This is a genomic window from Actinacidiphila polyblastidii, assembly GCF_036353415.1.
GTDB lineage: Bacteria > Actinomycetota > Actinomycetes > Streptomycetales > Streptomycetaceae > Actinacidiphila > Actinacidiphila polyblastidii.
The window spans coordinates 1-115,107 of the sequence record NZ_JAZEWV010000018.1 but is presented as its reverse complement, the minus strand read 5'-3'; the positions used below and the strand labels follow the sequence as shown (position 1 = coordinate 115,107).

Here is a 115,107-nt window from a genome sequence, read left to right as displayed (position 1 = left end):
GACTCCGCCCGCTGCGAGGACTGCCAGTACGCGTAGCCCACGCCGCAGCTGAGGGCGAGGACGATCAGCAGGACCATCGGTCCCACGGCTGCGGCGCGGCGTTTGGTCCGGCGGCGGTTGTGCGTGCGTCGACGGCTTCGTGCTGCCAAGGCTCCCCCTGGTGCGGCGCGGCAGAAACCGCCGCCCAGCCCCCTGGCGCTGCTCTGCCGCAACAAGTGTGCGTACACCCGTACGATGGCATACCGAGTATGCACGGCACTCGGCGGCCCGGTCCTCTGTGGCAAGACTGCGACATTCGTCCGGGCGGCAGGCCGATCCCCGCTGGTCCGCGGTGGATCACGCGCGGACCAGCGGGGATCACCGCGCGTGACGGCGCGGCCGGGGCGGCGCCGCGGTCAGCGCGGCGCGGAAGCAGTGGCCGGCGGTCAGCCCAGGATGTCGGCGGCGGTCGGCGAGCTGTCCCGCAGGAAGGTGGAGCAGCGCTCGTACTCGTCGTCCTCGCCGATCGCCTGCGCCGCGCGGCCCAGCGCGTGCAGGGCGCGCAGGAAGCCGCGGTTGGGCTCGTGCTCGAAGGGCACCGGCCCGTGCCCGCGCCATCCGGCGCGGCGCAGCGCGTCCAGGCCGCGGTGGTAGCCGGTGCGGGCGTATGCGTAGGACTCCACGACGCGCCCCGCCTCGAAGGCGTCGTCGGACAGCTGCGCCCAGACCAGGGAGGAGGCCGGGTACTTCGCCGCGACCTCCGCGGGAGCCGTGCCGGAGGCCAGCAGCTCGCGCGGCTCGGGGTCGTCGGGCAGATGGGTCGGGGCGGGTCCCCCGAGCAGGTTTTCGTGAGTGGACATGGGTTCCAGTCTGCCCGAGCGCCCACCCGAAAACAGCCCGCTCCCCGGCCCGCGGGAACCCGGGTCCGGAGGGCGGCCGCGAGGAGGGGCCCGGGGGCAGGCGCGGCCGGCCCCCGGACCCGTCGGGACCTACTTGCGCTTGTTGCCCGCGGAGCGCAGGTTCTCCGCGGCGACCACGACGCGCGCGGCCATGCCGGCCTCGGCCGCCTTGCCCCACACGCGCGGGTCGTACGCCTTCTTGTTGCCGACCTCGCCGTCGACCTTCAGGACGCCGTCGTAGTTGGCGAACATGTGGCCGGCGACCGGCCGGGTGAACGCGTACTGCAGGTCGGTGTCGATGTTCATCTTGACGACGCCGTTCTCCAGCGCCTCGTTGATCTCCGCCTCGGTGGAGCCGGAGCCGCCGTGGAAGACGAAGTCGAAGGCGTTGCCCTTGCCGTACTTCTGCGCGACCGCGTCCTGCAGCTCCTTGAGGATGCTCGGACGCAGCACGACGTTGCCCGGCTTGTAGACACCGTGCACGTTGCCGAAGGAGGCGGCCAGCAGGTAGCGGCCGTGCTCGCCGAGGCCGACCGCCTCGACGGTGCGGTAGGCGTCGTCGACCGTGGTGTAGAGGGAGTCGTTGATCTCGTGCGAGACGCCGTCCTCCTCGCCGCCGGTCGGGGTGATCTCCATCTCCAGGATGATCTTGGCCTTGACGGCCTCGGCCAGCAGCTCCTTGGCGATGGCGAGGTTGTCGTCGAGGTTCTCGGCCGAGCCGTCCCACATGTGGGACTGGAAGAGCGGGTCGCGCCCGGCGCTCACGCGCTCCTGGGAGATCTTCAGCAGCGGCCGCACGTACGCGTCCAGCTTGTCCTTCGGGCAGTGGTCGGTGTGCAGCGCGACGGTGACCGGGTACTTCTCGGCCACGATGTGCGCGAACTCGGCGAGCGCGACCGCGCCGGTCAACATGTCCTTGCTGTACTGGCCGCCGAGGAACTCCGCGCCGCCCGTGGAGATCTGGATGATGCCGTCGCTCTCCGCCTCGGCGAGACCGCGCAGCGCGGCGTGCAGCGTCTGCGACGAGGTGACGTTGATCGCCGGGTAGGCGAACTTGCCCGCCTTCGCGCGGTCGAGCATCTCGTTGTAGACGTCGGGGGTTGCGATGGGCATCGTGTCCGCTCCTCATGACTGTGCGGGTGGTACTGCCGGGGTGGCGACGTCATCGTCGCGCTCATCTTCCCAGACTCGAACGAGTACACCACCTCGGTACCGGTCCGCGGACGGCCGGTACCGGGGCGGCGGCTCAGCCCGGTGCGGGGCTCAGCCGAGGCCGAGGTCGGCCAGCGAGTAGGCGGCCAGGTACGGCAGTCCGGCCTCGGCGATCTTGGGGGCGGCGCCGCGGTCGACGATCACCGCGACCGCCACCACCTCACCGCCCGCCTCGCGGACCGCCTCGACCGCGGTCAGCGGGGAGCCGCCGGTGGTGGAGGTGTCCTCCACGACCAGCACCCGCCGGCCCTTCACCTCGGTGCCCTCGATACGGCGCTGCAGCCCGTGCGCCTTGTTGGCCTTGCGGACCACGAAGGCGTCCAGCCGCTGCCCGCGCGCGGCGGCCGCGTGCAGCATCGAGGTCGCGACGGGGTCGGCGCCGAGCGTCAGCCCGCCGACCGCGTCGAAGTCCAGGTCGGCGGTGAGGTCGAGCATGACCTGCCCGGCCAGCGGCGCGGCCGCGCCGTCCAGGGTGATCCGGCGCAGGTCGATGTAGAAGTCGGCCTCCAGCCCGGACGAGAGGGTCACCTTGCCGTGCACGACGGCCTTGTCCTGGATGTGCCCGAGCAGGGCGGTGCGTACGTCGTCGGTCATGCCGCCGAGCCTAGCCGAGGTCCCGGCACCCGCCCCTGACCTGGGCCGATACCGCCCGGCGGCCCCTGCGTCCCCTCCGCGTCAGCCGATCGTCTGCCAGCTCCAGGTGGTGGAGATCTCCAGCGGGTCGATCGGCGTGACCAGGCGCGGCAGCGTGTTGAGGCCGTTCGGGGGGCCGGACTGCGGCTCGACGCAGACCGCCTCCGGCTGCTCGGTGTAGATCACCGCCCACTCGCTGGCGCTGGTCACCCGCACCCGCATCTCACCGGGCCAGGTCAGCGCGACGTCCACGCCCTCGGGCATGCCGAAGCAGTCGTCCCAGGGGCCGGGCCGGGGGTCGATGCGGTTGCCGTTGGGCAGGTGGTTGTCGCCGCGCTCCTCCTGCCACGCGGCGCTGAAGGTCAGTTCGACGTCCTGGCCGCCGCGCCCGAGGTTGCGCAGCCACCACGGGTGCCAGCCGGCCTGCGCGGGGAAGGAGTCGCCCGCGGTCTCCACACCGAGCGTCAGCTTCACCGAGTGCGGGGCGAGTTCGACGCGCTGCGTGACCAGGCCGGGGTACGGCCACGGGTCCTTCAGCTCGTACTGGAAGGCGGCCGTGGTCGCGGTGGCCGGCTCGGCCTCGCGCCAGGCGGTGTGCCGTCCGGTGCCGTGGATGGCGTGCGGGGGCGCGTCGACCGGCAGCTGGTGGGTGACGCCGCCGTTGCGGAACACGCCGTTCTCGGTGCGGCCGCACCACGGCACCATGATGAAGGCGCCGAACTTGTCGCCCTGGCGCAGGAGTTCGGTCCCGCCGACCTTCAGCGAGGCGATCCGGCAGCCGTTCTCGGGCTGCAAGGTCAGTTCGGCGTCGCCCGCCGTCAGCTTCGTTTCATTCTCCACGGAACCGAGCGTAGCGGGCGGGGCCCGCGCGGCTCACGCGCCTCACGCACGCCGCCCGTTCGGCCCCCCGCGGGGACCGGCCTCCGCGCACCGGCGTCGGCCCACCGGCGTCGGCCCACCGGCGTCGGCTCACCGCCGGCGGCGCAGGACGCGGCCGACGACGACCGCGGAGGCGAGCAGCGCGGCGGCCGCGGGGGCCGCCCAGCGCAGCGTGGCCGCGGCGGAGGAGGCGTCCGGTGCGGGCACCGGCGCGTACCGGCCGCGCGGCGGCGCGTGGTCGACCTCCTCGGCGCTGCGGCCGATCATCGTACGCCGGGCGTGTGCGGCTTCGGCCGGCGTCACCAGGTCGTCCAGCGCGGCGGCGCTCTCCGGTACCTCCACCTCGACCTCGACCAGTTCGAAGTCGTCCACGCCCGCGGGCGGCGCGGGCTCGCCGAGGTCGTCGACGACGTCGGGCTCCTGCGGCGCGCGCTCGGCCAGACCCGCGGAGAAACGGTCCAGCAGGCGGCGCAGCGCGGCCTCCACGACCGCGTCGTCGTAGCCCGTGACGCGTCCGGTGGCGGTGCCGCTGCCGCGGAAGACCAGGTTCGTGCCGGGCTCCGGCGTCGCGGCCGCTTCCACCCGCACCTCGAGCGCGACGGTGGCCGTGCCGGTGCCGCGGACCTCCTCGCCGTGTGCCTCCAGCGTGAAGGGCGAGGCGTCACCGCTCACCTTCAGCGTGGCCCGGTAGGTGATGGTGGACCCGCCGACGCGCAGCCGCAGACGGCCCTGCGGACTGCTGCCGGGGGCGCTGCCGCTCGCGTGATCGGAACCGGAGTCGGGCCCGGCGTCTCCCGCGGCGGCCGCGCCCACGTCGTCCGCCGGGGTCTCGGTCCCGGTGCCCGCCGGGTCGTCGGGCTGCCAGCCCGGCAGGCTCGCGGTGACCGTGGCCGCCGAGCGCAGCGCGTGCGTCAGGCGGGCGGGCGGGATCGGGACGAAGGACTCGTGCTCCATGCGGCGGAGCCTACCCAGGAGGACGCCGCCATGGCGGCTGGGCGTTGCCCGTTTTTCCGGTCCGGCGCTCCTGGGCGGCCCTAAGGGCGCGGGTGGAGGAGTGTCGAGGGGGGCGGGAGGTGCGGCGGCGGGCGCAGCCGGGAGCCGGCCGGGACGCGTGGCGCGAGACCGCCGCCCGAGCCGCCGCGCGGCCCGCCGGCGAGGAGGAAGGTCCAGGTGGCGGGCGGGGTGCAGGTGCGGCCGGGCGGCCGGTACGCGACGGCCGGCAGGCCGGCCGCGCCCAGGGTGGCGGCCGCCGTCCACACCGCTGCGGCGCCGGTGTGGACGGCGATCCGCCCGCCGGGCGCGAGGGCGCGTGCGGCCAGCCCGTAGAACTCCTCGGAGGAGAACTTCGCCGAGTTCGCGCCTCCCTGCTCCGGCAGGTCGGCGAGGATCACGTCGTACGCGCGGTGACCCGCCTGCGTGCGCAGCCAGTCGAAGGGGTCGGCGGTGACGGTGCGCACCCGCGGGTCGGCGAAGGCGGCGCCGTTCAGCCGTACCAGCCCCGGATCGCGGCGCCCGAGCCGGAGCATCGCGGCGTCCGCGTCCACCACGGTGACCGCGCGGACTCCGGGCCGCCGCAGCGCCTCGCGCAGGGCGACGCCGTCGCCACCGCCGAGGAGCAGCACGCGAGCCGCCGTGCCGCCGGCGGGCGCGGTCAGCGCGGAGCCGGCCGGCGCCGGAGCGGCCGGCGGGGGACCGCTCAGCGCGGGGTCCGCCAGCGCCCGCCCGTACGCCGCCGCGTCCGCCCCGCACAGGCGCAGCCGCCGGTCGGCGTAGAGCCGTAACGACGACAGCGCGGAAGCCGGGGCGGCCTCGCCGGTCAGCACGAGTTCCTGCTCGGCGTCCTGCTGGGCGACGCGCACCTGGCCGCCGTAGACCGCACGGCGGGCGGCCTGCTCGTAGGGCCCCGCGGCAGCGGCCGCGCAGCCGAGGACGGCGAGCACCGCGACGTTGGCGAGCAGCAGCTGGCCGCGCACCCGCCGGGGCACGTCCGCGCGGAACAGCCAGAGCACCACCGCTCCGCCGGCCACCGCGTTGACGACGCCGGTGGCCAGTGCGCCGGACAACTGGCCGAAGCGCGGCAGCAGCAGGAAGGGGAAGGCGAGCCCGCCGACGAGGCCGCCCACGTAGTCGGCGGCGAAGAGGTCGGCGACGGCGCCGCCCGCGTCCTGCCGTCTGATCCGCTGCACGAGCGTCATCAGCAGCGGCACCTCCGCGCCGATGAGCACGCCGATCGCGAAGGTGCAGCCGACCAGCGCGAGCCTGGCCTGCCCGTACCAGGCGAAGAAGCCGTACAGCGTCATCACCGACAGCCCGCCGACCAGGGCGAGCACCGACTCGACGGCGGCGAAGGCGGCCGCCGCGCGCAGCCGCAGCCGTTTGGCCAGCAGCGAGCCGCAGCCCATCGCGAAGACCATCACCGACAGCACGACGGACGCCTGCGTGACGGGATCGCCGACCAGGTAGGAGGCGAGGGCGACGAGTTCCAGCTCGTAGACGAGACCGCAGGCCGCGCAGACGAACACCGCGGCGAGCACCAGCGCGCGGGCCGCCCCCGCGGGCACGGGCAGGCGTGCGCCGAGCGGCGGAGGGGCCTGGGTGCGGCCGCGCTGATCGATCATGATGTGCACGCTATGTCAGGGCTGCGTCGCGGCATGTCACTCACAAGAGTGGGATCGGCGGACTCCGACGCACGGCCGTACCGCGGTGCGGACGCGTACGCGCCCCCGCTCCCGGCCGCGCGCCCCCGCGTGCCGTACGCCCGTACACCGCCTGTCGCACACCGCGTGCCGTACGCCCGTACACCGCGTGCCGTACGCCCGTCGGCTCGCCGGACGCGCTCACGTCAGCGCGCGGATCTGCGTCCTGGTGGCCACCAGCCGGCCCTCCTGCGGGTACGCGTGCCAGGTGCGCCAGCGCACGCCCCCGGTCGTGCACTGCACCAGCAGGGCGGTGAACGCGTTCTCGTCGCCGGGGAAGGTACCGGCGAGGCCGTGCGGATGGTCGGCGACCAGCGCGAGCAACTCCTGCGCCCGGCCCTCGAAGGAGCCCCTCGACAGCGTCTCGATGCGCGCCGCGAACTCGTAGTCCCACGGCCCCACCCGGCGGGCCACGCCGAAGGGCAGCGGCGCCTGGCTGCCCGGCAGGCACGCCACGGTCTCCGAGCAGCCGCCGCGCCCGGCGTCGACCAGCACCTGGTGGGACGCGCCGAGCAGCCGTAACTCGACCTGGGCGCGCAGGCCGCGCTCGTCGCCGACCTCGACGTCGAGCACGGCGAGCGCGGGCAGTGGTTCCTTTCCGAGGCACCAGGCGAGGTCGCCCGCGCGGGTGTCGGTGTAAGCGGTCTGAAGGGTGGTGAGCATGGGGTCGGCTCCGCAGGCACGCAGTGGAACAGGCACGCAGGCACGCAGTGGATCACGCACGGCGATGGAACAGGCACGGTGGACGAGAGGGGCCGACCCGCGCCCGCCGGAGAACCCGGCCCGAGGGAGTTCGGTCCGGGTCCGGTCAGGCCGAGGAGGTGCGCCGGCTCGCACCCACGTGAAGTCCGCGGACCCCGGGGATGTTGGGGAGTCCAAGGGTGTCCAATGGCTACGGAATCACGAAACGAGGGGTTCCCTCAGCGTTTTTACCCATCTGTGCGTACTTTCCATCCCTTGGAGCGCTTGTGGGTTCAGGTGTTCACGTGGTCTCGTACCCTTCGCGGGTCGCAGTCGGCTCGACGTCGGCGCGGCGCGGGCTCGCGGTCGGAGCCCGCGGTCGTCGTCGGATTCGGTGCGCCGTGGGGCGCGGGTGACGGAAGCGGGTGGGGTCGGATGCGGGCCACGGGCGAAGCCGGACGCAGGCCGGTGCTGAACCGGCGGCTGGAGGGCCTCGGCACGACGATCTTCGCCGAGATGTCCGCGCTGGCCCTCGCCACCGGGGCGATCAACCTCGGCCAGGGCTTCCCCGACACCGACGGCCCCGAGGCGGTGCGCGAGGCCGCGGTGCGCGCGCTGCGCGACGGCCGCGGCAACCAGTACCCGCCGGGGCCCGGCGTCCCGGAGCTGCGCCACGCGATCACGGCGCACCAACAGCGCTTCTACGGGCTCGACTTCGACCCCGACACCGAGGTCCTGGTCACCGCGGGCGCCACCGAGGCGATCGCGGCCGCGATGCTGGCGCTGCTCGAACCGGGCGACGAGGTCATCGCGTTCGAGCCGTTCTACGACTCCTACGCCGCCTGCGTCGCGATGGCCGGCGGAGTCCGCGTCCCGCTCACCCTGCACGCCCCGGACTTCCGCCCCGACCTCGACGCACTGCGCGCCGCGGTCACCCCGCGCACCCGGCTGCTCCTGCTCAACTCCCCCCACAACCCGACCGGCATGGTGCTCACCGCCGCCGAACTCGCCGCCATCGCCGAACTCGCCGTCGAACGCGACCTGCTCGTCGTCACCGACGAGGTCTACGAGCACCTGGTCTTCGACGGCGCCGCGCACACCCCCCTCATCTCACTGCCCGGCATGCGCGACCGCACGGTCAGCATCTCCTCGGCGGGCAAGACCTTCTCCTTCACCGGCTGGAAGGTCGGCTGGGTCACCGGCTCCCCCGAACTGGTCGCCGCCGTCCGCACCACCAAGCAGTTCCTCACCTACGTCGCCTCGGGCCCGTTCCAGTACGCGGTCGCCGAGGCGCTGGCCCTCCCCGACAGCTACTACGCCCACTTCGCCACCGACCTCCGCGAGAAGCGCGATCTGCTGGCCGCGGGCCTGCGAGCCGCGGGCTTCCAGGTCTACGAGCCGCAGGGCACGTACTTCATCACCACCGACATCGCCGCACTCGCCCCCGGCAAGGACGCGTTGACCTTCTGCCGCACCCTCCCCGAACGCGCCGGCGTCGTCGCCGTCCCCAACTCCGTCTTCTACGACCACCCCACCGCCGGCCGCACCCAGGTCCGCTTCGCCTTCTGCAAGAAGCCCGACGTCCTCCAGGAAGCCGCCAACCGCTTGCGGCGCTCGACCAAATGAGTTCAGGACCTTTCGCCCCACAGAACGTGAACCAGCCTTGAGAGCGGCTATGAGTCGTGGTCAATCCTCTGCGGCGTGGCCCGTCTGGGCCTCCCGCTCCGCGAGGCGGGAGAAAACCGATTCGGCCAGCGCCCGAAACTCCCGGAAGCAGGTTTGAACGTATTTCTGTGTGCTGCCGAGCGCTCCATCGGCTGGCTTGAGGTCGAACATCGGTTTCCGGGCGTCGTGAGCCAGCGGCATGAGGCTTCGGTAATTTCTCAGCGTCGCGATCTCGTAAGAACGATCAGTGGAAGATGCCGTCTCCTGACCCAATACAGCCGTGCCGAAGACCCACGGGATACGCTCCAACCACCGGGCGTACGCCTTGACCGGGCGGTCAAGGCGCATCTCGGGTTGCATGATCACATACCCGAGAGGTTGCATCAGCGCCCTGGGTGCTGAGATATTGGTGGGCACACGGGGCAGAATAGACTGTTGCCAGTCCTGCCGCCAATTCCGCAACGTCGGGCCGAGATTGCGCAAACCCTTGAGAGAGAAGAGGTCCGCTGCGAGTGGCATGAGCACTGCATCTGCGGCCAGCAGTGAAGCTCTATTGATCGCACCCAGATTGGGGCCAATGTCGATGAGGACGATATCTGCTTCCACCGCTTCGGCAGCCTCCTGGACGATACGATGGAAGGCCGTTGTCGTCCTGATCGCCGCGATATCCCCTGCGTAGGTTTTAAACCATTCATTGGAAAGCTTGTCCTCGAATCGGCTCAGTTCAAGACTTCCCGGCAGTAGCCAGAGACCTGGCGCCAGAGCAGCAGGGCGGACTGTCTTGATATCGCCCGTGCCTTCAAGGATAGGGCGGACGGCGTCAGCAATCGTCTGACCCGGACCGACTCGTCCGGTGGCGGGGAAGGCGGGGTTTTTCACACCCTGCTCGATGAGCTCGGAAGAGTCCTCCCACAGTTCCTCCAGTTCCGTCTCATCCAGACACATGGCCGTGAGGTTCGACTGCGGATCGAGATCCACCGCGAGAACGCGAAATCCGATGCGCTGGAACATGTGCGCCAGATGATAAGCCAGAGTGGTCTTTCCGACACCACCCTTGTTGTTGAAGAGCGCGATAGACGTCATGAAGCCCTCCTCAGAGTCACCGACCACGATGAATCATCGACCTGGAACTCAGGTGGAGGATTGCCGTTGCGCTCCAGGGCAGCCCGGATCCGCCCGATACCTCGGCCGAACCTGTTGACATAGCCGAGTGACTTCATTGCAGCGGCCAGCGAAGGGTTGCGATAGTCATTTACGCGGTCGAAGTTGTCGCTTCGGACCTGCCCGTACGGGCCGCCTGGATTGGTGACCTCAATCCTGTCATCGAACCAGGCGATGCGAGTCGCAGCGTAGGAGGTCTCGTAGTTTCGGTGCATGAGTGCGTTCATGCAGACCTCTCGTAGGGCCTCGAATGGATATTCGGGCCGTTGTTCCTCGCGGAAGCCGTCCTCCACGAGTCGGGTCCGTAGGTGTCCGCGGAGGACGGGCTCCAAGCGTGCGGCAGTGTCAACGATGTTCTGCCGCAACTCCTGGTCGTCGGCGATCGGAGCATCGAAGTCGACGCCTTGGTAACGGACAAACTGCACGTAGGCACCCGGAATGAAGCTGCTCGGGTCGAATCCCACGACCAGCAGACCCAGCACAGTCGGAACTGGGTCGTCCACCGAGCGACTCAGATGCAGCGAAGCCAGTTGCTGAGGCAATGGCCGCCCGTTCTCCTCGATCACGTCCGGGTCGACCACCGCCGGCAGGTATGTACTGCGGAAAAGCTCGAGGTCAAGGTCGTGCAGCGTGCTCGACGGCAACAGGCGAGTGTCGTAGGGGCCATCGGCGGCCCGTCGGCGCTCAGTAAGTACCCGTTCGTCGTCGCGCGTCGCCCGTCGCGTCGTTGGGCCAGGCCGGACCCAGACGACGCCCTCGAAGCGCACAGGCGGCGTTGCCGATGCCTCCACGCGGATACGGATTACCGGCTTGCCCCGATAGACGACCGCCTCAACGGTGAACGAAGGACGGTCAAGGATCCGGCCGTCGTCCCGGAGATCTGTCAGCGCGAGCAGTGCCCGGTCGCTGATGTCGATGCCGTCAACCGGTTCACCCTTGTCGTCCACTCCGATGAGGATGTCTCCTCCTCCTTGTCCGGCGAGGTCATTGGCCATCGCGCACACGGCGTTGCCGATCGCGTCGCCGCGCCTGCCCTCGCGCTTCGCTGCGCTCTTGAACTCAAGCCACGGCGTCTCTCGGGTACCCAGGGCATCGGCAATGTCTGAAGTGCTCACGGTCGCCATTCTTCATCATGGCTGCTCATCGGCGCGGGATCCTAGGTCGAAGGGATCAGCGGATGCGGCCTGGGCACCTCCTGGAGAATCGCATCGCTGCCGCTCGTCCAGGCGGTATGAGTATCGTGGGCGAATAGGTGTAGAAAACGGAGTGGCCTGGGTCACCGGCTCCCCCGAACTGGTCGCCGCCGTCCGCACCACCAAGCAGTTCCTGACGTACGTGGCCTCCGGGCCCTTCCAGTACGCCGTCGCCGAGGCCCTCGCCCTCCCCGACGCCTTCTACGCGGACTTCCGCGACGACCTCCAGGCCAAACGCGACCTGCTCGCCGCCGGCCTCACCGACGCCGGCTTCCAGGTCCACGCCCCCCAGGGCACCTACTTCATCACCACCGACATCGCCCACCTCGCCCCCGGCACCGATGCCTTGACCTTCTGCCGCGAACTACCGGGGAAATGCGGCGTCGTCGCCGTCCCCAACTCCGTCTTCTACGACCACCCCACCGCCGGCCGCACCCAGGTCCGCTTCGCCTTCTGCAAACGCGAAGACGTCCTCCGCGAAGCCGCCGAACGCCTCCGCAAAGCCTTCAGCGGCTGAGCGCCGCCTTACAAGGCGCCGGGCGGCCTTCGTCACGACGACTGTGTATATGTCCTCACGTGATCGGGCTGCGCTGCCGGGCTGCGTTCCGTGAACCGGTCCTGTGGCGGGTACCGCCGTCAGCGGGCGTCCGCCTCGGGGCGCGGAAGTTCGTCGAGGTCCAGGGTGAAGGTGCGACCGTCCGCGAGGGGGATGGCGAGCTCACCGGTGCCGTACTTGTGGGTGTGCGCAGCGATGTGACCGGTGCCGGTCGGCTGAGTGTGGAGGTCGACTTCCTGGGCGTACGGGTCGACCACCAGGTAGACCGGAATCCCGTAGCGGCCGTACTCGGCCGTGCAGTCGTCGTAGTCCTTGCGGGCCGAGGAGGTCGAGACCGCTTCCGAGATCAGCAGGACGTCTTCGAAGCTGTAGCGCTTGCCGTCCCGCCGGGCGTCCTCACGAAGGATCGCCAGGTCGGGAGCCGAGTTCTCGTCGGCGGGAAAGTCGATGCAGACGTCCGAGGAGGCATCTCCCGGCCGTGCAACCCCCGCGGCGACGGCGGCGTATGTATGGGCGACGGGTGCCCCTGTGACGCGTCGTCAGATCGCTCCGGACCGGCCCACCCGCACCCGCCCCGGCGCTCCCCGGGGCCCACCTCCCGAACGAGAGAAGAGAGATGTCCATGACGACGACGAAGCGATTCCTGCGCCGGACGGCCTGCGCCGTGGCGGTCGCAGGCCTGATCGGAGTGGTCCCGGCCGGCGCGGCTGTCGCGGCCACCGGCAGCGACGCCCCTCGCGCCGCCTCCGGTGTCGCAAAGCCCCTCGGGAACCCGTGGATCTACATCGGCGAGTACCAGTACAAGTCCACCTGCGACAGCGTCGGTGCGAGCTACCACCGGCAGGCCTGGCGCTGTGACTGGGACGCGCCCGTCTACGCGCTCTACGTCTACTACGTGTAGAGCCTGACTGCCGCAGCACTCCCAGCAAGGGTGCCGGCGGCTCTCAGACGCTCGGGCAGCAGCGCGCAGCGGACCGTTGAGGAGGCCCGGGTCGGCGCAGCCGGTACGACCGGCTGCGCCACGCGATCCCGCGTGGGCCCCACCCGCTCACCGAACGGCACAGCGAGCATTCACCCGGATGAGTGTGTGACAACGGGGGCCCGGGTCACCGGCGGGGTCAGCTTCGGCGCCAGTCGCTGAGGGCAGCCGAGATGTCCGGGTCGTCGGGGGCGAGGAGTGCGGCCACGTCGAGCTCGGCGAGCGCCTCGTCCCGGAGCCCTGCCTCGCGCAGCACGAAGGCATGGTTGTAGCGCACCGCCGGGTCGTCAGGCGCCAGCGCAGCGGCCCGGGCAAGATCGACCAGCGCCGCGGCCGTCCCGCCGATCGACATGGCGACCGCGGCGCGGCCGCTCCACGCGGCCACCAGGTCCGGGTCGCTGCGCAGAGCCCGGTCGAAGCAGTCACGGGCCTGCACGTGCTGTCCCAGTTCGGCGTGCACTTCTCCCAGCACGGTCAGGAGGTGCGCGTGGTCGGGCGCTGTGGCGAGCCCGTCGCGGGCGTCCGTCTCGGCGAGCGCGGTCTCCCCCCGCTCAAGCCGTATCCCCGCCCGGTTCACGTACGCGTCGACGTTGTCGGGTTCGAGGACGAGAACCCGGCTGAAGTCGTCCAGGGCCCCCTCCTGGTCCCCCACGTCGGTCCGGGCGTTGCCGCGGTTGTAGAACAGTTCGGGAAAGGGCGGCCCGAGCCGTACGGCCTGGTCGTACGCCGCCAGGGCCTCCTGCGGACGTCCCATCCTCCGCAGCAGGTTGCCCCGGTCGAAGTGGTACTCCGGATAGCCCGGGTCGACGCGGAGTACGGCGTCCAGGTCCGCCAGCGCCTCGTCCAGACGGCCCAGCGCGCCCAGCACCTGCGCCCGGTTGTGCCGCAGCACCGAGCGGTGCAACTGGTGCTCTTCGGCGCCCAGTTCGCGGTCCAGGGTCTCGATGCCCGACGTCACCAGGCGCAGCGCCGCCTGCGGATTGCCCCGGTGCGCCTCGATCAGCGCCAGCCCGTTGCGGTGGAAGACGCTGTGGAACGCACGCTCGCTCGCGTCCGGCAGCAGCGACGCCAGGGCGATCGCCTCGTTGATCCACCCCATCGCCCGGTTGTGGTCCCGCCGCTCCGGTGCGAGGTGGCGGGTGTAGAGCATCGCCGTGGCGTAGGCACACTCGATGTGGACGAGCGGGTCGACGCTGTTGGAGCGAGCCTCGTCGCAGGTCGCCTCGGCTTCCTCCACCCGGCCGAGCGCCGACAGGCACGTCGGCAGCTTCCGGGTGAACTTCCAGCGCATGCGTTCGTCCTGCTCCCAGTCGGCCAGCGCCTGTCCCCTTCGGCAGAAGTCGGCCGCCGCGTCGTAGAACCCGAAGCGCATGCAGTCGTTGACCGCCTTCAGCAGGCTCGCAGCGCCGCTGCCCAGCCGGTCGCTCCCGTGCTCCCTGTGGTGGGGCAGCGCGCCCCACGCGGACGACGCCTCGCCGGCGGCCTCCAGTTCGGCTGCCCGCCGATCGTGCATCCGCTGCCGCAGTTCCGTCGGGACCAGCAAGTACGCCGTGCGCAGCTCGTCGTCGACGCAGTCGCCGTTCACGTACTGTTCGGCCAGCGCCGCGGGATCGGCTCCGGACGCCGCGGCCGGCACGGCGGGGGCCCGCACCAGGCGCAGGCCGTCCAGCAGGTCCGGCGTCAGCAGTTCCGGGCTCTCCAGCCCAGGCTCCGCGTGGTCGTCCGCGGCCGGCGAATCGAGCAGGTGCCCGGTGCCGCTGACCACCAACGTCAGCCGGCGCGACGGCATCCGCCGCAGAAGTACCGCCAAGAACTCGCGATCCGTGGGGTCCGCCTCGTCCACCGCGTCCACCAGCACCGACCCCGGTGGCAGCACTCCCGCCGCGAAGGCATCCGACAGGAAGTCGGTCAGGCCGTGGGCGATGCGCCGGGTCCGCAGCCTCGAGTAATAGCGGGTCCGCTCCTCCGGCGCCGCGAGCGAGGTGAGCGTCTCGGGTGCGGCGGGCACGAGCGACCGCAGCTCGGGGGCGGCCGTGAGGATCTCCACCACGTACGGCTCCAGCAGGTCCGCACGGGCCGCGAGCACCCGGGGGACGATCGCGCGCAGCAGCGTGCCCGCTGCCGTGTACGGACCACGCAACCGCCGGTGGGCGTGGATGGGCGGAACGAGGGCGGCCGGCAGGTCAAGCCCGGAGTGGCACGCCAGACGGTCACGCCGGTGCGCTCCGATCACCAGGACGTGGGCCGCCGGCGCGCCGGACGCGTCGGTGCGCGTGGCGGAGGCCACGGCGGTGGCGGGGGCCACGGCGGTGACACCGCCGGTGGCTCCGTCCGTCCCGGCGGGAACCGTGCGGGCTGTGGGCATGACGACCTCCGAGGTCACGAGGCGGAGACGGGGGCGGCGGACGGACGGGCCCTGCGCTGCCGCACCGACAGCCACACGGCGAACGCCACCTGGCCCACGATCAGGAGCAGGAAGACGCAACTGTCGGCGATCTGCGGCGCGTCGGCGGAACCGGCGGTGAAGCGGGAGAAGACCATGCGCAGCAGGTGGACCGTGCCCGGCAGGATGGCGAACGCGAAGGTCGTCAACGACACGCCGTAGCCGACGATCATGAGGACCGCGTACCAGCGGGCGACGGCACGGTCACGCGGATGCCACCGGTCCGGGTCGTGGGCCGGTGCACGTCCGGTCCAGGCCCGCCACCTGTTGGCGTTGAGCTGCCGGGCGGTGGTGTGGAGGTCGACACAGCCCAACACCGTGGTGACCAGGTAGTAGACGTCCGTCTGGAGGAAGAACCAGCCCTGCCACAGCAGGCGCAGCCCGGTCAGGTAGGCGAGGGCCAACGCCGCCGACGCCACGGCGGACCCCGTCCCGCCGGCACCGCGCAGCGCGGCGGCGCACAGCGTCAGCGCGGCCAGCACCGCGACGTCGGTGAGCATGCCGGCCAGGATGGGGAGGTAGCGCTTGCGGCGGGGCACCGCGACCAGGCCGTCCATCGTGGTGAGGAACACCAGGTAGTGGAAGCGCCGCCCCACCGACAACCGTGAGGGCAACCCCAACCGGCGTCCGGCCAGCGCGTGCGCGGCCTCGTGGAGCAGGACGAGCGGCGTCTGCGCGGCCAGCAGGACCACGGTGATCACCGACACGTACTGCGTGAAGAACAGCCGGTGGTACGTGGGCGCCAGCGAGTGGTCGAACGCCACGACGGCCGCCCAGGCGGCGATCAGGCATCCGAACAGCACAGCGGTGGCCCGCGAGAACAGCGCGCGTCCCAGGCGCTGCCACCGCACTGGCACGTCCTCCTGCGCGGAGGGCGCAGGCTGCTCGCCGTCCATGACGAATCCGAGTTCCGCCAGGTCGGTGAGGAAGTCGTGGACGTCCACGGTCTCGCCGTACTGGTCCTGGTACCAGTCGGCGGCGGCGTCGGCATCGGCGCCGTCGACCATGCGGCGCAACAGGGCGGCTCCGTCGTCCGGCAGCACGACGAAGACACCGGTGTCCATGCGTCCCACGGTCGTCTCGTCCCCGTCAGGCTGGAATACCAGCGGATGGAAGGCGATGCGCGACGGGCGGCCGTCATACCGTGCGTCCGGCGGGGAAGGCTGCGCCAAGGGGTCCTCCGCCCTGGGACAGGCGTTGTCGGTGGGAGACGTGGGAAGCCGCGCACGTGTCCACGACACACCGCGGACACGTGCGCGGCGAAAGCGTCAGGCCGCGTCGCAGCCGCACCCGTAGAGCGAGGCGCCCACGCTGGTGAGCTTGACCGAGCCGGCCTTGCGAATCGCGATCTTCTTCATGTCAGTGCCTTCCTGAAACGGAGGGAGGTGCTGCGAGGTGAGGACACCCTGCGCCACAGATGTACCAACCGGACCGGGGGCGACCAACGGCAAAGAACGTTCACAGAACAACCACAGAACAACCGCCGACCGATTGCAGACCGATTGCAGACCGCTCGCGGAATATCTCCCGTCCGACGCGGCATCGGACGAAGGAAGTAACCACAAAGGCGTAGATCGGCTCACATCGCGTCCAGCCGATGGTCATGCAGGCACCGGAACCTCCGCACCGCCGATGCGCCGTTGACACGCCAAGGTCAACACCTACACAATAAATTCGGTCGCTGACAGAAAGGAATTTGCTTCCGAAGCGATACGCCAGACCTCCATACGTGGTATGGGAATGGCCACTTGTACGGTCACCGGACGACGGCGTCGGTCGTAGATGGCCACGACGCACAGGAATCTGCCGTGCACTGAGAAAGGCCATGTCATCGGGGTTTCTCACGCGGCCCCGTACGGCCGCGCCATGAGCCGTCCGGCGAGGCCGGTCCGCCAGGTCCGGCCGACGCCCTGCCGACGGGTGCCGACCCAATAGCAGGAGGTGCTCCGCTTGGGACAACAGGACACAGCCGCAGGCGACAGACCGGATGAGGTGGACGGCGTCAATGGCGTCGGAGCTCAGCGCGGAAGTCGATCATCCGCACAGACGTCATTCGCCGTCACCCTGCGCCGACTCCGATTAGAGGAGGGAATGTCGCTGCGGGAACTGGCCCGCCGGCTCGGCTACAGCGCCCACAGCACCATCGCGGATTTCGAGAGCGGGCGCAGGCTCCCGTCCGAGACGCTGGTCCGCGAATGCGAGGCACTCTTCGCGGTCACCGCGGGCTCTCTGGTCGCGCAACGCCGTCAAGTCCTGGCCGAGAAAGCTGCTTCCGATCCCGCATTCGGCCGCCACGGCGAGTCGCGTCTTCCGCCCGCGGCGACGCCCGATTCCCCTCCCCCGGCCGACCCGGTCGGCCTGCGGTCCGCCGCGCTGGCGCTGATCGAGGCTCTCGACGGCCGACCGAGTGCCCCGACCCCGGAGAGCCGGGGCCCCGGCGGCGTTCCCGACGGGAACGCCGCACGCGACCACGCCGCCGACCAGCGGCCGGGCGACGCGTCCGGCCTGAACACCGCCCTCCTGCTCCTCCTGCGCGCAGCCATGCTCCACCTGGCTCCTCCGACCGAGGCCCGGGGTACGGGCCATGCCGAGCGGATGCGAGGGACGGCAGCCGGCACCTCCCTGCGACACGGGGGCGACATGCCCGGCGAACGCCTCGGCGAACGGCACCCGGTCAGCGACGCCGGCAACCCGGTGCAGGCGGCCGACCGCCGGTCCGCCGCGTTGACGCGGCGCCGGCCGGAGCTGTCCGCCCGGACGGACGCGAACCGTCGGGCCGCGAACGCGTGAATGCGTGCCCGAGGTGTGGCCTGGGCCACCGGCTCCCCCGAACTGGTCGCCGCGGTCCGCAACTCCGCCTTCTCCGTGCGCCATAGCTGGTACCTGTCCGCGAAGCCCGCCCGGCCGCGGCCCCCGGCCCCGGGCTCCGCCCCAGAACTCCGGGCCGCGCCCCCGCCCCCGGCCGGAGGCCCGCCCCCGGCCTCAGTCCGTGCCGAACTCCATCGCCGCGCTGTCCAGCAGCTCCTCCTCCTCGGAGACCTCGCCCCGCGAGGCGATCGCCTCGGCGCCGCCCTCCGGCATCTGCGGCATGCTGCCGATCAGCCCGGTCGCGGCCGCCTGGGCGGCGCCGACCGCCGGGCCCGCCGCGCCGATCAGCCCGAGCTGCACGTACTGCTCCAGCTTCGCGCGGGAGTCGGCGATGTCGAGGTTGCGCATGGTGAGCTGGCCGATCCGGTCCACCGGGCCGAACGCCGAGTCCTCGGTGCGCTCCATGGACAGCTTGTCCGGGTGGTAGCTGAACGCCGGGCCCGAGGTGTCGAGGACCGAGTAGTCCTCGCCGCGCCGCAGCCGCAGCGTCACCTCGCCGGTGACGGCGGCGCCGACCCAGCGCTGGAGCGACTCGCGGATCATCAGCGCCTGCGGGTCGAGCCAGCGGCCCTCGTACATCAGCCGGCCGAGCCGCCGCCCCTCGTTGTGGTACTGGGCGAGGGTGTCCTCGTTGTGGATGGCGTTGACCAGGCGCTCGTACGCGGCGTGCAGCAGCGCCATGCCGGGGGCCTCGTAGATGCCGCGGCTCTTGGCCTCGATGATCCGGTTCTCGATCTGGTCGGACATGCCCAGGCCGTGGCGGCCGCCGATGGCGTTCGCCGCCGACACCAGGTCGACGGCGGAGGCGAACTCCTGGCCGTCGATGGTGACCGGGCGGCCCTGGTCGAAGCCGATCGTCACGTCCTCGGCGGCGATCTCGACCGACGGGTCCCAGAACCGCACGCCCATGATCGGGTCGACGGTCTCGATGCCGGTGTCCAGGTGCTCCAGGGTCTTCGCCTCGTGGGTGGCGCCCCAGATGTTGGCGTCGGTGGAGTACGCCTTCTCGGTGCTGTCGCGGTACGGCAGGCCGTGCGCGAGGAGCCACTCCGACATCTCCTTGCGGCCGCCGAGTTCCAGCACGAAGTCGGCGTCGAGCCAGGGCTTGTAGATCCGCAGGTGCGGGTTGGCGAGCAGGCCGTAGCGGTAGAACCGCTCGATGTCGTTGCCCTTGAAGGTCGAGCCGTCGCCCCAGATCTGCACGTCGTCCTCGAGCATCGCGCGGACCAGGAGCGTGCCGGTGACGGCGCGGCCGAGCGGGGTGGTGTTGAAGTAGGCGCGGCCGCCCGAGCGGATGTGGAACGCCCCGCAGGTGAGCGCCGCCAGGCCCTCCTCGACCAGCGCGGCGCGGCAGTCGACCAGGCGCGCGATCTCGGCGCCGTAGGTCTTCGCGCGGCCGGGCACCGAGCCGATGTCGGGTTCGTCGTACTGGCCGATGTCGGCGGTGTAGGTGCACGGGACGGCGCCCTTGTCGCGCATCCACGCGACCGCGACGGACGTGTCGAGGCCGCCCGAGAAGGCGATGCCGACGCGCTCGCCGGCGGGAAGGGAGGTGAGGACCTTGGACATGGGAAGAGTATGCATTGGATCGCATGATCATGCAAAGCCCTTGGCCGGAGGCCCCCCGCCCCCTTCCCTCGCGCCTCCTCGCGCCTCCTCGCGCGTCCGCTCCGGCGCCCGCTCGCGCGTCGCTCCGCGCGCTACCCCCGCCGCGGCCGCCCGCCCGGGTCGGTGGCGAGGCGGGCGTGCAGGTGGGAGTCGTGGCGCAGGCCGGCCGGGTCGACGAAGGACTCGCGGAGCGTGCCCTCGACGCGGAAGCCGGCGCGGGTGGCGACCCGGCAGGAGCCCTCGTTGGACAGGGCGTGGTCCAGGCCGATCCGGTGCAGCGCCAGCCCGCCCTCGGCGGCCGGGCGGAACGCCCACGACGCCGCGGCGTCCAGCGCGCGGGCGGCCACCGCCCGGCCCCGGGCGGCCGGCGCCACCCAGTAGGCCGCGACGGCCTGGTCGGGCACGCGCTGGATGTCGCGCAGGCCCAGGTACCCGAGGAAGCCGCCGCCGTCCGCGTCCGTGATCGCGAAGGCCGCGGTCCCCGACGACCAGGCGGTCAGCCGGGCCGTCAGCCACACCCGGCCGCGGTCGGCCGGTGCCGCGTCCGCCACCACGCGGCCGGCGGCCCAGCGCAGGATGCCGGCGTCCGCCATCGCCTCGGTCACGGCGGCCTCGTCGGCCTCGACGAGCGGCCGCAGCAGGAGGTCACCGGCGGTGAGCGTGCACGGGGTCAGCGTGGGCGAGGTCATGGCCAAAGCTTAGGACGGCCCGGACCGCACCCGGCCGAGCCCCCGACGACGGCGGGCCCGGCGTCCGGACGGGGGGTGGTGGGCGTGTCCCGGGGCTGGGCGGCGGCGGGGGCGCGGATAGTCGAGATGTCCGTGTCGTACATGTTCGGGGTGGGGAGGGAGCCGCCGCGTGAGCAGGACCGCACCCGCGCCGACGCCGTCGGGCACGCCGGAGGCACCGCACGCCGCGCAGGCGGCCGGCGCGGCCGGCACTCCGGGCGGCGCGCGGGCCCACGTACGGGCGGTGGGCGCGGGCTGGCGGCGCGCGCGGGCCGCGGTGACGGTGTTCGTGGTGGCGCGGCTGGCCGGGATCGCGGCGGTCGCGCTGGTGGCGCACCACCGCGGCAAGCACCCGCGCGACGTGCTCGGCCTGGCGTGGGACGGCCTGTGGTACCACCGGATCGCCGACTGGGGATACGGCACCTTCATCCCCAGCTGGAAGAGTCCGGACCTGCGCTACAGCGACCTGGCGTTCTTCCCGCTGTACCCGACGACCGTGCACGCCGTGGACGCCGTGCTGCCGGCCGGCTCGGTGGTGTGCGCGCTGCTGGTCGCGTGGCTGAGCGCCGTGCTCGCCGCGTGGGGCGTGTTCGCGGTCGCCGACCTCTGCTACGGCCGCCGCACCGCGACGGCGCTGGTGCTGCTGTGGGCGCTGCTGCCGTACTCGGTGGTGCTGACCATGGCGTACACCGAGCCGATGATGTGCGCGCTGGCCGCCTGGGCGCTGTACGCGACGCTGACCCGCCGGTGGGCGGCCGCCGCGGCGCTGAGCGTGCTGGCCGGCCTGGCCCGGCCGAACGCGGTGGCGGTCGCGGCCGCCGTGTGCGCCGCGGTGCTCGCCGACGGGTGGCAGCGCAGGCGGCAGGGCCGGCCGCAGGACCGGCGCGCCTGGCTGGCGGCGGCGGCCTCCCCGCTGGGCTGGTGCGCCTACGTGGTCTGGGCCGGCCTGCACAGCGCCGCGCCCGGCTCCGGCGAACCCGCCGGCGGACCGCTCGGCTACTTCCGGGTGCAGCACCGCTGGGGCTCGGACTTCGACTTCGGCCACTGGGCGCTCGGCTACGTCAGGCACATGGCGCTGACCACCGACTCGCTCACCGCGTACCTGACGGCCGCGCTGTGCTGCGGCGCGGTGCTGCTGCTGGTGCTGGCGGCGCTGGACCGGATGCCGCTGCCGCTGCTGGCGTACTCCGCGGTGCTCGTGGTGATCGCGCTGGGCGGCACGGACTTCTTCTCGTCCAAGCCGCGCTTCCTGCTGCCCGCCTTCCCGCTGCTGGCCCCGTGCGCGGTGACGCTGAGCAGGGCCCGGCCGCGCGCCGCCGCCGTGGCGGTGGTCGCGCTGGCCGGGATCTCCCTGGGCTACGGGGCGTACGTGCTGACCGCGGTCAGCATGCCGGTCTGAACGCCGGCCCGAACGCCGGGCCGAGCGCCGGCGGCACGGCCGCCCGCCGCCCCGGGGTCACTCCTCGTCGGAGCCGGGATCGGCGTCGGAGTCGCCCTCCGCGTCCTTCTCCAGGCCCAGGGTCTCGCCCACCCACTTGTCGAACTCGATCGACGCCCGCACCCAGCTCACCGTGCTGGACACGAAGTGCTCCAGGCTGACGCCCAGGCCGATCAGCGTCTGCGCCTCGCCGATCAGGCGGACCGAGCCGTCGTCGTGGGTGTGCGTGTAGACCTTGGGCCACAGGGTGCGGCGGTTCCAGTCGTCGATGACCTCGTGCAGCTGCGGCTTCTCGTCGACGCTGTACGCACGCTCGTAGAAGGTGCGCACGGCGAAGACCGCCTGGTCACCCTCCCCGCGGAACATGAAGTAGGTGCGGAACTCCTCCCAGGGGGCCGCCAGGTCGCCCTCCTCGTCGACGAGGTACTTCAGCTCCATCTGGTCCAGCAGCTGCTTCACCAGCTCCTGGTCGGGGATGACGACCTGGCCGGGGCCGGTCGGCTCGGGGTCCGGCTGGCCCCCGAAACTAGGAATCGAGGACGGGTCGATGCTCACCGTGAAGTCCCTTCGTGACGTCTCCCAGCCATCCTCCCCCATCTCGGGGCGCAAGTGGCAACCGCGCGGTCACTTGCTGAGATCCGGCCCGGTCACCGGGCCGACGATCAGTCCGCCGGCCGCCCGGTCGGCCCGTACGGTCTGGCCGTCGAGCACCTCGCCGGACAGGATCGCGCGGGCCAGCGGGTCGCCGATGGCGGTCTGCACCAGGCGGCGCAGCGGCCTCGCACCGTAGGCCGGGTCGTTGCCCTCCTCGGCCAGCCAGTCCAGCGCCTCGTCGGTGACCTCCAGGGTCAGCCGGCGCTCGCGGAGCCGGTCGCCGAGCCGGTCGGTCTGCAGCCGGGCGATCCTGCGCAGCTCGGCCTTGCTCAGCGCGGAGAAGACCACGATGTCGTCCAGCCGGTTCAGGAACTCCGGCTTGAAGGACGCCCGGACCGTGCTCAGCACGTTCTCCCGCTTCTGGTCGGCGCCCAGCGACGGGTCGACCAGGTACTGGCTGCCCAGGTTGGAGGTGAGGATCAGGATGACGTTGCGGAAGTCGACGGTGCGGCCCTGGCCGTCGGTGAGCCGGCCGTCGTCGAGCACCTGCAGCAGCACGTCGAAGACCTCGGGGTGCGCCTTCTCCACCTCGTCGAGCAGCACCACGCTGTACGGGCGGCGGCGCACCGCCTCGGTGAGCTGGCCGCCCTCCTCGTAGCCGACGTAGCCGGGGGGCGCCCCGACCAGGCGGGCGACGGAGTGCTTCTCGCCGTACTCGCTCATGTCGATGCGGACCATCGCCCGCTCGTCGTCGAAGAGGAAGTCGGCCAGCGCCTTGGCCAGCTCGGTCTTGCCGACGCCGGTCGGGCCGAGGAAGAGGAAGGAGCCGGTGGGGCGGTCCGGGTCGGCGATGCCGGAGCGGGAGCGGCGTACCGCGTCGGACACCGCGCGCACGGCCTCGCTCTGGCCGATCAGCCGCCGGCCCAGCTCGTCCTCCATGCGCAGCAGCTTCTGCGTCTCGCCCTCCAGCAGCCGGCCGGCCGGGATGCCGGTCCAGGCGGCGACCACGTCGGCGATGTCGTCGGGTCCGACCTCCTCCTTGACCATGTTGGTCGAGGGGCCCTGGGCCGCCGCCTCCTGCTCCTCGCGGGTGGCCTCCTCCAGCTCGGCCTCCAGCTTCGGCTTCTCGGCGTAGAGCAGCTTGGAGGCGGTCTCGAAGTCGCCGTCGCGCTGGGCGCGGTCGATCCGGGTGTCGATGTCGTCGAGGCGCTCCTTCAGCTCGCCGACCCGGTTCAGGCCCTGCTTCTCCTTCTCCCAGCGGGCGGTCAGGCCGCGCAGCTCCTCCTCGCGGTCGGCGAGGTCCTTGCGCAGCTTGTCCAGCCGCTGGACCGACCCGGGGTCGGTCTCGTTCTTCAGCGCCATCTCCTCCATCCGCAGCCGGTCGACGGAGCGCTGCAGCTCGTCGATCTCGACCGGGGAGGAGTCGATCTCCATGCGCAGCCGCGACGCGGACTCGTCGACCAGGTCGATGGCCTTGTCGGGCAGGAAGCGGGAGGTGATGTAGCGGTCGGACATGGTGGCCGCGGCGACCAGCGCGGAGTCCGCGATCTGCACCTTGTGGTGCGCCTCGTAGCGTCCCTTGAGGCCGCGCAGGATCGCCACGGTGTCCTCGACGGTCGGCTCGGCGACCAGCACCTGCTGGAAGCGGCGCTCCAGGGCCGGGTCCTTCTCGATCCGCTCGCGGTACTCGTCCAGCGTGGTGGCGCCGACCATGCGCAGCTCGCCGCGGGCCAGCATGGGCTTGAGCATGTTGCCCGCGTCCATCGCGGAGTCGCCGCCGGCGCCCGCGCCGACGACGGTGTGGAGCTCGTCGATGAAGGTGACGATCCGGCCGTCGCTGTCCTTGATCTCGGCGAGCACGGCCTTCAGCCGCTCCTCGAACTCGCCGCGGAACTTCGCCCCCGCCACCATCGCGCCGAGGTCGAGCGAGACCAGCCGCTTGTTGCGCAGCGACTCGGGCACGTCGCCCTTGACGATGCGCTGGGCCAGGCCCTCGACCACCGCGGTCTTGCCGACGCCGGGCTCGCCGATCAGCACCGGGTTGTTCTTGGTGCGCCGGGAGAGCACCTGGACGACGCGGCGGATCTCCTGGTCGCGCCCGATCACCGGGTCGAGCCTGCCCTCGCGGGCCGCCGCGGTGAAGTCCGTCCCGTACTTCTCCAGCGCCTTGTACGTGCCCTCCGGGTCCTGGCTGGTCACGCGCTGCCCTCCCCGCGAGGTCTCGAAGGCGTCGAGCAGCTTGCGGCCGCTCGCGCCCTCCCTGGTCAGCGCCTCACCGGCCGGGCCGCCCTTGACGGCGATCCCGATCAGCAGGTGCTCGGTCGACAGATACGCGTCGCCGAGGTCCTTGGCCCGCTCCGAGGCGTCGGCGATCACCGCGAGCATGTCACGGTTGGCCTGCGGCGGCGCCACCGTGGAGCCCTGCACCTTGGGCAGCGCCGCGACGAGCCGCTCGGCGTCCGCGCGGACCGCGGCCGGGTCGGCGCCGGCGGCGGTCAGCAGGTCGAGGACGTTCTCGTTCTCCGCGCCGCCCATCAGGGCGAGCAGCAGGTGGGCGGGCGTCAGGTCCGGGTTGCCCTCCGACACGGCCCGCGTGTTGGCGGCGTTGATCGCCTCCCGGCTCTTGTTGGTCAGCTCGGCGTCCACGAGGGCGGGTTCCTTTCGGTCGTGACGGATGTGACGGCCGTCGACGTCGTGACGGTCGGTGGCCACCACGACTTGCCTTCGGCACCATGAAGCAAGTTGAGTCTATCCCACTCAAGGCGGTTTTCGGGCGCCCCACCGAGCAGACCCGAGGCGGACCCGGAGCGGACGCGAGGCCGACCCGTGGCGGGCAACCCCTTTTGTGCCGGGGACCGGCTGATTCCGGGCGATCGAACGGCCGAATACCGGGTGAACGTTGAGGAAGCGCGCGCAGCAGTGCGAGAATCGGGCGCAACTCCACCGGGAATGACCGGAGTTGACCCTTTCTCCTGCGCGTGTGAGGACTCCTATGAGCACTGCGCACTCCCTGGACCCGTCCGGCGCCGGCGTGCACACGCAGGCCGCGGCGCTGCGCGAGAGCGCCGCCGCGTGCCCGGTGGCACTGCCCGGCGGCGTCGACGGGATGATCGTCTCCCGGCACAAGGAACTGCGCGACTTCCTCGCCGACCCGAAGGTCGCCAAGAACGCCCGCCACTTCGCCGCGTACCAGGAGGGCCGGGTCCCCGAGCAGTGGCAGCTGAACGCCTTCGCGCTGGTCAGCGGGATGATCACGGCGGACGGCGACGACCACAGGCGGCTGCGCGGGCTGGCCGGCAAGGCGTTCACGCCGCGCCGGGTGGCCTCGCTGCGGCCGTGGATCGAGAAGCTCACCGGCGACCTGCTGGCGGCGCTGCCCGGACACGCGGACGCCGACGGCGTGGTGGACCTGCGCCGGCACTTCGCGTACCCGCTGCCGATGGGCGTGATCTGCGAGCTGCTAGGGGTCGGCAGCGGCTACCGCGACCGGCTGCACACCCTCACCCACCGCATGGTCAGCACGTCGAGCGGCGGCGGCGACGCGATGGCCGCGCAGCGCGAGATCCACGCGATCCTCGGCCGCGTGGTGCAGGAGCGCAGGGCCGATCCCGGCGACGACCTGACCAGCGCGCTGATCGCGGCCCGCGACGACGCCCTGCACGACGGCGCCGAGCGGCTCAGCGACGAGGAGCTGACCGGCACTCTGCTGCTGATGATCGTCGCCGGCCACGAGACCACCCTGAACCTGATCACCAACGCGGTCCGCGCGCTGTGCCGCCACCCCGAGCAGCGGGAGCTGGCGCTGTCCGGCGAGGTGTCCTGGGACGCGGTGGTCGAGGAGACCCTGCGCTGGGACAGCCCGGTCGCCAACTTCCCCTTCCGCTACCCCACCACCGACCTCGTGGTGGACGGCGTCACCGTGCCGCGCGGCATCCCGGTGCTCGCCGGGTACGCCGCGGCCGGCCGCGACCCGCGCGAGTACGGGCCCGACGCCGACCGGTTCGACATCACCCGGCCGCCCAGCCGGCACCTGGCCTTCGGGCACGGCGCCCACTACTGCCTCGGGGCGCCGCTGGCCCGCCTCGAAGCGGTGACCGCGCTGCGGGACCTCTACGCCGCCTACCCCGGGCTGCGGCTGGCGGCGCCGGACGAGGAGCTGCCGCCGCTGCCCGGCTTCATCGGCGCGAGCGTCGCCGCGCTGCCGGTACGGCTGGCGCCGCCGACCGCCTAGTGGGCCGACGGCCCCGTGTGCCGACCGCTAGCGTCCCGATGTCCCAGTGCCGCGATGTCCTAGGGTCCTGGTCATGGAACGCCGCGATCCCCGCGCCCCCGACGCCGGCTACCTCGCCTTCTGGCGCGAGTACCACCTGTGCACGCTGACCACCCACCGCGCCGACGGCTCCCCGCACGTCGTCCCGGTCGGCGTCACCTACGACCCCGAGGCGGGCCTCGCCCGGATCACCACGAACACCGCGAGCGCCAAGGCCGGGCACATCCGCGCCGCGGGCCCCGGCGGCGCGCGCGTCGCCGTCTGCCAGGTGGAGCGCGGCCGCTGGGCCACGCTGGAGGGCGTCGCGACCGTCAGCGAGGACCCGGAGCGGATCGCCGAGGCGGTACGCCGCTACGGCGAGCGCTACGGTCGCGCGCTCGCGTACAAGCCGGACCGGGTGGTCATCGAGATCGCCCTGACCCGGGCGATGGGCAGCGCGTGAGCGTGCGGGTCAGGAGGACGCGCCGGACCGGTGGGTCGCGGCGGCCGGCCGGCCGCCCTGGGTGACCTTGTCCACGAAGGCCGCCAGGTTGCGGCGGGTGCGCGCGATCTGCTCGTCCAGGGTCAGCGTCTCCTCCAGGCGCTTGGCGAGCGCCGAGGACTTCTTGCCGCGGATGTAGAGCGAGCAGGCCAGGTCCGCGCACATGTAGAGGCCGACGGTGTTGCCCTGCCGGCCGGCCGGGCCGGCCAGCGGCGCCACCAGCAGGTCCACGCCGCCGCCGGAGTGCCCGGTCAGGCAGAGCCCGCACAGGCTGCTGCGCAGCAGATTGCGCCGCGCCCCCGGCGCGACCCGCAGCGTCAGCCCGACCGGGCCGCCCTCGGCCGGCGCGACCAGATACGCCCGGTCCGGCGCGCCCGGATCGCGCCAGCCCAGGAAGTCCAGGTGCCCCCAGGGCCGCTCCGCCAGGTCGCGCGGCAAGCTCAGCCGCTTCGCCTCACCCTTCGAACAGTTGACGAAGCAGGCGCGGATCTCGGCTTCCGTGAGGGCGTCCATGTCCGCGACGCTACGCGGCCCGTCCGCACGCTGTCGCCGCAATTTCGCCCGCCGCCACCCCCGGGGGGGACCAGGACCGCGGACACGACCAGGCCCGCCGCCCCGGGGCGGGGCGGCGGGCCTGGTCATGCGGAAAGCGCGGCAGCGCGCGGGGGCGGCCGCTCAGCCGTCCCGCTTCGGGCGCCACACCACCAGAGCGCTGGTGTGCTGGACGTCCTGGTACGGGACGAGGTCGCGGCGGTAGGAGGCGTGCACCGCCGCCTCCCGCTGCTGGATGACGGCGGCCGCCCCCTCGACGGCGGCGGACAGCTCGGCGACGCGGGCCTGGAGCGCGGCGACCTGGTTCTCCAGCTCGATGATCCGCTTGATGCCCGCCAGGTTGATGCCCTGGTCCTGCGACAGCCGCTGCACCTCGCGCAGCTGCTCGATGTCCCGCGCCGAGTAGCGGCGGCCGCGGCCGGCCGTGCGGTCCGGGGACACCAGCCCGAGGCGGTCGTACTGCCGCAGGGTCTGCGGGTGCAGCCCGGACAGCTCGGCCGCCACCGAGATGACGTAGACCGGGGACTCCTCGGTCAGCTGGTAGGGGTTGCGGGACACCCGCGGACCGCGCGGCCCGCCTCCCATCCCGCCGTCGATGCTCATCTGCTCACGCTCCCTTTGCGGCCTTGAACAGCTCCGCCCGCGGGTCGGTGTCCGCGGTGGCCTCGCGATACGCCTCAAGGGCGTCCAGCGCCTCGCCCTCGGTCCTGTCCGGCACCGCGACCTCTATGGTGACCAGCAGGTCGCCGCGCGAACCGTCCTTGCGCAGCGCGCCCTTGCCGCGGGCGCGCAGGGTACGGCCGTTGGGCGTGCCGGCCGGCAGCTTCAGCGTGACCGGGGGCCCGCCGAGGGTGGGCACCTTGATCTCGCCGCCGAGCGCCGCCTCGGTGAAGCTCACCGGGACGGTCACCGTCAGGTTCGCGTCCTTGCGGCCGAACACCGAGTGGCGTCCGACGTGCACGACGACGTACAGGTCGCCCGCCGGACCGCCGCGCTCACCGGGAGCGCCCTTGCCGCGCAGCCGGATCCGCTGCCCGTCGGTGACCCCGGCGGGAATGCGGACCTGCATGGTGCGCGAGCTCTTGGCCCGGCCGCTGCCGTGGCAGACCTCGCAGGGGCTCTCCGCGATCAGGCCGCGGCCCTTGCAGTCCACGCACGGGTCGGTGAGCGAGAAGCCGCCACCGCCGCCGCGCGAGACCTGCCCGGTGCCGACGCAGGTCGGGCACACCCGGGGGGTGCCGTTCTTGTCGCCGGTGCCGGAGCACGCCTTGCACGGCGCCTGCGAGGACATCCGCAGCGGGACCGTGGCCCCGTCCACCGCCTCAGTGAAGCTGAGCGTCACCTCGGACTCGATGTCCTGGCCGCGGCGCGGCTGCACGCGAGTGCCGCCGCCCCGGTTGAACAGCCCGCCGAAGACGTCGCCCAGGCCGCCGCCGAAGCCGCCGCCCTGCCCGCTCGTGGTGGGCCCGCCGGGGCCGCCGGGTCCGCCCGCGCCGCCGAAGAGGTCGCCGAGGTCGAAGTTGAAGCCGCCCGTGCCGCCCGCGCCCGGACCCGGCCGGAAGCCGCCGTTGCCGAACAGCGCGCGGCCCTCGTCGTACTCCTTGCGCCGCTTGGCGTCGGAGAGCACGTCGTTGGCCTCGGAGATCTCCTTGAAGCGCTCCTCGGCCTTGGCGTCGCCCTTGTTGGCGTCCGGGTGGAACTCGCGCGCCAGCTTGCGGTACGCCTTCTTGATCTCGGCGTCGGTCGCGTCCTTGGGGACGCCGAGGACCTTGTACAGGTCCTTCTCCAACAGGTCCCTGCTGATGCTCATCCCCGACGTCCCTCCTCTCCGGCCTGCGCTCTCCTGTGTCCGTCAGCCCTCGTCCGGGCCACCGGTCTCCTCGTCGTCCGCCTTCTTGTCCTGCTCCGCCTCGTCCTTGGCGGGGCTGCCGGGCTGCGGCTCGGCGACCGCGACCCGCGCGGGGCGCAGGTTGCGCTCCCCGATGCGGTACCCGGGCTGGAGGATCTGCACGCATGTCGTCTGTGTGACATCCGGCGAGTAACTGTGCATCAGCGCCTCGTGCACCAGCGGGTCGAAGGCCTCGCCCTCCTTGCCGAACTGCTGCAGCCCCAGCTTCGCCGCGACCGTCTCCAGCGACTCGGCGACCGACTTGAAGCCGCCGACCAGCTCTCCGTGCTCCCGCGCCCGGCCGATGTCGTCCAGCACCGGGAGCAGTTCGGTGAGCAGGTTGGCGATCGCGATCTCCTTGACGGCGACCCGGTCCCGCTCCACCCGCCTGCGGTAGTTCTGGTACTCGGCCTGGAGCCGCTGGAGGTCGGCGGTGCGCTCGTTGAGCGCGGTCCGCACCTGGTCCAGCTGCGCCCGCGCGGCGGTCAGCTGCTGCGCGACGGCGTCCCCGCCCGGGGCCGCCGGGCCCGCCTCGTCGGCGGAACCGGCAGACCCCGCGGGCCCTGCCTCAGCGGCCTTGTCCGGCGTGCCGGACTCCGGCGCCTCGGCGGCCTCGGAAGGGACGTCGGGCTCCTCGAAGCCCTTCGACTCCTCCGTCACGCGGCACCGTCCCTCTTCTGGCCGTTCTCGTCGTCGACGATCTCGGCGTCCACCACGTCGTCGTCAGCGGCGGCCTGCTCGGCGCCCGGGGCGTCCGCGCCGGGACCCGCCGCGCCGCCCTCGGCCTGCGCGTTGGCGTACAGCGCCTGGCCGAGCTTCTGGCTGGTGGCGGCGACCTTCTCGGTGGCCTCGCGGATCGCCGCGGTGTTGCCGTCGTCGGTCGACTCGTTCTTCAGCTTCTCCTTGAGGTCCGCGAGCGCGTCCTCGACCTCGGACTTCACGTCCTCGGGGAGCTTGTCCTTGTTGTCCGCGATGAACTTCTCGGTCTGGTAGACGAGCTGCTCACCCTGGTTGCGGGTCTCGGCGGCCTCGCGGCGGCGGTGGTCCTCGTCCGCGTACTGCTCGGCCTCCTGGCGCATCCGGTCGACCTCGTCCTTGGGCAGCGAGGAGCCGCCGGTGACGGTCATCCGCTGCTCCTTGCCGGTGCCCAGGTCCTTCGCGCCGACGTGCATGATGCCGTTGGCGTCGATGTCGAAGGTGACCTCGATCTGGGGCATCCCGCGCGGCGCCGGCGGCAGGCCGGTCAGCTCGAACATCCCGAGCTTCTTGTTGTACGCGGCGATCTCGCGCTCGCCCTGGTAGACCTGGATCTGCACCGACGGCTGGTTGTCCTCCGCGGTGGTGAAGATCTCCGAGCGCTTGGTCGGGATCGTGGTGTTGCGCTCGATCAGCTTGGTCATGATGCCGCCCTTGGTCTCGATGCCCAGGGACAGCGGGGTGACGTCGAGCAGCAGGACGTCCTTGACCTCGCCCTTGAGGACGCCGGCCTGCAGGGACGCGCCGATCGCGACGACCTCGTCGGGGTTGACGCCCTTGTTGGCGTCCTTGCCGCCGGTCAGCTCGCGTACCAGCTCGGCGACGGCCGGCATCCGGGTCGAGCCGCCGACCAGGACCACGTGGTCGATCTCGGACAGCTGGATGCCGGCGTCCTTGATGACGTTGTGGAACGGGGTCTTGCAGCGCTCCAGCAGGTCGCTGGTCAGCTGCTGGAACTGCGCCCGGGTGAGCTTCTCGTCCAGGTGCAGCGGGCCCTCGGCCGAGGCGGTGATGTACGGCAGGTTGATCGAGGTCTCGGTGGAGCTGGACAGCTCGATCTTCGCCTTCTCCGCGGCCTCGCGCAGGCGCTGGAGGGCCATCTTGTCCCTGCCCAGGTCCACGCCGTGGCCGGACTGGAACTGCTTGACCAGGTAGTCGACGACGCGCTGGTCCCAGTCGTCGCCGCCGAGGTGGTTGTCGCCGTTGGTGGCCTTGACCTCCACCACGCCGTCGCCGATCTCCAGCAGGGACACGTCGAAGGTGCCGCCGCCGAGGTCGAAGACGAGGATGGTCTGGTCGTCCTTGTCCAGGCCGTAGGCGAGGGCCGCCGCGGTCGGCTCGTTGACGATCCGCAGCACGTTCAGGCCGGCGATCTCGCCGGCCTCCTTGGTGGCCTGGCGCTCGGAGTCGTTGAAGTACGCGGGGACGGTGATCACCGCGTCGGTGACCTTCTCGCCCAGGTACGACTCCGCGTCCCGCTTGAGCTTCTGCAGGATGAAGGCGCTCATCTGCTGCGGGTTGAAGTCCTTGCCGTCCAGGTTGATCTTCCAGTCGGTGCCCATGTGGCGCTTGACCGACCGGACGGTCCTGTCGACGTTGGTGACCGCCTGGCGCTTCGCGACCTCGCCGACGAGCACCTCGCCGTTCTTGGCGAAGGCGACGACGGACGGCGTGGTCCTGGCGCCCTCTGCGTTGGTGATGACGGTGGGCTCGCCGCCTTCGAGAACGCTGACGACGGAATTAGTCGTGCCCAGGTCGATGCCGACCGCACGTGCCATGGTGAATCCTCCAGCTGACCGACTTGAGTGAATCTCGCTCAAGAGTGCCTGAGCGCGTCAGGAGAGTCAAATGACATGAGCGCGGTCGGCTCAACTTAGCGGCGCGAGCCTTGCGCAGGCGGCCGATCCGCCCGTACCGCCGCGAACAGCCGGGCGGCGTCCGCACGGCCCGTACCCGCCGTCGCGCCGCCCACACCGGCCGCGCCGGCCGTCTCCCATGAGCCCCCTGCATCCCCTGCATCCCCTGCATCCCCTGAGCTTCCCGGGCCCCCCGGGACGGTGAGGAAGACCAGGCCGTCCGGCGGCAGCGCGCGCAGGCTGCCGGCCAGTTCGTACAGCGCGGGCAGCGAGCTGAGGCCCGGGTCCGCGGTGATCGCGGAGGTCGCGGTGTCGAGGAAGCCGTAGAGCCTGGCCGGGTGGGCGAGGCCGCCGTCGCCGCCGCGGGCCTCGCGGGCCAGCGCGCGCAGCAGGTCGCCGCGCCGGTCGCTGGTGCGGCGGCCTGCCGCGGACACCGGCGCCGCGATCCGCTGGTAGCCGCGCGCGTCCACCACCAGGTGGTGGTCGACCCGGATGCCGCTCAGCTCCTCGAAGGCCCGGATGGAACAGGCCGCGCCGCCCTCGCGGAAGGCGTCGGCGAAGGGCCCGTAGCGGGCCGGGGACTCGCCGGGAGCGCCCCCCGACCCCGTCCCCCGCCCCGCGCCGCCGCCCGGGGCCGCGCCGGGGGCGGCCGCCGCGCGCAGGCCGGCGTCCGCCCCGCAGGCCGCCGGAATCCTGACCCGCAGCGTCGGCGGGACGCCGACCACCGCGGCGCGCCGCCGGTCGGCGGACAGGTGCAGAAGTACGGCCGCCTCGGCCTCGCCGCGCCCCGGGCGGCCGCCGCGGCGGGCGGGCCCGCCGGTCGGCCGCGCGCTCATCACGAGGATGTTCCGCGCGCCCGGGACCAGCGCGGGCGGGCGCTGCGCCGCGTCCTGGGCGAGCACCCGTTCGGCGGTGGTGTCCGTACGGATGTTGCCGCTGAACTTGCGGTAGGCGGCCAGGCCGAGACCGCACGCCACCACCAGGACGAGGCCGGCGCCGATCGCCGCCCAGCGCAGCACCGCGCGCATCTCCCGGTCACCTCCCGGCCGTTCCCGGCCGCCTGCGGACGCCGCGGACCGTTGTCCGCCGTCTCCATGTTTGTCACGATTGACGCGCCTTCAATCGCGCCGCCACGGCGTACGCTCCCCCACAGCCGGGGAAGCGCCGGCGGCGCCACTGTGCCGCGCGACACAGATCACCAGCGGCGCGGCTTCATGGACCCGGGAAACCCGGGTAACCTCAGCCGAGACCGGAGTAAGTTACCGCTTAGTACGTTTCGGATTGCGCAGGCCCGAGGAGCCCCCATGCAACTCGCCGCGATCATCGTGTCGCTGGTCCTCACCGCGGTCGGCGTCGCGCTCATCAGCCTCGCCGTCGCGCAGATCTACCGGGTCGTCCGGATCGGCCAGCCGGTGCCCGAGGGCACGCGCACCGACGACCCGCTGAGCCGCACCAAGACGCTCGCCCGTGAGTTCGCCCTGCACACCCGGATGAACAAGTGGGGCGTCATCGGCATCGCCCACTGGTTCGTGGCGGTCGGCTTCCTCACCCTGGCGCTGACCATCGTCAACGCCTACGGCCAGCTCTTCAAGGCCGACTGGATCCTGCCGTGGATCGGCACCTGGCTCCCGTACGAGCTGTACACCGAGTTCATCGCGACGCTCACCACCCTCGGCATCATCACCCTGATCGTGATCCGGCTGCTCAACCTGCCCTCCCGGGCCGGCCGCAAGTCCCGCTTCGCCGGCTCGACCGCCTGGCAGGCGTACTTCGTCGAGTACGTGGTGCTCGTCATCGGCCTGGCGATCATGACGCTGCGCGGCCTGGAAGGCGCCCTGCACGGCGTCGACCACTACGAGGCCGGCTACTTCGCGTCCTACCCGCTGGTCGCCGCCTTCCGCGGGCTGAGCACCGGCACGCTGCAGAACGTCGTGTACCTCACCGCGATGATCAAGCTGAGCGTCACCATGATCTGGGCCATCGTGCTGGGCCTGAACACCACGATGAGCGTGGCCTGGCACCGCTTCCTGGCCTTCCCGAACATCTGGTTCAAGCGCAACGCCACCGGACCGGTCGCCCTCGGCGCACTCCAGCCGATGACCAGCGGCGGCGCGCCCATCGACTTCGAGGACCCGGGCGAGGACGACCAGTTCGGCGTCTCCCAGATCGAGCACTTCTCCTGGAAGGGCATCCTCGACTTCTCCACCTGCACCGAGTGCGGCCGCTGCCAGTCGCAGTGCCCGGCCTGGAACACCGGCAAGCCGCTCTCCCCCAAGCTGCTCATCATGAGCCTGCGCGACCACGCCCACGCCAAGGCGCCCTACCTGCTGGCCGGCGGCGGCAAGACCGCCGAGGGCGAGGAGAAGGGCACCCCCGAGCAGCTGGCCGGCGTCCCCGCCGCCGCGCTCGCCGAGGCCGAGCGCCCGCTGGTCGGCACCGCGGCCGACGGCCCGAACGGCCTGGGCGGCGTCATCGACCCCGACGTGCTGTGGTCCTGCACCACCTGCGGCGCCTGCGTCGAGCAGTGCCCGGTGGACATCGAGCACGTCGACCACATCGTCGACATGCGCCGCTACCAGGTGATGATCGAGTCGTCCTTCCCCTCCGAGGCCGGCACGATGCTCAAGAACCTGGAGAAGAAGGGCAACCCCTGGGGCCTGCCGAAGAAGCAGCGCCTGGCCTGGGTCCAGGAACTCCAGCGGGAAGCGGGCTTCGAGGTCCCGGTCGTCGGCGAGGACGTCGAGGACCTCACCGAGGTGGACTACCTCTACTGGGTCGGCTGCGCCGGCTCGCTGGAGGACCGCGCGAAGAAGACCACCAAGGCGTTCGCCGAGCTGCTGCACATCGCCGGCGTCAACTTCGCCGTCATGGGCGGCGACGAGAACTGCACCGGCGACTCCGCCCGCCGGCTGGGCAACGAGTTCCTCTTCCAGCAGCTCGGCCAGGAGAACGTGGCCCTGCTCAACATGGCCTTCGGCGAGGAACTGGACGACGACGGCAAGGTCGTCCCCGGCAGCGCGCGGCCCAAGGCGTCGAAGAAGATCGTCGCCACCTGCCCGCACTGCTTCAACACCATCGCCAACGAGTACCCGCAGCTCGGCGGCGAGTACGAGGTCATCCACCACACCCAGCTGCTCCAGCACCTGGTGGACGACGGCCGGCTGGTGCCGGTCACCCCGGTCGAGGGCCTGATCACCTACCACGACCCCTGCTACCTCGGCCGCCACAACAAGGTCTACACGCCGCCGCGCGAGATCATCGCGAAGGTGCCGGGGCTGCGCAACGAGGAGATGCACCGCCACAAGGAGCGCGGCTTCTGCTGCGGCGCGGGCGGCGCCCGGATGTGGATGGAGGAGCGGATCGGCAAGCGCATCAACAACGAGCGCGTCGACGAGGCGCTGTCCCTCGACCCGGACATCATCTCCACCGCCTGCCCGTTCTGCCTGGTGATGCTCTCCGACTCGGTCAACGGCAAGAAGAACGACGGCTCGGCGAAGGAGTCGCTCCAGGTCGTGGACGTGGCGCAGCTGCTGCTCGACTCGGTGCGGACGCCGGTGGCGGTCGCGGCCGGTGTCGCCGGGGGCGACGCGAGCGCCGCGAGCGACGGGGACGACGGGGACGACGACGCCGCGCAGGGGGCGTCGGCCGGCACCGCCTGACGCCCTGGCAGCCGGGCCGCCCGGCTGCCGGGCCGGGCCGGTCAGCCGAGGCCGTGCTGCCTGAGCACGCGCGCGAAACCGGCGGCGGTGACGATGTCCGCGCCGCCGCCGGAGACCACCGTGCCGTCGATGCGCACCGTCGGCGTGCCCGTCGCGCCCGACGCGGTGAACGCGGTCTCCGAGCGCGTGACGAACGAGCCGTACGACTGGCCGCGCACCGCCGCGTCGAAGGCGGGGGTGCGCAGGCCCGGCACCCGGCCGGCCAGCTCCAGCAGGTACGCGACGGTGAAGCCGTCCTGCGACTCGTCCGGCTGGTGGGCGTAGACCAGCGCGTGCAACGGCGCGAAACGGTTCTCCGGCACGGCCGCGCGCAGCGCGTTGACCGCGCGCTTCGAGCCGCCGCCGCCGAAGTTCACGTCGAGGAAGGACGCGAGGGTGTACTGCAGCCTGACCTTCCCGGACGCCGCCAGCGCGGTCAGCTTCTTCGCGTTGGCCGCCTCGAAGCGCGCGCAGACCGGGCAGCGCGGGTCCTCGTAGACCGCGACGGTGTGCGGCGCCGCCGGATCGCCGACGGTGATCGTCGTGCCGTCCGCCTCCAGCCGGGAGGGCAGCGTCCCCGCGGCCGGCGGGGGCGTCGTCGGCGGGGCCGGCGGGGCGGTGGAGGCGGGCGGCGCTGGCGGCGGTGGAGGCGCGCTCGCGCCGCCGGTCGGTGCGGAGGCGGTGGCCGTCGAGGCGGAGGCGGACGCGGATGCCTTGCCCTGGGCGTGCGCGCCGCCCGAACCCGATCCGCCGCACCCGGCGAGGACCATCGCCGCCAGCAGGGCCACGCCCGAGCGCACAGCCGTTGCCGTAGCCGTAGCCGTACGCCTGCTGCGCGCCGTGTCCGCCTTGCCGCGCTCGCGCGTCGTCATCGGCACGTTCCCTCCCCCAGGTCCGATAGGCGGAACGCTACCCGGCGTGTCACAGCTTGGCCCCAATGGCCCGCTCGCGTACGGGCTCCGGCACGGGTGTCACGGGGAGCGGGTACGTTCGAAGGGTGGCTGGACAGACGCATCGACAGGGCGAGGGCGGCGGATATCCGCCCGGATACGGGCAGGGCTCGCCCCGGTCCCGGTACGGCAGGAAGCGGCCGCGACCGTCGCAGCCGCCGCAGGGACCGGCACAGGGACCCGGGCACGGGCACAGCCAGGCCCCCGGGCCGGGGTACGGGCCGGGGCCGGCGCAGCAGCCGTACCAGCCGTACGCGGCGCCGACCGGCGAGCCCGAGTACTTCGGTCAGGCCGGCGCCCAGGGCTACGACGACGCGCCCGGTCACACCCGGGCGTTCACCCTCGGCGAGCCGCAGGCGCTCGCCGACGGCGCGGCCGAGGGTTTCGACGGGGGTTTCGGCGCGGGCACGGGCGACGGCTACGACAACGTGGCGACCTACCGCGCCGGCCGGGCCGCCGCGCCGCCCGCAGGACCGCGCCTGCACTGGAAGCAGCTGCTCAGCGGCATCGTGCTGCGCCCCGGCCAGACCTTCTGGCAGATGCGCGACCACACCGTGTGGGGCCCGGCCCTCACCGTCACCTTCGTCTACGGGCTGCTCGCCGTCTTCGGCTTCGACGCCGCCCGCAGCGACGTGCTCAGCGCCACCCTCGCGACGAGCGTCCCGTGGGTGCTGACCACCGGCGTCGCGGTCGTGCTGTGCGCGGTGACGCTCGGCGCGGTCACCAACACCCTGGCCCGCCAGCTCGGCGGCGACGGAGCCTGGGCGCCGACCATCGGCCTGGCGATGCTCATCACCTCGCTGACGGACGCGCCGCGGCTCTTCTTCGCGCTCTTCCTCGGCGGCGGCAACGGCTTCGTCCAGCTCCTCGGCTGGCTCACCTGGCTGGCCTGCGCGACCCTGCTGACGTCCATGGTCGGCAAGTCCCACGACCTGCCGTGGCTCAAGGCGCTCGGTGCGTCGTCGATCCAGCTGGTGGCGCTGCTGATGCTGTTCAAGCTGCCGCTGATCTGACGCCATGGCGGCGCGGGTCGCCGCGTCTGCCGGTACCGGTACCGGTACCGCTAGAGCACCGGAGCCGCCGCGTGGCTGACGGCGACCGTGTGCGTCACCCAGGCGGACCCGCCCGCGGGCCGCAGGTGCAGCTGGAAGGCGGTGGGCTCGGGGACGAAGCCGGGGGCGCCCTCGGTCAGCCGCAGGTCGCTCTGCAGGTGCGTGCTCGGCGCGGTGACCAGGGTGGTGCCGGCGAAGGCCGCGGCGGTCGGCCGGTGCACGTGGCCGGCCAGTACCCGGGCGACGTGCGGGTGCCGCGCGACGACCGCGGCGAGCGCGTCGCCGTCCGCCAGCCGCATCCCGTCGGCCATCGGCACGCCGATCGGCAGCGGCGGGTGGTGCAGGCAGACGAACGCCGGCGTGTCGGGGCGGGCCGCCAGCGTCGCGTCCAGCCAGTCGAGTTGCGCGTCCCCGAGCAGCCCGCCCGGCTCGCCCTCGACCCGTGAGTCCAGTACGGCGACGGTGAACGCCGGGTGTTCGACGGCGTAGCGCAGCCGGCCACCCGGCTCGCGCAGCCGCTTCTCGGCCTCGGCCGGCAGGAACGGCGTCCCGGCGAACACGTCGAGCAGCGCCGCGGGGTCGTCGTGGTTGCCGGCGACCAGGTGCACGGGCATCGGGAAGGACCCGAGCACCTCGCGCAGCGCCTCGTACTCGTCGCGCCGCCCGTGGTCCACCAGGTCTCCGGTGATCACCAACGCGTCAGGCCGCGGATCGAGCCTCCTGGCCCGGCCGAGCGCGAAGCGCAGCGCCATCGCGGGGGCGGCGCCGAGCACGCCGGTGGTCACATGGGGGTCGCTGAGGTGCGCGAGGGATACGGTCGCCGTCACGCAAGGAACGTACAAGACGGGGAGGCCCCGGAGCAGCCAGTTTGAGGGGCATGAGCACAGAGCACACCACTTCGGCCGCACCCACCGCCGCGCCGCGCTTCGAGACCAAGATCGCCGTCCTGCTGCGGGAGGACCTGGAGCCGTGGCAGCGGCTGAACGCCACCGCGTTCCTGGTCAGCGGGCTCGGTCCGACGCTGCCCGAAGTGGTCGGCGAGCCGTACGCCGACGCGGACGGCACCGCGTACCTGCCGATGTTCCGGCAGCCGGTGATGGTCTTCCAGGGCACGAAGGAGTTGCTGGCCACCGCGCTGGACCGGGCGCTGACCCGCGCGCTGCCGCGGGCGCTGTTCACGTCCGACCTCTTCGCGACCGGCCACGACGCGGCCAACCGCGCGGCGGTGCGTGCGGTGCCGCGCACCTCGCTCGACCTGGTGGGCCTCGCCGTGTACGGGCCGCGGAACGGGGTGGACAAGGTGATGAAGGGCGCCCGGATGCACCCGTGACCGTACGGCGCCGGTGGCGGGCGTCAGACCTGGGTGCGGTGGAAGTTGAGGTACGAGCGGGAGGCCGTCGGACCGCGCTGCCCCTGGTAGCGGGAGCCGTACTTGTCGGAGCCGTACGGGAACTCGGCGGGCGAGCTGAGCCGGAACAGGCACAGCTGCCCGATCTTCATCCCGGGCCACAACTTGATCGGCAGCGTCGCGACGTTGGACAGCTCCAGCGTGACGTGCCCGGAGAAGCCGGGGTCGATGAACCCGGCGGTGGAGTGCGTGAGCAGCCCGAGCCGGCCGAGGCTCGACTTGCCCTCCAGCCGCGAGGCGATGTCCTCCGGAAGCGTGATCACCTCGTACGTCGACGCGAGGACGAACTCGCCCGGGTGCAGGATGAACGCGTCGTCGCCGTCCGGCTCCACCAGCCGGGTCAGATCGGGCTGTTCGACCGCGGGGTCGATGTGCGGGTAGCGGTGGTTCTCGAAGACCCGGAAGAACCGGTCCAGCCGTACGTCGATACTGGACGGCTGCACCATCGTCGGCTCGAACGGGTCCACGCGCACGCGCCCGTTGTCGATTTCGGTCCTGATGTCCTTGTCTGAGAGAAGCACCCCCCGAGACTAACGCCCAACAGGTGGGCGCCCGCGCCCGCCCACCGGGCGTGGTCGCGCTACTTCCCGGCGCCCTGCGCCCCGACCGGCACCGCGTGCCGAAGCCGCGCGCACCTCGGACACCTCAACAGCCGCCCCGGGCCCAGCCGATCGGCCCCCAGGTGCCGCAGCGGAAACGAGGCCGTACTGAACACGTGCCCCTCCGCACAACGAACAACGGTGCGTTCCATGGCGTCCCTTCCCCCGCTCCGCGTGGCCGACAAACCCACACATTAGGGGATCTCCCACCCCGACCTCAGCACCCCGCCCCACCCCGCGTTTCCCCCGCCCCACCCCCACGAGCCATGCGGTACAGTATCCCTGGACCGCCCCGCACCAGGCGCGTCCCGCACGATTACGCGGATGTAGTTTAATGGTAGAACATGAGCTTCCCAAGCTCAGAGCGCGGGTTCGATTCCCGTCATCCGCTCCAAAGAAAAGGCCCAGGCCATAGAGCCGGGGTCGCATTATTTGCGCAGGCCATTTCGAAGACCGCGCGCAGTTGTGACACAGGAGCAGCGTTCTTGTCGATTCTCTACGGCTGGCTCATAGGGCTATGAGCGTCCCATGCCCTTGTAGACACGACACACGTCGTCACCCGGGGATCCATCCCCGCGCGTGGGGAAGGACTGGGCACCACATCTCCAGCGCCGACCACCGATCCGGCAACATCCGTCGGGGCAAGACGCCCGAGGTCACCGCCGACGCGCGGACGGGCCGCGCGCCGGCGGTGACCTACCGGGTGACGAGGGGTGCGGCCGGTCAGCCGGTCGTCCAGGCCGCGACCCAGCCGACGTGCATCGTGCCGCCGGAGGCGGTGGCGGCGTTCGGCGAAGTGCAGCCGCACACCCCGTTGGGATAGCCCCCGCCCATCGCCAGGTCGAGGATGATCGACATCTTGTGGTCGAATGCCTGCTTCCAGGTCGCACCCCCCACCTGGTTCTCCGTGACCGTGAAGTACGCCTTCCCGTCCAGGGAGAAGGTGATCGACTCATTCGACGCGTTCGTGCGGTCGAGGACCATCGCGTAGGTGTGGTAGGCGGCCTGGCAGCCCGCGCAGGCCCGCAGACCGCTGCCGATGCCGTTGCTCTCGTTGCACGGGCCGCCCGGGTTGGTCCCGCAGTGGACCGTACCTGACAGCTTCGAGAGGGCGTTGACATCCTCCATGATGTCGATCTCGCCGTTCTCCGGCCACTGGCCGGGACCGAGCATCCAGAAGGCCGGCCAGTAGCCGGTTCCGGCGGCGGGGGCCGGCTGCCTGATCGAGGCGGCCACTTTGAGCTTGCCGCCGGCCGGGGCTCCCGCGACAGCGGTCGGCGTCTCGATGCGGCCGGATGTCCAGTCGCCGCCGGACTTCAGCGCGGTGATCGCCAGGTGACCGCTGCCGTCGAGGTGGACGTTCGACGACGAGCGGGTCATGGTCTCGATCTCGCCGGTACCGAAGGACGATCCGGGCCCGGTGTCGAACTTCCACTTGGCGGAGTTGGGCGCGTTCCCCGACGCGCCGGCGAAGTTGTCGCTGAAGACGGTGGACCATCCGCTGGGGGGCGGAGGCACGGGAGTGGCGTTCGCCGTACCGGGCAGCGTGAGGGCGGCGAGCAGGCAGACTGCTGCCGCCGCGGCGCAGCGGCGGACCGTGCGCAGCAGCGAGGAACTGGGAACGGGGCCGCCCGGCTGGCGTCGGCGGCTTGTCAACGGGCTCATGCGGGGCCTCCTGAGGGGGTGGGCGAGGGCGTGGCGCGACACCGCGACGGCCGAGGTCAGTAGCCGACCGCGACCTCCAACCACTTCGGGGAGGCGTGCGAAACGAAGGTGGACTGCCCGGCGACGTCGTCGTAGGGGAAGCCGTACGCGAGCCCGCCGATCCCGTTGTCGTGCCAGAACCGCGCGTAGTAGTTGGCTGGCCCGGCCTTGTAGTAGCGGCTCGGATCCGCCTGTTGCGCGGCCGGCAGGGTGGCGACGTGCCGGTTCAATGCCGCGCACATCGTGGCGTTCGCGGCCAGGGAGCCGGCGCACCCGAAGATGTTCTGGGTGGATTCGTTGACTCCGGCTGACTTGGCGTAGGCGGTGTAGTAGCCGGCATTCGCCCCGCTGGCGCGGAAGTTGGCCGCGCTGCCCGGCGCGATGATGCGGTAGGGCGCCTGGGCCTGGGCGAGCGCCTTGAACGGCTGCGGGACCGCGTTGCTGAAATCCGTGAAGACCTGAGTGCGCGGTTCGTCGAACAGCTTCTGCGTGTCACCGACCTTGACGTCGTATCCGTCCTTGGCATGCAGCCTCATCGCGATCGGCAGACCCCAGGCGTCCACGCGGGTGGTGTTCCCGTTGAAGACGTCGCCGCCGACCGTGAACTCGACGAAGTCGCTGTACTGACTTGTGGCTGAGCCGACGTAAAAGTACATCCGGCCGGCGGAGTTGGCCGGCATGTCCAGATACGGCTGGTCGGCGATGGAGTGCGTCTGGCCGTTGAAGCTCCAGAAGACCTTGCTGTCCGGATAGGCCCCGTCCATACGGTTGAGGATCTTCACCTCGATCGCGTTGTGAGCGGCGGGAATGGTGCTGGTGTCCCCCCAGAAGGCGTCACCGGTCGGATTGCCGGCCGCATGGGCAGGTGGGGTGGTGAACGCGCCGAGCAGGACAGCCAGCACGGTGGCGGTCAACGCGCTGAACAGGCGGAGTTCCGGTCGGCGGCGGCCGGGGCGCAGTCCGATTGGCGCAAGGGCGGGAATCGACATGGCGCCTCCTGAGCGTGGTCTCGTGAGCCTTGACGTGGTCTCGTGAGCGTGTCTCTTAAGAGCGTGAGCCGTGGTCTACCGCGGAGCCGGAAGTGCCCTGGTGCATGGGTACACCACCTGATGAGAGCGCTCCCATCGGGCAGCCTCTCGTGTTTACTCCGTGCCGTTGACGCTGTCAACGGCACCCATCGACCCGCGTTCAAGCGCAGGCACGTCTCAGCCCGTGGCCCGACGCGGGGTGCGTCCTCACGCACAGCACCCTGCAAGCAGCACGTTGTCGTGCCGCTTCCGCGCCAGATCCAGCGGCACACCGCGGACAGCCACGGCCAAGCGCGGGTTCGGGCTCCCGTCATCCGCTCTTTATCAAAGTCCCAGGTCGAAGACCTGGGGATTCTTTGATTCAGGCTGATTCGAGATGCGCATTCCGCATCCGTGCCATTGGGCAGGAAATACCCGAGCGGAGCCGGGCAAAGCTCAATTCAGCCGGATGCCACGCGGACGTTCGACGCCGGGCAATATCCGCTGGGCAAACAAGGGCTCTGCCTGTGCGCGTCTCGGCGCCACGGCAGCGCTGGGAGTATCGCCCACCGCACCGCGCCTCCCCATGGCCTTCACCGTCGTCCGTGTCGGCTCAACCGTCGCCACCGTCTGGAACACAAGCGCCGAAGACCGCACGCGGCCGGCGGTCATCCCCCGCAACTCATCCCGGCCCAAGTCGCCAAGCTCACGCGCTGCACCAACAACGGCGCCACAGCCGCCAGGTGAGCGTGTTCGACCCCGGGCCCCGGATGACCCGGGCAACGGTTCCCACCTGCCAGTACGCCAACCGGCCGGATCCGCGGGGCCCGCAGGAGGTGCGGCGGCACGAGGAGCAGAGCGACGACGCTGACCACGCGGAACGGGGCCGCCGCCGGCCGCAAACTCAGGCTCCGGGTAGCCGCCCGAAGAACTGCCCTTCTTCACCACCAACCCCGACGCCGCCACGGGCCCCCGGATGGGTCACCGACCGTTGCTGTGACCGCTTCCCTTGCTCCGGTGCCGTGTCTGGACCTGGTCGGCGCCCGCGGGCGTGCGGTGACTCGCTGTGCCGGAGCTATTGAGTCCCGACACCGGTCTCATCAGGCCGGCAACCGACGAGCGCAACTCGGACGGCGAGATGGCGGGGCCGCCGAACGAGTCGCCTTGCGCCCGCCCGTGATGTTCGAACCTCCGGGCGACATCGAACGCGTTGCCGATGAGCTTGGTCATCTCGATGCGCTGAGGGACGGTGAGGTTGGTGGCGAATTCCGTTCCCGCGGAGGGGCTGTTGCTGTGTTCGGTTGCCCAGCGCTTGGCTTCGCCCAATGCCATGGCCTGCATGCCGGTGTCGTACGCGGGAGTTCCCTTGATCGCGGTGTAGTACGTGTCGTTCGCGCGATCCATGAAATAGGTGTCGATCCGGCGTGCGCCGTGCTCTCCGGCCACCAGCCACAGGGCCTCGATCGTGGCCGCGATATCAGAGCCCACTGTCTGAAAATCCTGCAGACCGTTCCGGAGAAGCACGTTGCGGATGTGGGCGAAGGATTTCTCGCGAGGCATCTGAGGTTCGTTGGGCTCTCCTCTCAGGCTCAGCACGTTGGGGAACGACCGCACGAGTAGGGTCGCGGGCTCGACGTTGTCGCTCATTGGTTACCTGCTGTCGATCGGGTACGTGGACCGTGCTCCTGCCCCGTCGCAGCTCCAAGCGGCGCGGCGCCGGCCTTGCCGGACGGTCCGGCCGTCCGGCCCGGAGCGACGGGGAAGGTCTCACTTCGGACCAACGCGGGACATACGCATTCGGTTCAGCCGGGATTCAACTGGCCGGAGCGACAACGCTGCTTGAAGGCCATATGCGTGGCGAGACCGGTCGGCCACGGTGTCGGACGAACAGTTCCTCACCGAAGTGGCCATGCGGCTTGGCCATTCAGCCAAGTGCTCCAGCCATTGGACGTCTCCCGGATCATCACGCACGGTGATGTGACCGCTACCGGCTCACGGTTGGCTTGAAGTGCGGCAGGAGAGACTCCCGCCGCCGGTCAGGGAGACGCACCCCGCAGCCGCCCCGCGCACCGATCCGTCCGGCGCGGGACGCGTAAAGACAACGGGCTGCCAGCGGTGCCCTCCCACGAGGCCGGAACACCACATCCACTCGGGAGCTGATGCAGCATGCGCACAGTCATGGGATCAAATGGTTCGGGAACTCCGGCCGAACGCGCTGTCCGGCATGCCTACGACGCCTACGGGGATGCCCTGTACGCGTACGTTCTCCGCCTGGTCGGGGGCGACAGGTTCAAGGCGGAGGACGTCGTCCAGGAGACCATGCTGCGCTTCTGGCAGAAGGGCCTCCTCCTGGAGGACGAGGCCGTGCGCCCCTGGCTCTTCAAGGTCGCGCACCGCGTGGTGATCGACGCCCATCGCCGCACCCTGGTGAGGCCGACCGAGGTGCACACGGAACCCGCGCAGGACGCCCTGGGATGTGAGGACGACGGTATCCGGCGGACCATGGACGCGCTCGTCCTGGCGGAGGCGCTGTCCACGCTGAGCGCGTCACATCGGCGGGTCGTCGTGCAGGTCTACCTGATGGGCGACACCGGCCTGGAGGCCGCACGTGACCTGAACATCCCACTGGGAACCGTCAAGAGCCGGTCCCATTACGCGCTCCGGATGCTGCGCGAGGCGATGGTGGAAGCGGCTTGACCCGGCTGAACGGCCCGTCCTCGCCCTGCGGCACGACAGCGGGATGGCTCGGAACCCTGGCTGGACACCGCGGGACGGGGCGGGTAGACAGGCTGGCGACCGGAGTTCGCCGTTCGACCAGTCCCACCGCGTGGTGCACGACGGCTGGAGAAGAGTTCCATGTTCCCTGAGCAGCAGGCTGTCGCCGATCCGCGGGCAGCCGGCGGCCCTGTTCCCGCCACCCGGTCGCTGTTGGTCGAACTGACCGCCCTGGCGGTCGCGGTCGGGATCGACGCCGCACTCCTGCTGCGGCCGACGGGTTACGCCGGCCACTCCAGTACCGGCTGGCACGTGCTGTCCGCCGTCTGGGTCCCGAGCATCGCGACGCTGACACTGCTGCGGCGGTGGTTCCCCCGCCGGACGTTGTTCCTCGGCCTATGGGTGCTCTTCTTCTGCGCGCTGGGCCTCGCCGCCGCGGTCGTTCAGCGCTTCTGGGACACCGGCGACGCCCACCGGTTAACGCAGCCGTTCGCCACCCAGGTGCTGTGCCTGCTGGTCGTCGTGAGCGCCCTGTGCCGCCGCCGCTCCCTGGTCTGCGCCTCCTCCTTCAGCCTGGTGGCGGGAGTGGTCACTACCGCGGACCTGACCTTGCAGGCTCCCGGCGGGCTCGGCCGGACAGCAGTCCTCGGCGTAGCCCTGAGCTGGGGGTTCGCCGTGGCGACCGGAACGATGCTCCGGGACGCCGATCATCGGCAGGTAGCCGAGCTCTCCTCGATACGCTCGGATGAACGGCTGTCCCTCGCCCGTGACCTGCACGATCTGGTCGCCCACCATGTGGCGGGCATCGTCGTGCAGGCCCAGGCGGTGGAGACTGTGGCAGTCCTCCAGGGCCGTGAGAGGACAGACGAGCTGGACATGATCACGGATATCGCCCAGGCCGGGTCCAAGGCCTTGCAGGCGATCCGCTACCTGATCGGCACTGCCCGGTCGGACAGCGGGGCGACCGCGACGAATCTCCACGAGGCGGTCCTGAACGCCGTCGGCGACGACGACCAGCAGCCTGTGTACTTGTCGCTGCCGAGCGACCTGAGCGCCCTGGAGTGCCCGGCCGAACTCGTTGTGACGCTGCACCGGATCGTGCTGGAGTCGCTGACCAACGCGCGCAAGTACTCCGCCACCGGCAGTCCGGTGGCGGTCACCGTGCAGGTGGGCTCGGTCCTCGGCCTCACCGACGCGCTCGTCGTCGAGGTCGTCAACGAACGCGGGACCTCGGTGGCCGCCCCGGCCGCCCGGGGCGGCTTCGGTCTTGTCGGGATGAGCGAGAGGGCCCGCATGATCGGCGGAAGGCTGGAAGCGGGTCCGTACGACCAGGATCGGTGGAAGGTGACCGTGGCGCTCCCGCTCGATCTGACAGAGGGCAGGTCGCGGTTCTCCCGCCAGGTCATCTGAGGGCGTCCGCTCTCCTGCCGGTCCGCCCTCCCGCCTCTTCCCCTCCGTCCCGGACACCCGGCCGGGTCACCGCGCTCCCGGGGTCATGGGCCGGAGGGCGCCGTTCGTGAGCCGCCGCAGGAACACCTCGGCCGGACCGTGCCGCCCCCTGCGTACCAGGGCGGTGCTCGCCCACAGCCCGAGGACGTACACGGCCAGCGCCGCGCCTGCCGCCGCAGCGGCCCCGACACGCCCGTAGAGACGGAGACCGTAACCGGTGTAGACGATGTCCAACAGCAGCGACTGACCGAGGTAGTTGGTCAGAGACATCCGCCCCGCGGCGGCGAACGCCCGCAGCACGGGACCGCACCTCCCGGCGCGCATCAGGGCCAGCAGCCCGAGCGCGTACGCGGCGGTGAGGGCAGGAGCCGTGGCGACCTCGACCGCGAGTCCGGCCAGCGGTCGGCCGTCGGCCGGATCCATGTGCTGAAAGACCGTGGCGACGACGCTTCCGGTCAGCCCAACCCCCAGGCACACCCACCCGGCCCCGCGCGCGGCGAAGCGGTGAGGCAGTTCCTTGTCGAGAAAACGTGTCTGTCCGGCCGCAAGCCCCGCGAGCAGGGCGGCCAGTACATCGGGAGCCATGACGAAATCCCCCTTGGCCTCCACCGGGAGCTCCCGGAGCCGGGCGGCCAGCGCGGTCAGCGGACCGTCACGGTAGAGGGCCACGATCGTGGACCGGGCCCCGACCGGTACGTGACCCACCGCGCCGGCGGTCAGGAAAGCACCGGCCGACACCTCCGCGGTGACAAGCGCGACGCATACCCCGGCCATCAGCAAGCATCCGCGCGGCGACATCCGTTCGAGGGCCAGCAGCACCAGGAGCCCCAGGACGGCGTAGGTGGTCAAGATGTCGCCGGCGAACAGCAGGACGGCGTTGGCAGCCCCCAGCAGCAGGAGCCCGCACAGCCGCCGCCCCTGCCGACGGTGGAATCCGGGGCCCCCGTACCGGGGGTCGGCCGCCTGGAGCCGGTAGCTGTATCCGAGCAGGAAGGCCATCAGGGGAAAGAACTTCGCGGCCAGGAACAGGTCCACGGCCCAGACGGTGGCGCGATCGAGCTCATGGACCGGACCCGCCGCGGAGCCGGCCCATGCCACTCCGGCGATGAGCTGCCCGTTGCAGATGGCCACACCGAGGAGGCCGAACCCCCGCAGCACGTCGATCTCCGCGAGCCGGCCGCCCACGCCTCCCGTGCGGCCGGTGAGTGCTTCCGTGCGGTCCGGTCGATCCGTGCGGGGCCGAGGAACCGTGTTCTTCAGGCCACTCGTCACTGGTCTGCCTCTGCCTTCGTGCTCCCCCGTCCGCCGTCCGCAGGCCCCCACGCCCCCGCGCCGGACGCGAGGTCCCTCTCAACCGCGCGTTCGGTGATGGCCTTTGTCTCGGATCTCGCCGCTGCCGCGATGGCGCCGGCGTTCGGCTCCCGGTACCAGGGCCGCAGCGTGAGGAGTGCGGGGCGGACTCCGGTGGCGAGCAGCAGGGCCGTGCCTTTCGGCAAGGCGCGGATGGCGTCGGGCGCCAGGATCGGGTCCAGCCGGTACGACACCGACCTGGAGGTCCCGTCCTTGCTCCGGGAGAGGCTTGAGGTCTTCACCTCGTGCTGACCCACCAGCTTCGACATCTTGTCGACGAAGTCCGCGTCGTCCAGCCCCGCCCCGAGCAACTTGACGGTCGCCGCACCCCACATCGCGTCCATCCCCGCCTCACCCCACACGCGGCTGCCCTGCCGGTAACTCTGCAGCAGCGTCACCACGTTGATGCCGCGGGATCCCAAGTGGCTGTAGAGGTCCGGCAGATCGGAGATCCGGCAGACGTTCGCAGCTTCGTCCAGAACCGCGGTCATGGGCGGATCGAGCCGTCCGCCACTCTTCTCGGCGGCCACCACGCCGGCCCTCATGGTCGTGTCGGCCAGGCCCGCGATCACCCCGGCGGCCGAACCCCCGCCGTCCTTCGACAGCAGATAAAGGGTGTCCCGGCCCAGGACGTGGCGCCCGGGACGGAACTGGGGCAGCGCGGGGTCGGGGGTGACCCACGCGAGGATCTCCGGGTCCAGCAGGCAGGACACGCACTGGCGGGCGGTCTCGTAGATACCGTCCCTGGTCTCCACGGCGCCCAGTACGGTTCCCCGCAACTGCTCGCCCATGGCCGGGAGTCCGGAGTCCATGAGCAGGTCTACCGGCGTCCGGTCGGCCGGGTCGGCGAGCCAGGCCAGCAACTGCGCGACCGGCGCTCCGCCCCTGGCGGCGGCCAGGAACAGTGCCGTCAAGGTGTTCTGGGCCGCGGAGATCCAGAAGTCCTTCTTCGACGCGTCGTCGTTCACCGAGGCCACGAAGTGGCCGGCCAGCCGCCGGGCGCCCTCGATCGTGCCGCAGTCGCCGAGGATGTCCCACCACATCCCGCGCTCGGTGTAGGCGATACCCTGCGGGTCGAAGATCCATACGGTGCCGGCCTCGCGGCGCTCAGCGACGGTCGCTACGTACACATCCGACTTGTTGGACGTGAGGAGGACCGCGCCGGGGGCGCGCAGGACCCGGGGGATCGCGATTCCCGTGGACTTGCCCGCGCGGGGGGCCATCAGGTCGAGCTCGACATCCTCGAACGATGAGCGGAGTTCGGGGCCGTTCGGGGAGAGGTCACCGAGGAGGTTGCCGGTCTCGTCCGCGGGGATGTCGGTCATCCCCGCCAGGGACGGACGCAGTTCAAGAGCTCGCCGGGTGATGCCCTCAGGGGTGAAGGCGGCTAGGTCTCCGACGCCCGAGAGCCCGTCGCGGGTCGGCCGGCGGCGGTACACCCGGCGGACGGGCAGACTGAGCCCGTATCCGATCGCGCAGGTGAGGGCCACGATCCCGCCGATCGTGACGGTCGCGGGCTGCCCGGGCCACATGGCCCCGGGTCCCCGGTCGAAGAGCGCCGCCACCGTCAGCGGGCTCAGCTTCGGCGGATACCACCCGTATCCGCACAGGTCGCCTGCCAGTGTCCCGCCCAGCCACACGAGCCCCGACAGTGTCCAGGCCCCCGCCGCCAAGGCGACAATGGCCCAGGCCATCACGACCGACGGGGTCAGCGCCTCCCCTCGTCCTGAGTTCATCTCATGTCCCCCTCTCCCGACGCCGCCGTGCCGTGCGTGTCTGCCCAGCGGGTGTTCGTGTCGTGCAACTTCCGCTCTGCCGAGGTGATCGTCGCCTGGATCGGGATACCAGGACGGCCGCCCACCTTGATGAGGAATCGCCCACGACCCGGCGGCTCCTCCGATCTGACGTCCGCGGCCCAGCCCGGAGGGGACGACCAGGAGGAGACCAGTTCGACCTCCCGCTCCGACAGGCCGATCACCTTTCCCAGCTCCTGCATCTCGCTGCGCGGCAGCCCCGCACAGACCACCATCCCGGCCCGTTCGACGAAGCCCCTGGCCTTCGCGCGGTCCGAGTCGCTGCTCAGCGCCTCGGCGTCCTTGAGCGTGTGGGTGATCTTGGCGTCGCCCAGTCCGAGCGACCGGTTCAGACGCGTCAGCGCGTCGATCCGGTCGACGATGCCGGAGGCCGCCCGCAGCGGCCGCCACAGCTCGTCGAGGACGGTGAAGAACCAGCGACGGGGGGTCAGGCCCGCGTCCGCCAGCGCGTGCGCCGCCGCCACGCTGCCCAGCCCGTCGGACCAGGCGGCGAGCATGGCCGCCGCGGTGAGCTGGGTGTCCGACTCCCCGATCCGGGAGATGTCGATGCACACCGCGGGAGCGGCCGGGTCGATCCGGGTGGAGGTCTCCGAGGCGAACGTGCCGCCCAGGGGACCGTCCAGGATCCCCAACAGGGACCGGTGCAGGGGATCGACCGCCTCGCGGTATCTGGTCTCGTCCCCACGGTCCAGTGTCATGGCGCGTACCCGCTCCGGGCCCTCGTCCAGCAGGGCCAGCAGGTCCGGCAGCAGAGGGCTGCGGTGCTGCGGGGTGCGCTCACGCAGCAGGTGCAGCGAGGCCGACAGCACGGACTGTTCGTGGTCGGTCATCGGCTGCCCGCGCACGATGGCCACCAGCGCGGCCACCATGTTCAGTACCCGTCCGTGCGCCTCCGCGCGGAGTTCGTCGCCCGCCGGTCCGCCGATCCTGCGGGCGGCCGCACCGATGGCCCCCGGGTCGAGCACGTTGATCCCGCCGACGCCCCGCCCGATGCTGATGACCTGACCGCCCAGCGCGCGGACGGTGTCCGCGTAGTCGGGCTTGAGGTCGCCCAGCACGAGGGGGACCACTCCCATCGCCGACAGACCGATGAGCATCCGGTTGACCAGGGTGGACTTTCCCAGTCCCGGCATGCCGAGCATGAACAGCGAGGGGTTCGAGATGTACCGGGCCCGGGAGAACCACGACAGCGGGTCCCCGCACACCGTCGCTCCCGTGAACAAGTGCCGGCCGAGAGGGACCCCGACCGCGGGCGCACCCGATCCGGCGCTGAACGGCCACAGGCCGCATGCCTGCACGGTGGTGGCCCGCCACATCGCCGGCGGGGAGAAGTTGCCCACGAAGCCACCGCCGGGCCCGTACCAGCCCCGCGGTGAGCCCTTCGCCAGGTCGGTCCCGGACCGGGAGCGCACCCGGGGTCCGCCCCTCACAGCGCCTCCCGCAGGGAGCCGGGAACCAGGACGTACTCCCAGGGCAGGATGCCCACCGGGAGCGTGCAGCTGAAGGCGGCCGCCTGCATGCGGTCGGCCGGACGCAGCGCCAGCCGGGCGTTGGCCTGAAGATTGCGAACCAGCACATCGGTGTCGGGGAGCTGACCCTCGTCGTCCACGGTCACCGTGACCATCAAGGAGAACTCGACGAGCCCGGCCCCCGCCGCCTCCTCCGCGGCCGTCTGCTCGGCCGCGGCCACCGCTGACGCGGCACGGGCCCGGACCAGTCCGCGGCCGGAGCTCGCCATGAACTGGGCCGCACGCCGGTCCGCCTCGACGATACGGGCGGAGGTCGCCGGGTCGATCGGACGGTAGAGCAGCGTGACGCGCTTGCGACGGGTATCGGGGGCCGGCTCCAGGAGATTGCGCAGAACGTTGGACCGTACGGTCCCCCGAGGGGCCAGCGACAGCATCCATGTGCGGGAGCAAGCGGAGTCGTGGTGGTAGGCGTTCGTGTCCTCCACCGCCGCCACTGGCCCCGCATCCTCCCAGTCCAGGCCCGTGCCGCCCTCGAAGGCACGGGCGTTGAGGACTGTGGTCGCGGCGGCCGGATCGTAGGAGACCCGCACGACCTCGGCGATGCGCTCAGCCGACAGGGGAAGGGCGGAGCCGCCCCCGGCCTCGACGAGTCCGGCCAGCAGACCGGGGATGCGCACGGCCAGCTCGGTCGCCATGTCCTCGTGGCCGCGCCGGCGCCCGGAGGGCACGCCGTAAGTGAGAGTGACGTAGGTGTACATCTCCGACGAGGCGGACGGGTAGGTCTCGACGACCTCCCGCAGGACCGCCTTCGCGAGATCGGGTGCCGTGGGGCTGATCCGCGGCAGCGTCTCGGCGGCGAGCCGGGTCCCGGGGTCGGGCGCCGTCTCGACGGTCACACCGGCACCCCTCAGGTCCGGTTCGTGGGACAGGCGCGCAAGCCACTGCCCCCAGGAGGCCACCCACTGGTCGTGCTGCTCGGGATCGACGAGCGAGCCGCCGTCCGGTTCGCATCCGAGCACGACGGTGCAGGTGTTGTTCATCCGGTGGTGGAGCACGCCGAACGGCCGGTCGTACGCGTCGCGTCCCTCGGTGAGATCCACGCGGCTGAGCAGTCCCGGCGGCCGGAAGCGGCCCTCCGGCCGGGAGGAGAGGGGCCCCGAGGAGTACAGGTGTGCTCCGTTGCCCTTGCGCCGGAGCCAGCCGATCCGCAGGGCGAGGAGCTGGTACAGGTTGCGGCCGTCCTGGGTGCGGATGAGGAGCGGCAGCAGGGCGAAGGCCGTGGGCACCAGGACGCAGGCGGCGGCCGGCAACGAGATCAGCGAGGCCAGCAGGGTGACCATGATGCCGCCGAAGGCGATGAAAGTGCCGAGGAGCCCCAGGGACCCCAGGCCGGGGCGGCGGGGTTGCCTCCAATTCCCGTATGTCGGTGGTGCGGTTGCGGGGTCTGCCGCCATGGCGCTCGGGTCTCCCTTCGATGGTTCGCGTCGGTAGGTTCTGGTACGGGTGCTATTGAGGGTCACCGGGGTCGCCGCCGACTCCCTCAACGGCTGATCGCACGATGTCGCCCGCTGCCCGAGCCGCCCCGCCGGCGATGCCGATCACCCCGGCGGCCCCGATGTCGGGACGGGCGGCGGCGGACCGCGGCGCGGGGTCGGTGCGGGGCGGAGAGCCGGAGCCGTGGGTGCCGCTGTCCGTCCCCGGTGCAGAGCTGCGGCCGGTCGCGGACGACCCCACCGACCCGCTCGGTGCCGACCGGGGGGCGCCTCCGGCCTGCGCGCCGAAGCTCCCGCCCGGACCAGACGAGGAACGGGCGCCCGATGCCAGGGAGGCGCCGGCGGAAAGCAGTTGGCCGGCGCCGGCGCCTCCACCGAGGGCGGCCGTCGCGGGTGCCACCAGCTTCAGCAGCGCCGGCAGAGCGAGGGCCGCGAGCAGGAGGACGCCGATGCCTGCGATCACCGTCGCGGCGTTCTTCGGCTCATGGTCGCTGTTCCCCGTCCCGATCATGGTTGCTCCGGCGGAGATCACCAGGGCAGCAGCGGGTTTGTACATGAGCCATGCCGCCAGCCAGTTGAGGTGCTTGCGCCACCAGTTCCCACCCCAATCGGTCATCGAGGCCGCTGCTGCGAGTGGCAGAGTCCCGAGCAGGAGGATCAGAACGCCGAGCCGGATGTACATGAGGACGACTTGGACGATGGCAGCCAGCAGCAGCAGGAACGCGACGACGAGGAGGAGGAACGGATCGACGTCGTTCTGGCCGCAACCGACGCCCTGGATCGTCTTGCTGCCGGCCTGCATGTACAGATGGTCCGAGTAGCTGTCAGAGAGGTCCGCCAAAGCGGTGATGACGGTGGTCGCTCCGCCGGCGACCAGGACGACCCGCAGCAGTCCCTTCAGCGCGGTGAACCCCGCATCCCCCCTTCGGTCGAGGGCCATCCGCACGGATGCGAAGAGAAGGGAGGCCACGGCTGTGTATACAACGAGCCAGTTGGTCTCTACGTTGATATTCTGGTAGGAGCTTTCGGCGCCCAGGCTCGGCACCGAGACCGACAAGTCGCCGAAAATTGTGACGGCGGCGCCGAGAATCGCGCTCGCGATCCCCTTGATGATCTGTCCGATCGGGTCGCCGAGGAATCCGAAGAATCCGGATAAGAATTTGGCCAGAGGATTACCCGCGTCGCACTTCATGTCAGGACTCCCACAGCGTGAAACCGTCCGCCGTCATTCTCGATTCCAGTGGTGAGTACAACGACCCGCTCGGATCCGGTTCGATCCTCCAGTCGCCGGCGACCCACTTCATCCAGATGTACGTGGAGAAATAGCTCTCTTCGCGCCGTATCAACATTCCCACCACCGCGGATGTCCTTGAATAGTCGGACACGGAGAATCCGGCATAGCCGCCGGTGATCGGTGTGTCCGGTACATCGACGAACCCTCGCTGGAAGACAAAGCGGTCCCGTCCGACCCCAGGGACGATCTGCTGCTCCGCGACGCTGCGCCACGAGGCGGTGCTCAGGTGCGCGGTGATGCCGTGAGCCGCCATCACCGCGCCCAGCGGGGTCCGGGCGTAGCACGACCACACGCCGTCCCGACGGAGCAGCGGCCCCGCAACCGGGGAGGCCGGCACCCGGACGCCGGCCACCGTGATCCACTCGATGTGGGGCGGCGGGGCAGTGGGAAGCCGCTGGTCGCGGTCGGCAGCCGCGCATCGCGCAGGTGGCGGCTCACCTCCTGTGGCAGCCGGTCCGGACGCGGGTGCCATCGTGCCCCTGGCCTGCCCGCCCGACATCAGGAACGCCATCAGGCCGAACACCAGGACGGCCGACATGAACCCCGCGGAGATGACCCACCCTGGCCGTTGCCAGAACGCCCGGTCGTCCTCGGGCCCGGTCGGCCCGCGCAGCACTCCCCTCATGACCGACCCCTCCTAACCGAAGACCCAGGTGATCAACGGGCCCGCGGTGGCGATCAGCACGCAACCGCACAACACCATCCCGAGACGACTCATGTGCTCGGAGCTCTCACCCCTCTTGACCGAAATGGCCATCATCGATCCCGTGACCAGCACACCGGCCACACCGGCGGCCGTGCCCGCCCACGCGGCGAGCCCGAGGACCGTGCCGACCTTGTTGGCGAGCTCGGGGGGCGCCTGGCGCGTCGGGTTCGGCACCGCCGCGAGATACCGGACGGGGATCACCTGGATGTGCCTGGCCATCGTTGACATCATGATTTCTCCTATTCGTCATCAAGAAAGAAGGAGGGGGCCGAGGAATCTCACCAAGGGGCCGGCTGTGGAGGCGAGGACACACGCCCCGAGGACAACAGCGAGTTCCCGGAAAGGCCGGGCGCCATGGCGCGCCTCTCCTTGGTGGATATGGAGCGCAAGCTGAATTCCAACGACGATCACGCCGGCGACCCCTGCCGCGCTGGCGCACCAGGCGAGTATGCCGAGCAGCTCAGCGGCGCTTTCCCCTGGATGGAACTGCTCGTCGGCGAGCATCCGGGGGATCACGGCCGGGCACCTCGCAGCTCCGCTGTCCGTGCGACGAGGGCTGCCATCTCCTTCGGCAGGTCGTCAGGCGTTCCCCCCAGCCGCAGTTGCGGGATCCACGGGATCGCGTGCACCGGCACCGCGGAGCCCACGACCCGCAGCCTCCGCCTGAGCTGGACGGGAAGGCGGCCAGGCGCGTCAGCGACCGTCACCGCCCCCAGCAACCGCAGATCGGGGGCCGCTTCGTCGTGCTGGAGGAGGTTCAGCATCTGCGACAGCGCCCGCAGGCCGGCCGCGTGGGTCCGGGCGACGAGGTAGACCGAGCTCGGCTCGTCCGGCTTCGGCCATCGGCACCCGACGTCGGCTCCGCCGACGAGCACGGACAGGGTGGTCACGCCAGAACCCCCGTGCACACCGATCCATGCCACCCCGCCGGGAGAGCGCCCCCCGTTCCGTACAGCCGCCGACTCCGCACCGGCGGGTGTCGCATCCGGCGACGGGACCTCCTGGACCGGGCGGGAAGGCCCGCGGACCCAGAGGCCAGGGCCCCTGGGGACGTTGATCGCGCTACTCATGTGCACCCTTCCGCTGCGCTGCCATGGCGGCCTGAACCCTTCAGCCGGTCCGGCCCGTAGCCCTGTGTGGGACCCCGTGGCCGACAGCCGCGCGGTGAGCCGCTGACCACCACGACGGACCCGGTCCGCAAGGGGTTCAACCGGCGGCTCGGCCGGGGCCACGGCAGAGGAACGCGAAGGGGAAGGGACGGTGTCGGAGGTGGACGGCGAGAACGGTTCGGTGGGGGGCCGGGGAACCCCGGTCGCGACGAAGGCAGCCGTGGGCGCCGGTACGTCGGGCTGTCTGGGGTGCCTGCTGTTCATTCCCGGTGGGATCGTCGTCGTGATCGTCATCGGAGGGCTGGGGGTCCTGCTGTGGCCGCTGGTCGTCCTGATCATGGCCTTCCACGGCTCTCCCCCCTCCTCCACCCAGCTGCCCGACTACGCCAAGGCGGCACAGGTGATCCAGGGGGACGGCAAGGAGGCCCTGGCGCCCGACTCGGTGCCGCAGTACCTGTACGACCCGATCGAGCAGGCAGGCGGCGACTGCGGAGCCATCGGGCCCGTCGTCATCGCCGCGCAGATCGAGGCCGAGTCGAAGTTCGCCCCCGATTACTCCGGTTCGCCGTCGGCCCAGGGGATCTCCGGGCTGGATCCCAGGATCTTCCAGCAGTACGGCACCGACGCGGACGGCAACGGCAGGATCTCACCCTTCGACCCGGAGGACTCCGTAGCCGCTCAGGGAAAGTACTTGTGCGCCCTGGCCGGGCAAGCCCGGCAGCTCGTGGACGAGCGTCGGCTCACCGGGTCGGTGCTCGACCTCACCCTGGCTGCCTACCACGGCGGCATGGACGCCCTGGAACGGACGGGAGGCATCCCTGCCACCGGTGAAACGCCCGCCTACATCTCCGGCGTCCGCGTCTGGTTCCCGGAGTTCGCCGGTGTCTATCCCCCGCTGCCGCTTTCCACGGCGACTCCTTCCACCGCTCCCTCGGACGGTCCTCCGGACAGCTCCTCACCGACGGAGGGCCCCTCCGGGCCCGACCAGGCATCCTGAGCGCCGAGCGCGCCGCACGACCGACAGATCCGATCCCTTGGGGAGGCCGACTGTGCCCGCCGACCGACTGAACGCGACCGCCCTCCTGGACGGCTTATCCCTTCTCTCCGTCCGCATCACCGAAGAGGGGGCGCTGCTCCTCGACGGGAGACCGACCAGCGTGCCTCCGGCGGACACGCTCCACGAGTTCATCCTCGACACCGCCCAGAAGCAGGCCAGGACGCGGGGCACACCGATTGTCGTGGCGATCGACGACCGTCCGGCGGGGTACGCCACCACCATCGCCGTCGCGCCCGACGGATCGAGCCAGTTGCTGGACGCCGAGGAACCGGCGACTGAGGAACCGGCGACGGGCGAACCGGCGGCCACCCCCGCACCGGACGCCGAGCAGCCCGACCCCCTCGGCACGGGGAGCGACCGGCGGTCGGCCACGGCGGGTTGGGCCGACGATGCGACGTACGGCCTTGAGTCCGCCGACACCGCCGAGGTACACGGAATCGCCGCCTACGTGGCCTACACGCGGGGCGACCACGGACAGGCGACGGCGCTGTTCCTGGAGACCGCCCGCATCCGCCACGCGGCGGGCGACTCACGTGCGCCCCACGACGTGAAGTGGGCCACGATCGCCTGGATGATGCTCGGCCCGGCCCGGGCGAAGCCGTACGAGAAGCTGCTCTTCGGTCTCTGGTCCGAGTTGGCCGCGGACGGCCTCGCCCCCGTCGACGAGTACCTCTACGACTGCGCCCAGCGCACCGCGGAGCGCCTGGCCGACACTCGTCCGGGAAGCGCCGTGAGGGGGCGGCAGACCGTTGGCCCGGCAGATCAGGAGATCGGGTAGTCCTCGATCGGCGGACGCTCCTGCGCCCGATGTGTCCCGGGTCGGCAACCGGCGAACGGGCCCGAGGGGTCCCGGAGGAAGCCCATCAGCGGCGCGAGGTAGTCGCGGTGCCAGTTCGCCGGACCGCACAACCCCTGACCGGGATCCGTCATCTCCAGCCAGGCCATCCACAGGCCGTACAGATGGGCCACCGCGTCGTCATGGAGCCACCACCGAGAGCACCACGGTGACGACGAGCTGTGGCCCTTCACGTAGACGGGCACAAGGAGATGGTTCACCCACCGGGAGAGCAGGGCCGTGACGTGCCGCAGCTCCTCCCCTTCGAGATAGAGGATGAACCGGGGCACAGCTGCCGGCTCAGCGTCCGCGGGAGCGGTTTCAGGCGTGGTCCTTCCGTCCTCCTCGGAGGGCACGGCATGCGTATCGGTCATCGACGGTCCTCGGAGCGACGGCGTCCTACGTCCGCGGCGTGCACGGGCGTCTTCTGCCTCTGACAACGCCACGACGCGAAAGCGGGTTCAGCGTGGGGGTCCGCCCGCGCGGCGAGCCGACCCGGTCCGCTACACGGCGTAGACGTGCCAGCGCTGGTTCGAGTAGCCGTAGCACGTCCAGAGCTGCAACGGATTGCCGTTCGTTTCCTTTCGGTCGGTATCGTCGAGGCATTGGCCGGTCGCTCTGTTGACGATGGTGGCGTCGGCCCTCTCGGACCACCGCTGGGAAACGTCGCCGTCGCACGTGTGCAGTTGGGCCTGCGTGCCGTTTGCCGTAGGGCCGGGGGCCGGTGCCAGACACTTCCCGAAGGCGCGGACGGTGCCGTCGCCGGGGAGGGTCCAGGTCTGGGCGTCGGTTCCGTCGCAGGTGCGCAGCTGGACGGCCATCTGCGGGTAGGTGTCGGCCTTCGCCGCGTCGACGCACATGTAGGCGATCCCCTTGAGAACGGCCTTGACGGCCTGGGGCGAAGGCGGCGCGGGCGTCCGGGGCGACGGCCGTCCCCCCTGCGGCGCCGAGTGACGGGGTACCGGGGCGGTGCCGGGCCCGGCATCGGCGCTCGGGGACGGGTCCGGCGGCGGCGTGGCGGATGAGGCGGGCGGGGAGGACGGGGAGGGAGACGATGGCCGGGACGGCGTGACCGAGGCGGACGGAGGAACGGCAGGGGACGGCGGGCCTCCGAACTTGTCGCCCTTGACGGAAGACCCTTCCGCGTGGTGCCTGATGGCCGGAAGTGCCAGGACGAGCGCCGCCACCGCGGTCGCCACGGTGACGAAAGCGGCGGCGATGACGAGAATGCTCTCACGGCCGGTTCCCAGTCTGCCCCTCGCGACACCGGTCAGCAGGGGCAGGACGGGCGCGGTGTGCACGGTGCTCGCTAACTCACGCGGGCCGGCGGAACGGCCGGCGAGCAGATCCTCCTCCGGTGAATCGGACCGCCCGCCGGGGGCGTCGCCCGCGTTCACCGGGCGAACCGCCGAGTCACGCTGCGGCTTGAGCCGCCACTTGCGCAGACGTGCCAGATTCATGACCGCCGGTTCCTTCCCGCCGTGGCACCGGCCGCCTCAGCAGGCCGGTCGCCGGGAGCCGGCCGCACGGTCCGGCGCGGCTCGCTGCCCACCCGACAGGTACCGTCTCGTGAACGTCCTGATGGTGACAGTGCGTCAATCTTTGCGCCTAGAAGGCGAGTTGGCCTTCTATGTCTCGACACAGCATATAGAGACGACGGCGGACAGACAGCCGGCCCCGGACGCGGACACGCCGATGAGGCGGGTCCGCGTCCGGGGCCGGGGCTTGATGATCACCGGTGCAGGAAGTGAGGAGAGAACCGAGCGGGGAGGACGCAGGGCACTACACCTTGTTGATGTGCCAGCGCTGGTTCGAGCCGGCGAAACAGTCCCACATCTGAAGAGGGTTCCCTTCGGCCGGCCTGCGGTCGGTGTCGTCGAGGCAGCGTCCGGACCGGCTGTTGACGATGAGGAAGCCGTCCGTCGTGCCTGGGGAGAAGTGAGCTTCGTCCTCGTGCCACTTCTGGGAGGGGTCGCCGTCGCAGGGGTGGAGTTGGACCTGCGTGCCGTTTCCCAGAGGGCCGAGGACCGGTGCCAGGCACTTCCCGAAGACGCGGACGGTGCCGTCGTCGGCGAAGGTCCACGTCTGGCCGCCGGTTCCGTCACAGGTGCGCAACTGGACGGCGGTCCGGGGGGAGGAGTCGGCCTTCGCCGCGTCGACGCACTTGTAGGCGAACCCCTTGAGAACGGCCTTCTTCCCATGCCCGGCGGGCGGGGGGTTCCCGGCCGGCGGGTTCGGTGCCACCACCGGATCCTGCCGTACCGCGGTCAGGTCGTTCATGACGATCGCGAAGGCGTACGGCGCCTGCCCGTCGTCGTGACTGCAGAAGTCGTTCGACTCCTTCCCCGTGCACCGCCGGTCGCGATCGAGCACCCAATAGGACAGTTCACGCATGTCCTTCGACTTCGCGAAGGCGGTCAGCGACCGTGCGTCGGCAAGGGTGAACTTCTCACCGGGGGAGTCGTTCTGACCGATCATGGGGGTGTTCCCCTCCATCTGCCACCGTTGACCATCCGACAGCTGACCCCAGATCTGGCCGAGTTGGCGGTTCAGCGCGATCGCCGCGTCGATGGCCTTTTGCCCCATGTCCGTCGCCCTGGACCCGTAATCCATGGTCATCGGGTTCACCGTGTCGATATCGAGGCCGTGTTCGTGGGCGCTCCGCAGGACGACCAGGCCGTCCTGCGTCAGGCCGTCGGGGTCGGCGGGGAGCGTGTATTCGATGTCCAGCCTCCTGCCCTGCTTCCGGTACTGCCCCTGCAGCGCGGCCAGCGCCTGGTTCCTCCTGCGCACGGAGGGCTGGTCCGTGAGGGGTTGTCCCTCCACGTCCATGTCGAGCCTGGTCACGTTGAGCTGGTCGATGATCTTCCGGTACTGGCCTTCGAGGGCGGCGACCGATGGGCACGCGACCGCCAGGTCGGTTCCGTCCGCTCCGCCGAAGGAGACCGTGACGTCACCGCCGGCGGCGCGCACCTGTCTGACCGTGGATGCCCAGACGCCCATGTCGGCGGAGCACTTCCCGCCGGAGGCGGTCGCGAAGGCGAGGGTGAAGTACTTGATGCCCGCATTCATCGCGGCGGGCACGAACACCGGATCCTCCACGTAGGGCGCCGCGAAGTTCTTCGGGAAACCCGGTCCGGCCTGCACGGTGGCCTGCGCGCTCCCGCCCGCCGCGACCACCCCCGTGGCAGCGGCCGCCAGCAGGGCGGCTCCGGCAAGGAGCGTGACATGTCGATGACGCATTGGTCCTCCTTCGTGATGGTGTTCCGGTCCGCCACCGCGGGTGTGGTGTGCGGTCCTCAGCGGCGCAGCCAGGTCTGGTTCCGGCCGCCCCAGCACTGCCAGACCTGCAGGGGCGTGCCATCGGCGGACTGCTTGTCCTTGGCGTCCAGACACCGCCCGGATCCTGCGTTGACCAGGCTGTTGCCGGGACCAGTACGCCACTTCTGGGCGCCCGTCCCGTTGCAGGTCCACAGCTGCACAGGTACGCCGTCGGCATGGCCGGCCCCGGTGACGTCCAGGCAGAGTCCGAGCACGCGGACCGTCCCGTCCGCGGGGAACATCCAGCGCTGCGAGGCGTTGCCACCGCAGGTGTTCAGCTCCACCCGGTCCCCGGGAGCGGGAAGTGCGTGCTGCACGTCCACGCACTTCCCGCCGAAGCCGACGATCTGGTTCCCGGAGGGTTTGGGTGGCGGGGCGGGGCGGGGCCTCACCGGCTTCCGGGTAGCCGTCGGGCGCGGCCTTCCGGCGGCCGGCGGGTCCGCCGGGTAAGGGTGCGGTGCGGGTGCCTCGGACGCCGTGGTCGGGGGTGGTGCCGGTACCCGGGGTGATGTGCCGGGGGACGCCGAGGCGCGGGGTGACGTCGAAGGGCGGGGGGACGCCGAGGCGCTGGAAGGCGCGGGCGGCGTGCTGTCGGGGCCGAGGACCGTTTCGGTGACGACCAGGTGCGCGGGGGCCGGGTCGGCGTCGTCGAGCCGCGCGAACGCCCCTTCCGTGAGGTTGAGGCACAACGGCCGGCGGGCCGACGCGGAGAAGGTGCCGCGGTCGTTGACCCGTACGACGACCGACCGGTGGTTCGCCGGGTTCGAGACCCGGACCGCCGTACCGAAGGGCAACTGGGGCGACCTGCCCGACGAGGTGGCCGCGGTGAGGGCGCGCGGATCGAAGTCCTCGCCGTCGGCGGTGCGGGCGTGCGCGGGTATCCCGTTCCCGTAGCGGGTGGCCCAGCACGTGGCGGGAAGGGTGAACCCGGAGGCCGTGACCGCTGTCGCACGGCTGTCGGCCGCCGCCTTCCCGGGGGCACCGCAGCTCCTGGCGGTCGCCACCACAGCGCCCAGGACGACCAGGGCGAGCGCGAGAGGGATCAGCCGATTCGGCGGCAGCCGCCAGGTCCACGGGGATACGGCCCATCGGCGGACGGACGGCACATGGCTGCTCCGTCCCTCCGGCCGGCCCCGGTCCGTGCCGCGCTGTCCGGACGCCCGCGGAGCCGGCGCTGCGGTGCGGGGGAGCACCTGTGTCGTCCCGGGTCGGCCGGAGCCGGTCTGTCGCGGATCGGCCGAGCGGGGCTGGAGGGGGCCGCGGGTTCTCCCGCGACCGGCGGCTCCGGTCCCGCTGCTCCCGGCCGCCCGGTTCTCCCTCACCCCGGTATCGGCGCGCGGGCCGACGGTGGCCCTCTCCCCCGCGCTCGGCCCGCCACTCCCGGCGAGGAACCAGGCCGGCCCACCTCCCGGGCTCTGCCCCGTCTCGGCGGTCGGGCCGGGGGCGCCGGGCCCCGCGTCTTTCCCAGCCATCCTTCTCCTCTTTCGGCGGTGGGTGCCGTGGACCAGCCGCCCGTCTGGGAGGGGGCCACGTCCGAGTGGTGTCGGCGAACGGCGGACGGCGCGCTCCCGACGGACCGTCGCCCTGCCCACTCCTACGCGCCCCCGGAACCAGGGGTTCATGCCGCCGTCGGTCGCAGATCTCAGATGACCCTGCGGACGGCCAGCACCGTGCCGTTCCAGGCGAGTGCCACCTCATCGACGGCACGTCCGGGGCGCGGCGCCTGTACGACCTTCCCGTCACCCGTGTACATCGCCACGTGCTCGGGACGGGTGGCAGACCCCTCGTAGAACAGGAGATCGCCGGGACGCAGGGCGGCGAGCGGTACGGCCCAGCCCTCCTGGACCTGGGCGTAGGTGGTTCGGCCGAGGAGTATCCCCGCACTGCGGTATGCCTGTTGCACGAGGGACGAGCAGTCGCACCGTCCCATGGGGTCGTCACCGTGGGGGCGGGTGCACGCGCCGCCCCACTGGTAAGGGGTTCCGACCTGGCCGAGTGCCCAGCGGACGGCCCGCTGTGCTTGGGAGACCGATGTGGTCGTGGCGCGGTGGGGCGCCGTCGAGCGGGCGGGGCGGTGCGCCGTCCGCGCCGTGTGCCGTGGCGCACCCTGCGGTACCGGGTCGTGGGCGGGCTGGGCGGACGCAGAGCGTCCGGGCTTCGTCGGCGCGGGCGGAGTGGCCGGCTTCAGCACGACGGGCCGGTGCTTCGGAGCTGGTGCCAACGGAACAGGCCCCGCCGTGCGCAGCGTATCGGGCAGCAGGGCGAACGCCGTCCCGCGCGGTCGGCCCTCGCCGAGGGGCGGTTCGTGGACCACGTTGGTCGAAGCAGCGGGGGCGGACCTCACAGCCGGCTCAGCGGGGCCCTCGTGAAGCGGCCCCCCGAGGCACGCGGAACCGACCAGGCAAGCGCCGAGGGCGACGCTCAGCGCGATGCCCCGGCGCGGGCCAACGGCCACCGGCGGACCAGGGTCGAATGGGTCCGAGCGAGGCCACTTGGGACCGGGACCCGGACCGCACGTGTCCTGGGGGCCAATGAACCACGCGGCGAATTCGGGTGTTCTGGACAACAGAGCGCCTTCCGTCGGAGCGGCCGCCACCAGACCGGATGGAACGCCGGCCGGAACACGGGAGAGGCCGTACCCGACGATGAGGACCGGCTGGACTCTCGTCTGCGTCTACGCCCCGCCGCGCGCAGGGGTTCAGCGGACGCCGCCAGACGCGAAGCGTGGAAAGCGACTTCGGCGAGCGTGGTGTCCGCCCGCGGAGAGATGCCGGGGCCGGGGGGGCGAAGCGCTGGACTCTCAGGCCACCAGACGATTCTGCCAGGCCCAGATGGCGACTTCGGTCCGATTCCGGGTCCCGAGCTTGCGTTGCGCCTCACACAGACGTGCTTTGACGGCCGACGTGGAGATGCCCAGTCGCTCGCTGATCTCCACGTTCGTGCGGCCCTCGGCGACCGCCCGGACCACGTCGGTCTCCTTCGGCGTCAGAGGCTCCTCCAGCGCCCGAGTCGGCCGGCTTGTCGAACTGAAGTGCCGGATCAGCGGGACAGCCACAGCGGCCGACAACATCGCGGTGCCGTCAACGGCGTTCTGGACGGCGGCCACGAGCAGACGCGGGCTGGAGTCCTTGAGGAGAAATCCGACGGCTCCCGCTCCGAGTGCGGCGAACAGGTTCTTCTCGGTGCCGTACGTCGTCAGGATGACCACTCGCAGGTCCGGGTTCTCCTGCGTCAGGATCTCGGTGGCGCGCAGACCGTCGATTCCCGGCATCCGGATGTCCATGAGGACGACGTCGGGGCGGACCCGGCGCACCAGTTCGACCGCCTCGTCACCGTTGGCGGCTTCTCCGGCCACCTCGAAGCCCGCCACGGATTCGAGGATGAGTCGGAATCCGGTGCGGACCATCGCCTGATCGTCGGCGATCACTACGGAGATGCTCATGCCGTCCTCTGCGCCGTTCCGACCAGACACGCCATGCCGAGCGAGGTCCGGCATCGTTGCTGGAGCCGCATCCCGCCCGCGCGTAGCGATAGTAGTCATCCCCCGCCAGCCCCGGCGGCGGACTCGACGGGATGGCCGGATCCCGTCCCCGCAGGTCGGCTCCGTACCGGTGCCTTGTGCATCCTCGGTCCGAGGCCGGATTTCGTCGGACACCATACGGAAAGGTCCCCGGAGTCGTGGTCGCTCGACTCCGGGGCCCGGGTGAGGCACGCGCGGTCCAGCGGGTTCGCGATCCGCCGCTACCGTGCTGTTCCGCTCACACGGTGACCGTCGCGCCTGCCTGAGGTGTCCTCAGACAGTGGCTCGGTCCACGACCCGCCTCACCACAATCGATCCCGTCAGGTCCATCGCCCGCAGCCCAGCGGAGAGCAGGCCCGGATCCGCCACACGGGAGCATCGGTCTCGACCGAATGCGCCTTCCGCGCGGCAGCGGTGACCCTGCCGACGGAGTTGTCGTAGAACTGGTACTCCACGTAGCCGCCGGTGCTCCCGCCGTAGGCCCAGACCCAGCTCTGCGCCCCGTCACCCGGGTGCGTGTCGAGCTGGCCCTCAACACCATAGAAAGACGTGTAGTACCGGGTGTTCGGGTGGAGGTTCGACGGCGCGGCCGAAGCCGCCTGGGTCAGACCCAGCCCTGCGACCGCGACGACAGTCGTGACAGCGGCTGTCCGCATCATGTTCTTGACTCGCATTTTCCCTCGCTTGTCTCTTTGACAGGTACGAAGCTTCGCTGCGCTTCGCGTCATGCGTCGATTTACTGCCCGGGCACTCGGAGTTTCTCCCTGGAGACCGTTGAGCCCTTCTCACAACTCCACGCAGAGCGAGTCCCCGGGGTTCGATCCGTGGAGTCGTTGGGCCATTCGCTGAGGCAGGCCCAGGACCGATGAACCCACCAGGAGTCCTAGTCGTAGTGAGAGGAACAGGGCAGAGAATTGGCATCACACGAATTCTACGTGCGGGAGGACTACAAACGCCCCGTCCATCGCGCATGAATCTCGCCCGAAAATGTCCGACAGTTTCCGAAACAAAGGAATGGAAAACGACTCCGGGGTGACTCAAACGAGGCCTCTCTGACGTAAGCGCTATGGCACGGCGGCACCACCAGTGCCGCCGAAAAACCCACCAGCAGTGCCGCCAAAAGGCCAGGCAGAAACGCCATCCGCTAAATCAAGTGGAAACATTTCGACACCGGCGCCGCCGACGGAAGGTTACTCGCAGAACGGCGACGTCTCCGGAAATGTCTCGTCGGTCGATCACTCGCACCGGCGCGATCCCTCCGTCCCCAAAACTGTCACACCGGGCAGAGCCCTGAACTTAAATCAAGGTTCAGCAGCGACTCGGAAGGTTCGAAAAGGGCCCGTGCCGCAGCAATCTCTCCGCCTGGAGGATCGGCGCAAGCCGCGTACAGCTCATCGGCTACGGCGCCGGAGAAAAACCCCCTCAAGAAGAATACGCGACTGAGGAAAACCAAATAAAGGAGTAAATTTCCCGGCGGCCCTACCCGAGCGGTCTTCCATTTCAGGAAGACCGCATCTTACGAGCTTGTGCATGGTTTCGATCGGGGAATGGCGGCTCAGCAGTTCGCCTTGCTGCACAGGGGTCCATCCCCGCTCGCGCGGGGAGTAACCTGATTGACCTGCAGGTCTCCTACGGGGCCGACTGACTGGAGCCAACTTCAAAGAAGGCGACAAAAGACGCACACGGCACGAAAGGTCGCCCCGCGAGTCCCCAGAAAACAGAGTACGGCCGCCGCACGGAACACCCGGAGCGATGGCCGCACCCATGGGATACCTGTCCGCGCGCAGGGCTGCGCCCCGCGCAACTCCCGCACCAGGCCCAGCGGCACACCGCAGACAGCCACGGTCAGTCGCGGGCACACGGCCACGGGCCAGCGGGCGGAGCATGGACGGCCTGACCAGCAGGTACGCCGGCAGCGCCTCTGTGATTCCCAAGCTCAGAGCGCGGGTTCGATTCCCGTCATCCGCTCCAAAGTGAAGCCTCAGGTCGAAGACCTGGGGCTTAATTCATTTGAGGCTCAATTATCGCCCGCCCATTACCGGTGAAGGAAAATTCAACACCTCTTCCCGCCGGAGAGCAGCGTCCCAGCATTGCCGACGTTCGCCGCGGATCTTGGCGCCTTCGCGGAGTTGGGCGGGCGGCGTCCTCCTGGCCGTGGACCCGGCCCCGGGCCTCGACGAGGGCAGCCCCTTGATGATCACAGTTTTCGTTGCCCGCCGGCTGCGGCCTCCGCTCACCTGTAGCACCATGAGACACGACGCGCTACGATGAGGTCATGAAAACCATCACTCAGCGCGAGTTCCGCAATCAGTCCGCGGCCGTCATGGACGCCGTGGAGGCCGGCGAGACCTACCACATCACCCGTAACGGCACGGAGGTCGCGGAGCTGCGTCCTCTTCACCGCAGGCGGCGTCTGAGTGCCGAAGAACTGGTGGAACGGCACCGCAGGCTGCCGCGCGTGGACGCCGCCGGCATGCGACAGGAAGCGGACGAGTTCTTCGGAACCGAAGACCGCGCCGGTGACGACGACCCCTGGCAGCGCAGCCGTGCCTGAGCGCCACCCGGCCGGCGTGCTCGACACCTGCGCGTACATCGATCTGGATGTACTCGACCCGGCGGTCCTTCCAGCCGTCCCGGAACTCACCACCATCACGATGGCCGAGTTGCAGCAAGGGGTCGCCATGGCCAAGGACGCTGCCACCCGAACCGCCCGCATGGAAAAACTGGGTGCGGCGGTCGCCGATTTCGAACCTCTCCCGTTCAACGGGGACGCAGCCGCCCGCTACGGCACGCTTGTGGCGCTTGCCATTGCCGCAGGCCGCGATCCACGTCCCCGGAGGATGGATCTCATGATCGCCGCCATCGCCTCCGTCCAGGGCCTTCCCCTATACACCCGCAACGCCGATGACTTCAAGGGGCTGGACGGCTCCCTGACCATCGTTGCCGTCTGACGGACCCGCCCTACGCAGGTTGCACCACATCCGCACCACTCACAGCGGTACATGACGGTCAGCCTCGGGCAGCGCTGGAGGCTGCGGCGCACCCGCTGCTCAGCCCGAAGCCGCGCTGACCAGCATCTGGCTCACCACGGCTCATGTGATTCCCAAGCTCAGAGCGCGGGTTCGATTGCCGTCATCCGCTCCAAAGAAAAGCCCCAACTCAACGAGTTGGGGCTTTTGTCGTTGTCCAGACCCGTCAGGGCGCCGCGTGCCATTGGCGTGCCACTGGGCGAACCCTCAACACCGCACCCGAGAGCGCGTCAATTGCGAGGAGAGTCGGACTCATCGTCGCACCTCTGGGCGGCTGGCCAACGTGCTTTCACGCCGGCCGCGAAGACGGCGCCGGCGCGACTGCGTAGCGTTGTCCCAGCGAGATGGCCAAGGTCAGGAGCCCACCAGAGCTCACGGCATTCAGCACCGCTCTGCAGTAGGTCGGCACCCGTGACCATGACCGCGGCCGTTCCCGCCAGTGCGCCCATCGCTCCACCGGCTGATCCGCAACGCTTGACGATCACGACGTCCACCGGCCCCAGCACGGACGTCCGGGTCCTCCTCGCCCAGGCCGAGGGCCACCCCGCCGGGACCGACGCACCCATCGAACAACGTCCCCGCCCTCGACATCGACCTCGCGGGCAGTTGCTCCGGTCGTCCCTCCGCAGCACGCGGTGCTACTGCGTGCTACCGTGTGGCTCATGTCAGCACAGCCCGAGATCACCCAGCGCGACCTGCGCAGCAGGTCCAAAGAGATCATGGACGCCGTCCAGGGCGGGCAGTCCTTCACCGTCACCCGCGACGGGCATCAGATCGGGGAACTGATCCCGCTGCGCCGTCGCAGGCGGTTCGTTCCGCGCGCGGAGTTCGCGGCCATGTCCCGCACAGCGTCGGATGTCTCACTCGAAGCCTTCCGGACCGACCAGGAGGCCACGGCCGAGCAGGAGACGGACGACCCCTATGCCCGCTGAGTACGCCCAGGGCCTGCTCGACACCAACATCGTCATCCTGCGCAAGTGGCTCGACCCCGCAGAACTCCCCGGCGAGGTCGCGATCACCGCCATCACCCTGGCAGAACTCTCCGCAGGCCCCCACGAGGTGCGCAGGAACGACGAACAGGACGACTACGACGAGCACGCGGAGCGCGGGCGCCGCCTCGACATCCTGCAAAGGGCCGAGAACGAGTTCGACCCCATCCCCTTCGACACCGAAGCCGCCCGCATATACGGGAGGGTCTGCGCCGCCGTGATCGGAGCCGGCCGAAAGCCACGGCGTCGCGTCGCGGACCTCATGATCGCCGCCATCGCCGCCGCCGAAGAACTGCCCCTCTTCACCACGAACCCCGACGACTACAAGGGCCTCGGCGACCTCCTCACCGTCGTCCCCGTCACCCGACCCACCGTCCTTCACGACCGGTAGCGCCTGCTCGGCGCACCGAATCCGCACCACGCGCAGGGGTACGGCTCGGTGAACCGCGCATGCCCACGGCAGCGGCCCAGCGGATACTTCAGGACCGATCGTTCCGCTGACCAGTACAGATGCCGACCAGACCCCCCGTGATTCCCAGGCTCGGAGCGCGGGTTCGATTCCCGTCATCCGCTCCACCCGCGATCCGCGGTGCGTCTGCACCGGTGGGCCGTCCGGACTCGCGGCGCGCTCGCTTCGACTCGACCACGTGCAGCACTTCGTCGCCTCGGATCAGAGGAATGTCGACCCTGTCCCCGGACGCCAGTCGGCGGTGGGCCGCCTCACCGACGAACGCCCGCCGAGATCAGTGCGGCCCCTTCAACGCGCGATGAAGCGCGCGTTCGGCAGCCGTGGTGTCCTCGATGACAAGGCGCGAAGCCGCCAGCGCGGCCCGGCCGGCAGTCCAGGAGCGGCCCGGCTCCGTCCCTGTTCGGGCGTGGCGCCGTGCGGCACCGTCGCGCCGTTGGGTGGAGGGGAAACCCCACCGACCGTTCACCGACGCCGTCTCGACCGCCGGCCGCGCGGACGCCTACTGTGGCGGTCGGACGGAGACCGGCGTCACTGGGCATGCCGGGACCGGTCCGTGACGGCGCGAGCGAGAGGGTGAACGATATGCACGGCATCCTCACCAAGCGGCTCCACATCGACCTCGGACGCGTTGCCAGCGCCTTCTGTTGTCGCTGAGCGCCGGCCGCCGCCGTTGAGCGCGGCCCACGGCCGTCGCCGTACCGGCCCTGCCTCGTGACCGGTCCGCCGGCGACCGCGCACCTGCCGGCGTCGGCAGCCGGCTCGCCCCCGGCCGGCACCGCGTGGTCGGCGACGAGGAGGCGCCGTCACCTTCGACCCGGCCGCAGCCGTACCGCCACGGCAGGCCGTCACCCCGTTCTCCGCCGCCCTCGACTCCCAGGAGGCATCTCGTGACCGCACCGCCCCGGTCCTCGGCCGACGTCCAGGCCGCGGCTGCCGCCACGGCTTCCGCCACGGCGCAGCCGCCCCGCGCGGCGGTGATCGCCGACGACGCCGAGGCGCTCGCCGTCGCCGCCGCGCTCGCCGCCGAGTTCCGGGCCGGCGCCTCCCGGCGGGACGCCGAACGGGACCTGCCGCGCGCCGAGTTGGACCGGCTCAGCGCGACCGGGCTGCTGGCTGTCTCGGTGCCGGCGGCGTACGGCGGCGCGGACGTCAGCCTGGTCACGCTCGCCGAGGTCTTCCGGCTGCTGGCCACGGCCGACGGCAGCCTCGCGCAGATCCCGCAGAGCCACTTCGTGTACGTCAACGTGCTGCGCGCCCAGGGCACGGCGGACCAACAGAGCTTCTTCTACGGCGAGTTGCTCGTCGGCAAGCGGTTCGGCAACGCCCAGTCCGAGGCCGGCACCCGGCACGTCCAGGACATCCGCACCCGGCTGGAACCGGCCCCCGGCGGCGCCGGGTTCGTCCTGACCGGGGTGAAGCACTACGCGACCGGCGCCCTGTTCGCCGACTGGATCCCGGTGCTGGCCCGAGCCGGGGACGAGGGCGCGCTGCACGTCGCCTTCGTGCCCGCCGGCGCGCCCGGAGTCACCGTGGTGGACGACTGGGAGGGCATGGGCCAGCGCACCACCGCCAGCGGAACGGTGCGGCTGGAGGGCGTCGACGTTCCCGCGGACCGGGTGCTCCCGCATTACCTGACCTTCACCGGGCCCCAACTGCACGGGGCTGTAGCGCAGTTGCTGCACGCCGCGATCGACGCGGGAATCGCCGGCGGCGCGCTCGCCGAGGCCGTGGAGTTCGTCCGCACCAGGAGCCGTCCGTGGTTCGAGAGCGGATTCGAGACCGCGGCGCAGGACCCGCTGCTGATCCAGCGGGTCGGCGAACTCGCCGTCCAGGTACGGGCCGCGGACGCGCTGCTGACGGCGGCGGCCCGCGCGGTGGACGCCGCCCGCGCCGACCTGACCGACGACAGCGCCGCCGAGGCGTCCATCGCGGTGGCGGCGGCCAAGGCGTTCGCGGCGACCGCCGCGGTGGAGGTGTCGGGCGCGCTCTTCGAGCTGGCGGGCACGCGGGCGGCGGCCGACTCGCTGAATCTGAACCGCTACTGGCGGGACGCGCGTACCCACACGCTGCACGATCCGGCGCGGTGGAAGGTGCAGCACATCGGCCGCTACGTGCTCAACGGCGTCCGCCCGCCGCGGCACGGCCTGCTGTAGGCCCTGCGGGCGGCCCGCCCCCACCGACGCCCCGGCGTCCGCGCCACCCGTTGCCGCACCTCGCCGCCGCGTATCCGAAACGGAGACCTCTCGTGACCCTGACCTTCCACTGGTTCCTGCCCACCTACGGCGACAGCCGCCAGGTCGTCGGCGGCGGCCACGGCACCCCGGCGGGCGCCGCGGGTGGCGACCGGCCCGCGACGCTGGGCTACCTCACCCAGATCGCCCGCGCCGCGGAGGACCTGGGCTTCGTCGGCGCGCTCACCCCGACCGGGGCGTGGTGCGAGGACGCCTGGCTGACCACGGCCATGCTCGCCCAGACCACCGAGCGGCTGAAGTTCCTGGTCGCCTTCCGCCCCGGCTCGGTCTCGCCGACGCTCGGCGCGCAGATGGCCGCCACCTTCCAGCGGCACTCCGGCGGACGGCTGCTGCTCAACGTGGTCACCGGCGGCGAGAGCCATGAGCAGCGCGCCTACGGCGACTTCCTCGACAAGGACGCGCGCTACGCGCGCACCGGTGAGTTCCTGCACATCGTGCGGGAGTTGTGGGCGGGCCGCACGGTCGACCTGACCGGCGAGCACCTGCGGGTGGAGGGCGCCAGGCTCAGCCGGGTGCCTGACCCGGTGCCCGAGGTGTACTTCGGCGGTTCGTCGCCGGCCGCCGGCGAGGTCGCGGCCCGGTACAGCGACGTGTACCTCACCTGGGGCGAACCGCCGGCCGCGGTCGCCGAGAAGATCGGCTGGATCCGGGCGCTGGCCGACAAGGAGGGGCGTCGCGTCCGGTTCGGCATCCGGCTGCACGTGATTGCGCGCGACACCGCCGCTCAGGCGTGGGCCGAGGCGGAACGGCTGCTGGCCGGCTTCGACCCGGCCGCCGTCGCCGCCGTCCAGGCGGGGCTGGCCCGCAGCGAGTCCGAGGGCCAGCGGCGGATGCTGGCGCTGCACGGCGGCAGCACCGCCGACCTGGAGATCTCGCCGAACCTGTGGGCCGGCATCGGTCTGGTCCGCGGCGGCGCCGGCACCGCGCTGGTCGGCAGCCACACCGAGGTCGCCGACCGGATCGCGGAGTACCACGCCCTGGGCATCGACGAGTTCGTGCTGTCCGGCCACCCGCACGTGGAGGAGGCGTACTGGTTCGGCGAGGGCGTGCTGCCCGTGCTGCGCTCCCGCGGCCTGTGGACCCACCCCCTCGACGCCACCCCCGGCGCCCGGGACACCGCCCCCGCCGAGATCCCCTTCGCCGGCCGCCCCTGACCACCTGGTGCGGCGGCAGGCGTGGCGCGGCCGGTTCCACGCGCCCTGCGCCACGCGCGCGCTTCCACGCGTCCGGCGCCGCCAGGCGGAAACCCACGCCGATCGCTTCGCGATCCTGCTCGGAGGCGCCGTGTCCGCGGGCGCACCGCGCGGGATGCCGGTCGTGGCGGGCGGCGCCGCCCCGCGCGGCGCGCTCCCACTCGTCCTCGGCGGGCAGCCGCACGTCGAGGCCGAGCCGTTCCCCTGGCCGGCGGCAGCAGGCCGCCGCCTCGGCCCGGTCCACGCGCTCCCCGCCCACCGCGGCGACTCCGCCCGACCGGACACGCCTCATCGCGCCGTACCGGCGCCGGGAGGCCGGGCGGGGCAGCGCCGACACAACAGGTCGATCCGTCCGGGCCGGAGGGGGACCATGGAGTCATGATCACCATTCACCTGAAGTACGAGATCGACCCCGACAAGCTCGCGGACTTCGAAGAGTACGGCAGACGCTGGATCACGCTCGTCAACCGGTTCGGCGGCACCCACCACGGCTACTTCCTGCCGAGCGAGGGCGACAGCGACATCGCCTACGCCCTCTTCTCCTTCGACTCCCTCGCCCGGTACGAGAAGTACCGCACCGACAGCTTCACCGACCCCGCGTGCCAGGAAGCCTTCGAGCTGGCCCGCAGCACCGCCTGCATCAGGCGGTACGAACGCCGCTTCCTCAGACCGCTCGAGGCGTGATCGATGTCCCGACTCGCCGACGCCACACGGCGGCGCCCGGACCTGACGACGGTAGATATGGGTCAGACGTGAACACAGGACACTGATCTCCCTCTTTGTCGGATGGCGCAACGGGACGGCTGTGGTGGGTGCATGAAGCTCTGGTTGCCGTTGGACGCCGTGCCGCGGCTCGGCGGTGCGGTCGTCCTCGGAGTCGTGGTCGGCCTCGCCGTCGCGGTGCCGGTCGAGCCGGCGTTGGGTGTGCTCGCCGGGATCGCGGCCATGGAGCTGGTCTTCGTGCTGGCGGGCTGGGCGGTGCTGTGGCCGATGGACGCCACGGCCACCCACCGCAACGCCCGGCGTGAGGACTTCCGGCCCCTCACCGAGGAGCTCGTGGTGGTCGCGCTCGCGTCGTGCGGGCTGGCGGCCATCGTGCTGCTGCTCCTGCGCAGCCGGTCCGACACCGGCCACGCCGCGGCCGCCACCGCGCTGTGCGGCGTCTTCATGGCGTGGGCCGCGCTGCACCTGATGTACGCCACCCGCTACGCGTACGTGTACTGCACGTCCGCGGGCGGGATCGACTTCAACACGGACCAGCAGCCGGCGTACCGGGACTTCTTCTACTTCAGCTACAACCTCGGCATGACGTACCAGGTGTCCGACACCGACGTCTCGAGTGCGGCCATCCGTGCGATCGTGCTGCGGCACACCCTGCTGTCCTACGTCTTCGGCACCAGCATCCTCGCCACCGCCATCAACCTCGTGGTGGGGATCGTCAGCGGCTGACGGCGGAGAGCGGCGCCCTGCCTGCCGCCGCGAGCGATCCGAGCGCCGCCGTGCGCGAGCCGGGACAGCCCCGTTCGAGGGCGGCCCGTGCCCCGGCCGCCGGGCTTCGGCCCCGCGGCCACCCCCGCCCCCGTCCCCCCCTCGCGGGGGACGGGGGACGGGGGACGGGGGACGGGGAACGGGGGACGGGGTCAGCGGTGGCTCACGGGGACGGTGCCGCGGCCAGGTCGAACTCCTCCCAGGGGCCGACCGCCGTGCGGTTGGCGATCAGGGCGGACGCGCCGGCGTTCTCGGCCGTGACGAGGTGCTGGTTGTCGTAGGCGCGGAAGCTGACGCTGCCGTCGGGGTTGTGGAGGAGGTAGAAGGTCTCCCACGGGCCGGCCCCGCCGCGGTTCGCGATCAGCGGGGAGCTGCCGCTGCTCTCGGCGGTGACCCACTGGTTGTCGGACCGCGCCTTCAGGTTCACGGTGTTGTTGTTGTTGGCGACCAGGGTGAACGTCTCGTTCGTGCCGACCGAGGTGGCGTCGGCGATGAGCGAGGTGGTGCTGTTCGCCGCGTCGACGTACTTGCCGTTGGCGTGGGCCTTGAGACTGATCACGGACTGGGTGGGCGGCGGGAAGGTGGTGGTGTTGTTCGCGTAGCCCGCCGCGGTGATGTTGGCCTGCACGGAGTTCTCGGTCGCGTCGGTCGGGAACCCCTTCGTGACGGCGCCCTCGAAGAACTCGCCGGTGCCCTCGGGGCTGTTGTCGCCGCCGGTGCCCAACTCGACGGAGGGCTGGACCTTCATCGGGTTGTAGCCGCCCGGCAGCGCGCCGGAGTACGCCTGGGTCAGGCCGCCGGACTGCCCGTTGCCGTACTTCAGGGTGAAGTTCGTCGTGCCGTTGTTCTTCTCCCAGGCGGACACGAACGATCCGGTCTCGCTGGGGATGTTCGACGGGTTGGGGCCGGCCGCGCTGAAGTACATGCCGTTCTCGAGGTCCCCGCCGACCCAGGGGCCGGAGCCGGTGCAGCCGCCGGTCCAGCAGGCGGAGCCGTAGTAGATCGCGTTCATGGTCGCGTTGCCGTCGTCCGAGTCGTCGGTCTCGGCGGAGCCGAAGTCGAAGCAGCAGCTGCCGCTGGTGAGCTTCGAGGACGTGAGCATGTACAGGCCCTCGGGCTGCGAGCCGGTGGGCACGTTCCTGACGGCGTTGTTGCGGTATCCGGTGCCGATGTTGTTGACCAGCACGCCGTACGCGGCCTTGCCGCCCACGGTGATCGGCAGCGCCATGGCGTCCGCGCCGATGTCCGCGCCGTTCGGGCCGGGGCCGGAGAGCGCGCCCGAGCAGCCGGCGCAGGAACTGCCGGGTGAGATGGGCAGGTTGTTGGCGTTGGGCGTCTGGTCGTACAGCTGGGTGAGGGTGCACGCGGTGCCGGCGCAGAAGGACACCTGCGGGGCCGAGGCGACCAGACCGCCGGCGGACGCGAGGCCGATGTTCAGGGTGGCGCTGTCCGAGGCCCGCCGGATCTGGTACAGCGGGCCGTTGTACGAGGAGAACATCGCTCGGGTGGTGCTGTACGCCGCCTCGCAGGGCGTGCCGCCGGACGCGTAGATGTCGCAGGGCCCCGACGAAGCCGCCGCGGCGTGCGTCGCCGCCGTGCCGAGGACCGGCACCGCGATCGCCACCGCGAGCAGGAACGCGATCAGCAGCCGCGTCCGGCGTCGGAGTGTGGGTAAGACCAGCACAAATGCCTCCCGGAAATGTGATGGTGCCATTCCGCCCGGGGCGTCGAGCAGGGTCGCGGCTGCGCTCGTCGGCGGGCGCGGTCAGAGATCGCCGGTCGTGCCCAGCAGGCCGGACGACGGCGTCCCGTGTGGCGCAGCTCACATGTTCAGCTGGCTCTGGACGTAAGTCAATGCTCCCGACTCACAGCAGTGCATATTTCGAGGGATTCCCGGGACAAAGCCCGCGCCATCCCTCAAGCCTTATGTACAAAGCGAGCACAACAGACACGGGAGCCCGTACGCGTCGAGCCGGTGGGACGCGTACGAGATCGTCGCGCGCCGCCGCACCCCGCGCCGCCGCACCCCGCGCCGCGAGCCGCGAGCCGCGAGCCGCGAGCCGCGAGCCGCGAGCCGCGAGCCGCGAGCCGCCGCAGCCTGAGCCCCCGCAGCGCGCGGCGGGGGCCGACCGGTCAGACCCCGGCCTGCAGGCGCAGGCCCGCAAGGGTCAGCTCCAGGGCGGAGCGGAACTGGTCGCGGTCGTCGTGGCCGTCGAACTCGTCGACGATCTCGTGCACGAACGGGAACTCCTCGGGGTCGAGCTCGCGCCATGCCTGGGCGTAGCGGCCCAGGTACTCGTCGCGGTCGACGGCGCCGTCGAGGACCTCCTTGGGCGGTTCCTGCCCCATGTCGACGGCGGAGCCGACGACGACTCCCACGATCGCGGACACCGCGTGGAACCGCTGGTGCGCGGTCAGGTCGAGGCGCAGGGTCCGCCGGCCGAGCCGCTCGTACAGGCGCAGGGAGTTGCTCTGGACGTCGGTGTTGCGCATGAAGTACGCGCCCAGCCACGGCCGCTCCACGATCGCGTCGAAGAGCATCACGGCCATCGCGCGGAGGTCGTCGATCGGGTCGTCGCCGTCCGGCAGCGCTTCGAGGTCGGCCAGGACGCCGCCGATCACGTGGTCGGTGGCGCGGTCGAGCAGCTCCTCCTTGCTCGCGACGTACCAGTAGATGCTCGCGACGCCGCCGCCGAGGCGCAGGGCGAGCGCGCGGAAGGTCAGCGCCGACACCCCGGCCTCGTCGAGCAGGGCCACCGTCTCGTTGAGCACGGACTCCATCGAGTGCGAGGCGCGTCGGCGCCCTTCGCCGGACCGGTTCTGCAGGCGTGCCATGGCTCACATCCCCACGCGTCTTGCACTCTGTCGAACGCTGTTCTATCGTAGCGTATCGTACGTTGTTCGATAGACGAACGGCGTTCGATTGGAGGACTGCCATGACGACCGCCACGCTTCACCCCAGGTCCCATCCCACCTATCCGTCCCTGCGCGCGGCGTGGATTCCACTGGCCGCCCTCTGCCTGGCCTTCTTCGTCGAGATGGTCGACAACACGCTGCTCTCGATCGCGCTGCCCACCATCGGCCGCGACCTCGGCAGCGGGACCACCGCACTGCAGTGGGTCACCGGGGCGTACTCGCTGACCTTCGGCGGGCTGCTGCTGACCACCGGATCGATGGCCGACCGGATCGGCCGCCGCCGGGTGCTGCTGGTCGGGCTCGCCGTGTTCGGCGCGGTGAGCGTGTGCGTCGTCTTCGTCACCACGACGGGCGAGCTGATCGCACTGCGGGCCGCACTGGGCGTCGCCGCCGCGGCGATGGCCCCGATCACGAACTCGCTGGTCTTCCGCCTCTTCGACGACAAGACGCTGCGGATGCGCGCCATGACGGTGATGATCACCGTCGGCATGTCCGGCTTCGTCCTCGGGCCGCTGCTCGGCGGCACCGCGCTGGCCCACGTGCGGTGGGAGTGGCTGCTGGTCGTCAACGCCCCGATCGCCGTGCTCGCGTGCATCGGCGTGCGGCTCGGCGTCCCGGCCGACCGGCCGGAGGGCCTCACCGACGACGCGCTCGACCTGCCCGGTGCGGTCCTGAGCGTCAGCGCCATCGGGCTCGCCTGCTACGCGCTGACCAGCGGTGTCGACCACGGCTGGCTCTCCGCGCTCACCCTCGCGTCGATCGTGGGCGCCATAGCGGCGGCGATCGCGTTCGTACGGCACGAACGGCGCAGCGCGGCGCCCATGCTCGATCTGCGCCTCTTCTCCAACGGCACCGTCCGCGGCGCCACCATCGCGCAGGTCGGCACGTCCATCGCGATGGCCAGCGTGATGTTCGGACTGATCCTGCACTTCCAGTACGCCTACGGCTGGAGCCCCGTCCGGGCCGGCCTCGCGAACCTGCCGATCATCGTGACGATGCTCGCCGCGAGCCCGCTGTCCGAGTGGCTCGCCCGCCGCTTCGGCCACCGCATCGCCTGCCTGATCGGCGCGGCCTTCATGGCCGGCGCGCTGGCGGGCCTGTCCTGGGGCGTCGACCACGGGTACGCCGCGATCGCCGTCTGCATGGTGCTCATGACCATCGGACTGCGCACCGTGATGACGATCTGCGCGGTGGCGCTGGTCGACGCGATGCCGAGCAACCGCACCTCCATCGGCGCGGCCCTCAACGACACCGCCCAGGAGGTCGGTTCGAGCGTCGGCACCGCCGTGGTCGGCACCCTGATCGCCGCGCTGGTCACCACCCGGCTGCCGGCCGGCACCTGGAGCAGCGACCTCGTCGCGTCGTTCTTCCACGGTGAGCGGATCACCTACGGCCTGCTCGCGGTCGTCGTCGGACTGATCGCGGCGGGCGGCGCGCTGAGCCTCACCGACTCGCACAGCGTCGAGGAGCACGGCGAGGAGGAGGAGACCGCCGACGCCGAGGCTGCCGGCGAGGAAGCCGCCGGCGAGGTGCCCGCCGCCAAGGTGCCCGCGGGCGGGGAAGCGCGATCGACCGGCTGACCCGCACGGCGCCGCGGCCCGTCGGGCCCGCCACCGGGGGACGATCCGGCGTCGGCATCAAGGAGAGCGGCTGAACGATCAAGCCGCCGCGGGCCGTACACCCGAGACTGGGCGCATGACCTCTGAGGGCCGTGTGACCGATCCGAAGGCCGTGGCGGCGCCCGCCGCGGTCTCGTGGGCACCCGTCGCGGCGCTCACGCTGGGGATCGCGACCCTGGTGGGAAGCGAGTTCCTGCCGGCGAGCGTGCTGCCGGCCATGGCCTCGGACGTCGGCGTCAGCGAGGGCACCGCGGGCCTGGCCGTCGCGGTGACCGCGGTCGCCGGCGCCGTCACCGCGCCGACCATCGCCCTCGTGCTGCCGCGCACCGACCGCAGGTCCGTGCTGATCGGCCTGCTCGCCGCCGCGGTGCTGTCGAACGCGGTGGTCGCGGTGACCCCGAACTTCGCGCTGCTGCTGGCGGGCCGGCTGCTGCTGGGGGTGGCGATCGCCGGCTTCTGGTCGTTCGCGCTCGGGGCGGGTACGCACGCGGTGCCGGGGCGCGACCACGTCGTGTCCACGAGCCTGGCGCTGGGCGTGAGCGCGGCGACCATCGTCGGCGTGCCGCTCTCGTCGGTGCTGGGCGACGCGGTGGGCTGGCGGCCGGTGTTCTGGTCGGCGGCGGGCCTGAGCGTCCTGGCGGTGCTCGCGGTGGCGGCGACCCTGCCGCCGGTGCCGGCGCAGCCGGGCGCGGGGCTCGCCATGCTCCGGCGGGCGCTGGCCAACCGCAGGTTGACGGCAGGAACGGGCTGCATCGCGCTGGTGGCCTTCGGCAACTTCGCCGCCTACCCGTACATCCGGCTCGCGATCGAGCGGGTCACCTCGGGGAGCACGGTCTGGCTGCTGCTCGGCTGGGGCGTCGGCGGACTGGCGGGCAACCTCGCCGCCGGGGCGCTCGCGCGCCGCCTCGTGATCGCCGTCGTCACGGCGCCGGTGCTGCTCGCGGCGAGTCTGCTGGTGCTGGCGACGGCCCCCGGGCTGCCCGCGGCGACGGCGGCGATCGTCCTGTGGGGATTCGGCTTCAACATGGTGCCCGTCGCCACCCAGCTGTGGGTGGCCCGCGCCGAGCCCGAGCGGGTCGAGTCGGCGATCTCGTTGCAGGTGACGGCGTTCCAGGTGGCCATCACCGCCGGGTCGGCGGTCGGCGGGGCGCTGGTGGACGCCAGCGGGGTCCGGGCGGCGCTATGCGTCGGGGCGGTCGCCGCGCTGGCGGCCGGCGCCGGCTTCGGGGCGCTGCGCGGCCCCCGACCCTGACCGCCACGCCTGCGGCGAACTGCCGTGGTGGGCGGAGAACGCACGGCTGAACGCCGCGGCCGAGCCGTACCCGACGCTGAAGGCGATCTGCTCGACCGGGCGGTCCGTGCCCGCGAGGAGGCCGCGGGCGTGCCGCATCCGCACCTCGCGCAGCAGCTGCGCCGGGGTGCGGCCCAGCTCGCGGCGGACGTGCTCGCCGAGCGACGAGCGGGACAGATGCGCGACCCGCGCCATGCTCTCCACCGTCCAGGGCCGCCCGGGGTGCGCGTGCAGCTCGGCGACCAGCGCGGTGAGCCGCGGGTCGGAGCGCCGCGCGCTGTCGTCGAGGGCCTGCACCATCGCGGCCTGGATCAGCCCGCCGTAGCTCGCCACGAAGAGCGGCTGCGCGCCGCGCGCGTCCAGCGGGCACCTGCGCACCAGTTCGACGATGCCGCGGTTGCTCCCGGCGAAGTCCCTCGCCAGCAGCGGGCTCGGCAGCGGCGGGACCGCCCGCAGCATGCTCACCGCGACCTCGGCCCGGGTACGCGCGACGAGCCGGTACGCGCCCGTGGCGGCCACGTGGAACGCGTCCCCCGCGTGCAGCTCCTCGACGCCCGCCGCGGTCTCCAGCCGTGCGTCGCCGTCCAGGATCAGCGCCCAGATCGCGCCGCGGACCCCGCCCAGCCGCTCCTGCGCCGCCAGGTGACGGATCGCCACACCCGCCATGTCCCACGCCGGCATCCCGCCGACACCACTCCCGGGCGCGGCCGCACCTTCCACCGGCGTCATGCACCGGCAAGCGCTCGGGGTGCGCGCACTATTCCTCGCCCCTCGCCGCTCGCCCCTCCGGCGCCGATCCGGGGGCGACGCCTCCGGCTCCCGCGGGCTGACCGCCGGCCGTTCCACCGTCGAGGACCCGGAGATCGCCTGCGATCCGCTCCGGCCCGCGCACGGGTGCGGCTACGCCACCGAGGCGGCGGTGTCCGAACCGGCTCGCGGACCGTCCGCGTGTGCACACCGTGGAACGGATGGTCCGTTTTACGGTGGTCTGATGCGACCTGTCCCCTGGTGGACCCTGCTCTCGTCCGGGTGCGCTCCTGTCGTACTGATCGGCGGCTCCACGATCGCGGCCATGACCCACGGGCCCGGCTACAGTCCCGTGCGCCAGACGATCAGCGTCCTGGCGGCCGACGGCCCCTCCGGATACTGGGCGCTGACCACGACGCTCATCGTCCTGGGCACCTGCCACCTGGCGACGGCGTGGGGGCTGCGCGCGGCGGAGCTCGCGGGGCGGCTGGCGCTGGGGGCCGGCGGGGTGTCGGCGATGCTGCTGGCGCTGTTCCCCGCGCCGAGCAGCGGGGGCTCGCTGCCGCACGGCTCGGTGGTCGCGGTCGGGTTCTCGCTGCTGGCGCTCTGGCCGATCCTGGCCGCGGACCGCAGTGGACGCGCCGCGCCGTGGGGGCTCCGGTTCGCGCCGTCCCTGACGGTGACCGCGCTGCTGGTCATCGGCGCGGCGTGGTTCCTGATCGAGCTGGAGACCAGGGGCGCGGCAGGCGTCGCCGAGCGGGTCCTGACCGCCGCGCAGTCCCTGTGGCCCGTCGTGGTCGTGGTGTCGTGCCTGTGCCACTCCCCCGACGGCGACCGGTCGACGTGAGGCGCTCGCGGGTCACGCGGCGAAGTGCTTCCAGCTCCCCTCGGAGACGACCTCGACGGCGCCGCCCTCGACCTTGAGGGCGGTCTGGTCGTCGATCGCGTACGCGGGCCCCGACAGGCCGGCCGCCCATGCCCGCGCGTCGGCCAGGGAGTTCTCCGGCAGCTCGGGGTGGTCCAGGTGCGGGAAGACCGAGAAGTCGACGAGGCCCAGGGTGCGGTCGCCGCCGGTGGCCGGCCTCCACTCGACGAACTCCTCGCCCACGCGGGGGGTCAGCACCATGCTGCCCGCGCTGACGCCCACGTAGACCGTCTCGTGCAGCGACGGCAGGAGCCGCGCCAGGCCGGACTCGCGCATCCAGTGGTGCAGGTACATCGGATCGCCGCCCGCCACCAGCAGCGCGTCGGTCTCGCGGACCAGCGGTATCCAGTGGTCCGCGTCGATGCTCGGGAGCGCGGTGAGCTCCAGCACGCCCAGGGTCTTCCACCCCAGTTCGCACAGGGGGGTGCGGGCCTGTCCGCTGATCACCCGCCACGCCGCGGCGGCGCCGCCGGGCATGGCGTGCACCGCCGTGGGGACGCACAGGGCGCTCGACTCGGCGACGGGCTTGCCCAGCAGGTCGGCCAGCGCGGCCTGGATGCTCGCGTTCTTGACGCCGGCGGAGGTCAGCAGAAGCTTCACGGTGGCGAGTCAACCACCTCCCGCCGATTCGTACAAGCGTGCGAATGGGTGACGTCCGGCGCCTTCGCGGCCACTGATCGCCCGCGGGCGGACGTGCCGCGGTCGGGGCGCGGTCGGGCTGCGTTCACGCGGCATTGACACGGTGGGGGCGGCCCGCCACAGTCATGTCCGCGTCACATTGAGCACACCTGTCGCAAACACCCCCTGCGCGCGCACGATCGCGCACGAGCGCCTGCCTGGCTGCTGGCTGAGGACGCACGAACGCCGGCGTCTCGCGCCGCCCCCGCCCGCCGCCCCGCCCGCCGCCCCACCGGACCGTCAGGAGAAGCACCCGTGTCCCATGTCGACCGCCGAAGGTTCCTCCAGCTCGCCGGCGCCACCGCCGCCGCGTCCGTGCTCAGCGGCGGGATCGCCAAGGCCGCCGCGATTCCGGCCGCGGCCGGGACCGGGACCCTCCAGGACGTCGAGCACATCGTCGTCCTGATGCAGGAGAACCGCTCCTTCGACCACTACTTCGGCACGCTGCGCGGCGTGCGCGGCTTCGGCGACCCGCGCCCGGCGGTCCTGCCCAGCGGGAAGACCGTCTTCCACCAGGCCGACGCCGCCGGGCACGAGACGCTCCCCTTCCGGCCGGACGCCGACAACCTGGGGATGCAGTTCCTCCAGGACCTCGACCACAGCTGGTACGGCACCCACCAGGCGTGGAACGGCGGCAACCACGACCGCTGGGTCCCCGCCAAGACCACCACCACCATGGCGTACCTGACCCGCGAGGACATCCCCTTCCACTACGCGCTCGCCGACGCGTTCACCGTCTGCGACGCGTACCACTGCTCGATGCTCAGCTCGACCGACCCCAACCGCTACTACCTGTACACCGGTTACGCGGGCAACGACGGCAAGGGCGGCGGCCCGGTGCTGGGCAACGAGGAGGCCGGCTACGGCTGGACCACCTTCCCGGAGATCCTGGAGAGGGCGGGCGTCTCCTGGAAGGTCTACCAGGACACCGGCAACGGCCTGAACGCCGCGGGCGGTTGGGGCTGGACCGGCGACGCCTTCATCGGCAACTACGGCGACAACTCGCTGCTCTACTTCAACCAGTACCGCACCGCCCAGCCCGGCAGCCCGCTCTACGACAAGGCCCGCACCGGCACCCGGGTCAGCGCCGGCGACGGCTACTTCGACCAGCTCAGGGCCGACGTGCTGGGCGGCCGGCTGCCGCAGGTCTCCTGGATCGCCGCGCCCGAGGCCTTCTGCGAGCACCCCAACTGGCCTGCCAACTACGGCGCCTGGTACGTCTCGCAGGTGCTGGACGCGCTCACCGCCGACCCCGACGTGTGGAGCCGGACCGCCGTCTTCCTCACCTACGACGAGAACGACGGCTTCTTCGACCACGTGGTGCCGCCGTTCCCGCCCGCCTCGGCGGCCCGCGGCCTGTCCACCGCCGACGTCACCCAGGACCTCTACACCGGCGGCCTGTCCGGCTACGCCGCCGGGCCGTACGGGCTCGGGCCGCGGGTGCCGATGCTGGTGCTCTCGCCGTGGAGCACCGGCGGCTGGGTGTGCTCCCAGACCTTCGACCACACCTCGATCGTGCAGTTCGTCGAGAAGCGGTTCGGCGTGCACAACCCGAACGTCTCGCCCTGGCGGCGCGCGGTGTGCGGCGACCTCACCGCCGCCTTCGACTTCACCCGCAGCAACGCGGCGGCGCCCGCGCTCCCCGGCACCGGCGGCTATGTGCCGCCGAACCACGTCAACCCCGGCAGCTACGTGCCGAAGCCGCCCGCCACCGGCGCGGTGCCCCGCCAGGAGCCCGGCCTGCGCAACGCCCGCGCGCTGCCGTACGACCTGGCCGCCGACACCAGGCCGGTCGGCGGGCGGATGCAGTTCACCTTCGGCAGCTTCGGCGCCGCGGGCGCGGCCTTCCTCGTCACCTCGGCGGTGCGCTCGGACGGCCCCTGGCCCTACACGGTCGAGGCCGGCAAGACCCTCACCGACACCTGGGCGATGCCCGCCGCCGCCTCCCGCTACGACTTCTCGGTCTCCGGCCCGAACGGCTTCCTGCGCCGGATGGCCGGCACGGCGGGCTCGGCCGGCCCGGAGGTGACCGCCCGCCACGACGCGTCCACCGGCCACGTGACGCTGGTCTTCAGCAACCCCGGCGCCGCGCCGGTGACCTTCACCGCCACCGACGCCTACGCGCCCGCCAAGCACTACAGCTACACCGTCGCGGCGGGCGCCTCGCGGAGCGTCCCGGGCTGGGGCGTGGCGGCGGGCAACCGCTGGTACGACATCACGGTCACCTCGGCGTCCGACACCGCGTACGTACGGCGGTTCGCCGGCCACGTGGAGACCGGCGCGGTCGGCACGAGCGACCCGGCGACGGCCACCACCTGAGGCGGCGGTCGCGCGGCGCGCCGGGCGGAGGCGGAACTCCGGGGCTCTGTGAAGGGAGGGTTCACCCGTGGTCCGCCCGCAGTTCACCCATGACCGGGAGGTTCGGGGCATGACTCCGAGACCCTTCTCGCGCAAGCGCATCCGGATCGCCGTCGCGATCGGTGCGACCGTCGCCGTGGCGGGCGCGGGCACCGCCGTGGCGCAGGCCGGCGGCTGGCTGTCCGCCCCCTCGCACGACTTCGCCGCGACCTCCGACTCCTACTCCGGCCACGGCACGGTGACCGGCGACGTGCTGCGCAACGACGCCGGCGCCACCGCGGTCGTACGCCACACCGCCCCGGCCGACGGCGCGGTGACGGTGGCCGCGGACGGCAGCTTCACCTACACCCCGAAGGCCGGCTTCGTGGGCACGGACACCTTCACGTACACGGCGACCGACGCGGTGCAGCTGTTCAAGGACACCCGGGCGGACGGGGCGCCGCTGGCGCCGCTCGCGCAGGTCGCCGGCCCCGGCGGCAGCACCACCGCCCTCTCCGGTGAGGGCTACGGCTCCTCGCTCGCCCCGGTGCCGGGCCGGCCCGGGTACTTCTACGGGCTCACCGACCGCGGTCCGAACGCGGACGCCCCCGACGGCAACAAGTCCGAGATGCTGCTCGGATTCACCCCGCAGATCGGCGAGTTCAAGCTCGTCGACGGCAAGGCCGAGCTGCTCGGGCAGGTCACCCTGAAGGGCCCGCGCAGCCTGGGCGGCGTGCCGTACAGCGGCCGCCCGCCGCACGACACCAGCGAGGTGATCGACGACGTCGCCGCGACGAACGCGGCCGGCGGCACGCCGGCCCCCGTCGCCAGGGACCCGTACGGCTACGACTCCGAGGGCCTCGTCGCGCTGCGCGACGGCACCTTCTGGGTCTCCGACGAGTACGGCCCGTACGTCACGCACTTCGACGCGAACGGCTACGAGCTGGGCCGGCTGACGCCGTACAAGGACAGCCAGGACAACGCGTTCCACAAGATCCTCGGCTACCTGCCGCCCGAACTCGCCTACCGGGCCAAGAACAAGGGCATGGAGGGCCTGACGGTCACCCCCGACGGCTCGACGCTGGTGGGCGTCATGCAGTCGGCCCTGCAGCAGCCCGACCTCGGCAGCACCAAGGCCGGCAACGTCGCGCCGACCCGCATCGTCACGATCGACCTGCGCACGTACCGGACGAAGCAGTACCTGTACCTGCTGGACGACCCGGCCGACACCGGTGACGCCAACAGCGAGATCACCGCGCTGTCCGCGACGAGGTTCCTCGTCGACGAGCGGGACGGCGCCTTCGAGCCGTTCGCGCGCAAGACCCTCTACGCGGTCGACGTCAACGGCGCCACCGACGTCAGCGGGCTGGCACTGGGCGGCAGGTCTCCCGAGGCGTTCGTCGGGAAGGACGGCACCAACGCGGCGCTCGCCGCGCTCACCGCGGCCGGCGTCAACGTCGCGCAGAAGCAGCCGTATCTGAACGTCGGCACGCTGGTCAGCCAACTCGACCCCAGCGGGGGGTTCTTCGCGCACGACAAGGTGGAGGGCGTCGCCACCGCGAACGCCGGCAGGACGCTGTACCTGTCCAACGACGACGACTTCGGCATCGACACCATCGCCGTCGACCCGGACGGCAAGTGGACCGTGCACCAGAAGGTGCTGCCGTCCACCGGCGCGGCCGACAGCGGCGAGATCCTGAAGGTCGACACGGCGAGGCTGCCCGCGGTGCTCAAGACCGTCACGGTGACGATCCACGTGCGCTGAGCCTTCCGCCGCCGGTCGCCGGGCCCGTCCACCGCCGGGGACGCGCCCGGCGGCCGCGGGCGGCAGTGGTGTGGGCCAATGACGGTTCCCGCTGCCCCTTGAGCACCACCAGCCCCGCCGTCATGCTGGGCGCGCACGGGCCGTCCCGGGCCCGACCGGTCTCGGAAAGGACCGCGATGACTTCGTCCTCCTCGCCCTTCAACCGCCGCACCCTGCTGCGCGGCACGCTGGCGGCCGGCGCCGGCGCGGCGCTCGGGCCGTTCCTGCTGTCCGGCTCGGCGTCCGCGTACTCGTGGTCGCGGACCCTGTCGCAGGGGATGACCGGCGCCGACGTCACCGAACTGCAGATCCGGGTGGCCGGCTGGGCCACCGGCAGCCCCGGCCACACGCGGGTGTCCGTCGACGGGGACTTCGGGCCCGGCACCGCCACCGCGGTCCGCCTCTTCCAGTCCGCCTACGGCCTGTCCTCCGACGGCGTCGTCGGTCCGGCCAGCCAGGCGCAGCTCAACGCGCTGCAGCAGTCGGACGGTTCGACCGCGCACTTCGACTTCAGCGAGTTCACCGACCGGGTCAGCGGCACCTTCGACGGCGGCAAGGTCAGCGCCGCCACCGCCAAGGAGAACGCCCGCCGCGCGATGTACAAGCTGGAGGCGCTCCGCAAGAAGCTGGGCAACGTCCCGATCACCGTCAACTCCGGGTTCCGCAGCATCGCGCACAACGCCTCGGTCGGCGGTGCGAGCGACAGCATGCACCTGTACGGCACCGCGGCCGACCTCGACGTCCCCGGCGTGGCCAACAAGACCGTCTACCAGAAGGCGGAGACCTGCGGCTTCTCCGGCCTGGAGACCTACACCGAGGACCACCAGCACGTCGACAGCAGGGCGGACCTGGGCCGCGCGTGGTGGTGGCAGGACGGCACCATCTGACGGCCGGTCCCGTCCGCAGGGCCGCCGGCGGCCCGGCGCCGCGCCCGCGGGGGCGGCGCCGGGCCGTCGCGGTGGGTCAGCCGACGTCCTTCCAGTGGGTGTACGCGCTGACCATCTGGTAGCTGCGGGTCGGGCAGTAGAACGCGCTGTTCGGCTGGTCGTAGTGGGTGTCGGAGTTCGCCGAGGTGGCGGGCGACCAGGTGCCGTTGTTCCGTACGGTGATGGCGCTCGACTCGAAGGTGAGCCCGGCCATGTCGTCGCAGGAGTAGGCGTGCCCGCTGGAGCCGACCGAGGAGTACAGCTCCTCGATGTCCCAGCCGTCGGTGCGGCCGGACTGGTTGGTGCCGGACTGGGTGAACAGGGTGTCCCAGCGGCCGGTGGTGTAGTCGTACAGCGCCGCCGACCAGGTGTTGGAGGCCGCGGACGTGCGGATGACGCGTCCGGTGTAGGCGCCGGTGCCGTTGGTGTAGGTGGTCAGGAACGAGCTGTTGATCGGCACCGAGGCCGCGAAGTTGACGCTCCGGCACCAGTCCCAGGCGGAGACCGCGCGGATGGTCTGCGAGTAGACGGTGACCAGTTCGACGCAGGAGCCGCCGGGCGGGTACATCGTCGGCGTGTAGATGGTGGTCGCGCTGTTGTGCACGGTGAGCTGGGTGGAGACGGACTGGGTCGCGCAGGAACCGTCCGCGCCGGACTGGGACTTGAACGAGGTGCCCGCCGCGGGGTGGATGGAGACCAGCGGGCGGGCCGCGGCAGTGGCGGCGGGCGTCGTGGCCGCGCCGAGCGGGCCCTTGGCCGGTATCCCGTGCGCCGCGTCCACGCCGTACTGGGCGCGGTGCTGCGCGGTGAGGGAGGACAGGTCGCGCCGGACCTCCGCCGGGGACAGGGCGCCCGCCACGGTGCCGGTGGCGGCGGCGGAGCTGCAGACCGCCGCGGCGACCCGGGGGGCGGCGGGGGCGGGGCCGGCGGAGGGAGCGGCGGGGCTGGCGGCGGCGGTGCCCAGGCCGCAGCCCAGGAGCAGCGCCGCGGTCGCGGCGAGGACGGCCGCGGTGGACTTGAGGCTTCTCACGCTGATGCGATCCTCTCGGTGGGGACAAGGGGGTGCGCATCGAGAAAACCATGTGCATGACAAGGCGACAAGGCCGCGAAGCCGCCGTGCCCGCCCGGCCGTCGGGACCCGGCCCTCACCGCGCGGCGCTCACCGCGCGGCCGTCACCGCGCGGCCCTCACCGCCGCCCCCGCAGTTTGATCCACAGATCGCGCGCCTGCCGGCCGGCCGCGGTGCGGCTGCGCGCCACCAGTCGGCGGGCCTGCCCCGGCGTCTCCACCATCGCGCGCGACCCGGACAGCGGCCGGCCCGCCGTCTCGTGCAGGAAGAGCGTGGAGACGAAGCCGACCAGCCCCGCCACCATGAGGTAGTACGCCGGGACCATGTCGTCGCCGGTCAGGTCCACCAGCGCGGACGCGAACAGCGGGGTGGTGCCGCCGAAGAGCGAGACCGAGATGTTGAACGCGATCGACAGCGCGCCGTACCGGATGCGGGTCGGGAAGAGGGCCGGCAGCGTGGCCGCCGACGTGCCCGCGAAGGTGACGAGCAGCAGGCCGAGGATCGCGCAGCCGACCGCGGGCAGCGCGATGCCGCCCTGCCGGATCAGCAGGAACGCCGGCACCGACAAGGCGATCAGCGCGATGCTGCCGGACATGAAGACCGGCCGCCGCCCCCAGCGGTCGGAGGTGCGGCCCACCAGGGTGATGGTCAGCACCACCAGCAGCATGGTGGCGAGCACCAGCACCTGCGCGGTGGTGTCGCCGAAGTCGAGCGTGGAGGTCATGTACGTCGGGAGGTACGACGTCACCATGTAGTTGGTGACGTTGTAGAGCAGCACCAGCCCCATGCAGATCAGGATCGCCTGCCAGTGGCCGGTGAAGATCTCCTTCAGCCGCCCGCCGCCGGACTGCCGCGCCTCCTCCACCGGCCCGCCGCCGGCCTCCGCCCTGGCCGCCTGCGCCACCTCGTCCTTGAAGGCGGGCGTGTCCTCCAGCTTCAGCCGCATGTACAGGCCGATCACCCCGAGCGGCCCGGCGACGAGGAACGGGATCCGCCACGCCCAGCGCTCCAGCCCGTCCGCGCCCGTGGTCAGGGTCAGCACGGTGACCAGGCCGGAGCCCAGCGAGTAGCCGACGAAGGTGCCGAAGTCGAGCCAGCTGCCGAGGAATCCGCGCCGCCGGTCGGGCGCGTACTCGGCGATGTACGTGGTCGCGCCGGCGTACTCGCCGCCGGTGGAGAACCCCTGCACCAGCCGGCACAGCAGCAGGAGCAGCGGCGCGAGCAGGCCGACCGCCGCGTACGTCGGCAGAAGGCCGACCGCCAGCGTGCTCGCGGCCATCATGATCATGGTGACCGCGAGCACCTTCTGGCGGCCGATCCGGTCGCCGAGGGGACCGAAGACGAGGCCGCCGAGCGGGCGCACCAGGAAAGCGGCCGCGAAGGTGGCGAACGTCGACACCACCTGGGTGCTGGACGACCCGGAGGGGAAGAAGACCTTGCCCAGGGTGCCCGCCAGGTAGGCGTAGACGCCGAAGTCGAACCACTCCATCGTGTTGCCGAGCGCGGCGGCGCCGACCGCGAGCCGTACCTTCGGCAGGTCGGCCACCGCGACGTCCCCGGGGCCGAGGGAGCGTTTCCTGCGGCGCAGCAGCGTGCGGTAGAGCCGGTCGACGCGCTCGCCCGACCGCTTCTCCCGTGCGGGCGGCCGCGGCGGCTCCGGCGACTGCCCTGACGGAGCCGGCCGGCCCGACGGAGGGCTCTGCGGGTCCTGCCCGCGCGCCCGCGCCCGGTGCCGGTGCCGGTGCCATCGGGGCCCGTCTGGTCGCCGCCGGTGCGCGTCGATGCCTCGGTCCTCCTCCGTCGCCGGCCCGGTGCGGGGCGCCCCGCACCGGGTCCGCGGCTCTGCGCGGTCGGCTCCTTCCTATCCGGCCGTCCGCCGCGAGGGCCCCAGGCACCACCGCCGTTCACCCGGGAGAGGCGTCGGGATGCCGCCCGGCGGCCGCTGCCTGCACCCGCGGTTTGCGGGCAGGCGGACCCGCAGGAACAGCGCGCGACGCGAGCGGAAGAGGTGGACGGGTGAGCGGCGTACGGGTGACGACCACCGCCGAGGTGGCCATGGAGCTGGGCACGTACGACCCGGAGCGGCGGGAGGAGATCCACGCCGCGCTCGACCGGCTGGCGGACGCCTCCGCGCTCGGGGTGGGCACGCCGGACGGCGTCGGCCTGCGGGCGGAGGTGCTGCCGGGGATGTTCGCGCACTGGGTGCTGCTGGAGCCGCCGCGGCTGGCCGTCGTGTGGCAGGTCGTGGTCGCCGGCTGACGGAAGGCCGCCGCGCCGTACGCCGGCCGCCGGCCGTTCGCCGTACTCCTCGCGGCAACGGGCGCGTTCCGTGCGTCACGGCACGTCGACCCGCATGTCACAGGCGTGTCCGGGTGCCGTAGGCCCGCAACTGCCCTGGCCGAGGGGGTGTCTGGAAGGACGGAAGGCGCGCCCGGCACGGCGGCCGCCGGCTCATGAGGAGAGAAGATGCGCGTTCGGAAGATCTCGGCAGTCGCCCTCGTCGCAGTGGCAGCGGGCCTCTCGCTGAGCGCCTGCGGCAGCAGCGGCGGCACCAAGGCCGCGGCCCCGAACAGCTCCGCGTCCACGGCGGCCGCGCAGGCCGACGGCGGCGCGGGCTCCTCCGGCGGCACGGCGGCCCCGCAGGGCAGCCCCTCCGTGGACGGCCAGGCGCTCGCGTCGGCCGGCGGCGCCACCGACGGGTCCGGCTCGACGACCGGCGCCACGAACGGCGCCACGAACGGCGCCACGAACGGCTCGGGGAGCGCCGCCCAGGCCGCCGCGGGCGGCAGCGGTTGCCGGACCGCGCACCTGTCCTTCAGCACCTCGCACGGGATGGGCGAGGGCGAGCTGCTGATCGACCTCACCAACACCGGCGCCGCCGCCTGCACCCTGCACGGCTTCCCCGGGGTGGACCTCAAGGGCCGCGACGGCACGGTCAGCGCGGCGCGCAGCACGATCGCCGCCCCCGACGTCACCCTGCGGCCCGGTCAGGCGACCCGCTTCACCCTGCACGTCCCGCCGAACACCAGCGGCGGCAGCGGCGTGACCTTCACCAGCCTGATCGTCACCCCGCCGAACGAGACGCACTCCCACACCATCGCGCTCGTCGTCAACGTCGCGGCGAGCAACAGCCCCACCTCCGGGCTGGTCGTCGACCCGGTCGGCGCGGGCAAGTAGCCCCCGGCGGGTGGCGGACCGACCGGGCGGCGCGGCCGCGCATAGCCTGTCCCCGTGTCCGCCTCCCGCCTGCACCGCGTCGCCGTCCTGGTGCTCGGCGGCGCGAAACCGCTCGACGTCGGCATCCCCGCGCAGGTGTTCTCGACCCGGGCGAGCATGCCGTACGAGGTGCGGGTGTGCGGCGCCGCGCCGGGCCTGGTCACCGGCGGCGACGGCCTGTCGTACCACGTCGCGCACGGCCTGGACGCGCTCGCGTGGGCCGACATCGTCTTCATCCCCGGCTACCGGTTCCCCGACCGCGACCAGCCGCCGGCCGCCGTCCTCGACGCGCTGACCGCCGCCCACGCCCGCGGCGCGCGGCTGGCCGCCATCTCCACCGGCGCCTTCGCGCTCGCCGCCACCGGCCTGCTCGACGGCCGGCGGGCCACCACCCACTGGCACTACACCCGGCAGCTCGCCGCCCGGCACCCCCTCGTGCGGGTCGACGAGAACGTGCTCTTCGTCGACGAGGGCAGCGTGCTGACCTCGGCCGGCGCCGCGTCCGGCATCGACCTGTGCCTGCACGTGCTGCGCGCCGACCTCGGTGTGGCGGCCTCCAACCACGCGGCCCGGCGGCTGGTCGCGGCGCCCTACCGCAGCGGCGGCCAGGCGCAGTTCGTGCCGCGCAGCGTGCCGGAGCCGATCGGCGAGCGGTTCGCCGCGACCCGCGAATGGGCGCTGCACCGGCTCGACCAGCCCCTCACCCTCGCGGCGCTCGCCCGGCACGCGGCGGTGTCGGCGCGCACCTTCTCGCGGCGCTTCGTCGAGGACACCGGCTACACGCCGATGCAGTGGGTGATGCGGGCCCGCATCGACCTCGCCCGTGAGCTGCTCGAACGGTCGGGGCGCGGCGTCGAGCAGATCGCCGCCGACACCGGGCTCGGCACCGGCGCCAACCTGCGGCAGCACTTCCAGCAGATCCTCGGCACCACGCCGACCGAGTACCGGCGGACCTTCACCCGGGGCGAGTAGCGCCCGAGCGCGCAGGTGCCGTGGTCAGGTGGCGTGATCCTTGCGGACCGAGGCGCTCCCGCCGCTGTCACCGGCCGATCCGGCGCGCGAGCCTGGAAGGGCGAAAGGACAAGGAAGGGACACCTACGCCATGACTCGCATCGCCATCAACGGATTCGGCCGCATCGGACGCAACGTGCTGCGCGCGCTGCTCGAACGCGACACCGACCTCGAGGTCGTCGCCGTCAACGACCTCACCGAACCGACCGCCCTCGCCCGCCTGCTCGCCTTCGACTCGACCGCCGGCCGGCTCGGCCGCCCGGTGACCGTCGAGGGCAGCGACCTGGTCGTCGACGGCCACCGCATCGCCGTGCTCGCCGAGCGCGACCCCGCCGCCCTGCCGTGGGCCGACCTCGGCGTCGACCTGGCGCTGGAGTCGACCGGCCGCTTCACCTCGGCCGAGGCCGCCCGCGCGCACCTCACCGCGGGCGCCAGGAAGGTGCTGGTCAGCGCGCCGTCGCAGGGCGCCGACGTCACCCTCGCCTTCGGCGTCAACACCGACGCGTACGACCCGGCGGCGCACACCGTCGTCTCGAACGCCTCCTGCACCACCAACGCGCTCGCGCCGCTGGCCGCGGTCCTCGACGGGCTGGCCGGCATCGAGCACGGCTTCATGACCACGGTGCACGCCTACACGCAGGAGCAGAACCTGCAGGACGGCCCGCACCGCGACCCGCGCCGCGCCCGCGCCGCCGGGGTCAACATCGTGCCGACCACCACCGGCGCCGCCAAGGCGATCGGCCTGGTGCTGCCGCAGCTGGAGGGCAGGCTGTCCGGGGACTCGATCCGGGTGCCGGTCCCGGTGGGCTCGATCGTCGAGCTGAACACGACCGTCGCCCGCGACGTGACCCGCGACGAGGTGCTCGCCGCCTACCGCACCGCCGCCGACGGCCCGCTCGCCGGCATCCTGGAGTTCTCGGACGACCCGCTGGTCTCGTCCGACATCACCGGCAACCCGGCCTCCGCGATCTTCGACTCGGCGCTCACCCGGGTGGACGGCCGCCACATCAAGGTCGTCGCCTGGTACGACAACGAGTGGGGCTTCTCGAACCGCGTGGTCGACACCCTCGGGCTGCTCGCCGCCGGCTGAGCCGGGCCGGGTGGGGCACCGGCAGCCGGCGGGCCGGACCCGGTGTCCGGGTCCGGCCCGCCGCCGTCACGCCGTGCAGTGCACGGTGACCTTCCCCGCGCCGTCGACGCCGACCGTGAAGGGCGCGCCGCCGTCGAGGGCGAGGGTCCAGCCGTGCACCACGGTGCCGGACGCCGGGGCGTGCGCGAGCCAGAGCCGCGGACGCGGGCGCCCGCAGTCCACCGGCGCGTGCCCGGCGCCGACCATCGCCCCGTAGCGGGCGGCGACCGCCGGGTCGCCGCCGTGCGCGTACGGCACGCCGCAGGTGACGCCGGTGATCCGCCCCGAGTCGTCGAAGGCGACGGCCACCCTGCGGTGCAGGGAGGACGTGCCGCGGTAGAGCAGCACGTCGTCGGGCGAGTCGACGACCACACCGTCCGGCCGCGTGCCGCAGGTGACGCCGCTGCCGTCGGTCCCCCAGACCTGCTGGTAGCTGTGCGCGTCGGCGAAGAGCGACATCACCTCCGGCAGGTCGACCCGCCGTGTCGTGTCCTGGCTCCGGGACATCGCCGCGGCGGTGAACAGGCGCAGCAGCGCGGTGTCCTGGTCCACCGACCCGGCGCCGGGCGGCGGCAGGCTCCCGTCGACGGCGGTCGGCGACGGTGAGACGGCCGCCCCCGTCGCCGGCGGCACCGGTGCCGGTCCCGGCTGCCCGCCGCCGCCGGCCGTCAGGAGCAGCACCGCGGCGGTGGCGGCCGCGGCGAGCGTGACCACCCCGGCGGCCAGCCGCCGGGAGCCGCGCGAGCGCGCCCGCACCATCGACCGCGGGTCGAACGCGGGCGGGCGCTCCCGGTCGGCGAACTCCCCCATCGCGGCGACGAGTTCCTCCTCGAACGCCGACGTCCCGCCCGGCTCGCTCCGGTTGCCCGTGTTCATCGGTCACCTCCCTGGGGCGACCGGACGGCTCCGTCCCGCACCGCCGCTCGCAACTTGGCCAGTCCGCGGGCGACCTGCGACCGCACGGCGCTCTCGGAGATCCCGAGCGCCGCGGCGATCTCCGCGTCGGGCAGGTCGTCGAAGTAGCGCAGCACCACCGCCGTGCGCATGCCGGCCGGCAGCGTCCGCAGCGCCTGGACCAGCGCGTCCCGCAGCACCACCTGCCGGTACGGATCGGGCGGCAGGTCCGCGCCGCCCCCGCCCTCCCGGCGGCCGCCGTTCTCCGGCTCCAGCGGCACCTCGCGGTGGCGGCGGCGCCGGCCGCCGTCGTGCACGAGGTTCACCAGGATCCTGCGGGCGTACGCCTCGGGTGCGTCGGCCCTGCTGACGGTCCGCCAGTGCCGGCAGCACCGTTCCAGCGTGGACTGCACCAGGTCCTCCGCCGCCTCCCGCTCCCCCGTCAGGAGCACCGCCGTGCGGAACAGGGCCCCCGATCTCGCGGACACGAACGCGCTGAAGTCCGCTACGTCATCGGCGCGCATCCCACCTCCCCCGTCGTCGTCGCCATGCTGTTGACAACAATCCAGACGGAGGGCGTGCGGGGGTTGCTGCACGGCCGGTCGGCCGTGACCCACTCGTGACCACGTGCCGTGCGGCGTCCGGCGGTTACCCGGGGACGGGCGGGGCGGGCGGCGCGGCTCCCGCGTCCGCCTGGCGGCAGGGCGCGGACCAGCCGGCGTCCTCCTCCGACTCCGACCGGTCGTCCGACCAGTCGCCGTCGCGGCCGAAGCCGCACTGGGCGAGCATCCGGTCCAGGTCCGCCGCGGGGAACCGGTCGCCGGGCGTCCGCGGGGACACGGTGACCACCAGCGCGTCGACCTCGCCGCGGTCGGGGTGGTCGTCGAGGCACCGCACGTTCAGATGCCAGCGGTCGCCGTCGCGGGGGCCGCCGCCCCGGACCGCGTGCGCGCGGTACGGCGCGTCGGTGCGCACGGGCGCGCCGTCCCCGTCCCCGTCGGCCGCCCGCGTCCCGCCCCCGGCCTCCGGCTCGATCCCCGGCTCGATCTCCGGCTGGGTCTCCGTCTCCGCCACGACCGCCTCCTCCTGGTACCGGCGTGACGGCTTCTGCCCGCCTTCCGCGGGTTCATCCGGGCGGGCGCCTGACCCCAGGGTCCCCGCAGGGCGCGGCGGGCAGGCGGGGCGCCGGGCGGCGGAGCCGCCACCCCAGCCGCGCCCGTCGCCCGGCGTGCCCGACGCGTCACGCGGGGCACCCGGCGGGCGCAGACCGGCTGACCGGGCGCGATGGTGGGAAAGTGGAGGTGAGGGCGGAGCAGCAGGAGGTGAGGCGGCACCGGAGCGGGACGGCCGGCGGGGGCCCGGGGGAACCACGCGCGAAGGGACGTGACACGGCATGATCGTCCGCATTCTCGGCGAGGGCCAGTGGCAGGTCGACGACGAGCACCTCCAGGAGCTGAACGTCCTGGACGGCTGGCTGGAGCAGGCCGTCGAGGACGGCGACGGGACCGCCTTCGCACACGCCCTGACCGCCCTGCTGTACTCCGTGCGCGACCTGGGCACGCGGCTGCCGGCCGAGCGGATCGTCCCCTCGGAGCTGATCCTGCCCGACGCCGACGCCACCATGGAAAGGGTCAGGGAGCTGCTCGCCGGCGACGGCCTGATCCCGGGGTGAAGAGGAGGTGAACCGCCATGCACAGCCGTTTCGCCGCTGACCGGAAGCTGACGGTCCGGATGGTGACCGTGATCTTCCTGCTGGGACTGGTGTACGTGGCGTTCGTCGCCGTGCTGGTCGCCCTGCTGAAGTCCGTCGTGGTGGTGGTCCTGGTGGCGGCGGGCCTGCTCGCGGTCCAGTACTGGTTCTCCGACAAGATCGCCCTGTTCGCCATGCACGCGAAAGCGGTCACGCCCGAGGAGCAGCCGCAGCTGCACGGGACGGTGGACCGGCTGTGCGCGCTGGCCGACATGCCCAAGCCGCGGGTGGCCATCTCCGAGATGGACATGCCGAACGCCTTCGCCACCGGCCGCAACGCCGACCACGCCGTGCTGTGCGTGACCACGGGCCTGCTGCGCCGCCTGGAACCCGCCGAACTGGAGGGCGTGCTCGCACACGAGCTGTCCCACGTGGCGCACAAGGACGTCGCGGTCATCACGATCGCCTCGTTCCTCGGGGTGCTCGCCGGGCTGCTGGTGCGCTTCGCCTTCTACTCCGAGCTGTTCGGCGGCCGGGACCGGCGCGACGACCAGAACACCGCGGCGCTGCTCGCCTCCGTGCTGGCCGTCTCCGCGCTCGTGTACGCGCTCAGCTTCCTGCTGATCAGGGCGCTGTCGCGGTACCGCGAGCTGGCCGCCGACCGGTCGGCCGCCCAGCTCACCGGCCGGCCCTCCGACCTGGCGTCCGCGCTGGTCAAGGTCAGCGGCGGGGTCGCCCGCATCCCCACCGAGGACCTGCGCACCGCCCAGTCGTTCAACGCCTTCTTCTTCACCCCGGCGTTCAAGGAGGGCACGGTGGGCGCGACCCTGTTCTCCACCCACCCGAGCCTGGAGCGGCGGCTGGAGGCGCTCGCCGAGATCTCCGCCGAGCTGGACCGGCGCGGCTGACCGGCGGCCGGCCGCGGCCGCCGACCGCGGCCGCCGGCCGCGGGGTTCGGCCGTCGCCGTGGCCGTCCCGCGCAGGCCGCGCCGCCACCGCGCCCGGGGCGGAGGCCCGCCCGCGCACGACGGGCGGGCTGCGACCGCCGTGAACGGGAGTAGCCGAGGCCCGGCGGGGCAGGCATGGTGCATGCGTGTCCGACGCATGTCGGGGGGCCGTCTCCTGGCGCAGCCGCTGAGCCGGGGGCTCGTGGCGATCCCGTTCGCACTCATCGTGGCGATCACCGCGGTGGACCTGTCGCTGCCCGACGACGTCCACCTCGGCCCGCTGCTGGTCATCGCCCCCGCCCTGACGGCCTCCATCGCCGGCCCGCGGATGACCGCGCTGGCCGGGGCCGGGGCGGTGGTGGCGCAGCTGCTCATCGGCGTCTACCACGGCGGTCTGGGCACGCCCAACCACATGGCGCAGGTCATCGCGCTGGCGGTGCTGTCCACGCTGGTGGTCCTGGTGTCGCTGATCAAGGAGCGGCGGCACCGGGAGCTGAGCCGGGCACGGTCGGTGGCCGAGGCGGCGCAGCGCGTGCTGCTGCGGCCGCCGCCCCGCCGGATCGGCGCGCTGCGGGTGTCGTGGCTCTACCTGGCCTCGGAGGACGAGGCGAAGATCGGCGGCGACCTCTTCGCCGTCGCACGCGCCGCGAAGCCGGCCACCCGGGTGATCATCGGCGACGTCCGGGGGAAGGGTCTGGGCGCCATCGGCGAGGCGTCGGTGGTGCTGGGCGCGTTCCGCGAGGGCGCGCACCGCTACGACGGCCTGCCCGAGCTGGTGTCCGTCATGGAGGACAGCCTCAGCCGGAATCTGGAGGAGGTCGGCGGCGCCGACCGCGGTGAGCACTTCGTCACCGCCCTCGTGCTCGACCTGCCGGACGGCGACGGCCCGGCCGAGATGATCGACTGCGGCCACCCCCCTCCGCTGCTGCTGCACGAGCAGGGCACCGCCGTCCTGCCCTCCCGCCACTACGAGCCGCCGCTCGGCCTGGGCGAGCTGGCCCTCGCGGGCCGCAGGGCCGGCCCCTTCGCCTTCGTCCCCGGCGACATGCTCGTGCTCTGCACCGACGGCGTCATCGAGGCCCGGTCACCGGCCGGGACCTTCTATCCGCTGGCCGAACGCGTCGCCGGCTTCCCCGCGACGAGCCCCGAGGTGCTGCTGCGGCACATCCACCGCGACCTGCTCGACCACATCGGCGGCGAACCGGCCGACGACGCCGCCGTGCTGGTGATCGAGCGGCTGAGCGCCGACGGATCGCCGGCCGGCCGCCGCACCGGCGCGAAACGCCGGGCGCACCCGTCGGACCCCTGACATCCGCGCGCACCCGCGCGCCGCACCGCCCCACCCGCCCGCCCCCGGACCGGGCCCACCCGGACGACCCGCATCCGTGCCCGTCCGCATGCGCCGTACAGCGCCACCCGGCGCTGGGCACGGGCGCACCCCCATCCGGCGCGGCCCAGGAGGGCCGCCCCCGGACCGGGCCCGCCCGGACAACCCGCATCCGTGCACGTCCGCACGCGCCGCACCGCGCCCGCCGGTCCGCGCCACCCGGCGCTGGGCACGGGCCCGCCCCCATCCGGCGCGGCCCAGGAGGGCCGCCCCCGGACCGGGCCCGCCCGGACAACCCGCATCCGTGCACGTCCGCACGCGCCGCACCGCGCCCGCCGGTCCGCGCCACCCGGCGCTGGGCACGGGCGCACCCCCATCCGGCGCGGCCCAGGAGGGCCGCCCCCGGACCGGGCCGGCTCGGAGGACCCGCACATCCGCCCACGTCCGCACGCACCGCACCAGGACGTCCGGGCACCGCGCCACCCGCCCGCCCCCGGACCGGGCTCGCCCGGACAACCCGCATCCGCACGCGCCGTACAGCGCCCGCCGGTCCGCGCCACCCGGCGCTGGGCACGGGCGCACCCCCATCCGGCGCGGCCCAGGAGGGCCGCCCCCGGACCGGGCCCACCCGGACAACCCGTATCCGTGCGCGTCCGTGCGCGTCCGCGCGCGTCCGCGCACACCGCACGGCGCCGCCCGCCCGCAGGGCAGGGGCCGTCCCCGGAGGAGGCCCGCCCGGACGACCCGCACATCCGTGCGCGTCCGCGCACACCGCACGGCGCCGCCCGCAGGGCGGGCCCCGCGCGCGTCTGAGGCAGCCCGGGAAGAGCGTCCCCGGAGGGGACTCCTCGGGGGAGCTGACATCCGCGCTCACCTCGCGGTTCAACTGGCCGTAGGGTGGCGGCCCTCGGACACGGCCTAGCCTGCTGCGTCATGGACAACGAGAGCAGTGGCACAGGGCAGATGACGCGGCGCGGGCTGATCGTCGGCGCGGTGGCCGCCGGGCTCGCCGCGACCGGGGGCGTCGCGGTCGCCGCCGAGGGGCGGGCGCCGGCGCCGGGCGCCGCGGGAGCGCTCCCGCCGGGGGACCCCGCGGCGGGAGCGGCGCCCGCGTACCGGCTGACCGTCCCGGGGGAGTCGGTGCAGAGCGACCGGGTGGACACGCCCGTGGCGCCCGGCATCACGCTCACCTCCTTCGACGTCTTCGGCCGCACCGGATGGCTGCGGGCGCACGTCCTCAACGCCGACCTGGGCGAGCGGTCCGTCGAGGTGGACCTGATCGCGGACCGGGTCAGCCAGGCGCGCCCGCTGACGCAGGCGGCGAGCGCGCAGCACGCGGTCGCCGCGGTCAACGGCGACTACTTCGACATCACCGAGACCTTCGCGGCCGAGGGCCCGGAGATCCAGGGCGGCCGGGTGCGCAAGGGCACCGCCCAGCCGTCGACCGTCGCGGCCGTCGGCGCCGACCGGATCGCCCGGCTCGCCGACCTGGTGATCACCGGCACGGTAACGGTGGCCGGGGTGCCGCGCCCGCTGGCCGCGGTCAACTCCCCGTCCGCTCCGGCCGACGGGATCAGCGTGTTCACCCCGCTGTGGGGGCCCGGCGACCGCACCCTGATCCAGGACCCCGGCCCGTACACCGAACTCGTGGTGTCCGGCGGTGTCGTCACCTCGGTCGGCGGGCGGATCACCGCCACGCCGGTGCCGGACGACGGACTGGTCGTGCTGGGCCGCGGCGCGGCCGCCGGCCTGCTCGCCACCGCCCGCCCGGGGGACCGGGTGAGCGTCGCCTTCGCCCCGCACAGCGACGCGCCGGCCGCCCTGCGGATGGCGCTCGGCAGCGGATCGGTGCTGGTCAGGGACGGCGCGGCGATCGACTTCCCGCCCAGCACCGGCAACGACGCGCCCAAGCCGCGCACCGCGATCGGCTGGCCGGCCGGCGGCCGGCGGCTGCTGCTCGTGGCGGTCGACGGGTCGGCGAACTTCTCCCCCGGCCTCGGCTTCGACGACATGGCCGCGCTAATGGTGCGGCTGGGCGCGGCCGACGCGTTCATGCTCGACGGCGGCGGCTCCACCGAGCTGGTCGCCCGCCGGCCGGGCGACACCGCGGCCGGCGTCGTCAACACGCCGTCGGACGGCGGCGAGCGGCCGGTGCCCGACGGCGTCGGCCTGTTCGCCCGCGAGGGCTCGGGGCGGCTGCACGGCCTCGACGTCCGCCCGCAGGCCGACCGGGTGGTCCCCGGCCTGACCGTCGACGTGCGGGTCGCCGGCTACGACGAGAGCTGGGGCCCTGCGGCGGTGGACGGCCGGCCGGTGGAGTGGAGCGCGGACCCGGGCTCGCTCGGCCGCGCCGAGCACGGCGTGTTCCGCGCCGGGCGGCCGGGCGCGGGGGTGCTGCGCGCCCGGTCCGGCTCCGCGCGCGGCGAGCACGGGCTGCGCGTCCTGGGCGACCTGCACCGGCTGGCGTTCACCCAGCGCGCGGTCACCATCGACCCGGGCGCGGCGGTGGAGGTCCGGCTCACCGGGACCGACGCGGACGGCTTCGACGCCCCGGTCGCGCCGCGCGACGTGACCCTCGACTACGACCGCACGGTGCTCACGGTGACCGCGGCCGCCGACGGCGGCTTCACCGTCACCGGCGCCGCGGACGCCGGCGGCAGGTCGGCGACGGTCACCGCCACGGTCCAGGGCGTGCGGGCGAGGCTGCCGGTCTCGGTGGGCCTGGTGGACGTCGCCTTGGCCGAGTTCGAGCCGGGCGAGAGCTGGACGGCGACCGCGGCGCGCGGCGCCGCGTCCGTCGCCCTGGTCGCGGCCCCCGACCGGCCGGGGGCCGCCGCCGGCAACCACGCCCTGCGGCTGACCTACGACTTCACCGGGCAATCCGGCACCTCGGCGGCGTACGCGGTGGCCGGCGGCGGACCGATCACGCTGCCCGCGGGCACGAAGAAGCTCGCGCTGTGGGTCAACGGCGACGGCCGCGGCCACTGGCTGCGCGCGATGGTGTACTCCCAGGGCACCACCAACGTGCCCTTCACCTTCGCCACCACCGTCGACTGGACCGGCTGGCGGCGGGTCGTCGGCGACCTCCCGGCCGGCTTCTCCGAGCCGGTCACGCTGCTGCGGCTGTACCTCGCGGAGACCTCGCAGACCGCGAAGGACGCCGGGCAGCTGGACTTCGACGGCCTCGCGGCGCAGGTCGGCCGGCAGCCGGACGTCTCGGAGCCGCCGCAGCCCGACCCCTACGTGGTGGAGCAGGGCGCGCTGCCCGACCGCAGGTGGACCTTCGCGGTCCTCTCCGACCTGCACGTCAGCGCGGCCACCGGGCTCGACTCCTTCTCCGGGCGGCAGGCCGGCACCGCGCTGGACCAGGTGGTGGCGAGCCGGCCGGACTTCATCCTGGTCAACGGCGACTTCGTGGACAACAACAACCCCGCCGACTTCGAGCTGGCCCTCGGGCTGCTGCGCGACCACGTACCGGACGACCTGCCCGTCCACTGGACGCCCGGCAACCACGAGGCGGGCCTGGCGGCGACCGGCGGCCTCGACGCGTTCCTCGCGCTGACCGGCCGGCCCAACCGGCAGGTGCTGGACCACAAGGGCACCCGCTTCATCCTGCTGGACTCCCACACCGGCGACATGCGCACCTCCGACTGGGACCAGGTGCCGCTGCTCCAGGCGGAGCTGGCGAAGGCCGCGAAGGACCGCTCGGTGACGAGCGTGGTGGTCTCCTTCCACCACCCGCTGCAGGACCCGTCGGGGGCCGGCGCGTCCCAGCTCTCCGACCCGTTGCAGGCCGGGCTCTTCAAGCGGTGGCTCGCGGACTTCAGGGAGGTCTCGGGCAAGCCGATCGCGCTGTTCACCGGCCACGCGCACACCGCGTCGGTCAGCCGCGCCGACGGCGTGCTGGAGGTCACCACCCCCGCCGTCGGCAAGACCCCGTACAGCTCGCCCGACCAGGGCGGCTTCTTCGGCTGGATGCACGTCGCCGTGGACCCCCGGCCGGCCCGCGTGCACGCCGGGCAGCCGAGCCCGCAGACCCGCGACTGGCTGCGGGCGGAGAGCCGCCCGCTGATCGACGGGATCGAGCTGGCGGCGCCCGCGCGGCTCGCGGTGGGTGACGCGGCGCCGGTCGCCGCGACCGGCGTCACCAGCGAGTTCGGGCTGCGCTTCCCGCTGCGGTTCCCGGCCACCGTCGTGTGGAGCGGCGGCGACGGGCTCGTCGTCGCGGCCTCGCCGGCCGAGGTGCGGGCGGCGCGGCGGCGGTCGCGGACCCGGGCGGTGCTCGACCTGACGTCCGCGACGCTGACCGCGGTGCGGGCCGGGCAGGTCGAACTGACCGTCGCCTCCGGCGGCCTGACCGCCTCCGCGGCGGTCACGCTGGGCTAGGGCCCGTCCCCGGGGTCGCCGCGGCACGTACGAGGGCCCCGACCGCGTCCGGCGGCCGGGGGCCCTGCGGGGTGACGGCGGCGGGTGGGTCAGCGTCCGGCCTCGGCCTGCTGCTGCAGGATGCCGAGGATGCGGGCCTGGTCGTCGATCAGGCCGATGGCGCCCTCGATGTCGGGGGCGGACGCGCCGTTCACCGCGAGGTAGATCGTGCGCAGCCGGCCGTGGCCCGCGGCCAGGTACCCGCCCATGGTCTGGGCGCCGATGGCGAGGCGCTCGTTGAGCGCGTCGCCTCCGGCGACGGTGCCGGGCTTCGCCCACACCTTGCCCCTCCCCGGGCACACCGGCTGCCCCTCGCACACGCTCGCCAGCGAGCCGTCGACGCCGAGGATCGGCTGCGCCTCCCGGAACAGGTCGGCGTCCGGGGTGCCCTGCCAGTAGTGCAGGATCTCGTTCTCCAGCCGCGGCGTCACCCGGTCGACCGGGTTGCCGCCGCGGCCGTCGAGCAGCTGGGCCTGCGTCGGATCGATGCCGGCCCGCACCAGGAAGTCCCTGAGCACCGGGAAGCCGTCCTCGCACCGGTGGCTGCCCGCGGAGACGGCCATCAGGCAGATCGACAGGTTCGCGCCCAGGTTGTGGCTGACCTTGAAGATCAGCTTGGTGTACTGGGAGAACACCGGGGACACGTACGCGGCGACGCGCTGCGTCCCGCGGTAGCTGTCCGGCAGCACCGAGGTCGGGTTGGGCCCGGTCGGCCGCGCGCCGACCGTGACGCCGGCCCGCGCCAGCGCCTCGATCAGCGCGGTGCGCCCGAAGGCCGCCGGGTCATGGACGGGGGAGTTGCGCAGCACCGGCTGCGCGTCCGCCGCGATCGTGCCCGACAGGGTGATCCGGGTGCCGTCGGGCGAGGCGGACACCTCGATGTCGGTGGTCCCGCCGGCGGCGACCGTGCGCACCGTCGAGGTCACGCGGTAGGGCGCGACCTGCGGACGCCAGCTGAGCCGCGCGGGCCTCCCGGGGGCGGTGGGCGCGGTCAGCAGGTCGATCACGTTGTCGTTGACGATCAGCGGGGTCGGCGTCGGGTCCAGCCCGTCGAAGGACGTGAACAGCCGGTCGTCGACAGCGAGGTCGCCGTGCACCTGGGTGATGCCCGAGCGGCGCACCTGGCGCGCGATCCGGTCGAGTCCGGCGAGCGGGTTCTCGGGGGTGAGCGTCGCGCCGGGGACGTCGTTGGCGTAGGTGTGGTCGATCGGGGTGTACGACACCGTGCCGTCCGGCGCGGTCCTGCCGCCCATGGTGAGGTCGCCCTCGCCGACCAGCACCAGTGAGCCGTCGAGCACCGAGCCGTGGCGGTGGCCGAGGGCCTGCACGGGCGTGGTGAACCGGTGGTTGCTGCCCAGGGTGTGCCAGGCGCCGGACACGCTGACGAGCTTGGCCGTCGAGCCGGGGATGAAGAACTGGTCGGGGTACTGGGAGTGGATGACCCGGCCGGTGCTGTCGTCCAGTTCCAGCCAGCCCCACTGGGCGTGCCGGTAGGCCGGCTTGGCCATGATCGCCCTGATGTCGGGGGACAGTTCGTCGCCGTGCGCGGCCCCAGGGCGCGCGTGCGCGGCCCCCGGCAGGGGGTGCGGGGCGGCCGGGGCCGCGGGACCGGCGGCGGCGGCCGTCACGGCGAGGGCCACCGCCGAGACGAGGGCGGCCGCCCAGGTGCGCCGGGGCCGGCGCGCCTGACGGGCTTGGCGGGCCTGGCGGGCGGACTCGACGGGACCGGGCCGCGCGCCCGGAAGCTGATCGTTGCGATGGTTGCGGAGCACGGCCGGACTCCTACCGCGGCGGCCGATCCGGTCAGCGTCCCACCGCCGCATTCACCCGCGCGCCGAAGGCGGCGGCCCGGGTCCCACCCGCCCGGCCCATTGCGCGCCGCGGCGGCCGGCGGGCCCGGCGGCCGGCTACCGGCCCGGGTCGTTCGGGTGCGGGGCGAGCGGGGTGACCGTGTCCTGCCGCCAGGCCCGCAGCGGCATCGAGGCGAGCACCTCCTCCAGCCGCTCGGCGTCCTCCGCGCGGAACAGCCCCCAGGTGCGCCACTCGCCGGGCGCCAGCGGCGGCCGCCACAACCGCCGCAGGCTGCCCTGCGCCGCCAACTCCCGCGACCGCGCGGCCTCCCGGCCGCGCATCCGCGCCACGTCGTCCTCGCTGGCGCCCTCCGGAACGGTGGTCACCATGTCGACCAGGAACTCCATGGATGCTCCTCGATCCCTGCGTAGCGGCCGAAATGAATCCTGCTTTACTGGGATTATCCGTCCGTTTCGCTCTCTTCCGGCAAGGAGTCGGCTCGTGGACATGAGGCTCGAAGTCGTGGTGCTGCCGGTCTCCGACGTCGACCGGGCGAAGACCTTCTACGAGGGGCTCGGCTGGAGGCTGGACGCGGACGTCGCCGCCGACGACGGCTTCCGCGTGGTCCAGCTGACACCTCCCGGCTCGGCGTGCTCGGTCATCTTCGGCGCCCGGGTCAGCTCGGCGGCGCCGGGCTCGGCCGGCGGCCTGCACCTGGTCGTGGAGGACATCGAGGCGGCCAGGGCCGAGGTCGCCGCCCACGGCGTGGACGTCGGCCCGGTGTTCCACGACGCCGGCGGGGTCTTCCACCACGCGGGCGAGGAGGCCCGGGTGCCGGGCCCCGACCCGCGGCGGACCAGCTACTCCTCGTTCGCGTCCTTCAGCGATCCGGACGGCAACGGCTGGGTGCTCCAGGAGATCACCACCCGGCTGCCCGGCCGCTGAGGCCGGCGCGCGGACCCTGCCCGGACGTGGTGTGATGGACGTGATGTCCGTTTTTTCTGGCACTCCCGTGGAGGTCCGGATGGGTACGTACCGCGTGGCACAGGTCCCCGCCGCGAGCGGGTCGTTCGAGATCACCGAGCGGGACGTGCGGGAGCCGGGACGGGACCAGGTGCGGATCGCCGTGGACGCCTGCGGGATCTGCCACAGCGACACGGTGTTCGTCGAGAACGCGGTGCCCGGGGTGACCTTCCCCCTGGTGCCGGGACACGAGATCGCCGGGCGCATCGACGAGCTGGGCGCCGGGGCGCGGGAGCTCGGCTGGCAGACGGGCGACCGCGTCACGGTGGGCTGGTTCGGCGGCAGCTGCCACCACTGCCGGCCCTGCCGGCAGGGCGACTTCGTGGTGTGCGACAACCTGAAGGTCCCGGGCTGGGCCTACGACGGCGGATTCGCCGAGGCGGTGATCGCCCCGGCCGACGCGCTGGCCAGGATTCCCGACGGGCTGGACGCCACCGACGCAGGACCGATGGCCTGCGCGGGCGTGACCGTCTTCAACGGGCTGCGGCGCAGCTCCGCGCGGCCCGGCGACGTGGTGGCCGTGCTCGGCATCGGCGGGCTCGGGCACCTCGGCGTGCAGTACGCCGTCGCGATGGGCTTCGAGACCGTCGCGATCGCGCGCGGCGCGGAGAAGGGCGAGTTCGCCAAGCGGCTCGGCGCGCACCACTACATCGACAGCACCGCCGGCACGCCGGTCGCCGAGGCCCTCCAGGCGCTCGGCGGCGCGAAGGCCGTGCTGGCCACCGCGGGCAGCTCCGCCGCCATCTCGGCGACCGTCGAGGGACTCACCCCGCGCGGCGAGCTGATCGCCATCGGCGCGGACCCCGAACCGCTGGCGGTCAGCCCGCTGCAGCTGCTGCTCAAGGGCCGGATCATCCGCGGCCACCCGTCCGGCACCGCCCAGGACGTGCAGGACACCATGGACTTCAGCGTGCTGCACGGCATCACCCCGACCGTCGAGGTCGTGCCGCTGGCCGAGGCGGACGCCGCCTACCGCAAGATGCTCTCCGGCGCGGCCCGCTACCGGATGGTGCTCACCCCGAACTGATCGCCCCGCCGCACGCCCCGCGGCACGCCCCGGCTTCGCCGTCAGGGTGCCTGCGCGGCGCCGCCGGCGCGCAGGACGAGCCGTCGGCGGCGGCCTCGTCGCCGGTCCGCGGGTCAGCGCGCAGACCAGGACGCGTTCCAGGCCGGGCGTCGCGAGGACGCCGCCGGCGCGGCCGGGACGGGACCCGGACGGTCACGCCGTCGAGCGTCCGGCGCATCGGTCCCCTCCCGAGGCAGGCCCGGCCGGGGTCCCACGGGTGCGGGCGGGACTTGGTGACGTCACACGGGACGGCGTGGTGGCGCCGTCCCGCGTGACGTCCTGGCAGCCGTGCGGGTCCGGTCGGGCGATCCCGCGAGGGGGTGCGCCGCGGGCACCTCTGCGGCGTCCGGGCGCGGCGGCCGCAGGGCCCGGTCGCCCGCTCGGGCGGGCATCCCGCGCAGGTGGTGGTTCTCGCCGTCGTACCGCTGCTCGCTGACCGGCGAAGCCGATCGGCCGCCCCCCGCACCGCGCGGGGTGGGGCGGACCACCCGAGCGTGGCTGCGGCCGGCGGCACCTCCGTCGCACCCCCGTCGCACCCCCGGCGCACGCCCGCGCGCTGAGCCGCGTCACAGCCTTGCAACCGTACGTCCGGCCAGGCTGTCCTGAGGGGTCTGGACCTTAGGATGCACGCAGGGGAGTCCCGCGGCATCACCGGACCGTGCGCGTTCGCACGCTGCGCTGGTGGGCGCCTATGAGGTGTCATCGCGACAGGAGATTGCATTGCTTTCGGTACGGACGGCTGACGCGGCCACGCCCGCGGGTCGCGGACGGCTTGGGGTCAACAGGGCGGGGCGGGGCCTGGTCGCCCTGGCCGCCGGGGTCACGCTCCTGGCGACGGCCGCGTGCGGCGGCCACACGAACGGTTCGAGCGGGTCGGGCGGGTCGGGCGGCAGCCAGGACGGCAAGGCCGGAGGCGTCGCGGCCGCGCCGCCGACCACCTCGGCGGCGCAGCTGTCGATCCTGCCGAAGAACGGCGCCACCGGGGTCGACACCTCAGGCGCGCTGAAGGTCTCCGCGGCGCAGGGCAAGCTGACCAAGGTCACGGTGAGCGGCCCGGACGGCGCCGTCGACGGCGCGATATCCGCCGACGGCAGCAGCTGGACGCCGGCCGGCCACCTGCACACCGCGACCCGCTACAGCGTCTCCGCGACCGCGGCCGACGCCCAGGGGCGCACCGCCGTACAGCAGACCACCTTCACCACGCTGACCCCGGCCGCCGTCAACTACGGCAACTTCAACATCAACCCGGGGTCGACGTACGGCGTGGGCATGGAGGTGTCGATCCGCTTCAACAAGCCGGTCGTCAACCAGGCCGAGGTGCACAAGGGGATCACCGTCACCGCGAGCCCCGCGGTGGACGTGCAGGGCCACTGGTTCGGCAACCAGCGGATCGACTTCCGCCCGGAGAACTACTGGGCGCCCGGCACCAAGGTCACCCTGCACCTGCGGCTCAACGGCGTGAAGACGGCCCCCGGCGTGTACGGGCAGCAGTCCAAGGACGTGTCCTTCGTGGTCGGCCGCTCGCAGACCTCGATCGCCGACAACACCGCCAAGACGCTGAAGATCTACCGCGGCGGCGCGCTGTACAAGGAGTTCCCCGCGAGCCTCGGCGACGCCCAGCACACCACGTACAACGGCAAGATGGTGATCGAGGAGAAGGACCCGGTGGTGGACATGGACTCCCACACCGTCGGTCTGGGCGCCGCCTACCACATCAAGGACGTGCCGCACGGCATGCGGCTGTCGGACTCCGGGACGTTCGCGCACGGCAACTACTGGCGGCCGGCGTCGGTCTTCGGGCACGAGAACACCAGCCACGGCTGCGTCGGCCTGCGCGACGTCAAGGGCGGCGGCGACCCGACCACCCCGGCGGCCTGGTTCTACGCGCACTCGCTGATCGGCGACGTCGTCCAGGTGATCAACTCCCCCGACAAGATCATCCCCCCGAGCAACGGCATCAACGGCTGGAACATGTCCTGGTCGCAGTGGGTCGCCAACTGACCCCGCGCCCTCCGGACCGCACAGCGCCCCGGCCCCACGCCTGACACCCAGGCGTGGGGCCGGGGCGTTCTCGTGGCGCGGCGGCGCCGGCAAGGGGCAGCGACCAGTCTCGGTCAACGCGCGAACGCGGGGGCGGCGCCCGCGCCGTGGGCAGGGCGCCGCCGCCGGCCGTACGCCCCCTCGCCGCTCTCCGCTTCCCCCCAGGTCGCGGGCGGCTGCCGGGGATGCGGACCCGGCGTGGACGCACTCGTCGGTCTTCCGGACGGTGTGTGGACTTTGGCTGGGAATACGGGAGATCGTCTCCGGCGTGGGCGAGACTAGGCGACCCGACCGCGGGGGCGGTGGGCGCGTTGCACCGGTACGACGCGGCTGCAACAAACAACGGCCGGGCCGCGTGGGGGTGGTACGGGGTGGGACGTGGACGACCGTGGCGGCCGGCGCAGGCGCCGCGACCGGCCGGGCCGGCGGGGGGCGGGACGGGCCGCGCCGCACCGGCGACCGGCGGCCTGCCGGGCGGCGCGGCCCCGGCCGCGGTGCTGCGCGGCCGGATCGGCTGGCTGCTGCGGGTCAACCGGCTGTACGCGGCGGACGACCGGTGGACCCGGGCGGCGACCTTCACCGCCGCGTTCGCCGGCGGCAGCCATCCCGGGGCGGTCAGCACGAGCAAGGTCTCCCGCTGGGAGAACGGCCTGGTGGCGGTGGAGCGCGCGGCGGTGCGCCGCTACGAGGAGGTGCTGGCGCTGGAGTCCGGCAGCCTGCTGTCGACGGTCGACGTGATCACCCGCTACCTGACCTCCGCGCCCTCGGCGGCCGCCGCCGCGCTCCCCTCGGCCGGTCCCGCGGCGCGGGCGGCGCCGCCCACGGCGGGCGAACGCCGCCGCGGCGAGGGCCTGCTGGAGCGGCTGGACTCCACCGACACGCTCACCGGGCGGGACTGGGACGAGGCGACCGCGTGGATCGTCTCGGAGCCGGGGCTGCGCCTGCGCCGCAGGGAGTGGGACGCGGTCTGCCACCGGCTGCTGGTCGAGACGGTCGCCGCCGACGGCGAGGCGTGGAAGCCGCGCTTCGAGGCGTACCTACGGCTGCTGAACCACCCGGGCAGCCGGATGTCCGCGATCGCGACCTGCGGGGACTGGGCGGCCAGCCCCGGCAGCCGGGTGTTCATCGAGACGCTGAGCATGCTGGACGCCAGCACCCACCCGGACGCGGCCCGGCACGTCGTCGCGCAGCTGCGGGCGCCCACCAACGGCGACGCGCTGACCGGCGCCCTGCTGGCCACCGTGCGCAAGCTGCGCGAGCACCACTTCACCGCCGAGCAGCGCGACGCGGTGACCGACGCGGTGCTGGACGTGCTGGCCGACCCGGCGCGGCGCGGGGACCCGGCGTATCCGCTGGCCGCGGCGGCGCTGCGGCTGCTCCCCCCGGAGGTCTCCGGCCGGCTGTCGGCCCGGCTGCGCCAGGGTGGCGCGGCGCCGCGGGGCGGGCCCGGCGGTGCGAGCCGTGCGAGCGCCCCCGGCGGCCTCCCCCGGCCGGACACCGACGCGCGGTCCGGCGGTGCCGGACAGGGCGCCACCGGCCGGCTGCATCCGCTGATCACCGCGCGCAGCACCGCGATGCTGGCCAGGGAGCTGCCGCAGTTCCAGGATCTGCTGCTGCCCGTCCTGGTCGGCGAGCTGCTCGACGCGCCGCTCTCCGACGACCGGCTGTACGCCGGCTTCCTCATCCGCGCCACGCCCTACCGCGGGCCGGTCGCCGACACCCTGGTGTGGGAGCTGGCCCGGCAGCGCCCGGCGCTGGCGCCGGCCAGGACCGTACGGCTGCTGGAGGCGCTGCGGGTGGTCGGGACGCCCGCCGAGCGGCCGTTCGTGGAGGCGCTCGCCGCCCGGCAGGGCCTGCCCGGCGCGGTGCAGTCGGCGGCCGTGCAGGCGCTGGGCCACATGGGCGGCGCCAGCGCGGCCGGGCGGTGGCAGACACTGCTGGCCCGGCACACCGCCGCGGCCACCGCCGGCGCCGGCAGCCGCGCCGCCGAGGACGTGCTGCACCACGCGGTGTACTCGCTGGCCATCGGCCGCCACACCGCCGTCCTGGGCGGGCTCGCCGCGACCCACCCGCTGGCCTCCGTCCGCGCCTCGGCCCGCTGGTGGCTCGACCTGCCGACCCACATGTACGTCAGCGCCGCGCACTGACCCCGCGCCGCCGCCGGGCGCACCCGGGGCCTCCGGGGCATCCGCCGGGTCCGTGACCTGCGGCGTCGCGCTCGGCGGAGCGCCGCCGCCAGGCGTGCACCAGCCGCTCGCGCACCCCTTCCACCACGGACATCCCGACGCGGCGGCGCTTCTCCACCAGGCCCTCGGCCGAACACGGTCAGGCCGCGCACCACCGTGGCCGGGTTGACCCCGCCGACCGCTCAGCCGTCCGCCTCGTCGCCCACGCCCGCCCGGGCCAGCCGCCCCTCCGCCAACTGCCGCTCCAGCCGCTGCCCCTCGATGTCCGGATCGGGGATGTGCCGGTCGAACCACTGCGGGTGGTACCAGAGCCTGGCGCGGACGATCGCCATCACGGCCGGCACCAGCGTCAGCCGTACGACGAAGGCGTCGAGCGCGACACCGGCCGCGAAGCTGAAGCCGATCGCCTTGATCGTCGGGTCGTCGGTGAACATGAAGGCCACGAAGATGGAGAACATGATCAGCGCGGCCGCGGTGACCACGCGGGCGGACAGGCCGGTGCCGCGGCGGACCGCCTCGCGCGCGTCACCGTGCTTCGTGTACTCCTCCTTGATCCGCGACACCACGAACACCTCGTAGTCGCTGGAGAGTCCGAAGATGATCGCGAGCATGATGATCGGCAGGAAGCTGATCGTCTCGCTCGGGGTGATCCCGAAGAGGTGCCGGCCCCAGCCCCACTGGAAGATCGCGACCTGCGCGCCGAGCGCCGCGGCCATCGACAGCAGGAAGCCGAGGATCGACTTGATCGGCACCAGGATGGTCCGGAAGGCGAACGTCAGCAGCACGAAGGCGAGTCCGACCACGACGATGAGGAACTCCGGCAGGGCGCCGGAGAGTTTGGCCGACACGTCGATGTTGGACGCGGTGGTGCCGCCGACCAGGATGTGCGTGCCGGTGCCGTCCTCGATCACGGACCGCTCGTCGCGCAGCCGGTGCACCAGGTCGGCGGTGGCGGTGTCGTTCGGCCCCGACCGCGGGATCACCCGGATCAGCGAGACGCCGCCCTGCGCGGCCAGCGGCGTCACCTGCACCACGCCCGGCACCTTCGCGAGCGTCCCGGCGACGTGGCGGGTGTCCGCGGGGCTGTCCACGCCCTGCACCACGATCAGCAGCGCGCCGTTGAAGCCCGCCCCGAAGCCCTCGGTGGTCAGGTCGTACGCCTTGCGCTGGGTGTCGCTCGTCGGCTTCGACGCGCCGCTGGGCAGGCCCAGCGTGATGGACAGCGCCGGGACGGCGAGCACCACCAGCAGGGCGACGCCGCCGATCAGCACCGGCACCCGGTCGCGTACGACGAAGCGGGCCCACGCGGCGCCCGCGGTGCTCTGCGGGTCGGCGGCCGCCCGGCGGGCGACCCGCTCGGCGTGCGCGCCGAACCCCGGCAGCCGGGTGAACCGGGCGACCTTCTGCCCGGCGAAGCCCAGCACCGCGGGCAGCAGCGTCAGCGCGATCAGCAGCGCGACCGACACCGACGCCGCGGCGGCCAGGCCCATCACCGTCAGGAACGGGATGCCGACGACGGTCAGCCCGCACAGCGCGATGACGACGGTGAGCGCGGCGAAGACCACGGAGCTGCCCGCGGTGCCCACCGCCAGCGGCACGGACTGCGCGGGCGTCATGCCGTTCAGCAGGTTTGTGCGGTGCCGGGAGAGGATGAACAGACCGTAGTCGATGCCGCAGGACAGCCCCAGCATCAGCGCGACGGTGGTCGACGCCGAGGCGATCGTCAGCACCGAGGCGACGGCCGTGATGCCCATCAGCGTGGTGACCACGCCGATGACCGCGCTCAGGATCGGCATGCCCGCGGCCGCCAGGGCGCCGAAGGTGATCATCAGGATGACGAACGCGATCACCAGGCCGACGAGTTCGGGCGCCTCGGAGACCTCCGTGCGCCAGCCCGGATAGACGCTGCCGTTGTACTCGACCTGGATGCCCGCCGCCCGCACCGGCTGCATCGCCGCCTTGACGGCGTCGAGGTTCGCGTCCTTCACGTCCGGCGCCTTCGCCGACCACTGCACCTGGCTGAGCGCGATCTGCCCGCTCTTCGAGATCAGCCCGTTCTGGTACGGCGTGACCACCGACGAGACCTGCGGCACCGATCGCACCCGGCCCAGGGCGGTGGCGATGACCGCCCGGCTCCGGGGGTCGGCGATCCTCGCGCCGCCGTGCGTGGCGAAGACGATGGTGCTCTGGCCGCCGCTGAACGCCGGCAGCTTGGCGGACAGCACGTCGGAGGCGTTCTGCGCCTCGGTGCCGGGGATGGTGAAGTCGTCGTTGGTCTTGCCGCCGCTGGCCTGGGCGAGGGCGATCGCGGCGACCGCGGCGGCCAGCCACACCGCGAGCACGAGGCGCCGGCGCCGGAACGCGAAATGGGCGAGTCGGTAAAGATAGGTCGACATGCACCGATCTTGGCCGATTCCCTGCTGAATACCCGGAACCGGGCCGAATCCCGGGGACCGGGCCGCTGCCGGCCGCGGGCCGGCCGGACGCCGGCCGGCCGGACGCCGGCCGGGGCACGGACGGCCGCGCGGTCAGCGCGCGTCACCCGAACGGCCTCGCACGGATGTCCGGCCGGCCCGCGAGGTCGCAGGCTGGGGGCCATGCGCCCCGACCGGGTCAGGGTGCCCGCGTCCCTCATGACGCTGGTGTTCCTCGTGACCTGCTGTGCTCCGGCCCGCCATGGGTTCGACTCACGCCATGGCGGTGACGCCCCGCGCCTGGCCTCGCTGCGACCGCTCATCGTCCCGCGCACCGCCTGGCACGCGGCGGACGTGACGACCAAGCCGCTCTACGACCACTCGGTGAAGGCGATCTTCGTGCACCACACCGACAACCCGAACGACTACGACTGCAAACGGGACGTCCCCGCGATGCTCCAGGCGATGGAGGACCGGCACGTGCACGTGCTGAAGTGGGACGACCTCGGATACAACTTCGTGGTCGACAAGTGCGGCACGATCTACGAGGGACGCGCGGGCGGCGTCGACCGCGACGTGCGGGGGGCCCACACCGAGGGGTTCAACATCGACACCGTCGGCGTGGCGGCGCTCGGCAACTTCGGCCCGGGACAGCCGCTGCCGCGGCCGATGCTGGAGGCCATAGCGGCCATAGCGGCCTGGAAGCTGGACCAGGACGTCGACCCGGCGGGCCGGGTGCGGCTGGTCTCCAGCAACAGCGAGAGCCGCTTCCGCAAGGGCACGTCGGTGGAGCTCAACGCGATATCGGGCCACCGCGACGTCTACGAGACCGACTGCCCCGGCGACGCGCTGTACGCCGCGCTGCCGTGGATACGGCGGACCGCCGCCGCCCTGCGCCACGAGGTGACCTGGGCTGCCGGCTGAGCCCGGGGACACCGCAGGCGCCGCCCGCGCTGGCCGGAAGGCGACGGTGCCGGGGGCCGGGTGGCGGAATGAGTGGACAGCGGCCGGGCACACCGGAGTTAATCGACGCAGGAACACTGGGGGAGGGTGATGCCGGATGAGCGGTGTCGGCAAGGGAATCGAACGGGTCGAGGTACGGCTGAAGTGGGACCCCAGTCCGCTGGGGCAGCCACCGACCGATCTCGACGTCGTCGCCGGGCCGTACGAGCGGGCCGGCCTGCGGCCGCTGCCGGGCAGCGGCGGCGGGTCCGCGGGGCCGGCGTACGTCGTGCACTACGACAGCAGGTCGCCCGACGGCACGATCTGGCTGAACCACGACAGCCGCACCGGCCAGGGCTTCGGCTGGGACGAGGTGATGACGCTCGATCTCGGCCGGCTGAGTGAGCGGTACGACCGCGTCGTCGTCGGCGTCACCATCCAGCAGCGCCCGGTGCGACGTGACTTCGCGGGTGTCCTGCACCCCGCGTTCGAGGTCGTCGAGGGCTACGCCGTCCTCGCCGCCGGCGACTTCACCGAGGTCGCCGGCTCCGTCGCGGCGACCGTCGCGGAGTTCCGCCGGCGCGATTCGGGTGCCTGGGAGTTCCACGCGGCGCTGCGGGGCTACGACACCGACTCCGACACGTTCATCCGTACGCTGGGCGACTCCGCGCCCGCCTGACCCACCCGCCCTCGCGGGCGGCCCGCGCAT

General features: G+C 72.5%; 97 protein-coding genes, 1 tRNA gene and 3 pseudogenes (1 of these 101 only partly in view). 44 read left to right on the top strand and 57 right to left on the bottom strand.

Annotated features, from left to right (window positions below; translation table 11 throughout):
* From V2S66_RS21500 to V2S66_RS21465, 8 genes are all read right to left on the bottom strand, one after another.
* Positions 1–77 carry the 5' portion of a DUF3152 domain-containing protein gene (locus V2S66_RS21500; protein WP_330797536.1) on the bottom strand. Its footprint begins 727 nt before the window's first position, so only the first 77 of its 804 coding nucleotides appear in the window; its start codon is at positions 75–77; its stop codon lies beyond the left edge, outside the window.
* Positions 78–425: 348 nt separating this feature from the next.
* The gene (locus tag V2S66_RS21495) at positions 426–839 is read right to left on the bottom strand and encodes a DUF3151 domain-containing protein (RefSeq protein WP_330797535.1); all 414 of its coding nucleotides are present in this window, start codon (positions 837–839) and stop codon (positions 426–428) included.
* Positions 840–968: 129 nt separating this feature from the next.
* The gene (gene fbaA, locus V2S66_RS21490) at positions 969–1,991 is read right to left on the bottom strand and encodes a class II fructose-bisphosphate aldolase (protein ID WP_330797534.1); all 1,023 of its coding nucleotides are present in this window, start codon (positions 1,989–1,991) and stop codon (positions 969–971) included.
* A 150-nt stretch (positions 1,992–2,141) separates the two neighbouring features.
* Positions 2,142–2,684, bottom strand: coding sequence for an orotate phosphoribosyltransferase (pyrE, locus tag V2S66_RS21485; RefSeq protein ID WP_330797533.1), 543 nt, complete (start codon positions 2,682–2,684; stop codon positions 2,142–2,144).
* Positions 2,685–2,765: 81 nt separating this feature from the next.
* Entirely contained in the window at positions 2,766–3,563 is a 798-nt protein-coding gene (locus V2S66_RS21480; RefSeq protein WP_330797532.1) for an aldose epimerase family protein, read from the bottom strand.
* 129 nt (positions 3,564–3,692) lie between these two features.
* A complete protein-coding gene (locus V2S66_RS21475; protein WP_330797531.1) occupies positions 3,693–4,556 on the bottom strand; it encodes an SRPBCC family protein in 864 nt (287 codons plus the stop codon).
* Between the two features lie 80 nt (positions 4,557–4,636).
* On the bottom strand, positions 4,637–6,220 hold the full coding sequence (locus tag V2S66_RS21470; RefSeq protein ID WP_330797530.1) for a spermine/spermidine synthase domain-containing protein: 1,584 nt from the start codon (positions 6,218–6,220) through the stop codon (positions 4,637–4,639).
* A gap of 219 nt (positions 6,221–6,439) precedes the next feature.
* On the bottom strand, positions 6,440–6,961 hold the full coding sequence (locus tag V2S66_RS21465; protein WP_330797529.1) for a DUF2617 family protein: 522 nt from the start codon (positions 6,959–6,961) through the stop codon (positions 6,440–6,442).
* 453 nt (positions 6,962–7,414) lie between these two features.
* On the opposite strand from V2S66_RS21465, the gene V2S66_RS21460 reads away from it, so the two are divergent.
* Positions 7,415–8,605 (top strand): pyridoxal phosphate-dependent aminotransferase, encoded by a 1,191-nt coding sequence (locus V2S66_RS21460; RefSeq protein WP_330797528.1) that lies wholly within the window; start codon positions 7,415–7,417, stop codon positions 8,603–8,605.
* Between the two features lie 60 nt (positions 8,606–8,665).
* Here V2S66_RS21460 and V2S66_RS21455 read toward each other — a convergent pair whose 3' ends face one another.
* Complete coding sequence (locus V2S66_RS21455; protein WP_330797527.1) at positions 8,666–9,727, bottom strand: ParA family protein; 1,062 nt, start codon at positions 9,725–9,727, stop codon at positions 8,666–8,668.
* Positions 9,724–10,929 (bottom strand): ATP-binding protein, encoded by a 1,206-nt coding sequence (locus V2S66_RS21450; RefSeq protein ID WP_330797526.1) that lies wholly within the window; start codon positions 10,927–10,929, stop codon positions 9,724–9,726. The genes V2S66_RS21455 and V2S66_RS21450 overlap by 4 nt, the downstream gene beginning before the upstream one ends.
* Before the next feature lie 142 nt (positions 10,930–11,071).
* On the opposite strand from V2S66_RS21450, the pseudogene V2S66_RS21445 reads away from it, so the two are divergent.
* Positions 11,072–11,515: pseudogene (locus V2S66_RS21445) on the top strand (aminotransferase class I/II-fold pyridoxal phosphate-dependent enzyme); the annotation flags it as partial.
* Between the two features lie 119 nt (positions 11,516–11,634).
* Here the strand turns inward: V2S66_RS21445 and V2S66_RS21440 are convergent.
* Positions 11,635–12,009 (bottom strand): annotated as a pseudogene (locus tag V2S66_RS21440) (Uma2 family endonuclease); the annotation flags it as partial.
* Positions 12,010–12,176: 167 nt separating this feature from the next.
* Here V2S66_RS21440 and V2S66_RS21435 point away from each other — a divergent pair.
* Positions 12,177–12,455: a hypothetical protein gene (locus V2S66_RS21435; RefSeq protein ID WP_330797525.1), complete on the top strand. Its 279-nt coding sequence runs from the start codon at positions 12,177–12,179 to the stop codon at positions 12,453–12,455.
* A 217-nt stretch (positions 12,456–12,672) separates the two neighbouring features.
* On the opposite strand, the gene V2S66_RS21430 is transcribed toward V2S66_RS21435, so the two are convergent.
* Positions 12,673–14,898 carry a tetratricopeptide repeat protein gene (locus V2S66_RS21430; RefSeq protein ID WP_330797524.1) on the bottom strand — a complete coding sequence of 742 codons (2,226 nt, stop codon included), beginning with the start codon at positions 14,896–14,898 and terminating at the stop codon, positions 12,673–12,675.
* A 14-nt stretch (positions 14,899–14,912) separates the two neighbouring features.
* Entirely contained in the window at positions 14,913–16,040 is a 1,128-nt protein-coding gene (locus tag V2S66_RS21425; RefSeq protein WP_330797523.1) for a hypothetical protein, read from the bottom strand.
* Between the two features lie 886 nt (positions 16,041–16,926).
* On the opposite strand from V2S66_RS21425, the gene V2S66_RS21420 reads away from it, so the two are divergent.
* Positions 16,927–17,766 carry a helix-turn-helix domain-containing protein gene (locus tag V2S66_RS21420; RefSeq protein ID WP_330797522.1) on the top strand — a complete coding sequence of 280 codons (840 nt, stop codon included), beginning with the start codon at positions 16,927–16,929 and terminating at the stop codon, positions 17,764–17,766.
* 192 nt (positions 17,767–17,958) lie between these two features.
* Here the strand turns inward: V2S66_RS21420 and argG are convergent, their stop codons facing one another.
* Together argG and V2S66_RS21410 are read right to left on the bottom strand one after the other, a co-directional pair.
* Complete coding sequence (gene argG, locus V2S66_RS21415; protein ID WP_330797521.1) at positions 17,959–19,413, bottom strand: argininosuccinate synthase; 1,455 nt, start codon at positions 19,411–19,413, stop codon at positions 17,959–17,961.
* A gap of 131 nt (positions 19,414–19,544) precedes the next feature.
* Positions 19,545–20,141, bottom strand: coding sequence for a GNAT family N-acetyltransferase (locus V2S66_RS21410; protein WP_330797520.1), 597 nt, complete (start codon positions 20,139–20,141; stop codon positions 19,545–19,547).
* A gap of 169 nt (positions 20,142–20,310) precedes the next feature.
* Here V2S66_RS21410 and V2S66_RS21405 point away from each other — a divergent pair, with 169 nt between their 5' ends.
* Positions 20,311–21,579: a hypothetical protein gene (locus tag V2S66_RS21405; RefSeq protein WP_330797519.1), complete on the top strand. Its 1,269-nt coding sequence runs from the start codon at positions 20,311–20,313 to the stop codon at positions 21,577–21,579.
* Between the two features lie 57 nt (positions 21,580–21,636).
* Here V2S66_RS21405 and V2S66_RS21400 read toward each other — a convergent pair whose 3' ends face one another.
* Together V2S66_RS21400 and clpB are read right to left on the bottom strand one after the other, a co-directional pair.
* On the bottom strand, positions 21,637–22,173 hold the full coding sequence (locus V2S66_RS21400) for a type III secretion system chaperone family protein (RefSeq protein WP_330797518.1): 537 nt from the start codon (positions 22,171–22,173) through the stop codon (positions 21,637–21,639).
* Positions 22,174–22,242: 69 nt separating this feature from the next.
* Complete coding sequence (gene clpB / locus V2S66_RS21395) at positions 22,243–24,858, bottom strand: ATP-dependent chaperone ClpB (RefSeq protein WP_330797517.1); 2,616 nt, start codon at positions 24,856–24,858, stop codon at positions 22,243–22,245.
* A gap of 346 nt (positions 24,859–25,204) precedes the next feature.
* Between clpB and V2S66_RS21390 the strand changes: the two genes are divergently transcribed.
* The gene (locus V2S66_RS21390) at positions 25,205–26,443 is read left to right on the top strand and encodes a cytochrome P450 family protein (protein WP_330797516.1); all 1,239 of its coding nucleotides are present in this window, start codon (positions 25,205–25,207) and stop codon (positions 26,441–26,443) included.
* 73 nt (positions 26,444–26,516) lie between these two features.
* Positions 26,517–26,924 carry a pyridoxamine 5'-phosphate oxidase family protein gene (locus V2S66_RS21385; protein WP_330797515.1) on the top strand — a complete coding sequence of 136 codons (408 nt, stop codon included), beginning with the start codon at positions 26,517–26,519 and terminating at the stop codon, positions 26,922–26,924.
* A 9-nt stretch (positions 26,925–26,933) separates the two neighbouring features.
* Here the strand turns inward: V2S66_RS21385 and V2S66_RS21380 are convergent, their stop codons facing one another.
* From V2S66_RS21380 to V2S66_RS21355, 6 genes are all read right to left on the bottom strand, one after another.
* Positions 26,934–27,476, bottom strand: a complete 543-nt coding sequence (locus V2S66_RS21380; protein WP_330797514.1) for an FBP domain-containing protein — start codon at positions 27,474–27,476, stop codon at positions 26,934–26,936.
* 162 nt (positions 27,477–27,638) lie between these two features.
* Positions 27,639–28,118 (bottom strand): heat shock protein transcriptional repressor HspR, encoded by a 480-nt coding sequence (locus V2S66_RS21375; protein WP_330797513.1) that lies wholly within the window; start codon positions 28,116–28,118, stop codon positions 27,639–27,641.
* A gap of 4 nt (positions 28,119–28,122) precedes the next feature.
* Positions 28,123–29,325: a molecular chaperone DnaJ gene (dnaJ, locus tag V2S66_RS21370; protein WP_330797512.1), complete on the bottom strand. Its 1,203-nt coding sequence runs from the start codon at positions 29,323–29,325 to the stop codon at positions 28,123–28,125.
* Between the two features lie 42 nt (positions 29,326–29,367).
* Positions 29,368–30,063 (bottom strand): nucleotide exchange factor GrpE, encoded by a 696-nt coding sequence (gene grpE / locus V2S66_RS21365; protein ID WP_330797511.1) that lies wholly within the window; start codon positions 30,061–30,063, stop codon positions 29,368–29,370.
* On the bottom strand, positions 30,060–31,937 hold the full coding sequence (gene dnaK / locus V2S66_RS21360; protein WP_330797510.1) for a molecular chaperone DnaK: 1,878 nt from the start codon (positions 31,935–31,937) through the stop codon (positions 30,060–30,062). Before dnaK ends, grpE begins: the two co-directional genes overlap by 4 nt.
* 95 nt (positions 31,938–32,032) lie before the next feature.
* Entirely contained in the window at positions 32,033–33,043 is a 1,011-nt protein-coding gene (locus V2S66_RS21355; protein ID WP_330797509.1) for an LCP family protein, read from the bottom strand.
* 276 nt (positions 33,044–33,319) lie between these two features.
* On the opposite strand from V2S66_RS21355, the gene V2S66_RS21350 reads away from it, so the two are divergent.
* A complete protein-coding gene (locus V2S66_RS21350; RefSeq protein WP_330797508.1) occupies positions 33,320–35,674 on the top strand; it encodes a (Fe-S)-binding protein in 2,355 nt (784 codons plus the stop codon).
* 41 nt (positions 35,675–35,715) lie between these two features.
* On the opposite strand, the gene V2S66_RS21345 is transcribed toward V2S66_RS21350, so the two are convergent.
* Positions 35,716–36,585, bottom strand: a complete 870-nt coding sequence (locus V2S66_RS21345; protein WP_330797507.1) for a DsbA family protein — start codon at positions 36,583–36,585, stop codon at positions 35,716–35,718.
* Positions 36,586–36,710: 125 nt separating this feature from the next.
* Between V2S66_RS21345 and V2S66_RS21340 the strand changes: the two genes are divergently transcribed.
* A complete protein-coding gene (locus V2S66_RS21340; RefSeq protein WP_330797506.1) occupies positions 36,711–37,676 on the top strand; it encodes a Yip1 family protein in 966 nt (321 codons plus the stop codon).
* Between the two features lie 50 nt (positions 37,677–37,726).
* Here the strand turns inward: V2S66_RS21340 and V2S66_RS21335 are convergent, their stop codons facing one another.
* On the bottom strand, positions 37,727–38,542 hold the full coding sequence (locus V2S66_RS21335) for a phosphodiesterase (RefSeq protein WP_330797505.1): 816 nt from the start codon (positions 38,540–38,542) through the stop codon (positions 37,727–37,729).
* A gap of 50 nt (positions 38,543–38,592) precedes the next feature.
* Here V2S66_RS21335 and V2S66_RS21330 point away from each other — a divergent pair, with 50 nt between their 5' ends.
* Complete coding sequence (locus tag V2S66_RS21330; protein WP_330797504.1) at positions 38,593–39,045, top strand: DUF2000 domain-containing protein; 453 nt, start codon at positions 38,593–38,595, stop codon at positions 39,043–39,045.
* 23 nt (positions 39,046–39,068) lie between these two features.
* On the opposite strand, the gene dcd is transcribed toward V2S66_RS21330, so the two are convergent.
* On the bottom strand, positions 39,069–39,644 hold the full coding sequence (gene dcd, locus V2S66_RS21325; protein ID WP_330797503.1) for a dCTP deaminase: 576 nt from the start codon (positions 39,642–39,644) through the stop codon (positions 39,069–39,071).
* 398 nt (positions 39,645–40,042) lie between these two features.
* On the opposite strand from dcd, the gene V2S66_RS21320 reads away from it, so the two are divergent.
* Positions 40,043–40,116, top strand: a tRNA-Gly gene (locus V2S66_RS21320).
* Positions 40,117–40,445: 329 nt separating this feature from the next.
* Here the strand turns inward: V2S66_RS21320 and V2S66_RS21315 are convergent.
* From V2S66_RS21315 to V2S66_RS21305, 3 genes are all read right to left on the bottom strand, one after another.
* Positions 40,446–41,387 carry a glycoside hydrolase family 16 protein gene (locus tag V2S66_RS21315; RefSeq protein WP_330797502.1) on the bottom strand — a complete coding sequence of 314 codons (942 nt, stop codon included), beginning with the start codon at positions 41,385–41,387 and terminating at the stop codon, positions 40,446–40,448.
* A 56-nt stretch (positions 41,388–41,443) separates the two neighbouring features.
* Positions 41,444–42,415, bottom strand: coding sequence for a glycoside hydrolase family 64 protein (locus V2S66_RS21310; RefSeq protein WP_330797501.1), 972 nt, complete (start codon positions 42,413–42,415; stop codon positions 41,444–41,446).
* 999 nt (positions 42,416–43,414) lie between these two features.
* The gene (locus V2S66_RS21305) at positions 43,415–44,080 is read right to left on the bottom strand and encodes a hypothetical protein (RefSeq protein WP_330797500.1); all 666 of its coding nucleotides are present in this window, start codon (positions 44,078–44,080) and stop codon (positions 43,415–43,417) included.
* A gap of 531 nt (positions 44,081–44,611) precedes the next feature.
* Between V2S66_RS21305 and V2S66_RS21300 the strand changes: the two genes are divergently transcribed.
* Together V2S66_RS21300 and V2S66_RS21295 are read left to right on the top strand one after the other, a co-directional pair.
* Entirely contained in the window at positions 44,612–45,130 is a 519-nt protein-coding gene (locus V2S66_RS21300; protein ID WP_330797499.1) for a sigma-70 family RNA polymerase sigma factor, read from the top strand.
* Between the two features lie 159 nt (positions 45,131–45,289).
* Positions 45,290–46,558 (top strand): sensor histidine kinase, encoded by a 1,269-nt coding sequence (locus tag V2S66_RS21295; RefSeq protein ID WP_330797498.1) that lies wholly within the window; start codon positions 45,290–45,292, stop codon positions 46,556–46,558.
* A 66-nt stretch (positions 46,559–46,624) separates the two neighbouring features.
* Here the strand turns inward: V2S66_RS21295 and V2S66_RS21290 are convergent, their stop codons facing one another.
* The 8 genes from V2S66_RS21290 to V2S66_RS21255 form a co-directional block, all read right to left on the bottom strand.
* Complete coding sequence (locus V2S66_RS21290; RefSeq protein ID WP_330797497.1) at positions 46,625–47,782, bottom strand: DUF418 domain-containing protein; 1,158 nt, start codon at positions 47,780–47,782, stop codon at positions 46,625–46,627.
* Between the two features lie 83 nt (positions 47,783–47,865).
* Entirely contained in the window at positions 47,866–49,683 is a 1,818-nt protein-coding gene (locus V2S66_RS21285) for a type IV secretory system conjugative DNA transfer family protein (RefSeq protein WP_413966449.1), read from the bottom strand.
* Positions 49,680–51,191, bottom strand: a complete 1,512-nt coding sequence (locus V2S66_RS21280; RefSeq protein ID WP_330797496.1) for an ATP/GTP-binding protein — start codon at positions 51,189–51,191, stop codon at positions 49,680–49,682. Before V2S66_RS21280 ends, V2S66_RS21285 begins: the two co-directional genes overlap by 4 nt.
* Positions 51,188–52,684, bottom strand: coding sequence for an SCO6880 family protein (locus tag V2S66_RS21275; protein WP_330797495.1), 1,497 nt, complete (start codon positions 52,682–52,684; stop codon positions 51,188–51,190). The genes V2S66_RS21280 and V2S66_RS21275 overlap by 4 nt, the downstream gene beginning before the upstream one ends.
* Before the next feature lie 52 nt (positions 52,685–52,736).
* Positions 52,737–53,915 (bottom strand): hypothetical protein, encoded by a 1,179-nt coding sequence (locus tag V2S66_RS21270; RefSeq protein ID WP_330797494.1) that lies wholly within the window; start codon positions 53,913–53,915, stop codon positions 52,737–52,739.
* Position 53,916: 1 nt separating this feature from the next.
* Entirely contained in the window at positions 53,917–54,642 is a 726-nt protein-coding gene (locus V2S66_RS21265) for a hypothetical protein (protein WP_330797493.1), read from the bottom strand.
* Positions 54,643–54,654: 12 nt separating this feature from the next.
* Positions 54,655–54,942: a hypothetical protein gene (locus V2S66_RS21260; protein ID WP_330797492.1), complete on the bottom strand. Its 288-nt coding sequence runs from the start codon at positions 54,940–54,942 to the stop codon at positions 54,655–54,657.
* 293 nt (positions 54,943–55,235) lie between these two features.
* Positions 55,236–55,793: a DUF6668 family protein gene (locus V2S66_RS21255; protein ID WP_330797491.1), complete on the bottom strand. Its 558-nt coding sequence runs from the start codon at positions 55,791–55,793 to the stop codon at positions 55,236–55,238.
* Positions 55,794–56,115: 322 nt separating this feature from the next.
* On the opposite strand from V2S66_RS21255, the gene V2S66_RS21250 reads away from it, so the two are divergent.
* Positions 56,116–56,829: a lytic transglycosylase domain-containing protein gene (locus V2S66_RS21250; RefSeq protein WP_330797490.1), complete on the top strand. Its 714-nt coding sequence runs from the start codon at positions 56,116–56,118 to the stop codon at positions 56,827–56,829.
* 52 nt (positions 56,830–56,881) lie between these two features.
* Positions 56,882–57,667: a hypothetical protein gene (locus V2S66_RS21245; protein ID WP_330797489.1), complete on the top strand. Its 786-nt coding sequence runs from the start codon at positions 56,882–56,884 to the stop codon at positions 57,665–57,667.
* Here the strand turns inward: V2S66_RS21245 and V2S66_RS21240 are convergent.
* The 8 genes and pseudogenes from V2S66_RS21240 to V2S66_RS21205 form a co-directional block, all read right to left on the bottom strand.
* The gene (locus V2S66_RS21240; protein ID WP_330797488.1) at positions 57,652–58,098 is read right to left on the bottom strand and encodes a DUF4913 domain-containing protein; all 447 of its coding nucleotides are present in this window, start codon (positions 58,096–58,098) and stop codon (positions 57,652–57,654) included. The two genes, V2S66_RS21245 and V2S66_RS21240, sit on opposite strands and share 16 nt — an antisense overlap.
* Positions 58,099–58,227: 129 nt before the next feature.
* The gene (locus V2S66_RS21235; RefSeq protein WP_330797487.1) at positions 58,228–59,184 is read right to left on the bottom strand and encodes an RICIN domain-containing protein; all 957 of its coding nucleotides are present in this window, start codon (positions 59,182–59,184) and stop codon (positions 58,228–58,230) included.
* Between the two features lie 322 nt (positions 59,185–59,506).
* Complete coding sequence (locus V2S66_RS21230; protein WP_330797486.1) at positions 59,507–60,967, bottom strand: ricin-type beta-trefoil lectin domain protein; 1,461 nt, start codon at positions 60,965–60,967, stop codon at positions 59,507–59,509.
* Positions 60,968–61,023: 56 nt separating this feature from the next.
* On the bottom strand, positions 61,024–61,437 hold the full coding sequence (locus V2S66_RS21225) for an RICIN domain-containing protein (RefSeq protein WP_330797550.1): 414 nt from the start codon (positions 61,435–61,437) through the stop codon (positions 61,024–61,026).
* A 312-nt stretch (positions 61,438–61,749) separates the two neighbouring features.
* Positions 61,750–62,517: pseudogene (locus V2S66_RS21220) on the bottom strand (hypothetical protein); the annotation flags it as partial.
* A 170-nt stretch (positions 62,518–62,687) separates the two neighbouring features.
* Positions 62,688–62,975, bottom strand: a complete 288-nt coding sequence (locus tag V2S66_RS34580) for a C40 family peptidase (protein WP_413966448.1) — start codon at positions 62,973–62,975, stop codon at positions 62,688–62,690.
* Between the two features lie 870 nt (positions 62,976–63,845).
* Positions 63,846–64,487, bottom strand: a complete 642-nt coding sequence (locus tag V2S66_RS21210; protein ID WP_330797484.1) for a response regulator transcription factor — start codon at positions 64,485–64,487, stop codon at positions 63,846–63,848.
* Between the two features lie 398 nt (positions 64,488–64,885).
* Positions 64,886–65,239 (bottom strand): hypothetical protein, encoded by a 354-nt coding sequence (locus V2S66_RS21205; protein WP_330797483.1) that lies wholly within the window; start codon positions 65,237–65,239, stop codon positions 64,886–64,888.
* Positions 65,240–66,840: 1,601 nt separating this feature from the next.
* Between V2S66_RS21205 and V2S66_RS21200 the strand changes: the two genes are divergently transcribed.
* The 9 genes from V2S66_RS21200 (at position 66,841) to V2S66_RS21165 (ending at position 73,946) form a co-directional block, all read left to right on the top strand.
* Entirely contained in the window at positions 66,841–67,119 is a 279-nt protein-coding gene (locus V2S66_RS21200; RefSeq protein ID WP_330797482.1) for a type II toxin-antitoxin system Phd/YefM family antitoxin, read from the top strand.
* Positions 67,085–67,516: a type II toxin-antitoxin system VapC family toxin gene (locus tag V2S66_RS21195; RefSeq protein ID WP_330797481.1), complete on the top strand. Its 432-nt coding sequence runs from the start codon at positions 67,085–67,087 to the stop codon at positions 67,514–67,516. The genes V2S66_RS21200 and V2S66_RS21195 overlap by 35 nt, the downstream gene beginning before the upstream one ends.
* 740 nt (positions 67,517–68,256) lie before the next feature.
* The gene (locus V2S66_RS21190; protein ID WP_330797480.1) at positions 68,257–68,526 is read left to right on the top strand and encodes a type II toxin-antitoxin system Phd/YefM family antitoxin; all 270 of its coding nucleotides are present in this window, start codon (positions 68,257–68,259) and stop codon (positions 68,524–68,526) included.
* A complete protein-coding gene (locus V2S66_RS21185) occupies positions 68,516–68,974 on the top strand; it encodes a type II toxin-antitoxin system VapC family toxin (protein WP_330797479.1) in 459 nt (152 codons plus the stop codon). The genes V2S66_RS21190 and V2S66_RS21185 overlap by 11 nt, the downstream gene beginning before the upstream one ends.
* Before the next feature lie 615 nt (positions 68,975–69,589).
* Positions 69,590–69,706 (top strand): putative leader peptide, encoded by a 117-nt coding sequence (locus V2S66_RS34575; RefSeq protein ID WP_413966447.1) that lies wholly within the window; start codon positions 69,590–69,592, stop codon positions 69,704–69,706.
* A gap of 320 nt (positions 69,707–70,026) precedes the next feature.
* Entirely contained in the window at positions 70,027–71,205 is a 1,179-nt protein-coding gene (locus V2S66_RS21180; protein WP_330797549.1) for an SfnB family sulfur acquisition oxidoreductase, read from the top strand.
* A gap of 92 nt (positions 71,206–71,297) precedes the next feature.
* Complete coding sequence (locus tag V2S66_RS21175; RefSeq protein WP_330797478.1) at positions 71,298–72,458, top strand: LLM class flavin-dependent oxidoreductase; 1,161 nt, start codon at positions 71,298–71,300, stop codon at positions 72,456–72,458.
* A gap of 417 nt (positions 72,459–72,875) precedes the next feature.
* Positions 72,876–73,181, top strand: a complete 306-nt coding sequence (locus tag V2S66_RS21170; protein ID WP_330797477.1) for an NIPSNAP family protein — start codon at positions 72,876–72,878, stop codon at positions 73,179–73,181.
* Positions 73,182–73,313: 132 nt separating this feature from the next.
* The gene (locus V2S66_RS21165) at positions 73,314–73,946 is read left to right on the top strand and encodes a DUF1345 domain-containing protein (RefSeq protein WP_330797476.1); all 633 of its coding nucleotides are present in this window, start codon (positions 73,314–73,316) and stop codon (positions 73,944–73,946) included.
* Between the two features lie 202 nt (positions 73,947–74,148).
* Here V2S66_RS21165 and V2S66_RS21160 read toward each other — a convergent pair whose 3' ends face one another.
* Both V2S66_RS21160 and V2S66_RS21155 read right to left on the bottom strand, forming a co-directional pair.
* A complete protein-coding gene (locus V2S66_RS21160; protein ID WP_330797475.1) occupies positions 74,149–75,669 on the bottom strand; it encodes an arabinofuranosidase catalytic domain-containing protein in 1,521 nt (506 codons plus the stop codon).
* A 449-nt stretch (positions 75,670–76,118) separates the two neighbouring features.
* The gene (locus V2S66_RS21155; protein ID WP_330797548.1) at positions 76,119–76,766 is read right to left on the bottom strand and encodes a TetR/AcrR family transcriptional regulator; all 648 of its coding nucleotides are present in this window, start codon (positions 76,764–76,766) and stop codon (positions 76,119–76,121) included.
* A 155-nt stretch (positions 76,767–76,921) separates the two neighbouring features.
* Here V2S66_RS21155 and V2S66_RS21150 point away from each other — a divergent pair, with 155 nt between their 5' ends.
* Positions 76,922–78,481: an MFS transporter gene (locus tag V2S66_RS21150; RefSeq protein ID WP_330797474.1), complete on the top strand. Its 1,560-nt coding sequence runs from the start codon at positions 76,922–76,924 to the stop codon at positions 78,479–78,481.
* Between the two features lie 115 nt (positions 78,482–78,596).
* Complete coding sequence (locus V2S66_RS21145; RefSeq protein WP_330797473.1) at positions 78,597–79,772, top strand: MFS transporter; 1,176 nt, start codon at positions 78,597–78,599, stop codon at positions 79,770–79,772.
* On the opposite strand, the gene V2S66_RS21140 is transcribed toward V2S66_RS21145, so the two are convergent.
* On the bottom strand, positions 79,701–80,468 hold the full coding sequence (locus tag V2S66_RS21140; RefSeq protein WP_330797472.1) for an AraC family transcriptional regulator: 768 nt from the start codon (positions 80,466–80,468) through the stop codon (positions 79,701–79,703). The genes V2S66_RS21145 and V2S66_RS21140 overlap by 72 nt on opposite strands.
* A gap of 334 nt (positions 80,469–80,802) precedes the next feature.
* Here V2S66_RS21140 and V2S66_RS21135 point away from each other — a divergent pair, with 334 nt between their 5' ends.
* A complete protein-coding gene (locus tag V2S66_RS21135) occupies positions 80,803–81,405 on the top strand; it encodes a DUF998 domain-containing protein (RefSeq protein ID WP_330797471.1) in 603 nt (200 codons plus the stop codon).
* A 12-nt stretch (positions 81,406–81,417) separates the two neighbouring features.
* Here the strand turns inward: V2S66_RS21135 and V2S66_RS21130 are convergent, their stop codons facing one another.
* The gene (locus V2S66_RS21130; RefSeq protein WP_330797470.1) at positions 81,418–82,083 is read right to left on the bottom strand and encodes a Type 1 glutamine amidotransferase-like domain-containing protein; all 666 of its coding nucleotides are present in this window, start codon (positions 82,081–82,083) and stop codon (positions 81,418–81,420) included.
* A 333-nt stretch (positions 82,084–82,416) separates the two neighbouring features.
* Between V2S66_RS21130 and V2S66_RS21125 the strand changes: the two genes are divergently transcribed.
* The 3 genes from V2S66_RS21125 (at position 82,417) to V2S66_RS21115 (ending at position 87,189) form a co-directional block, all read left to right on the top strand.
* A complete protein-coding gene (locus V2S66_RS21125) occupies positions 82,417–84,480 on the top strand; it encodes a phosphocholine-specific phospholipase C (RefSeq protein ID WP_330797469.1) in 2,064 nt (687 codons plus the stop codon).
* A 109-nt stretch (positions 84,481–84,589) separates the two neighbouring features.
* Entirely contained in the window at positions 84,590–86,263 is a 1,674-nt protein-coding gene (locus tag V2S66_RS21120; RefSeq protein WP_330797468.1) for an esterase-like activity of phytase family protein, read from the top strand.
* 176 nt (positions 86,264–86,439) lie between these two features.
* On the top strand, positions 86,440–87,189 hold the full coding sequence (locus V2S66_RS21115) for a D-Ala-D-Ala carboxypeptidase family metallohydrolase (protein ID WP_330797467.1): 750 nt from the start codon (positions 86,440–86,442) through the stop codon (positions 87,187–87,189).
* A gap of 76 nt (positions 87,190–87,265) precedes the next feature.
* Here V2S66_RS21115 and V2S66_RS21110 read toward each other — a convergent pair whose 3' ends face one another.
* Both V2S66_RS21110 and V2S66_RS21105 read right to left on the bottom strand, forming a co-directional pair.
* Positions 87,266–88,258 (bottom strand): hypothetical protein, encoded by a 993-nt coding sequence (locus tag V2S66_RS21110; protein WP_330797466.1) that lies wholly within the window; start codon positions 88,256–88,258, stop codon positions 87,266–87,268.
* A 157-nt stretch (positions 88,259–88,415) separates the two neighbouring features.
* The gene (locus tag V2S66_RS21105; RefSeq protein WP_413966446.1) at positions 88,416–89,843 is read right to left on the bottom strand and encodes an MFS transporter; all 1,428 of its coding nucleotides are present in this window, start codon (positions 89,841–89,843) and stop codon (positions 88,416–88,418) included.
* 470 nt (positions 89,844–90,313) lie between these two features.
* Between V2S66_RS21105 and V2S66_RS21100 the strand changes: the two genes are divergently transcribed.
* The 4 genes from V2S66_RS21100 (at position 90,314) to gap (ending at position 93,614) form a co-directional block, all read left to right on the top strand.
* Positions 90,314–90,556, top strand: coding sequence for a hypothetical protein (locus tag V2S66_RS21100; protein WP_330797465.1), 243 nt, complete (start codon positions 90,314–90,316; stop codon positions 90,554–90,556).
* Positions 90,557–90,763: 207 nt separating this feature from the next.
* Positions 90,764–91,474 carry a DUF4232 domain-containing protein gene (locus tag V2S66_RS21095; protein ID WP_330797464.1) on the top strand — a complete coding sequence of 237 codons (711 nt, stop codon included), beginning with the start codon at positions 90,764–90,766 and terminating at the stop codon, positions 91,472–91,474.
* A 54-nt stretch (positions 91,475–91,528) separates the two neighbouring features.
* Positions 91,529–92,485 (top strand): GlxA family transcriptional regulator, encoded by a 957-nt coding sequence (locus V2S66_RS21090; protein ID WP_330797463.1) that lies wholly within the window; start codon positions 91,529–91,531, stop codon positions 92,483–92,485.
* A gap of 130 nt (positions 92,486–92,615) precedes the next feature.
* The gene (gap, locus tag V2S66_RS21085; protein WP_330797462.1) at positions 92,616–93,614 is read left to right on the top strand and encodes a type I glyceraldehyde-3-phosphate dehydrogenase; all 999 of its coding nucleotides are present in this window, start codon (positions 92,616–92,618) and stop codon (positions 93,612–93,614) included.
* Between the two features lie 66 nt (positions 93,615–93,680).
* Here gap and V2S66_RS21080 read toward each other — a convergent pair whose 3' ends face one another.
* The 3 genes from V2S66_RS21080 to V2S66_RS21070 form a co-directional block, all read right to left on the bottom strand.
* The gene (locus V2S66_RS21080) at positions 93,681–94,529 is read right to left on the bottom strand and encodes a hypothetical protein (RefSeq protein WP_330797461.1); all 849 of its coding nucleotides are present in this window, start codon (positions 94,527–94,529) and stop codon (positions 93,681–93,683) included.
* Positions 94,526–95,071, bottom strand: coding sequence for a SigE family RNA polymerase sigma factor (locus V2S66_RS21075; RefSeq protein WP_330797460.1), 546 nt, complete (start codon positions 95,069–95,071; stop codon positions 94,526–94,528). The genes V2S66_RS21080 and V2S66_RS21075 overlap by 4 nt, the downstream gene beginning before the upstream one ends.
* A gap of 124 nt (positions 95,072–95,195) precedes the next feature.
* Positions 95,196–95,621: a hypothetical protein gene (locus tag V2S66_RS21070; protein ID WP_330797459.1), complete on the bottom strand. Its 426-nt coding sequence runs from the start codon at positions 95,619–95,621 to the stop codon at positions 95,196–95,198.
* Positions 95,622–95,940: 319 nt separating this feature from the next.
* Here V2S66_RS21070 and pspAA point away from each other — a divergent pair, with 319 nt between their 5' ends.
* From pspAA to V2S66_RS21050, 4 genes are all read left to right on the top strand, one after another.
* Positions 95,941–96,219: a PspA-associated protein PspAA gene (gene pspAA / locus V2S66_RS21065; RefSeq protein ID WP_330797458.1), complete on the top strand. Its 279-nt coding sequence runs from the start codon at positions 95,941–95,943 to the stop codon at positions 96,217–96,219.
* Between the two features lie 17 nt (positions 96,220–96,236).
* The gene (gene htpX / locus V2S66_RS21060; protein ID WP_330797457.1) at positions 96,237–97,145 is read left to right on the top strand and encodes a zinc metalloprotease HtpX; all 909 of its coding nucleotides are present in this window, start codon (positions 96,237–96,239) and stop codon (positions 97,143–97,145) included.
* 241 nt (positions 97,146–97,386) lie between these two features.
* Complete coding sequence (locus V2S66_RS21055) at positions 97,387–98,493, top strand: PP2C family protein-serine/threonine phosphatase (RefSeq protein ID WP_330797456.1); 1,107 nt, start codon at positions 97,387–97,389, stop codon at positions 98,491–98,493.
* A 951-nt stretch (positions 98,494–99,444) separates the two neighbouring features.
* Positions 99,445–102,897 carry a phosphodiester glycosidase family protein gene (locus V2S66_RS21050; protein WP_330797455.1) on the top strand — a complete coding sequence of 1,151 codons (3,453 nt, stop codon included), beginning with the start codon at positions 99,445–99,447 and terminating at the stop codon, positions 102,895–102,897.
* A gap of 89 nt (positions 102,898–102,986) precedes the next feature.
* Here the strand turns inward: V2S66_RS21050 and dacB are convergent, their stop codons facing one another.
* Both dacB and V2S66_RS21040 read right to left on the bottom strand, forming a co-directional pair.
* A complete protein-coding gene (gene dacB / locus V2S66_RS21045; RefSeq protein ID WP_330797454.1) occupies positions 102,987–104,708 on the bottom strand; it encodes a D-alanyl-D-alanine carboxypeptidase/D-alanyl-D-alanine endopeptidase in 1,722 nt (573 codons plus the stop codon).
* Positions 104,709–104,843: 135 nt separating this feature from the next.
* A complete protein-coding gene (locus V2S66_RS21040) occupies positions 104,844–105,134 on the bottom strand; it encodes a muconolactone Delta-isomerase family protein (RefSeq protein WP_330797453.1) in 291 nt (96 codons plus the stop codon).
* Positions 105,135–105,228: 94 nt separating this feature from the next.
* On the opposite strand from V2S66_RS21040, the gene V2S66_RS21035 reads away from it, so the two are divergent.
* The 4 genes from V2S66_RS21035 to V2S66_RS21020 all read left to right on the top strand — a co-directional run bounded on the left by V2S66_RS21035 (position 105,229) and on the right by V2S66_RS21020 (position 111,003).
* On the top strand, positions 105,229–105,672 hold the full coding sequence (locus tag V2S66_RS21035; RefSeq protein ID WP_330797452.1) for a VOC family protein: 444 nt from the start codon (positions 105,229–105,231) through the stop codon (positions 105,670–105,672).
* Positions 105,673–105,751: 79 nt separating this feature from the next.
* Positions 105,752–106,777 (top strand): alcohol dehydrogenase, encoded by a 1,026-nt coding sequence (locus tag V2S66_RS21030; RefSeq protein ID WP_330797451.1) that lies wholly within the window; start codon positions 105,752–105,754, stop codon positions 106,775–106,777.
* Between the two features lie 759 nt (positions 106,778–107,536).
* Positions 107,537–108,817, top strand: coding sequence for a L,D-transpeptidase (locus V2S66_RS21025; RefSeq protein ID WP_413966445.1), 1,281 nt, complete (start codon positions 107,537–107,539; stop codon positions 108,815–108,817).
* Positions 108,818–109,227: 410 nt separating this feature from the next.
* Positions 109,228–111,003 (top strand): hypothetical protein, encoded by a 1,776-nt coding sequence (locus tag V2S66_RS21020; protein ID WP_330797450.1) that lies wholly within the window; start codon positions 109,228–109,230, stop codon positions 111,001–111,003.
* A gap of 221 nt (positions 111,004–111,224) precedes the next feature.
* Here the strand turns inward: V2S66_RS21020 and V2S66_RS21015 are convergent, their stop codons facing one another.
* A complete protein-coding gene (locus tag V2S66_RS21015; RefSeq protein WP_330797449.1) occupies positions 111,225–113,438 on the bottom strand; it encodes an MMPL family transporter in 2,214 nt (737 codons plus the stop codon).
* 201 nt (positions 113,439–113,639) lie between these two features.
* Between V2S66_RS21015 and V2S66_RS21010 the strand changes: the two genes are divergently transcribed.
* Together V2S66_RS21010 and V2S66_RS21005 are read left to right on the top strand one after the other, a co-directional pair.
* Entirely contained in the window at positions 113,640–114,380 is a 741-nt protein-coding gene (locus V2S66_RS21010) for a peptidoglycan recognition protein family protein (RefSeq protein WP_330797448.1), read from the top strand.
* 136 nt (positions 114,381–114,516) lie between these two features.
* The gene (locus tag V2S66_RS21005; protein ID WP_330797447.1) at positions 114,517–115,077 is read left to right on the top strand and encodes a TerD family protein; all 561 of its coding nucleotides are present in this window, start codon (positions 114,517–114,519) and stop codon (positions 115,075–115,077) included.
* Positions 115,078–115,107: the final 30 nt, after the last annotated feature.

Excerpts from the sequence above, each read along its gene's own strand:
- V2S66_RS21470 (WP_330797530.1), bottom strand. The coding sequence starts at position 6,220 with ATGATCGATCAGCGCGGCCGCACCCAGGCCCCTCCGCCGCTCGGCGCA.
- pspAA (WP_330797458.1), top strand. The coding sequence starts at position 95,941 with ATGATCGTCCGCATTCTCGGCGAGGGCCAGTGGCAGGTCGACGACGAG.
- V2S66_RS21190 (WP_330797480.1), top strand. The coding sequence starts at position 68,257 with ATGTCAGCACAGCCCGAGATCACCCAGCGCGACCTGCGCAGCAGGTCC.
- V2S66_RS21355 (WP_330797509.1), bottom strand. The coding sequence starts at position 33,043 with ATGCGCGCGGTGCTGCGCTGGGCGGCGATCGGCGCCGGCCTCGTCCTG.
- V2S66_RS21185 (WP_330797479.1), top strand. The coding sequence starts at position 68,516 with ATGCCCGCTGAGTACGCCCAGGGCCTGCTCGACACCAACATCGTCATC.
- V2S66_RS21475 (WP_330797531.1), bottom strand. The coding sequence starts at position 4,556 with ATGGAGCACGAGTCCTTCGTCCCGATCCCGCCCGCCCGCCTGACGCAC.
- V2S66_RS21260 (WP_330797492.1), bottom strand. The coding sequence starts at position 54,942 with ATGGCCAGGCACATCCAGGTGATCCCCGTCCGGTATCTCGCGGCGGTG.
- V2S66_RS21345 (WP_330797507.1), bottom strand. The coding sequence starts at position 36,585 with ATGACGACGCGCGAGCGCGGCAAGGCGGACACGGCGCGCAGCAGGCGT.
- V2S66_RS21305 (WP_330797500.1), bottom strand. The coding sequence starts at position 44,080 with ATGAGCGACAACGTCGAGCCCGCGACCCTACTCGTGCGGTCGTTCCCC.
- V2S66_RS21310 (WP_330797501.1), bottom strand. The coding sequence starts at position 42,415 with ATGTCGATTCCCGCCCTTGCGCCAATCGGACTGCGCCCCGGCCGCCGC.
- V2S66_RS21165 (WP_330797476.1), top strand. The coding sequence starts at position 73,314 with ATGAAGCTCTGGTTGCCGTTGGACGCCGTGCCGCGGCTCGGCGGTGCG.
- V2S66_RS21380 (WP_330797514.1), bottom strand. The coding sequence starts at position 27,476 with ATGGACGCCCTCACGGAAGCCGAGATCCGCGCCTGCTTCGTCAACTGT.
- V2S66_RS21455 (WP_330797527.1), bottom strand. The coding sequence starts at position 9,727 with ATGACGTCTATCGCGCTCTTCAACAACAAGGGTGGTGTCGGAAAGACC.
- V2S66_RS21205 (WP_330797483.1), bottom strand. The coding sequence starts at position 65,239 with ATGCGAGTCAAGAACATGATGCGGACAGCCGCTGTCACGACTGTCGTC.
- V2S66_RS21465 (WP_330797529.1), bottom strand. The coding sequence starts at position 6,961 with ATGCTCACCACCCTTCAGACCGCTTACACCGACACCCGCGCGGGCGAC.
- V2S66_RS34580 (WP_413966448.1), bottom strand. The coding sequence starts at position 62,975 with ATGGGACGGTGCGACTGCTCGTCCCTCGTGCAACAGGCATACCGCAGT.
- V2S66_RS21210 (WP_330797484.1), bottom strand. The coding sequence starts at position 64,487 with ATGAGCATCTCCGTAGTGATCGCCGACGATCAGGCGATGGTCCGCACC.
- V2S66_RS21410 (WP_330797520.1), bottom strand. The coding sequence starts at position 20,141 with ATGACCTCGCCCACGCTGACCCCGTGCACGCTCACCGCCGGTGACCTC.
- V2S66_RS21300 (WP_330797499.1), top strand. The coding sequence starts at position 44,612 with ATGGGATCAAATGGTTCGGGAACTCCGGCCGAACGCGCTGTCCGGCAT.
- V2S66_RS21270 (WP_330797494.1), bottom strand. The coding sequence starts at position 53,915 with ATGAAGTGCGACGCGGGTAATCCTCTGGCCAAATTCTTATCCGGATTC.
- V2S66_RS21095 (WP_330797464.1), top strand. The coding sequence starts at position 90,764 with ATGCGCGTTCGGAAGATCTCGGCAGTCGCCCTCGTCGCAGTGGCAGCG.
- V2S66_RS21230 (WP_330797486.1), bottom strand. The coding sequence starts at position 60,967 with ATGCGTCATCGACATGTCACGCTCCTTGCCGGAGCCGCCCTGCTGGCG.
- V2S66_RS21005 (WP_330797447.1), top strand. The coding sequence starts at position 114,517 with ATGAGCGGTGTCGGCAAGGGAATCGAACGGGTCGAGGTACGGCTGAAG.
- V2S66_RS21375 (WP_330797513.1), bottom strand. The coding sequence starts at position 28,118 with ATGAGCATCGACGGCGGGATGGGAGGCGGGCCGCGCGGTCCGCGGGTG.
- V2S66_RS21050 (WP_330797455.1), top strand. The coding sequence starts at position 99,445 with ATGGACAACGAGAGCAGTGGCACAGGGCAGATGACGCGGCGCGGGCTG.
- V2S66_RS21385 (WP_330797515.1), top strand. The coding sequence starts at position 26,517 with ATGGAACGCCGCGATCCCCGCGCCCCCGACGCCGGCTACCTCGCCTTC.
- V2S66_RS21200 (WP_330797482.1), top strand. The coding sequence starts at position 66,841 with ATGAAAACCATCACTCAGCGCGAGTTCCGCAATCAGTCCGCGGCCGTC.
- V2S66_RS21010 (WP_330797448.1), top strand. The coding sequence starts at position 113,640 with ATGCGCCCCGACCGGGTCAGGGTGCCCGCGTCCCTCATGACGCTGGTG.
- V2S66_RS21495 (WP_330797535.1), bottom strand. The coding sequence starts at position 839 with ATGTCCACTCACGAAAACCTGCTCGGGGGACCCGCCCCGACCCATCTG.
- V2S66_RS21430 (WP_330797524.1), bottom strand. The coding sequence starts at position 14,898 with ATGCCCACAGCCCGCACGGTTCCCGCCGGGACGGACGGAGCCACCGGC.
- V2S66_RS21155 (WP_330797548.1), bottom strand. The coding sequence starts at position 76,766 with ATGGAGTCCGTGCTCAACGAGACGGTGGCCCTGCTCGACGAGGCCGGG.
- V2S66_RS21350 (WP_330797508.1), top strand. The coding sequence starts at position 33,320 with ATGCAACTCGCCGCGATCATCGTGTCGCTGGTCCTCACCGCGGTCGGC.
- V2S66_RS21460 (WP_330797528.1), top strand. The coding sequence starts at position 7,415 with ATGCGGGCCACGGGCGAAGCCGGACGCAGGCCGGTGCTGAACCGGCGG.
- V2S66_RS21425 (WP_330797523.1), bottom strand. The coding sequence starts at position 16,040 with ATGGACACCGGTGTCTTCGTCGTGCTGCCGGACGACGGAGCCGCCCTG.
- V2S66_RS21235 (WP_330797487.1), bottom strand. The coding sequence starts at position 59,184 with ATGAATCTGGCACGTCTGCGCAAGTGGCGGCTCAAGCCGCAGCGTGAC.
- V2S66_RS21135 (WP_330797471.1), top strand. The coding sequence starts at position 80,803 with ATGCGACCTGTCCCCTGGTGGACCCTGCTCTCGTCCGGGTGCGCTCCT.
- argG (WP_330797521.1), bottom strand. The coding sequence starts at position 19,413 with ATGTCCAAGGTCCTCACCTCCCTTCCCGCCGGCGAGCGCGTCGGCATC.
- V2S66_RS21115 (WP_330797467.1), top strand. The coding sequence starts at position 86,440 with ATGACTTCGTCCTCCTCGCCCTTCAACCGCCGCACCCTGCTGCGCGGC.
- gap (WP_330797462.1), top strand. The coding sequence starts at position 92,616 with ATGACTCGCATCGCCATCAACGGATTCGGCCGCATCGGACGCAACGTG.
- V2S66_RS21240 (WP_330797488.1), bottom strand. The coding sequence starts at position 58,098 with ATGACCGATACGCATGCCGTGCCCTCCGAGGAGGACGGAAGGACCACG.
- V2S66_RS21150 (WP_330797474.1), top strand. The coding sequence starts at position 76,922 with ATGACGACCGCCACGCTTCACCCCAGGTCCCATCCCACCTATCCGTCC.
- V2S66_RS34575 (WP_413966447.1), top strand. The coding sequence starts at position 69,590 with ATGCCGGGACCGGTCCGTGACGGCGCGAGCGAGAGGGTGAACGATATG.
- V2S66_RS21435 (WP_330797525.1), top strand. The coding sequence starts at position 12,177 with ATGACGACGACGAAGCGATTCCTGCGCCGGACGGCCTGCGCCGTGGCG.
- V2S66_RS21015 (WP_330797449.1), bottom strand. The coding sequence starts at position 113,438 with ATGTCGACCTATCTTTACCGACTCGCCCATTTCGCGTTCCGGCGCCGG.
- V2S66_RS21170 (WP_330797477.1), top strand. The coding sequence starts at position 72,876 with ATGATCACCATTCACCTGAAGTACGAGATCGACCCCGACAAGCTCGCG.
- V2S66_RS21390 (WP_330797516.1), top strand. The coding sequence starts at position 25,205 with ATGAGCACTGCGCACTCCCTGGACCCGTCCGGCGCCGGCGTGCACACG.
- V2S66_RS21330 (WP_330797504.1), top strand. The coding sequence starts at position 38,593 with ATGAGCACAGAGCACACCACTTCGGCCGCACCCACCGCCGCGCCGCGC.
- V2S66_RS21275 (WP_330797495.1), bottom strand. The coding sequence starts at position 52,684 with ATGGCGGCAGACCCCGCAACCGCACCACCGACATACGGGAATTGGAGG.
- fbaA (WP_330797534.1), bottom strand. The coding sequence starts at position 1,991 with ATGCCCATCGCAACCCCCGACGTCTACAACGAGATGCTCGACCGCGCG.
- V2S66_RS21315 (WP_330797502.1), bottom strand. The coding sequence starts at position 41,387 with ATGAGCCCGTTGACAAGCCGCCGACGCCAGCCGGGCGGCCCCGTTCCC.
- V2S66_RS21255 (WP_330797491.1), bottom strand. The coding sequence starts at position 55,793 with ATGAGTAGCGCGATCAACGTCCCCAGGGGCCCTGGCCTCTGGGTCCGC.
- dnaJ (WP_330797512.1), bottom strand. The coding sequence starts at position 29,325 with ATGAGCATCAGCAGGGACCTGTTGGAGAAGGACCTGTACAAGGTCCTC.
- V2S66_RS21080 (WP_330797461.1), bottom strand. The coding sequence starts at position 94,529 with ATGAACACGGGCAACCGGAGCGAGCCGGGCGGGACGTCGGCGTTCGAG.
- V2S66_RS21295 (WP_330797498.1), top strand. The coding sequence starts at position 45,290 with ATGTTCCCTGAGCAGCAGGCTGTCGCCGATCCGCGGGCAGCCGGCGGC.
- V2S66_RS21450 (WP_330797526.1), bottom strand. The coding sequence starts at position 10,929 with ATGGCGACCGTGAGCACTTCAGACATTGCCGATGCCCTGGGTACCCGA.
- V2S66_RS21075 (WP_330797460.1), bottom strand. The coding sequence starts at position 95,071 with ATGCGCGCCGATGACGTAGCGGACTTCAGCGCGTTCGTGTCCGCGAGA.
- V2S66_RS21120 (WP_330797468.1), top strand. The coding sequence starts at position 84,590 with ATGACTCCGAGACCCTTCTCGCGCAAGCGCATCCGGATCGCCGTCGCG.
- V2S66_RS21145 (WP_330797473.1), top strand. The coding sequence starts at position 78,597 with ATGACCTCTGAGGGCCGTGTGACCGATCCGAAGGCCGTGGCGGCGCCC.
- V2S66_RS21030 (WP_330797451.1), top strand. The coding sequence starts at position 105,752 with ATGGGTACGTACCGCGTGGCACAGGTCCCCGCCGCGAGCGGGTCGTTC.
- pyrE (WP_330797533.1), bottom strand. The coding sequence starts at position 2,684 with ATGACCGACGACGTACGCACCGCCCTGCTCGGGCACATCCAGGACAAG.
- V2S66_RS21040 (WP_330797453.1), bottom strand. The coding sequence starts at position 105,134 with ATGGAGTTCCTGGTCGACATGGTGACCACCGTTCCGGAGGGCGCCAGC.
- htpX (WP_330797457.1), top strand. The coding sequence starts at position 96,237 with ATGCACAGCCGTTTCGCCGCTGACCGGAAGCTGACGGTCCGGATGGTG.
- V2S66_RS21285 (WP_413966449.1), bottom strand. The coding sequence starts at position 49,683 with ATGAACTCAGGACGAGGGGAGGCGCTGACCCCGTCGGTCGTGATGGCC.
- dnaK (WP_330797510.1), bottom strand. The coding sequence starts at position 31,937 with ATGGCACGTGCGGTCGGCATCGACCTGGGCACGACTAATTCCGTCGTC.
- V2S66_RS21265 (WP_330797493.1), bottom strand. The coding sequence starts at position 54,642 with ATGAGGGGAGTGCTGCGCGGGCCGACCGGGCCCGAGGACGACCGGGCG.